This window comes from Thalassococcus sp., from assembly GCF_982780845.1.
Genome location: NZ_CEYADA010000004.1, coordinates 1 through 113,266, shown reverse-complemented (window position 1 = coordinate 113,266; position 113,266 = coordinate 1). Strand labels below are relative to the sequence as shown.

110 protein-coding genes and 3 tRNA genes (1 of these 113 cut by a window edge) are annotated in these 113,266 nt (G+C 56.8%); 56 read left to right on the top strand and 57 right to left on the bottom strand.

Annotation, left to right across the window (positions count from 1 at the left end; genetic code table 11):
* Positions 1–1,082: the 5' portion of a citramalate synthase gene (cimA, locus tag AC4FIA_RS06065; RefSeq protein ID WP_490365101.1), read on the bottom strand. It extends 532 nt beyond the left edge of the window; only the first 1,082 of its 1,614 coding nucleotides appear in the window; it begins with the start codon at positions 1,080–1,082; its stop codon lies beyond the left edge, outside the window.
* Positions 1,082–2,470: a cysteine--tRNA ligase gene (cysS, locus tag AC4FIA_RS06060; protein ID WP_490365100.1), complete on the bottom strand. Its 1,389-nt coding sequence runs from the start codon at positions 2,468–2,470 to the stop codon at positions 1,082–1,084. Before cysS ends, cimA begins: the two co-directional genes overlap by 1 nt.
* Before the next feature lie 235 nt (positions 2,471–2,705).
* Here cysS and AC4FIA_RS06055 point away from each other — a divergent pair, with 235 nt between their 5' ends.
* The 3 genes from AC4FIA_RS06055 to AC4FIA_RS06045 are packed head-to-tail and all read left to right on the top strand — an operon-like array spanning position 2,706 to position 5,027.
* Positions 2,706–3,872 (top strand): pyridoxal phosphate-dependent aminotransferase, encoded by a 1,167-nt coding sequence (locus tag AC4FIA_RS06055; protein ID WP_490365222.1) that lies wholly within the window; start codon positions 2,706–2,708, stop codon positions 3,870–3,872.
* 1 nt (position 3,873) lies between these two features.
* Positions 3,874–4,686, top strand: coding sequence for an isocitrate lyase/PEP mutase family protein (locus AC4FIA_RS06050; RefSeq protein ID WP_490365099.1), 813 nt, complete (start codon positions 3,874–3,876; stop codon positions 4,684–4,686).
* The gene (locus AC4FIA_RS06045; RefSeq protein ID WP_473031243.1) at positions 4,683–5,027 is read left to right on the top strand and encodes a TfoX/Sxy family protein; all 345 of its coding nucleotides are present in this window, start codon (positions 4,683–4,685) and stop codon (positions 5,025–5,027) included. Before AC4FIA_RS06050 ends, AC4FIA_RS06045 begins: the two co-directional genes overlap by 4 nt.
* 56 nt (positions 5,028–5,083) lie before the next feature.
* On the opposite strand, the gene ndk is transcribed toward AC4FIA_RS06045, so the two are convergent.
* A complete protein-coding gene (gene ndk / locus AC4FIA_RS06040) occupies positions 5,084–5,506 on the bottom strand; it encodes a nucleoside-diphosphate kinase (RefSeq protein ID WP_103909712.1) in 423 nt (140 codons plus the stop codon).
* Positions 5,507–5,677: 171 nt separating this feature from the next.
* On the opposite strand from ndk, the gene AC4FIA_RS06035 reads away from it, so the two are divergent.
* Genes AC4FIA_RS06035 through AC4FIA_RS06025 form a run of 3 tightly spaced genes read left to right on the top strand, consistent with a single transcriptional unit; the run spans position 5,678 to position 8,822 of the window.
* Positions 5,678–7,531 (top strand): ABC-F family ATP-binding cassette domain-containing protein, encoded by a 1,854-nt coding sequence (locus tag AC4FIA_RS06035; protein WP_490365098.1) that lies wholly within the window; start codon positions 5,678–5,680, stop codon positions 7,529–7,531.
* A gap of 30 nt (positions 7,532–7,561) precedes the next feature.
* Positions 7,562–8,185 (top strand): MarC family protein, encoded by a 624-nt coding sequence (locus AC4FIA_RS06030; RefSeq protein ID WP_490365097.1) that lies wholly within the window; start codon positions 7,562–7,564, stop codon positions 8,183–8,185.
* Positions 8,186–8,240: 55 nt separating this feature from the next.
* On the top strand, positions 8,241–8,822 hold the full coding sequence (locus AC4FIA_RS06025; protein ID WP_473031240.1) for a retropepsin-like aspartic protease family protein: 582 nt from the start codon (positions 8,241–8,243) through the stop codon (positions 8,820–8,822).
* Here AC4FIA_RS06025 and AC4FIA_RS06020 read toward each other — a convergent pair whose 3' ends face one another.
* A complete protein-coding gene (locus tag AC4FIA_RS06020; RefSeq protein ID WP_490365096.1) occupies positions 8,823–9,281 on the bottom strand; it encodes a DNA polymerase III subunit chi in 459 nt (152 codons plus the stop codon).
* Positions 9,281–10,750, bottom strand: a complete 1,470-nt coding sequence (locus tag AC4FIA_RS06015) for a leucyl aminopeptidase (protein WP_490365095.1) — start codon at positions 10,748–10,750, stop codon at positions 9,281–9,283. The genes AC4FIA_RS06020 and AC4FIA_RS06015 overlap by 1 nt, the downstream gene beginning before the upstream one ends.
* Positions 10,751–10,882: 132 nt before the next feature.
* Between AC4FIA_RS06015 and lptF the strand changes: the two genes are divergently transcribed.
* The 6 genes from lptF (at position 10,883) to rsmA (ending at position 18,401) form a co-directional block, all read left to right on the top strand.
* On the top strand, positions 10,883–12,019 hold the full coding sequence (gene lptF, locus AC4FIA_RS06010; RefSeq protein WP_490365094.1) for an LPS export ABC transporter permease LptF: 1,137 nt from the start codon (positions 10,883–10,885) through the stop codon (positions 12,017–12,019).
* Complete coding sequence (gene lptG / locus AC4FIA_RS06005) at positions 12,016–13,110, top strand: LPS export ABC transporter permease LptG (protein ID WP_490365093.1); 1,095 nt, start codon at positions 12,016–12,018, stop codon at positions 13,108–13,110. The genes lptF and lptG overlap by 4 nt, the downstream gene beginning before the upstream one ends.
* Positions 13,110–15,284 (top strand): LPS-assembly protein LptD, encoded by a 2,175-nt coding sequence (locus AC4FIA_RS06000; RefSeq protein ID WP_490365092.1) that lies wholly within the window; start codon positions 13,110–13,112, stop codon positions 15,282–15,284. Before lptG ends, AC4FIA_RS06000 begins: the two co-directional genes overlap by 1 nt.
* A gap of 98 nt (positions 15,285–15,382) precedes the next feature.
* Positions 15,383–16,549 carry a peptidylprolyl isomerase gene (locus tag AC4FIA_RS05995; RefSeq protein WP_490365221.1) on the top strand — a complete coding sequence of 389 codons (1,167 nt, stop codon included), beginning with the start codon at positions 15,383–15,385 and terminating at the stop codon, positions 16,547–16,549.
* A gap of 2 nt (positions 16,550–16,551) precedes the next feature.
* Positions 16,552–17,520 carry a 4-hydroxythreonine-4-phosphate dehydrogenase PdxA gene (pdxA, locus tag AC4FIA_RS05990; RefSeq protein WP_490365091.1) on the top strand — a complete coding sequence of 323 codons (969 nt, stop codon included), beginning with the start codon at positions 16,552–16,554 and terminating at the stop codon, positions 17,518–17,520.
* 32 nt (positions 17,521–17,552) lie between these two features.
* Positions 17,553–18,401 (top strand): 16S rRNA (adenine(1518)-N(6)/adenine(1519)-N(6))-dimethyltransferase RsmA, encoded by an 849-nt coding sequence (gene rsmA, locus AC4FIA_RS05985; RefSeq protein ID WP_490365090.1) that lies wholly within the window; start codon positions 17,553–17,555, stop codon positions 18,399–18,401.
* 5 nt (positions 18,402–18,406) lie between these two features.
* Here the strand turns inward: rsmA and AC4FIA_RS05980 are convergent, their stop codons facing one another.
* The 3 genes from AC4FIA_RS05980 to prfA form a co-directional block, all read right to left on the bottom strand.
* A complete protein-coding gene (locus AC4FIA_RS05980; protein ID WP_490365089.1) occupies positions 18,407–19,027 on the bottom strand; it encodes a DUF4167 domain-containing protein in 621 nt (206 codons plus the stop codon).
* 212 nt (positions 19,028–19,239) lie between these two features.
* Positions 19,240–20,082, bottom strand: a complete 843-nt coding sequence (gene prmC / locus AC4FIA_RS05975) for a peptide chain release factor N(5)-glutamine methyltransferase (protein ID WP_490365088.1) — start codon at positions 20,080–20,082, stop codon at positions 19,240–19,242.
* Positions 20,079–21,128 carry a peptide chain release factor 1 gene (prfA, locus tag AC4FIA_RS05970; protein WP_490365087.1) on the bottom strand — a complete coding sequence of 350 codons (1,050 nt, stop codon included), beginning with the start codon at positions 21,126–21,128 and terminating at the stop codon, positions 20,079–20,081. The genes prmC and prfA overlap by 4 nt, the downstream gene beginning before the upstream one ends.
* Before the next feature lie 63 nt (positions 21,129–21,191).
* Here prfA and AC4FIA_RS05965 point away from each other — a divergent pair, with 63 nt between their 5' ends.
* On the top strand, positions 21,192–21,500 hold the full coding sequence (locus tag AC4FIA_RS05965; protein WP_490365086.1) for a hypothetical protein: 309 nt from the start codon (positions 21,192–21,194) through the stop codon (positions 21,498–21,500).
* Here the strand turns inward: AC4FIA_RS05965 and AC4FIA_RS05960 are convergent.
* The 3 genes from AC4FIA_RS05960 to AC4FIA_RS05950 all read right to left on the bottom strand — a co-directional run bounded on the left by AC4FIA_RS05960 (position 21,441) and on the right by AC4FIA_RS05950 (position 24,033).
* Entirely contained in the window at positions 21,441–21,827 is a 387-nt protein-coding gene (locus AC4FIA_RS05960) for a DUF1499 domain-containing protein (protein WP_490365085.1), read from the bottom strand. The two genes, AC4FIA_RS05965 and AC4FIA_RS05960, sit on opposite strands and share 60 nt — an antisense overlap.
* 63 nt (positions 21,828–21,890) lie before the next feature.
* Entirely contained in the window at positions 21,891–22,859 is a 969-nt protein-coding gene (gene speB / locus AC4FIA_RS05955; RefSeq protein WP_490365084.1) for an agmatinase, read from the bottom strand.
* 4 nt (positions 22,860–22,863) lie between these two features.
* A complete protein-coding gene (locus tag AC4FIA_RS05950; RefSeq protein ID WP_490365083.1) occupies positions 22,864–24,033 on the bottom strand; it encodes a M20 aminoacylase family protein in 1,170 nt (389 codons plus the stop codon).
* A 62-nt stretch (positions 24,034–24,095) separates the two neighbouring features.
* On the opposite strand from AC4FIA_RS05950, the gene mazG reads away from it, so the two are divergent.
* From mazG to AC4FIA_RS05935, 3 genes are all read left to right on the top strand, one after another.
* On the top strand, positions 24,096–24,917 hold the full coding sequence (gene mazG / locus AC4FIA_RS05945; protein WP_490365082.1) for a nucleoside triphosphate pyrophosphohydrolase: 822 nt from the start codon (positions 24,096–24,098) through the stop codon (positions 24,915–24,917).
* A 75-nt stretch (positions 24,918–24,992) separates the two neighbouring features.
* Entirely contained in the window at positions 24,993–25,994 is a 1,002-nt protein-coding gene (locus tag AC4FIA_RS05940) for a Fe(3+) ABC transporter substrate-binding protein (protein WP_490365081.1), read from the top strand.
* Between the two features lie 133 nt (positions 25,995–26,127).
* Complete coding sequence (locus tag AC4FIA_RS05935) at positions 26,128–27,075, top strand: YihY/virulence factor BrkB family protein (RefSeq protein ID WP_490365080.1); 948 nt, start codon at positions 26,128–26,130, stop codon at positions 27,073–27,075.
* 73 nt (positions 27,076–27,148) lie between these two features.
* Here the strand turns inward: AC4FIA_RS05935 and AC4FIA_RS05930 are convergent, their stop codons facing one another.
* The 3 genes from AC4FIA_RS05930 to fabD all read right to left on the bottom strand — a co-directional run bounded on the left by AC4FIA_RS05930 (position 27,149) and on the right by fabD (position 29,319).
* Complete coding sequence (locus AC4FIA_RS05930) at positions 27,149–27,382, bottom strand: acyl carrier protein (RefSeq protein WP_490365079.1); 234 nt, start codon at positions 27,380–27,382, stop codon at positions 27,149–27,151.
* Between the two features lie 218 nt (positions 27,383–27,600).
* Positions 27,601–28,338 (bottom strand): 3-oxoacyl-ACP reductase FabG, encoded by a 738-nt coding sequence (fabG, locus tag AC4FIA_RS05925; RefSeq protein ID WP_103909689.1) that lies wholly within the window; start codon positions 28,336–28,338, stop codon positions 27,601–27,603.
* Between the two features lie 42 nt (positions 28,339–28,380).
* Complete coding sequence (fabD, locus tag AC4FIA_RS05920; protein WP_490365078.1) at positions 28,381–29,319, bottom strand: ACP S-malonyltransferase; 939 nt, start codon at positions 29,317–29,319, stop codon at positions 28,381–28,383.
* A gap of 185 nt (positions 29,320–29,504) precedes the next feature.
* Here fabD and AC4FIA_RS05915 point away from each other — a divergent pair, with 185 nt between their 5' ends.
* Positions 29,505–30,707, top strand: a complete 1,203-nt coding sequence (locus AC4FIA_RS05915; protein ID WP_490365077.1) for a cytochrome b/b6 domain-containing protein — start codon at positions 29,505–29,507, stop codon at positions 30,705–30,707.
* Positions 30,708–30,722: 15 nt separating this feature from the next.
* Positions 30,723–31,616, top strand: coding sequence for a serine hydrolase domain-containing protein (locus AC4FIA_RS05910; protein ID WP_490365076.1), 894 nt, complete (start codon positions 30,723–30,725; stop codon positions 31,614–31,616).
* 36 nt (positions 31,617–31,652) lie between these two features.
* Here the strand turns inward: AC4FIA_RS05910 and AC4FIA_RS05905 are convergent, their stop codons facing one another.
* On the bottom strand, positions 31,653–32,228 hold the full coding sequence (locus tag AC4FIA_RS05905; RefSeq protein WP_490365075.1) for a YceI family protein: 576 nt from the start codon (positions 32,226–32,228) through the stop codon (positions 31,653–31,655).
* A 102-nt stretch (positions 32,229–32,330) separates the two neighbouring features.
* Positions 32,331–32,567, bottom strand: coding sequence for a hypothetical protein (locus AC4FIA_RS05900; protein ID WP_490365074.1), 237 nt, complete (start codon positions 32,565–32,567; stop codon positions 32,331–32,333).
* 255 nt (positions 32,568–32,822) lie between these two features.
* Between AC4FIA_RS05900 and rpsF the strand changes: the two genes are divergently transcribed.
* From rpsF to AC4FIA_RS05880, 4 genes are all read left to right on the top strand, one after another.
* Complete coding sequence (gene rpsF / locus AC4FIA_RS05895) at positions 32,823–33,179, top strand: 30S ribosomal protein S6 (protein ID WP_490365073.1); 357 nt, start codon at positions 32,823–32,825, stop codon at positions 33,177–33,179.
* A gap of 22 nt (positions 33,180–33,201) precedes the next feature.
* Positions 33,202–33,429, top strand: coding sequence for a 30S ribosomal protein S18 (gene rpsR, locus AC4FIA_RS05890; RefSeq protein WP_009805008.1), 228 nt, complete (start codon positions 33,202–33,204; stop codon positions 33,427–33,429).
* Positions 33,430–33,441: 12 nt separating this feature from the next.
* Positions 33,442–34,062, top strand: coding sequence for a 50S ribosomal protein L9 (rplI, locus tag AC4FIA_RS05885; RefSeq protein ID WP_103909683.1), 621 nt, complete (start codon positions 33,442–33,444; stop codon positions 34,060–34,062).
* 152 nt (positions 34,063–34,214) lie between these two features.
* The gene (locus AC4FIA_RS05880; protein ID WP_490365072.1) at positions 34,215–34,517 is read left to right on the top strand and encodes a Dabb family protein; all 303 of its coding nucleotides are present in this window, start codon (positions 34,215–34,217) and stop codon (positions 34,515–34,517) included.
* 69 nt (positions 34,518–34,586) lie between these two features.
* Here the strand turns inward: AC4FIA_RS05880 and tig are convergent, their stop codons facing one another.
* Together tig and AC4FIA_RS05870 are read right to left on the bottom strand one after the other, a co-directional pair.
* A complete protein-coding gene (gene tig, locus AC4FIA_RS05875; protein WP_490365071.1) occupies positions 34,587–35,918 on the bottom strand; it encodes a trigger factor in 1,332 nt (443 codons plus the stop codon).
* Between the two features lie 23 nt (positions 35,919–35,941).
* A tRNA-Leu gene (locus tag AC4FIA_RS05870) sits at positions 35,942–36,026 on the bottom strand.
* 166 nt (positions 36,027–36,192) lie between these two features.
* Here AC4FIA_RS05870 and AC4FIA_RS05865 point away from each other — a divergent pair.
* Entirely contained in the window at positions 36,193–36,687 is a 495-nt protein-coding gene (locus AC4FIA_RS05865) for a Hint domain-containing protein (protein ID WP_490365070.1), read from the top strand.
* A gap of 13 nt (positions 36,688–36,700) precedes the next feature.
* Here the strand turns inward: AC4FIA_RS05865 and AC4FIA_RS05860 are convergent, their stop codons facing one another.
* Positions 36,701–38,230 carry an NAD(P)H-hydrate dehydratase gene (locus AC4FIA_RS05860; RefSeq protein ID WP_490365069.1) on the bottom strand — a complete coding sequence of 510 codons (1,530 nt, stop codon included), beginning with the start codon at positions 38,228–38,230 and terminating at the stop codon, positions 36,701–36,703.
* Between the two features lie 163 nt (positions 38,231–38,393).
* Between AC4FIA_RS05860 and AC4FIA_RS05855 the strand changes: the two genes are divergently transcribed.
* The 5 genes from AC4FIA_RS05855 (at position 38,394) to AC4FIA_RS05835 (ending at position 42,877) form a co-directional block, all read left to right on the top strand.
* The gene (locus AC4FIA_RS05855; RefSeq protein WP_103909678.1) at positions 38,394–38,732 is read left to right on the top strand and encodes a P-II family nitrogen regulator; all 339 of its coding nucleotides are present in this window, start codon (positions 38,394–38,396) and stop codon (positions 38,730–38,732) included.
* Between the two features lie 45 nt (positions 38,733–38,777).
* Complete coding sequence (glnA, locus tag AC4FIA_RS05850; protein ID WP_287475890.1) at positions 38,778–40,184, top strand: type I glutamate--ammonia ligase; 1,407 nt, start codon at positions 38,778–38,780, stop codon at positions 40,182–40,184.
* 293 nt (positions 40,185–40,477) lie between these two features.
* Positions 40,478–41,284, top strand: coding sequence for a hypothetical protein (locus tag AC4FIA_RS05845; protein WP_490365068.1), 807 nt, complete (start codon positions 40,478–40,480; stop codon positions 41,282–41,284).
* Between the two features lie 80 nt (positions 41,285–41,364).
* Entirely contained in the window at positions 41,365–42,156 is a 792-nt protein-coding gene (locus tag AC4FIA_RS05840) for a lytic murein transglycosylase (RefSeq protein ID WP_103909675.1), read from the top strand.
* Positions 42,157–42,250: 94 nt separating this feature from the next.
* The gene (locus AC4FIA_RS05835; protein WP_490365067.1) at positions 42,251–42,877 is read left to right on the top strand and encodes a hypothetical protein; all 627 of its coding nucleotides are present in this window, start codon (positions 42,251–42,253) and stop codon (positions 42,875–42,877) included.
* Between the two features lies 1 nt (position 42,878).
* Here the strand turns inward: AC4FIA_RS05835 and AC4FIA_RS05830 are convergent, their stop codons facing one another.
* The 3 genes from AC4FIA_RS05830 to AC4FIA_RS05820 form a co-directional block, all read right to left on the bottom strand.
* On the bottom strand, positions 42,879–43,655 hold the full coding sequence (locus tag AC4FIA_RS05830) for a heme-dependent oxidative N-demethylase family protein (protein ID WP_490365066.1): 777 nt from the start codon (positions 43,653–43,655) through the stop codon (positions 42,879–42,881).
* 71 nt (positions 43,656–43,726) lie between these two features.
* Positions 43,727–44,326, bottom strand: a complete 600-nt coding sequence (locus AC4FIA_RS05825) for a biotin transporter BioY (RefSeq protein ID WP_490365065.1) — start codon at positions 44,324–44,326, stop codon at positions 43,727–43,729.
* Between the two features lie 75 nt (positions 44,327–44,401).
* Positions 44,402–44,887: a DUF6314 family protein gene (locus tag AC4FIA_RS05820; protein WP_490365064.1), complete on the bottom strand. Its 486-nt coding sequence runs from the start codon at positions 44,885–44,887 to the stop codon at positions 44,402–44,404.
* 84 nt (positions 44,888–44,971) lie between these two features.
* Here AC4FIA_RS05820 and purB point away from each other — a divergent pair, with 84 nt between their 5' ends.
* The 4 genes from purB to AC4FIA_RS05800 all read left to right on the top strand — a co-directional run bounded on the left by purB (position 44,972) and on the right by AC4FIA_RS05800 (position 49,672).
* Positions 44,972–46,276, top strand: a complete 1,305-nt coding sequence (purB, locus tag AC4FIA_RS05815; protein ID WP_473031224.1) for an adenylosuccinate lyase — start codon at positions 44,972–44,974, stop codon at positions 46,274–46,276.
* A 60-nt stretch (positions 46,277–46,336) separates the two neighbouring features.
* Entirely contained in the window at positions 46,337–47,245 is a 909-nt protein-coding gene (gene argC / locus AC4FIA_RS05810; protein ID WP_490365063.1) for an N-acetyl-gamma-glutamyl-phosphate reductase, read from the top strand.
* A 360-nt stretch (positions 47,246–47,605) separates the two neighbouring features.
* Complete coding sequence (locus tag AC4FIA_RS05805) at positions 47,606–48,670, top strand: FliG C-terminal domain-containing protein (protein ID WP_490365062.1); 1,065 nt, start codon at positions 47,606–47,608, stop codon at positions 48,668–48,670.
* Positions 48,671–48,748: 78 nt separating this feature from the next.
* On the top strand, positions 48,749–49,672 hold the full coding sequence (locus AC4FIA_RS05800) for a lysophospholipid acyltransferase family protein (RefSeq protein WP_490365061.1): 924 nt from the start codon (positions 48,749–48,751) through the stop codon (positions 49,670–49,672).
* Here the strand turns inward: AC4FIA_RS05800 and AC4FIA_RS05795 are convergent.
* Entirely contained in the window at positions 49,636–50,331 is a 696-nt protein-coding gene (locus AC4FIA_RS05795) for a DUF1223 domain-containing protein (RefSeq protein WP_490365060.1), read from the bottom strand. The two genes, AC4FIA_RS05800 and AC4FIA_RS05795, sit on opposite strands and share 37 nt — an antisense overlap.
* A gap of 229 nt (positions 50,332–50,560) precedes the next feature.
* Here AC4FIA_RS05795 and acnA point away from each other — a divergent pair, with 229 nt between their 5' ends.
* Together acnA and AC4FIA_RS05785 are read left to right on the top strand one after the other, a co-directional pair.
* A complete protein-coding gene (acnA, locus tag AC4FIA_RS05790) occupies positions 50,561–53,245 on the top strand; it encodes an aconitate hydratase AcnA (protein WP_490365059.1) in 2,685 nt (894 codons plus the stop codon).
* 235 nt (positions 53,246–53,480) lie between these two features.
* Positions 53,481–53,630, top strand: a complete 150-nt coding sequence (locus AC4FIA_RS05785) for a hypothetical protein (protein WP_490365058.1) — start codon at positions 53,481–53,483, stop codon at positions 53,628–53,630.
* Here the strand turns inward: AC4FIA_RS05785 and AC4FIA_RS05780 are convergent.
* From AC4FIA_RS05780 to yajC, 10 genes are all read right to left on the bottom strand, one after another.
* A complete protein-coding gene (locus AC4FIA_RS05780) occupies positions 53,624–54,166 on the bottom strand; it encodes a DsbE family thiol:disulfide interchange protein (RefSeq protein ID WP_490365057.1) in 543 nt (180 codons plus the stop codon). The genes AC4FIA_RS05785 and AC4FIA_RS05780 overlap by 7 nt on opposite strands.
* On the bottom strand, positions 54,159–54,317 hold the full coding sequence (gene ccmD / locus AC4FIA_RS05775) for a heme exporter protein CcmD (protein WP_490365056.1): 159 nt from the start codon (positions 54,315–54,317) through the stop codon (positions 54,159–54,161). The genes AC4FIA_RS05780 and ccmD overlap by 8 nt, the downstream gene beginning before the upstream one ends.
* On the bottom strand, positions 54,314–55,060 hold the full coding sequence (locus AC4FIA_RS05770; RefSeq protein ID WP_490365055.1) for a heme ABC transporter permease: 747 nt from the start codon (positions 55,058–55,060) through the stop codon (positions 54,314–54,316). Before AC4FIA_RS05770 ends, ccmD begins: the two co-directional genes overlap by 4 nt.
* Before the next feature lie 70 nt (positions 55,061–55,130).
* Positions 55,131–55,787 (bottom strand): heme exporter protein CcmB, encoded by a 657-nt coding sequence (gene ccmB, locus AC4FIA_RS05765; protein WP_490365054.1) that lies wholly within the window; start codon positions 55,785–55,787, stop codon positions 55,131–55,133.
* Positions 55,784–56,398: a heme ABC exporter ATP-binding protein CcmA gene (ccmA, locus tag AC4FIA_RS05760; RefSeq protein ID WP_490365053.1), complete on the bottom strand. Its 615-nt coding sequence runs from the start codon at positions 56,396–56,398 to the stop codon at positions 55,784–55,786. Before ccmA ends, ccmB begins: the two co-directional genes overlap by 4 nt.
* 63 nt (positions 56,399–56,461) lie before the next feature.
* Positions 56,462–56,815, bottom strand: a complete 354-nt coding sequence (locus AC4FIA_RS05755) for an Mth938-like domain-containing protein (protein WP_490365052.1) — start codon at positions 56,813–56,815, stop codon at positions 56,462–56,464.
* Position 56,816: 1 nt separating this feature from the next.
* Entirely contained in the window at positions 56,817–57,578 is a 762-nt protein-coding gene (locus AC4FIA_RS05750) for a sulfite exporter TauE/SafE family protein (protein ID WP_490365051.1), read from the bottom strand.
* Complete coding sequence (gene secF / locus AC4FIA_RS05745) at positions 57,571–58,539, bottom strand: protein translocase subunit SecF (RefSeq protein ID WP_490365220.1); 969 nt, start codon at positions 58,537–58,539, stop codon at positions 57,571–57,573. The genes AC4FIA_RS05750 and secF overlap by 8 nt, the downstream gene beginning before the upstream one ends.
* Before the next feature lie 15 nt (positions 58,540–58,554).
* Positions 58,555–60,216: a protein translocase subunit SecD gene (gene secD, locus AC4FIA_RS05740; protein ID WP_490365050.1), complete on the bottom strand. Its 1,662-nt coding sequence runs from the start codon at positions 60,214–60,216 to the stop codon at positions 58,555–58,557.
* A 32-nt stretch (positions 60,217–60,248) separates the two neighbouring features.
* On the bottom strand, positions 60,249–60,536 hold the full coding sequence (yajC, locus tag AC4FIA_RS05735) for a preprotein translocase subunit YajC (protein WP_490365049.1): 288 nt from the start codon (positions 60,534–60,536) through the stop codon (positions 60,249–60,251).
* 271 nt (positions 60,537–60,807) lie between these two features.
* Here yajC and serS point away from each other — a divergent pair, with 271 nt between their 5' ends.
* Both serS and AC4FIA_RS05725 read left to right on the top strand, forming a co-directional pair.
* Positions 60,808–62,100, top strand: coding sequence for a serine--tRNA ligase (serS, locus tag AC4FIA_RS05730; protein ID WP_490365048.1), 1,293 nt, complete (start codon positions 60,808–60,810; stop codon positions 62,098–62,100).
* Positions 62,097–62,816 (top strand): TspO-related membrane protein, encoded by a 720-nt coding sequence (locus AC4FIA_RS05725; protein WP_490365047.1) that lies wholly within the window; start codon positions 62,097–62,099, stop codon positions 62,814–62,816. Before serS ends, AC4FIA_RS05725 begins: the two co-directional genes overlap by 4 nt.
* Positions 62,817–62,915: 99 nt before the next feature.
* Here AC4FIA_RS05725 and der read toward each other — a convergent pair whose 3' ends face one another.
* The 3 genes from der to AC4FIA_RS05710 form a co-directional block, all read right to left on the bottom strand.
* On the bottom strand, positions 62,916–64,385 hold the full coding sequence (der, locus tag AC4FIA_RS05720) for a ribosome biogenesis GTPase Der (RefSeq protein ID WP_490365046.1): 1,470 nt from the start codon (positions 64,383–64,385) through the stop codon (positions 62,916–62,918).
* 96 nt (positions 64,386–64,481) lie between these two features.
* A complete protein-coding gene (locus AC4FIA_RS05715; protein WP_490365045.1) occupies positions 64,482–65,801 on the bottom strand; it encodes a PQQ-like beta-propeller repeat protein in 1,320 nt (439 codons plus the stop codon).
* Positions 65,802–65,833: 32 nt separating this feature from the next.
* On the bottom strand, positions 65,834–66,493 hold the full coding sequence (locus AC4FIA_RS05710; protein ID WP_490365044.1) for a hypothetical protein: 660 nt from the start codon (positions 66,491–66,493) through the stop codon (positions 65,834–65,836).
* Between the two features lie 265 nt (positions 66,494–66,758).
* Here AC4FIA_RS05710 and AC4FIA_RS05705 point away from each other — a divergent pair, with 265 nt between their 5' ends.
* Entirely contained in the window at positions 66,759–68,060 is a 1,302-nt protein-coding gene (locus tag AC4FIA_RS05705; protein ID WP_490365043.1) for an efflux RND transporter periplasmic adaptor subunit, read from the top strand.
* Complete coding sequence (locus tag AC4FIA_RS05700; RefSeq protein WP_490365042.1) at positions 68,057–71,926, top strand: efflux RND transporter permease subunit; 3,870 nt, start codon at positions 68,057–68,059, stop codon at positions 71,924–71,926. Before AC4FIA_RS05705 ends, AC4FIA_RS05700 begins: the two co-directional genes overlap by 4 nt.
* A 19-nt stretch (positions 71,927–71,945) precedes the next feature.
* Here AC4FIA_RS05700 and AC4FIA_RS05695 read toward each other — a convergent pair whose 3' ends face one another.
* Both AC4FIA_RS05695 and AC4FIA_RS05690 read right to left on the bottom strand, forming a co-directional pair.
* Positions 71,946–73,763: an ABCB family ABC transporter ATP-binding protein/permease gene (locus AC4FIA_RS05695; RefSeq protein WP_490365041.1), complete on the bottom strand. Its 1,818-nt coding sequence runs from the start codon at positions 73,761–73,763 to the stop codon at positions 71,946–71,948.
* A 93-nt stretch (positions 73,764–73,856) separates the two neighbouring features.
* Entirely contained in the window at positions 73,857–74,630 is a 774-nt protein-coding gene (locus tag AC4FIA_RS05690; RefSeq protein WP_490365040.1) for a 3-hydroxybutyrate dehydrogenase, read from the bottom strand.
* Positions 74,631–75,144: 514 nt separating this feature from the next.
* On the opposite strand from AC4FIA_RS05690, the gene AC4FIA_RS05685 reads away from it, so the two are divergent.
* Both AC4FIA_RS05685 and AC4FIA_RS05680 read left to right on the top strand, forming a co-directional pair.
* Positions 75,145–76,962 (top strand): extracellular solute-binding protein, encoded by a 1,818-nt coding sequence (locus AC4FIA_RS05685; protein ID WP_490365039.1) that lies wholly within the window; start codon positions 75,145–75,147, stop codon positions 76,960–76,962.
* Positions 76,963–76,967: 5 nt separating this feature from the next.
* The gene (locus AC4FIA_RS05680) at positions 76,968–77,081 is read left to right on the top strand and encodes an entericidin EcnA/B family protein (RefSeq protein ID WP_103909647.1); all 114 of its coding nucleotides are present in this window, start codon (positions 76,968–76,970) and stop codon (positions 77,079–77,081) included.
* A gap of 5 nt (positions 77,082–77,086) precedes the next feature.
* On the opposite strand, the gene AC4FIA_RS05675 is transcribed toward AC4FIA_RS05680, so the two are convergent.
* Positions 77,087–77,710 (bottom strand): helix-turn-helix domain-containing protein, encoded by a 624-nt coding sequence (locus AC4FIA_RS05675; RefSeq protein ID WP_490365038.1) that lies wholly within the window; start codon positions 77,708–77,710, stop codon positions 77,087–77,089.
* A 64-nt stretch (positions 77,711–77,774) separates the two neighbouring features.
* Between AC4FIA_RS05675 and AC4FIA_RS05670 the strand changes: the two genes are divergently transcribed.
* From AC4FIA_RS05670 to AC4FIA_RS05655, 4 genes are all read left to right on the top strand, one after another.
* Entirely contained in the window at positions 77,775–79,292 is a 1,518-nt protein-coding gene (locus tag AC4FIA_RS05670; RefSeq protein WP_490365037.1) for a class I adenylate-forming enzyme family protein, read from the top strand.
* A 62-nt stretch (positions 79,293–79,354) separates the two neighbouring features.
* A complete protein-coding gene (locus tag AC4FIA_RS05665; RefSeq protein ID WP_490365036.1) occupies positions 79,355–79,987 on the top strand; it encodes a DsbA family oxidoreductase in 633 nt (210 codons plus the stop codon).
* Positions 79,988–80,128: 141 nt separating this feature from the next.
* Entirely contained in the window at positions 80,129–81,346 is a 1,218-nt protein-coding gene (locus AC4FIA_RS05660; RefSeq protein ID WP_490365035.1) for a multidrug effflux MFS transporter, read from the top strand.
* Positions 81,347–81,450: 104 nt separating this feature from the next.
* Positions 81,451–82,665, top strand: coding sequence for an NADP-dependent isocitrate dehydrogenase (locus AC4FIA_RS05655; RefSeq protein ID WP_490365034.1), 1,215 nt, complete (start codon positions 81,451–81,453; stop codon positions 82,663–82,665).
* Positions 82,666–82,853: 188 nt separating this feature from the next.
* Here AC4FIA_RS05655 and AC4FIA_RS05650 read toward each other — a convergent pair whose 3' ends face one another.
* The 5 genes from AC4FIA_RS05650 to pdxH form a co-directional block, all read right to left on the bottom strand.
* On the bottom strand, positions 82,854–86,525 hold the full coding sequence (locus AC4FIA_RS05650; protein ID WP_490365033.1) for a vitamin B12-dependent ribonucleotide reductase: 3,672 nt from the start codon (positions 86,523–86,525) through the stop codon (positions 82,854–82,856).
* Positions 86,526–87,049: 524 nt separating this feature from the next.
* Positions 87,050–87,126, bottom strand: a tRNA-Pro gene (locus AC4FIA_RS05645).
* Between the two features lie 53 nt (positions 87,127–87,179).
* Positions 87,180–87,644, bottom strand: coding sequence for a DUF192 domain-containing protein (locus AC4FIA_RS05640; protein WP_490365032.1), 465 nt, complete (start codon positions 87,642–87,644; stop codon positions 87,180–87,182).
* Positions 87,614–88,150 carry a cold-shock protein gene (locus AC4FIA_RS05635; RefSeq protein WP_103909637.1) on the bottom strand — a complete coding sequence of 179 codons (537 nt, stop codon included), beginning with the start codon at positions 88,148–88,150 and terminating at the stop codon, positions 87,614–87,616. The genes AC4FIA_RS05640 and AC4FIA_RS05635 overlap by 31 nt, the downstream gene beginning before the upstream one ends.
* 111 nt (positions 88,151–88,261) lie before the next feature.
* A complete protein-coding gene (gene pdxH, locus AC4FIA_RS05630; protein WP_490365031.1) occupies positions 88,262–88,867 on the bottom strand; it encodes a pyridoxamine 5'-phosphate oxidase in 606 nt (201 codons plus the stop codon).
* A gap of 114 nt (positions 88,868–88,981) precedes the next feature.
* On the opposite strand from pdxH, the gene fabI reads away from it, so the two are divergent.
* From fabI to trpE, 5 genes are all read left to right on the top strand, one after another.
* Positions 88,982–89,788, top strand: a complete 807-nt coding sequence (gene fabI, locus AC4FIA_RS05625) for an enoyl-ACP reductase FabI (RefSeq protein WP_473031219.1) — start codon at positions 88,982–88,984, stop codon at positions 89,786–89,788.
* A 16-nt stretch (positions 89,789–89,804) separates the two neighbouring features.
* The gene (gpt, locus tag AC4FIA_RS05620; RefSeq protein ID WP_490365030.1) at positions 89,805–90,305 is read left to right on the top strand and encodes a xanthine phosphoribosyltransferase; all 501 of its coding nucleotides are present in this window, start codon (positions 89,805–89,807) and stop codon (positions 90,303–90,305) included.
* An 85-nt stretch (positions 90,306–90,390) separates the two neighbouring features.
* Positions 90,391–91,587 (top strand): aminotransferase, encoded by a 1,197-nt coding sequence (locus AC4FIA_RS05615; protein ID WP_490365029.1) that lies wholly within the window; start codon positions 90,391–90,393, stop codon positions 91,585–91,587.
* Between the two features lie 39 nt (positions 91,588–91,626).
* A complete protein-coding gene (locus AC4FIA_RS05610; RefSeq protein WP_490365028.1) occupies positions 91,627–93,474 on the top strand; it encodes a peptidylprolyl isomerase in 1,848 nt (615 codons plus the stop codon).
* Positions 93,475–93,481: 7 nt separating this feature from the next.
* Positions 93,482–94,996, top strand: coding sequence for an anthranilate synthase component I (gene trpE / locus AC4FIA_RS05605; RefSeq protein WP_490365027.1), 1,515 nt, complete (start codon positions 93,482–93,484; stop codon positions 94,994–94,996).
* 16 nt (positions 94,997–95,012) lie between these two features.
* Here the strand turns inward: trpE and AC4FIA_RS05600 are convergent, their stop codons facing one another.
* The gene (locus tag AC4FIA_RS05600; RefSeq protein WP_103909630.1) at positions 95,013–95,423 is read right to left on the bottom strand and encodes a SufE family protein; all 411 of its coding nucleotides are present in this window, start codon (positions 95,421–95,423) and stop codon (positions 95,013–95,015) included.
* A gap of 132 nt (positions 95,424–95,555) precedes the next feature.
* Here AC4FIA_RS05600 and AC4FIA_RS05595 point away from each other — a divergent pair, with 132 nt between their 5' ends.
* On the top strand, positions 95,556–96,059 hold the full coding sequence (locus AC4FIA_RS05595; RefSeq protein ID WP_490365026.1) for a hypothetical protein: 504 nt from the start codon (positions 95,556–95,558) through the stop codon (positions 96,057–96,059).
* Here the strand turns inward: AC4FIA_RS05595 and rnd are convergent.
* The 3 genes from rnd to purM form a co-directional block, all read right to left on the bottom strand.
* Positions 96,056–97,222 carry a ribonuclease D gene (gene rnd, locus AC4FIA_RS05590; RefSeq protein ID WP_490365025.1) on the bottom strand — a complete coding sequence of 389 codons (1,167 nt, stop codon included), beginning with the start codon at positions 97,220–97,222 and terminating at the stop codon, positions 96,056–96,058. The genes AC4FIA_RS05595 and rnd overlap by 4 nt on opposite strands.
* Before the next feature lie 79 nt (positions 97,223–97,301).
* Positions 97,302–97,898, bottom strand: coding sequence for a phosphoribosylglycinamide formyltransferase (gene purN / locus AC4FIA_RS05585; RefSeq protein WP_490365024.1), 597 nt, complete (start codon positions 97,896–97,898; stop codon positions 97,302–97,304).
* Positions 97,895–98,941 (bottom strand): phosphoribosylformylglycinamidine cyclo-ligase, encoded by a 1,047-nt coding sequence (gene purM / locus AC4FIA_RS05580; RefSeq protein ID WP_490365023.1) that lies wholly within the window; start codon positions 98,939–98,941, stop codon positions 97,895–97,897. The genes purN and purM overlap by 4 nt, the downstream gene beginning before the upstream one ends.
* A 120-nt stretch (positions 98,942–99,061) precedes the next feature.
* Here purM and AC4FIA_RS05575 point away from each other — a divergent pair.
* A tRNA-Ile gene (locus AC4FIA_RS05575) sits at positions 99,062–99,138 on the top strand.
* Between the two features lie 18 nt (positions 99,139–99,156).
* On the opposite strand, the gene AC4FIA_RS05570 is transcribed toward AC4FIA_RS05575, so the two are convergent.
* The 5 genes from AC4FIA_RS05570 to AC4FIA_RS05550 form a co-directional block, all read right to left on the bottom strand.
* Positions 99,157–99,843 carry a fumarylacetoacetate hydrolase family protein gene (locus AC4FIA_RS05570; protein WP_490365022.1) on the bottom strand — a complete coding sequence of 229 codons (687 nt, stop codon included), beginning with the start codon at positions 99,841–99,843 and terminating at the stop codon, positions 99,157–99,159.
* A gap of 134 nt (positions 99,844–99,977) precedes the next feature.
* A complete protein-coding gene (locus AC4FIA_RS05565) occupies positions 99,978–100,769 on the bottom strand; it encodes an FAD binding domain-containing protein (RefSeq protein ID WP_490365021.1) in 792 nt (263 codons plus the stop codon).
* Between the two features lie 90 nt (positions 100,770–100,859).
* Positions 100,860–103,226, bottom strand: a complete 2,367-nt coding sequence (locus AC4FIA_RS05560) for a xanthine dehydrogenase family protein molybdopterin-binding subunit (RefSeq protein ID WP_490365020.1) — start codon at positions 103,224–103,226, stop codon at positions 100,860–100,862.
* A gap of 88 nt (positions 103,227–103,314) precedes the next feature.
* A complete protein-coding gene (locus AC4FIA_RS05555) occupies positions 103,315–103,800 on the bottom strand; it encodes a (2Fe-2S)-binding protein (RefSeq protein WP_287473651.1) in 486 nt (161 codons plus the stop codon).
* 80 nt (positions 103,801–103,880) lie between these two features.
* Positions 103,881–104,402, bottom strand: a complete 522-nt coding sequence (locus AC4FIA_RS05550; RefSeq protein ID WP_287473636.1) for an SRPBCC family protein — start codon at positions 104,400–104,402, stop codon at positions 103,881–103,883.
* 167 nt (positions 104,403–104,569) lie between these two features.
* Here AC4FIA_RS05550 and AC4FIA_RS05545 point away from each other — a divergent pair, with 167 nt between their 5' ends.
* The gene (locus AC4FIA_RS05545) at positions 104,570–105,292 is read left to right on the top strand and encodes an ABC transporter ATP-binding protein (protein WP_490365019.1); all 723 of its coding nucleotides are present in this window, start codon (positions 104,570–104,572) and stop codon (positions 105,290–105,292) included.
* Positions 105,289–106,080 carry an ABC transporter permease gene (locus AC4FIA_RS05540; RefSeq protein ID WP_490365018.1) on the top strand — a complete coding sequence of 264 codons (792 nt, stop codon included), beginning with the start codon at positions 105,289–105,291 and terminating at the stop codon, positions 106,078–106,080. The genes AC4FIA_RS05545 and AC4FIA_RS05540 overlap by 4 nt, the downstream gene beginning before the upstream one ends.
* A gap of 26 nt (positions 106,081–106,106) precedes the next feature.
* On the opposite strand, the gene AC4FIA_RS05535 is transcribed toward AC4FIA_RS05540, so the two are convergent.
* The 3 genes from AC4FIA_RS05535 to AC4FIA_RS05525 all read right to left on the bottom strand — a co-directional run bounded on the left by AC4FIA_RS05535 (position 106,107) and on the right by AC4FIA_RS05525 (position 108,280).
* Positions 106,107–107,234 (bottom strand): aminotransferase class V-fold PLP-dependent enzyme, encoded by a 1,128-nt coding sequence (locus tag AC4FIA_RS05535; RefSeq protein ID WP_490365017.1) that lies wholly within the window; start codon positions 107,232–107,234, stop codon positions 106,107–106,109.
* 138 nt (positions 107,235–107,372) lie between these two features.
* Positions 107,373–107,828 carry an Lrp/AsnC family transcriptional regulator gene (locus tag AC4FIA_RS05530; protein WP_490365016.1) on the bottom strand — a complete coding sequence of 152 codons (456 nt, stop codon included), beginning with the start codon at positions 107,826–107,828 and terminating at the stop codon, positions 107,373–107,375.
* A complete protein-coding gene (locus AC4FIA_RS05525; RefSeq protein WP_490365015.1) occupies positions 107,825–108,280 on the bottom strand; it encodes an Lrp/AsnC family transcriptional regulator in 456 nt (151 codons plus the stop codon). The genes AC4FIA_RS05530 and AC4FIA_RS05525 overlap by 4 nt, the downstream gene beginning before the upstream one ends.
* 131 nt (positions 108,281–108,411) lie before the next feature.
* Here AC4FIA_RS05525 and ilvC point away from each other — a divergent pair, with 131 nt between their 5' ends.
* Both ilvC and AC4FIA_RS05515 read left to right on the top strand, forming a co-directional pair.
* Positions 108,412–109,434 carry a ketol-acid reductoisomerase gene (gene ilvC, locus AC4FIA_RS05520; protein WP_490365014.1) on the top strand — a complete coding sequence of 341 codons (1,023 nt, stop codon included), beginning with the start codon at positions 108,412–108,414 and terminating at the stop codon, positions 109,432–109,434.
* A 128-nt stretch (positions 109,435–109,562) separates the two neighbouring features.
* Positions 109,563–110,480, top strand: coding sequence for a DMT family transporter (locus tag AC4FIA_RS05515; protein ID WP_490365013.1), 918 nt, complete (start codon positions 109,563–109,565; stop codon positions 110,478–110,480).
* 5 nt (positions 110,481–110,485) lie between these two features.
* On the opposite strand, the gene AC4FIA_RS05510 is transcribed toward AC4FIA_RS05515, so the two are convergent.
* On the bottom strand, positions 110,486–112,258 hold the full coding sequence (locus tag AC4FIA_RS05510; RefSeq protein ID WP_490365012.1) for a serine protease: 1,773 nt from the start codon (positions 112,256–112,258) through the stop codon (positions 110,486–110,488).
* A gap of 154 nt (positions 112,259–112,412) precedes the next feature.
* Between AC4FIA_RS05510 and AC4FIA_RS05505 the strand changes: the two genes are divergently transcribed.
* A partial coding sequence (locus tag AC4FIA_RS05505; protein WP_490365011.1) for a glycine--tRNA ligase subunit alpha occupies positions 112,413–113,266 on the top strand: 854 nt, incomplete at its 3' end.

Genomic DNA, 113,266 nt, shown 5'->3' with positions numbered 1-113,266 from the left:
GCGGGATCGCCTGCTTCGATCTGAATTCCAGCCTCGGACAGGCGTTTGCGCAAATTGGACTGACCCGCCTGATTGGACATCGGGATCACACGGCGGTTGCCAACAAGCGCCGGTTCGATGTGTTCGTAGGTCGACGGGTTTTTCAGGATCGCACTGGCATGCAGGCCCGCCTTGTGGGCGAAGGCCGAAGAACCGACGTAGGCGAGTTGTTTCTGCGGCACGCGGTTCAGGATTTCGTCCAGCATACGGCTGATGCGCGTCACGCCTTCCAGCGCTTCATCGCTGATGCCTGTTTCCAGCTGACTGCGGTACGGTTCTTTCAGAACCAGCGTCGGGATGATCGACAACAGGTTCGCGTTGCCACAGCGTTCACCAAGCCCGTTCAGAGTTCCCTGAATCTGGCGCACACCCGCATCAACAGCGGCCAAAGAACAGGCCACGGCGGTTTCCGTGTCATTATGGGTGTGAATGCCCAGATGATCGCCTGCAATGCCCGCGGCGATAACCTCGGTCACAATCTGATGCACCTCACTGGGCAACGTGCCTCCGTTGGTGTCGCACAAAACGATCCAACGGGCCCCTGCATCCTGCGCGGCGCGCAGACATTCGAGCGCATAGTCAGGATTGGCTTTGTAGCCATCAAAGAAGTGTTCGGCGTCAAACAACGCCTCGCGGCCCTGCGCGATACAATGGGCAATCGACGCACGGATGTTTTCAACGTTTTCGTCCAGCGTGATGCCAAGCGCTTCGCTTACGTGAAAATCATGGCTTTTGCCCACCAGACACACGCAGGGCGTGCCTGCGTTCAGAACCGCAGCCAGTACGTCGTCATTTTCAGCCGAACGCCCTGCCCGTTTGGTCATACCAAAGGCCGTCATACGCGCCTTGGTGTGGTCGACCTTATCAAAGAACGCACTGTCCGTCGGGTTTGCACCGGGCCAGCCGCCCTCGATGTAGTCGACCCCCAAAGCATCCAGTTCCGCCGTGATCCGCAGTTTATCGGATGTCGAAAACTGTACGCCTTGCGTTTGCTGACCGTCGCGCAGCGTGGTGTCGTAGAGGTACAGGCGTTCTTTGCTCATCAGTCCACATCCACCAGTTTGGCTGCATCAAAGCCCGCGCCTGCGATTAGCTCGACACCAGCCTTGGACATACGTACCTCGACCCCTGCGTCGAGCAGCATGGTTTTCAATGCATCGACATTCGAGAAATCCTTGGTCCGCATCGCTGTTTCACGCGCTTCGGCCAGCTTGTTTTCCCACGCAGACAGATCCGCCGCCGGTGCGATCCAGCCGCCCAATTCGTCGGTCAAAAGCCCGATGAACTGCGCGCCCGCTTTCAGGCCAGCCGCATCACCGTCTGAGGCCAAACGGTGCAGAACGGTTAGCGCGCCAGCGGTGTTCAGATCGTCGGAGACTGCCGCGATCACATCCTGAGGAATCGCGCCTGCCGCCACATCCGCCGTCATCGCACGCCATTTGCGCAATGTACCCTCGGCCTCGGCCCGTTTCTTTTCGGTCCAGTCCATGGGCTTGCGATAGTGCGTGGACAGCATCACAAAGCGGATCACCTCGCCCGGAACGCCCTGTTCCAGCAGATCATGCACGGTAAAGAAGTTGCCCAAAGACTTGGACATCTTCTTGCCCTCGACCTGAAGCATCTCGTTATGCAGCCAGGTTTTCGCAAAATCCGTTCCCGGATTCACACAGCAGCTTTGCGCGATTTCGTTTTCATGGTGCGGGAACATCAGATCGTTGCCGCCTCCGTGAATATCGAATTCAACGCCCAAGAGTGCCTCGGACATGGCCGAGCATTCGATGTGCCACCCTGGACGGCCACGACCCCACGGGCTATCCCAACCAGGCAAATCATCGCTGGACGGTTTCCAAAGGACAAAATCCATCGGGTTCTTTTTGTAAGGCGCAACTTCGACCCGCGCACCGGCGATCATGTCATCGACAGACCGCCCCGAAAGCGCGCCGTATTCCTTGTAGCTATCAACGGAAAACAGCGCATGGCCCTCGGCGGCATAGGCATGGCCCTGTTCAATCAGCTTTTCGATCATCGCAATCATTTCGCCGATATAGGCCGTTGCGCGCGGTTCATGATCAGGGCGCATGGCCCCAAGCGCGTCCATATCTTCGTGATACCATGCGATGGTCTCGTTCGACCGTTCCGCGATCAACTGCTCCAGCGTACCTTCCGCGCCTGCCTCTTTGCGTTTGCGGGCTGTTTCGTTGATGCGGTCATCTACATCGGTGAAGTTGCGCACATAGGTCACGTGATCCGCGCCGTAGATTTCGCGCAGCAGACGGTAGAGTACATCAAACACCAACACCGGACGCGCGTTCCCAAGATGCGCGCGGTCATACACCGTCGGCCCACAGACATACATCCGCACGTTTTCCGGATCGATTGGGGCAAAGACCTCTTTTTCGCGGGTCTTCGAGTTGGTCAGCCTGATCGTCATAGTCTCGGGTCCTTACGGCCTTCTGGTCGCGGCGGGCTTAGCAACTTCGGATCAAAGAGGAAATAGGAGAGCGGCCCGCAAGATAACTTAGCAGGGAATAATACAGCAGCGAATGATTGCCAGTGTGCTCATAGGCGGACGGTAACACCGAGGTGATCATCCGACAAGAAACTTCGACATGGACGCTGTTCGAATTCTGGCGCAGAAAAGCGCGGTGAATTTCAGGGGGCCATGTATGCCGGAATTGTCCAATCGCATTGCAACACTCAACAACGGCGGGACCGACGGCTGGGACGTGTTTTACAAAGCGCGCCGTCGCGTGGCTGCAGGCGAAAAAATCACCGAACTGACGATTGGTGAACCGGACGACAAAACCGACCCAGCAATCCTTGAGGCAATGCACCAATCGGCCATAGGCGGCCACACGGGCTATGCCGCTGTTCCGGGCACGCCAGAATTGCGCGAGGCCGTGGCGAAACGCGTTGATGCACAAAGCGGCGTACCGACGACTGCGGACAACGTTCTAATCACCCCCGGTGCGCAGGCAGCTCTGTTTGCAGCGCATCTATGTGCATGCGATGCGGGCGATACCGCGCTTTATATTGATCCCTATTACGTAACCTACCCCGGGTCGATCCGTGGGGCGGGAGCCAAGCCCCATGCCATCGTGACAGCGCCTGAAAACGGGTTCTGTCCGACAGCCGCACAATTAGCAGAAACACCCAAAGCGTCCTCGCTTTTGATCAACACACCGAACAACCCAACCGGCACGGTCTATGGCGTAGACACATTAGAAGCGATCTGCGGTTTTGTGCGCGACCGCGACATGTGGCTGATTTCCGACGAAGTTTACAGCACGCAGGTCTGGGAAGGCGCGCACATCAGCCCGCGGGCACTGCCCGACATGGCGAACCGAACGCTGCAGATCGGGTCCATGTCGAAAAGCCATGCCATGACAGGCAGTCGCGTGGGCTGGCTTATTGGCCCCGAAGAGGCCATTGCCCATCTGGCCGATCTGGCGATTGTCACAACCTACGGTGTGCCAGGCTACATTCAGGACGCCGCCGTCTTTGCATTGGCCCAAGGCAACGGGCTTGAGGATAAACACGCAAGACCGTTCGAGCGCCGCAAAAATATCGCGATGCGCTTGTTGAACGGTTCGAATGCGATCCATGTGATCCCGCCGATGGGCGCGATGTACATGATGCTGGATATTCGCTCGACGGGCTTGAGCGGTGAAGAGTTTGCCCATCGTTTGCTGGATGAACGCGACATCGCCGTTATGCCGGGCGAAAGCTTTGGTCATGCCGCTGCCGGTCATATTCGTGTGGCGATGACGGTTGACGATCAGACGTTTGAACAGGCAATCTCGACCCTACGAGAATTTGCAGAAAGCCTTTGAAATGACAAAAGATGTCGGCGCGGTATTTCGTGCGCTCCACCAGAAAGGAAACCCCTTTATCCTTGCAAACGCATGGGACGCGGGATCAGCCAAAATGCTGGCCGCATTGGGGGCCGACGCCATCGGAACGTCATCTGCCGCGCACGCATTTACGCTTGGCCGTCCGGATATGGGCAATGTCACACGGGACGAGGCTTTGGCACATGCGCAAGAGCTTATTTCCGCGGTGACCCTACCGGTGTCAGGCGATTTTGAAAACGGCTTTGGCGAAGCGCCCGAGGAATGCGCCGAAACGGTGCGCCTGTCAGCCGAGGTCGGCTTGGCAGGCATCTCGATCGAGGACACCGCTTTGCCCGACACTGGCGTCTACGATTACGATCTTTCCGTCGACCGCATCCGTGCGGCCGCCAGTGCGGCGCGTGCGTTGCCGAATGACTTTATCCTCTGTGCCCGCGCAGACGGCGTGATGAATGGCGTCTATGATCTGTCCGAAGGCATCCGGCGCATTCAGGGTTTTGAAGCCGCAGGCGCGGATTGCGTCTACATCCCCTGCCCGCCTTCGTTTGAAGATTTGAAAACCATCTGTTCCTCGGTCTCGGTTCCCGTGAACGCGTTGGTCGTCGGCCAGATGACCAAGCATAAACGCGATGAGTTCGCCAATGCAGGCGTCGCACGGCTGTCACTTGGATCGGCCATCGCAAGGGCAACGCATAAGGTCATTTTTGATGCGGCCACTGCCATGTTCCAAGACGGCGATTTCTCTGCTCTGGGCAATGTGATTTCCGGCAGCGAAGTCGACAAGCTTCTGACATGAGCAGTCCGGTTTCTTCGATCCGCAATCTTGGTCCTGCCGTTGAACAGGCCTGCACCCGCGCCGGCATCAACAGCGCCGAGGAATTGCGCGATCTTGGGGCGGATGAGGCCTATCGCAGGCTTTTGCAATCTGGCACCAAGCCCCATTTCATCGGCTATTACGTGATGCACATGGCATTGCAGGGGCGGCCATGGAATGATTGTAAAGGTAAAGAAAAGGACGATCTGAGGATCACCTTTGATGCCATCTGCGCTGAATTCAAAGGCAGCAAGGCCAGCCATAAATCTGAGTTTGAAAAGGTGTTGAACGAAATCGGCGTTCTGCCAGCAAACCCAGCCTGAACGAAAAAGGGCTGCCCAAATGGACAGCCCCAATTCGTTCCGAATTGAAACGGTGCTTAGCCGACCAGTTCCAGACCCGAGAAGAAGTACGCGATTTCAACAGCCGCTGTTTCCGGCGCGTCGGAACCGTGAACCGAGTTCTCGCCTACGGATTCCGCGAACTCAGCGCGGATTGTGCCCGGTGCAGCGTCGGCAGGGTTTGTTGCGCCCATAACTTCGCGGTTTTTCGCGATTGCGCCTTCACCTTCCAGAACCTGAACAACAACAGGAGCGGATGCCATGAATTCGCACAGTTCGTCGTAGAAGGGACGCTCAGCGTGTACTTCGTAGAACTTGCCAGCCTGAGCTTTTGTCAGGTGGATGCGTTTCTGTGCAACGATGCGCAGACCAGCTTCTTCGAACTTGGCGTTGATTTTGCCAGTCAGGTTACGCTTGGTTGCGTCGGGTTTGATGATCGAGAATGTGCGTTCAAGCGCCATTGGAAACCTCAATAGTTAGGGACACGTCCGGCCCTACCGGACAATTGCGGCCCCCGTACCATGGCCCACGCGTCTTGAAAACACAGATTTTGCGCGAAAGTCGTCACAACTGCTGTGATCTGGCGAATGATCCGTCTTTCGGTGGCCGAAAGGCTCTGCTAAGCGCGGGTCATGCTACGGATCAAAGACATCTCATATTCGGTCGAAGGCCGCCCTTTGCTGGTCGAAGCTTCTGCCACCATTCCTGCCGGTCACAAGGTCGGCGTCGTCGGCGCCAATGGCACCGGTAAAACCACGCTTTTCCGCCTGATCAGGGGGGAACTGACGCTGGATGGCGGAACCATTGAACTGCCCGAACGCGCCAAAGTGGGCGGCGTCGCGCAAGAGGTGCCTTCGTCCGAGACGTCCTTGATCGATACCGTTCTATCAGCCGATACGGAACGCGCATCACTTATGGCCGAGGCAGAAACCGCCAGTGATCCTGACCGGATCGCAGAGATCCAGACACGGCTCAGCGATATCGACGCATGGTCGGCTGAGGCCCGCGCAAGTGCGATCCTGAAGGGTCTGGGTTTTGACGATGAACAACAGAAAATGCCCTGTTCGGCCTTTTCCGGTGGCTGGCGTATGCGCGTCGCGTTGGCGGGTGTTCTGCTTGCGCAGCCCGATCTACTGCTGCTCGACGAACCGACCAACTATCTGGACCTTGAAGGTGCGCTCTGGCTTGAGGCCTATCTGGCCAAATATCCGCACACCGTTCTGATCATTTCCCACGACCGTGGGCTGCTGAACCGTGCTGTCGGCGGCATTCTGCACCTGTCCGAGAAAAAGCTGACGTTCTGGCAAGGCCCGTACGACCAGTTCGCCCGCCAGCGTGCCGAACGCCACGCCGTTCTGGCCGCTCAGGCGCGCAAACAACAGGCGCGCAAGGACCACCTGCAAAGCTTTGTGGACCGCTTCCGCGCCAAGGCATCCAAGGCCAAACAGGCGCAGGCCCGCCTGAAGATGATCGAAAAGATGGACACAATCGCCCTGCCCGAGGAAGCAGAAAAGCGCGTCTTCACCTTCCCGCAGCCGGATGAGCTTTCGCCGCCGATCATTCATCTGGAAAACGGTGTGACGGGTTATGGCGATACCGTTGTTCTGAAAAATCTGAGCCTGCGGATCGATCAGGACGACCGCATTGCGTTGCTGGGTAAGAACGGCGAAGGGAAATCCACGCTGTCCAAACTGCTGTCTGATCGCCTGCCGCTGATGGCTGGTCGCAAGACAGCGTCGTCAAAGCTGCGCATCGGCTATTTCGCGCAGCATCAGGTTGATGAGTTGTTTATCGACGAAACACCGCTGCAGCACCTGCAACGCGAACGCCCCGAGGTGCATCAATCGAAACTGCGCGCGCAACTGGCCGGTTTCGGCCTTGGCGCGGATCAGGCCGATACCGAGGTCGCGCGCCTGTCCGGCGGGCAAAAGGCACGTCTGTCGCTTCTGCTGGCCACGCTTGATGCGCCGCATATGCTGATCCTCGACGAACCGACCAACCACCTTGATATCGAAAGTCGTGAGGCCTTGGTCGAGGCACTGACCGCATATTCCGGCGCAGTCATTCTGGTCAGCCACGATATGCATTTGCTTAGCCTTGTGGCCGACCGCCTTTGGCTGGTCAAAGACGGCACGGTCAAACCCTATGAGGATGATCTGGAAGCCTACCGCCGGATGCTTTTGTCGCAGGACAAATCGGACAAGGCCGAAAAACCGAAGCCTGCCAAAACGGTAAAACCGAGCCGCGACGCCATTCTTGCCGCTCGTTCGGAAGCCCGCAAATGCGAAGAACGCGTCAAAAAGATCGAAGAAATGCGTGAAAAGCTGGCCGCCAAGCTGGCTGATCCGGAACTTTACGACAGCGCCAAAGCCGGCGAGCTGGAAGTCTGGAATAAAAAATACGCCGAGATCATGGAAGGTCTGGACCGCGCGGAAACGCTCTGGATGACTTCGATTGAAAAACTGGAAGAGTTGGAACAGGGTTAACCTGACCGCGAAAACCAAGAACGAGGCTTCATGGACACCGCCTTTCTGATCAGCGCCTTTGCCACGCTTTTTGTGGTCATTGACCCAATTGGTCTGACGCCGATCTTTATTGCCCTGACCCAAGGCAGCAGCGCCAAACAGCGCCGCGCCATTGCGATCCGCGCCTGTGTGATCGCCTTTGGCATCCTGTGCCTTTTTACCTTTCTGGGCGAACAGGTGCTGGGCTTTATCGGGATTTCGATGCCTGCTTTCCGGATCGCCGGTGGCATTCTGCTGTTCCTGACCGCTTTGGACATGCTGTTCGAACGGCGCACAAAGCGGCGCGAGGACAAGGCCGATCACCCCGAAGACGCACCTGATCCGTCTGTGTTCCCTATCGCCATCCCGCTGATTGCCGGCCCGGGCGCGATTGCGTCGATGATCCTGCTGACAGGTCAGTCGGATTCGCTGCTACACACCTTTGCGGTGCTCGGCGTGATGCTGCTTGTGATATTCATGGTTCTGGCCTTTTTCCTGATCTCGGGCTTTATTGAAAAGGCTTTGGGCCGCGTCGGGATCACCGTTGTGACGCGACTTCTGGGGATGCTTCTGGCCGCTTTGTCGGTTCAGTTCGTTCTGGATGGCCTGCGCGCCTTCGGGCTTGGCACGGGGTAGCCTTACATTTCAGCCCCTGCGTTCCTATTTGGATGACAAGGAATAAGGACTGAACATGAGCGCGGACGACACGGCCAACCTGTTATATTTGTCGCTATTGGGCAGCGTGCTGATCTTCTGGTTTCTGGTTCAGAACCGGCGGTCACTGGGCAAGGTGCTGCAACACGCTGCGATCTGGGCGCTGATCTTTCTGGGCGCGATTGCTGTTGTCGGGTTGTGGGATGATATCCGCCAGACAGTTGCACCACGCCAAGCAGTCTTTGCCGAACAAGGGCGCATTGAAATCCCGCTATCCAGCGACGGGCATTACTACGCCACTTTGAACATTAACGGACAACCCGTGCGCTTTATGATCGACACGGGTGCGACCGGAACCGTGCTTAGCCGCGATGATGCGACCCGTGTCGGGATCAGCCCAGACGATATGGCGTTCTTTTCGACGGCAATCACGGCCAATGGAACGGTGCGAACCGCGCCTGTCGTTCTGGCCAATGTCGACTTCGGGCCGTTTTCCGACCAAGGCGTCAACGCATACGTGAACGATTCTGAAATGCGGGATTCCTTGCTGGGAATGAGCTATCTCAACCGGTTTGATCGCCTTGAAATCAGCAACGGGCGCATGGTGCTTGAACGCTGATCAGCGTTCGGCCTTCTTTTCCCAGACACCGGATTCCTCAGACCAATATTGCGCCGAGCACCCTGCATCCGTCAGCGCCTTCCATTGAACGCGCGCATGCTGAACGGCGGCACCATCAGCCCCATCAAACAGGACGCAGACGCGCTCTAGGGCGTTTACCTCATCCGCGGTGATGTCCGCGCCGTGGACCGTCATCAAACAGGCCGAATTGTTCAGGTTTTTCATCCCGCAGGTCAGCAAAACAGGCTGATCGGCTGCGGTTTCCGATGTGTCCAAACCATGGGGAAGAAACCCCTCTTCGGGATGTTTCCACAGGCTGTCGTCCAACCGCGCGATGCCTTCCAGCGATGCCCCGCGCACAGTCACGCGCCACCCGGCGCCCAATGCCTTGCCCAAAAGAATGGGCAAGGTGTGTTCCAGCGGATTGCGCGTCAGATGATAGAAATAGGCCGCGCCCATCAGTCCTGCTCGTAATGGTCCGCGACCAAACGGTTCAGCGCCATGACACCCCAACCAGTTGCGCCTTTGCCTGACAGCAGACGCTCAGATGGTACGTGGGCCACGCCCGCGATGTCGATGTGGATCCACGGCGTTTCATCTTTGACGAAGCGTTTCAAGAATTCCGCCGCCGTGATCGTGCCTGCAGGGCGACCGCCTGAGTTCTTAACATCTGCCAAAGGCGTCTTGATCAGCTCGGCATAGCCGTTGCCCAAAGGCAGACGCCATGTGCCCTCGCCCTCTGCCGCAGCGGATTTTTCGTAGGATTTGGCGAACTCTTCATCATTGGCGAAATAAGCCGCGTTGTCGTGCCCTAGCGCGATGATGCAAGCGCCTGTCAGCGTCGCCAGATCAATCATGCCTGCAGGTTTGAAGGTTTCCTGCGCGTACCAGAGCACATCGGCAAGAACCAAACGCCCCTCTGCATCCGTGTTCACGATCTCGATCGTGTCACCCTTCATGGACTTCACGATATCGCCCGGACGCGTCGCCTTACCGTCCGGCATATTTTCAACGATGCCGACCAGACCGACGACATTGGCCTTGGCTTTGCGCAAAGCCAGCGTCTTCATAACACCGGCCACAACGCCCGCGCCGCCCATGTCCATGGTCATGGTTTCCATGCCGGCCGAAGGCTTGATCGAGATGCCACCCGTGTCAAAGACAACACCTTTACCGACCAACGCCAATGGCGCTTCGTCCCCGCCGCCATTCCATTCCATGACAACCAGTTTGGCCGGGCTTTCGGACCCGATGCTGACCGACAGGAACGATCCCATGCCCAGCTTTTCCATGTCGGCCTCTTCCAACACGGTCACCTTGACGCCCAAAGACTTGAGCGCCACCAGACGATTGGCAAATTCGGTGGTGGTCAAAACGTTGGCCGGTTCATTGACCAAATCACGTGTAAAGGTCACGCCTTGCGCAATCGCCAGTGCTGTTTCGGCTTTCGGCGCGACCTCATCGGGTTTCGAACAGTAGATGACAGCCGCCGCCAGCGGATCGGCCTTTTCCGATTTGTGATCGGTGAATTTGTACCCTTTCAGAGCAACACCCAAAGCGACGTCTTCGATCCGCGCTGTAGATTCGGCCAAGACAGCAACAGGGCTGCCGCCTGCCAATTTCGCGATAGTCGCCCCTGCCTTGCGGGCTTCTTCCTGCGCGGGCCGGCGCGGCAGTTTGATCACCATAAGGGTTTCAGCGGCCATCCCCGTCGGAAAGCCCAGCGAAATGGCATCACCAACCGACAGTTTTTCAAAACGATCAGACCCGACCACACGTGCAATCGCCCCCTTTGTCAGCCGGTTCAGACGCCGCGCGCCGGGGCTCATTTTGCCATCTGCTGGAATGAAGACAGATACAAAGCCTTCGGTTTCAGCCAACAGATCAAGATCAACTTCGGCAAAAGAAATATCGCGCAGTTCGGTCATGGAACTCTCCCGGTTCGAATTGTTTCGAACAGAGGTAAGGCGCTTCACCGCCGATGACCAGACCGACCTTTTACCTTCTCACGCAATCAGCTAGGGTCGCGCAACAAAACACCGTGGTCTTGGGGGGGTCACTTGGCAAGATTCGACAGATACGTGCTGTCGCGCTTTGTAATGCTGTTCGGCTTTTTCGCGCTGGTGCTTGTCTCAGTGTACTGGCTGAACCGTGCCGTGATCCTGTTCGACCGCCTTATTGCGGACGGTCATTCAGCGGCGGTGGTTCTAGAATTTACCGCCCTTAGCCTGCCGAACGTGGTGAAACTCGTCCTGCCAATTGCTGCATTCGCAGGCACGGTATACGTGACCAACCGCCTAAGCGCGGAATCGGAACTGACCGTCGTTCAAGCCACAGGGTTTTCACCGTGGCGTTTGGCGCGCCCTGCCCTGTATTTCGGGCTTCTTGTTGCGGTGATCATGTCTGTTCTGACGCATTTTCTGGTGCCACAAAGCCTTGGACAATTGCGCCAGCGCGAGGTTGAGCTGTCGCGTTCCATCAGCGCTAAACTGGTGCGCGAGGGCGTGTTTTTGCACCCCGCCTCTGGCGTGACATTCTTCATTCGCGAAATCACCGACGATGGCGAACTGCGTGACGTTTTGCTGGACGACCGCCGGACGGAGGACCGGACCGTCACCTACACGGCGCAGTCCGCCTACCTGCTGCGGGTCGAAGAAAGCGTACGACTGGTCATGGTGAATGGTTTGGCGCAAACGCTGAACAAGGAAACAAACCGTCTGTCTACGACGCAGTTTGACGACGTGACCTATGACATCACCGCGATGGTCTCGGGCCGTGTCGGACGTGTGGAGCGTCTTTATTCGACATCGACTTGGCGCTTGCTATTCGACAAGGATGCCGTCGCTGAAGAAACCAAGTCAACCTTGGGCGAAGTTGGCGAAGAATTGCATATGCGGTTCCAGCAACCCCTATTGGGTCTGGTCGCGGCGATGATCGGGTTTTCGTCCCTGATGATCGGCGGCTATTCACGGTTCGGCGTTGGCAAGCAGATCGTTTTTGCCATTTTCCTTTTGGTGGTCGTGAAACTGGTCGAAGGATCAATCGTCACGCCAATCCGCAGTGACGAAACGCTTTGGCCCTTGATTTACCTTCCCAGTCTGGTGGGGTTTGGCATGGTCGCGGCCCTTCTTCATAGTGCCAGCAAACCCTTCCGGCCTGCCCGTCGTCGTAAGGACCATGACGAGGTGCCAGCATGACCCTGCATCTCTATTTTGCCAAACGGTTTCTTTTCGTCTTTCTGGGCATTCTGACAGTCTTTTTCCTGTTCCTTGCCCTATTGGATCTGATCGAACAGCTACGGCGGTTTGAGGGCGATGCAGCTTTTGGATCGGTTCTACAACTGACACTGCTGAACATCCCGTCTTCGATATATGAAATGATGCCACTGATCGTGATCCTTTCCTCTATCGGCGTGTTCCTAACATTGGCGCGCAGTTCGGAACTGGTTGTGGCGCGGGCAGCCGGGCGGTCCGGCCTGCTCTGCATCGCAGGCCCTGCTGTGGTGGCGCTGTTGATCGGATTTGTGTCCGTCGCCGCGTTCAATCCGATCGTTGCCGCGACAAGCAAGCAATACAGCGAACTTTCCGAGAAGCTGGAAAATGGCGGACGCAATGTTCTTTCGATTGGGGCCGAGGGTCTTTGGCTGCGCCAAGGCGACGATGAAGGACAAACCGTTATTCACGCCGCACGCAGTAGCCCGTTGGCCACGACCCTGTTTGATGTCAGCTTTCTTGCCTATGACAACGAAAACGGTCCCTTCCGCCGTATCACCGCGCGTTCTGCGAAACTTCAGGACGGTGTCTGGCAAATGTTTGGCGTGAAAATCTGGGATCTGGGTTTGGGCGGAAACCCAGAGGCCAATGCCACCAACTACATCTCTTATGAATTGCCATCGACGCTTACCGCTGAAGGCATTCGTGACCGGTTTGGCAAACCATCTTCGGTGTCGATCTGGAACATGCCCAGCTTTATCGCGGGGCTTGAAACTGCTGGTTTTTCGGCCATCCGTTATGCTGTCTGGCTGAATATGGAACTGTCCCGTCCGGTCTTTCTTCTGTCCCTCGTTCTTGTTGGGGCGGCGTTCACAATGCGGCACACGCGGTTGGGGAACACAGGCATTTCCGTTCTGACTGCGGTTTTGGTCGGATTTGGTCTTTACTACATTCGGAACTTCGCCCAAATCCTAGGTGAGAACGGCCAGATCAACATGATCCTGGCGGCATGGATACCCCCCATTGCATCATCGTTTCTTGCATTGGGGATCATCCTACACCGAGAGGATGGCTGATGCGGGCCTGGTTACCAGTTGTTGTTTTGCTTGGCCTGATGTCGCCGGTTTTCGCGCAAACAACGAATACATCCAGCATCGAAGAGCCCGTACCGCCCGCCTTGCTTCTGGCCGATCGGGTTTTTGTGGAAGACGGCAGCCGCCTGATTGCCGAGGGCAACGTCGAAGCGCTGTACGAAGACACACGCCTGAACGCGGACCGTATCATATATGACCAGACCGCCGGTACACTGCTGATCGAGGGTCAGGTTCGGATCACAGACCCCAACGGCAACATTTTTCTGGCCGACAGTGCCGAAGTTGATGCCGAGTTGAAAAACGGTCTGCTGCGCGGAGCACATGTTGTACTGGACGAACAGTTGCAGCTTGCTTCGCTTGAGGCACGTCGTGTCGACGGGCGCTATACGCAGATGTCCAAGGTGGCCGTGACGTCCTGTCAGGTCTGCGGGCGCGATCAGGTTCCTCTTTGGCAAATTCGCGCGCGTCGTGTGATCCACGATGAAGTTGAAAAACAAATTTACTTCGATGAAGCGACCTTTCACATCCACAAAATTCCGGTGTTTTACGCCCCTCGCCTGCGCATTCCCGATCCAAGTCTGAAACGTGCGCGGGGCTTTCTGACACCGTCGATCCGGTCCTCCAGCCTTTTGGGCGTGGGGATCAAGCTGCCTTACTTTGTGCCGCTGGGCGATCATCAGGACCTGACGTTCACACCCTATCTGTCGCCCAATACCCGCACGCTGGAAACGCGCTATCGCCGCGCATTCCGGTATGGCGACATCGAAATAAACTCCGCCATCAGTCAGGATGACCTGACGTCTGACAACTGGCGTGGATATGTGTTTGGCACTGGCCTGTTTCGTCTGCCGCAGGACTTCAAGCTGAAGTTCGACTTCCAAACGGCCAGCGACGATTCCTATCTGGACACCTACGGCTATTCCGGCTCTGACCGGCTAAAGTCCTCAATCGAAGTCAGCCGCACGCGTTTGGACGAATATTTCAGTGCAGGCGTCATTCGCTATGAATCCCTGCGCGTGTCCGAAGACGATGATACCCAGCCTGCCCTGATTTTCGACGTCGAATACGAAAAACGGCTGCATCCCAAGGCTTTGGGTGGGGAAATCCGTCTCGGGTTCAACGCGCACCACCACTATCGGACCTCTACTCTGGATGTTGATGGCAGTGACGATGATACATTGGTTGACGGTCGAGACATGACGCGCATCTCGACCGAGATGTCATGGCACCGTCGCTGGACACTGGCCGGAGGTTTTCGCGCCGGAGTGTCCACCTATCTTTGGGCCGACCGCTATATGGTCGCCGAAGACGCAACGTCGCTCTCCGACGCGCAGCAGATCACACCTGCCGCCGCGGTCGAGCTGCGCTGGCCTTGGCGGAAAACAGGTGCTGACGGTGCGCGCTATCTGATTGAACCGGTGGCGCAGGCTGCCTGGGTCGGTGGCGAAAACCTGAATGTGGCCATCGACGAATCCACACGGGTCGAATTCGACGAAGGCAACTTGCTGGCCCTGTCGCGCTTCCCTGCGCAAGATCGCCGCGAACGTGGGCGCATCACAGCCATTGGCGTTCGCTGGTTGCGCGACACATCGGTTGGTTGGTCGGCAGGCCTGACCATGGGCAAGATTTTCCGCGAAGACGAAGATGATGTGTTCTCACGCTCCTCAGGCCTTGCGGGCACATCTTCCGATTTGCTTGTGTCGGGCTTTGTCCGCCATTCCGACGGTTTGATGTTCGGCGCACGCGGCCTGATCAACGAAGACGGTTCGGGCCTAAACAAGGCGGAATTGCGCGGCACGTGGGAAAGTGATCGCATTGACCTGTCTGCATCTTATATCCTCTTGGTCGAAGACGCGCTGGAAGAGCGTGACGCGGCGCAATCGGAATGGAGTTTTGACGGCGAATACCAGTTCAATCCCAGTTGGGCTGGCAGCAGCTACATGCGTTATGATGTTGCCGACGATCGTCTGGCCAAGGCAGGTTTAGGCCTGACTTACAGCACAGAATGCGTCGGTGTGAATTTTTCGGTCTCGCGCCGGTTTGCCTCTTCCGCTAACGTTGAGCCATCTACAGATTTCGGGCTCACCGTTTCGCTAAAAGGATTTAGTACAGGCGGCAGCGCCAAGGAGTATCGTCGAACATGTTCGAGCTTTTGAACCGCAAGAAAAACCACCGCAAAGCAAGCACCGCGATTGCAGTACCAAACCGCGGACGCGCCTTGTTGACAGCGGGATTGGTGACCGGTTTGTGTCTGATGGCCGCCGGCGCATTCGCGCAGCAAGGGCTGTTTTCGCCGGTCATCAAGGTCAACGAACAGGCGATCACCGGCTTTGAATTGCAGCAACGCGCGCGCATGCTGCAGGTTCTGAATGCCCCCGGCGACATCAACACACTGGCGCGTGAACAGCTGATCGACGACCGTCTGCGCCTGCAGGCCGCGTCTGCCGCCGGTTTTGCACCGTCAGAGGAAGAAATTCTGGCTGCAATGGAGGAATTCGCTGGTCGCGCGAATCTGACCCGTGAAGAGTTCACCAAAGCGCTGGCTGGTGCTGGTGTTGATGTCACCACGTTCCGCGATTTCGTGCGAGCAGGCGTCGCTTGGCGCAACTATGTGCAGGCACGGTTTGGCGGTGAATCGAACGTGTCGGAAGCGGAAATTTCCCGCGCGCTTTCCAGCTCGGCGAACGGATCGAACGTGCGCGTGCTGATCTCGGAACTGATCATGCCCGCACCGCCGCAGCAGGCCGAGGCCGTGCGCGCCCGTGCCGAACAGATTTCTCAGTACACGTCTGAGGGCGAGTTTTCTGCGGCGGCCCGCAAATATTCCGCGACAGCCAGCCGTGGCGCCGGTGGCCGCCTTCCGTGGCGCGAATTGACAGAACTGCCGCCTGCCCTGCGCCCCATCCTGTTGGGTCTTGCACCGGGCGAAGTGTCTGATCCGCTGCCTATCCCGAACGGCATCGCGCTATTCCAGCTGCGCGCTATCGAGGAAACAGGCTATACCGCACCGGAAGTGGCCGCTGTCGAATACGCCGCCTACTACATCCCCGGCGGTCGGACAGCCGAAACGCTGGCCAAAGCACGTGTAGTAGCGTCCAAAGTCGACCGTTGTGACGACCTCTATGGCATCGCTAAAGGCCAACCGGCTGAAGTTCTGGATCGTCAGAGCCTGCCGCCCTCGGAACTGCCCACCGATGTTGCGTTTGAATTGTCCAAGCTTGATCCCGGTGAGATTTCCACGGCGCTGACACGGTCGAACGGTCAGACGCTGATGGTTCTTATGCTGTGTGGCCGGACCAATGCGATTGCCGAAGACGCGGATCGTGAAACGCTGGCGCTTGGCCTGCGTAACCGTCGTCTGGGTTCCTTGGCTGATGGCTACCTCGCGCAGCTGCGTGCCGACGCCTATATCACAGAGTGACCTTGCCCAAGCCTATTGCCCTGACCTGCGGCGAACCTGCTGGCATCGGCCCTGAACTGGCCGTTGCCGCGTGGCGTCTGCTGGGCGGGCACATTCCCTTTGCCTATCTTGGCGCGCCCGAGCATCTGCCGGAAGATACGCCTGTTCAGATCATCAGTGACCTGTCCGAGGTGCCTGACGCTGTCACGCAAGGTGTGCCAGTATTGCCCATCGCATTCGACGGGCCAAGGGTCGCGGGCAAGGCGCAGCCGCAACAGGCACAAGGAGTCATCGACGCCATCGAGACCGCTGTGCGCCTAGTTCAGTCCGGCGACGCATCGGCCATCTGTACGCTGCCTATTCACAAGCAGGCCCTGCAGGAAGGTGCCGGTTTTGCCTACCCCGGCCATACCGAGTTTCTGTCCGCCTTGGCCGGCGGCGCCGATGTTGTGATGATGCTGGCGTCCGAGCAATTGCGCGTGGTTCCTGTGACCATCCACATCCCGATCAAGGACGTTCCCGACGCACTGACAGCAGACCTGTTGGAAACGCGTATCCGGATCACATACCGCGCGTTGAAAGATCAGTTCGGCATTGCCGATCCGCGACTTGCCGTGGCCGGTCTGAACCCGCATGCGGGCGAAGGCGGACGCATGGGGCGCGAGGATCTGGATATGATCCTGCCTGTGATCCAGAAACTGGAAGACGAAGGCATGGCCATCGCTGGTCCGATGTCAGCAGATACGATGTTCCACGCCGAGGCACGTCGCCATTATGACGCTGCGATCTGCATGTATCACGATCAGGCGCTGATCCCGATCAAGACGCTGGATTTTGACAAAGGCGTCAATGTCACGCTTGGCCTGCCATTCATCCGGACGTCGCCCGATCACGGAACTGCCTTTGATATTGCGGGCAAAGGGTTGGCTAATCCGTCTTCGACTATTGAGGCGCTGAAGATGGCGTGGCACATGGCAGGTGGATCGTTCTGATCCATTCCGCGCGCATCAGGTAGGACAGACACATGGCTGGTATCGACAATCTTCCCCCGTTACGGGACGTGATCGCGACACATGGGCTGTCTGCGCGCAAATCTTTGGGCCAGAACTTTCTGTTGGACCTGAATCTGACCGCAAAAATCGCGCGTCAGGCAGGTGATCTGACCGAAACCGATGTGCTTGAAATTGGCCCGGGCCCCGGTGGTCTGACCCGTGGTCTTTTGGCCGAAGGCGCACGCAAGGTGCTGGCGATTGAAAAAGACCATCGTTGCCTGCCCGCCTTGGCTGAAATCGCAGCGGCCTATCCCGGTCGGCTGGAAGTGATCGAAGGTGATGCGCTCGAAATCAATCCGCTGGAACACCTGACGCCCCCAATCCGCATTGCGGCCAACCTGCCCTACAACGTGGGGACTGAACTGTTGGTGCGCTGGCTGACGCCGAAAGAATGGCCGCCGTTCTGGTCCAGCATGACGCTGATGTTCCAACGCGAGGTCGCCGAGCGCATCGTCGCAACGCCCGGATCAAAGGCCTATGGCCGTTTGGCTGTGCTGTCCCAGTGGCGCAGCGATGCGCGGATCGCGATCAGCCTGCCACCCGGTGCCTTCACACCGCCACCCAAGGTGTCGTCTGCTGTCGTCCATCTAACAGCCCTACCCGCGCCGCGGTACGAGGCCGATGCCAAGACATTAGAGTACGTCGTGGCGAAAGCATTCAACCAGCGCCGCAAGATGCTGCGTGCTGCGTTGAAAGGTGTTCATCCGGATATCGAGGATTTGCTGACCAGTGCAGGTATTTCGCCGACAGAGCGCGCCGAACAGGTGTCACTGGAGCAGTTTTGTGCTTTGGCCCGCGCATTGAAAGACGCACGGGCCTAGATCACTTAATCGGCCGCGTCTGCAACAGGTGCATCGGACGCGTCTGTCTCTTTCGGCTCGGGCTTTTTCCGCGGCTTGCGCTTGGCCTTCGGCTTGGGCTCAGGCTCGGCCTCAGCGGCGCTTTCAGGCGTATCCACCAGATTGGAATCGTCGTCGTCGCTCAGATCCAGAACGTCTTGTTCAATCGCAGGTTTGTTGCGGTTGTTCCGACGGTTGTTCTGGCGCGGAGCGTTTTCTTTGCCCTGATCGGTTGACGGCTGCTCATCGGACTGAGGCTGCGCATCATCTGAGGACTGGTTGTTGTCCCCACGTTCACGATCACGCTGTGCCTGACGTTCGCGGTTCTCACGCTCTTGCTGTTCGCGGCGCTGCTCTTGTTCGCGCTGCGCTTCGGACAGAAGGCGCATGTAATGTTCAGCGTGCTGCTGGAAGTTTTCAGTGGCAACACGGTCGTTGGCCAACTGAGCGTCCCGCGCCAGCTGATTGTATTTATCGATGATCTGCTGCGGTGTCCCGCGAACCTTACCGTCCGGACCGGACGAGTCGAATACTCGGTTAACTACATTGCCCACCGAAGAACGATTGCGGTTCGACTTCGACCGCGAGCGTGATTTGGAAGATCGCATCTTTGTGCTTCAGTCCTGTTTTGACTGTTATCGTGTCCCCGTTCGCAGGCGTAAAAAGCGCCTTATCGGATCACACCACTTGTCTGGCTTGCTGTCAGGCGGGACAAAAAGCGTTCGTCCAACGACCTAACAGGTACTGAGTAAACATGTCAGGCACGTTTTAACAAGCAAAAAACATGGTTTTAGAGCGTCTTTTAGCAATAAGTCGCACACTAACCGACCCAGACGCCCTGAACGACACGGTCGCGACCATCAAGATCGCAGGTGATCTGGACATTGTTAAAGCCGACCTTGCGCATCATTTCGGATACAGCCTGCCCTTGTGTTGGCCCGATCTCGACAATCAGGCGTCCGCCTTCCAACAAATGATGCGGCGCGCCAGCTGTGATGACGCGGTAGGCGCTCAGACCGTCCGAGCCATCGGTCAGGGCCATGCGCGGTTCGTGATCGCGGACTTCGGGTTCAAGGCCGAACATTTCGCTAAGCGCAATGTAGGGCGGATTGGAGACGATCAGATCAAAATACTGCTCATCTGGCCCCAAAGCCTCATACCAGGATCCGGCACGCAGCGTGCTACGCGGTTCCAATCCCAAGGCATTGCTGTTCCAATAGGCGACATTCAGTGCCTCGGGGCTTAAATCTGCGCCAACACCTTCGGCCGCTTCATTTTCCAAAAGCAACGTCAGTAGGATACAGCCAGAACCTGTGCCCAAATCAAGTACACGGCCGAATGGTGCGGCCAGTGCCGTTTCGATCAGCGTTTCGGTTTCAGGACGCGGATCGAGTACATCTTTTGAAACGATAAAATCACGGCCATAGAACATACGGCGCCCCGTCAGATGTGACACCGGCACGCGTTCGGTACGGCGTTCGATCAGAACACGATAGACAACGGTCAGCTCAGGATCGACATCCTCGGGCAGAAATAGCGTAAGACGCCCCATCGGAACTTTCAGGACATGGGCCAAAAGCCGTCTGGCATCGCGCCCTGCATCGGGAATGCCCGCATCGACCAGCTTTCTGGTCGCTTCCGCCAGAATTTCAGAACCGGTCATGTTCCCAAATCCGCCAGCAACGTTGCCTGTGCGTCTGCGGTCAGCGCGTCGATGATTTCATCGAGATCGCCCTGCATGATCTGATCCAGCTTATAAAGCGTCAGGTTGATCCGGTGGTCCGTCATACGACCTTGCGGGAAGTTGTAGGTCCGGATGCGTTCGCTCCGGTCCCCGCTTCCCACCTGCGCCTTACGGTCAGCGGAACGTTCGGAATCAGCCTGCTGGCGCTGCAAATCAAACAGGCGCGTCCGCAGAACCTGCATCGCGATTTCGCGGTTCCGGTGCTGGGATTTCTCGGAACTGGTGACCACGATGCCCGTCGGCAGGTGCGTGATGCGCACGGCCGAGTCCGTGGTGTTCACATGCTGCCCGCCCGCGCCGGACGACCGCATTGTATCGATCCGGATATCATTGGCTTCAATCTTGATATCAACGTCTTCCGCCTCTGGCAGAACGGCAACCGTCGCGGCAGAGGTATGAATGCGCCCACCGGATTCCGTTGCCGGAACACGCTGCACGCGGTGCACGCCGGATTCAAACTTCAGACGGGCGAAAACCGCATCGCCTGTGACCCGCGCGATCACTTCTTTGACGCCGCCCAGTTCCGTCATCTGTTCTTCGATCATCTCGAACGTCCAGCCGCGGCTTTCGGAATACCGCTGATACATGCGCAGCAAATCCGCCGCGAACAGCGCGGCTTCGTCGCCCCCTGTACCAGGACGGATTTCCAGAATGGCTGGGCGCGCATCGGCCTTGTCCTTGGGAAGAAGTGCGATCTTCAGCTTGTGCTCTGCCTCAGGGCGTGCGGCCTGCAATTCGCGCAATTCCTCTTGCGCCAGATCCTTCATTTCCGGATCGGCCAGCATTTGTTGTGCTTCGGCAATACCTTCTTCCAGCGCTTGCCAGTCGCGGATTTGATCAACGACAGGCTTCAGCTCGGCATACTCGCGACCAAGGGCGGCGATATCGCCTGCCCCAGAGGACATGCTGGCTTCGACAAATTCGAAGCGTTGCAGGATTTGGATCAGTCTATCTTCAGGAACCATAGGATGTTCTGTTCATGACCGTGTGGTTTTGGTCAAGGGCTGTTCGTGTGCTAGGATCAAAGAATGTTACGCGCTGGCATCATCCTGATAACGTGCCTTTGCACGGTGCCGCTGATCCCGGTTGCGGCGGATGTTGTCACACCCAATGGCACGACCATCCCGTGTTACTGCACAGACAGCACCGGCGGGCGCGTAGAACTAGGTGACAAGATTTGCCTGCATGTCGATGGGCGGAGCTTTACGGCGCAATGTCAGATGTCGCTGAACGTGCCCATGTGGCGGGAACTGCACGAAGGATGCGTATCGTCGCGCCTACTGCCCGAGCGTCGCAAGCCATCCATCGACACGCGCCTTATTGACCCCAAGGTCTGAGCGCCCGAACCGAAGGCGTGCGTACAGCTCGATATCCCCGTCCACCAGTTGAACAGTGGTGTAATCTGGAAAGCCCATCCACTTGGACCGCGTGATATAGGTCACGCGGCCTTCTTCGACAGAACCAGCAAGCTTATCGGTACGAGGCGATGAAAGGATGATGCGTTCAAGACGCGCCATCAGCTCTTCGTCGCCCTCAAAACGACGGCGCACGCCATCACGAAGATCCTGATCCGACAGAACCTGTGGATCAGTGTTCCAGATAGCAGGATCGGACGGCGCAAGCCGGATATAAGCCAAGCCGCCAATGACGACTGCGATTATCACCCAAAAGAACACTTTCAACTCTTCCCACCTGTTGTGCCGGTGTTATCGAAAAACCAGTGTCACTTATTCAGAACCACGACGCGTCCAGCCCCAGAGGCACAGGATTTCCATCGCCACATGCGCTCCGGCGACAGCCGTCGCACCAGTCGTATCGTAAGCTGGTGATACTTCAACCACATCACCACCCACAACGTTCAAACCGGCGATTTCCCGCAAGATCAACGCCGCTTGACCCGAAGTTAAACCGCCCCACACCGGCGTACCCGTACCCGGTGCAAAGGCCGGATCAAGGCAATCGATGTCAAAGGTCAGATAGCACGGGGTGTCACCCACGATGTCTTTGATTTTGGCAGCGACCGTATCGGGGCCTGCGCGATGCACCTCGGGGGCGTCGATGATGTTGACGCCCATTGTATCAGGATTTGTTGTGCGAATACCGATAGATACAGAGCGTTCAGGAATGATCAGCCCTTCTTTCACGGCCTTGTACACAAACGTCCCGTGATCAATCCTGTCCGGATCATCGTCGACCCAACTGTCGGAATGCGCATCGAACTGAACCATTGCGAGCGGCCCGAATTTTTCGACGTAGGCACGCAAGATCGGCAGAGTGATGAAGTGATCACCCCCCAACGTCAGGGACGCAGCACCAGCATCCAAGATGGTCTTGATGTGGCTCGTGATGCCCGCTGGAACAGTTGATGTTTTTGCGTAATCAAACGCCATATCCCCATAATCAATAACGGAAAATTCCGATAACGGATCGAAATCCCAACCGTAAGGCGGATCATAGGGTTGCAGACTCGACGCCTCACGGATCGCCCGTGGGCCAAAGCGGCAACCAGGCCGGTTTGTCACCGCTTGATCAAACGGAATACCCGTGACGGCCAGATCGACACCGGACAGGTCTTTGGTATAGCGACGACGCAGGAAAGATGGCGCGCCAGCAAAGGCGTTTTCATAGCTTAAACCACGCGCACTTTCACGCGTAAACGCATGATCAATCTGGTTTTTTGCGTCTTCCAGTGCCATTCATTCAGTCCTTATTCAGCGGCTGGCGTGTTTCAATGAGGCGGGCAAAAAAGCTTGCTCCGAGTGGCGTGATTTCGTCGTTGAAGTCGAATTTCGGATGATGCAGCGACGGACCGAGCCCCTGTCCGATCTGCAAATATGCCCCGGGTCGTGCATTCAGCATATACGAAAAATCTTCTGCGCCCATAGAGGGTTTTATGTCGTCAATGATGTTTTCGGAACCGCAAACCTCAGACGCGACAGCGACGGCAAATTCTGTTTGAGCCGCGTGATTGATGGTTGGCGGATAGGACTTCTGATAATCGATTTCCGCCGTTAAACAATAACTTGCCGCCTGCCCTTGAACGATTTCACGCAGACGCTTTTCGGCCATTTCCCTGATTGCAGGATCAAAGGTTCGCACCGTGCCCGCCAAAAGCACCGTTTCCGGCGTCACATTCTTGGCCGAGCCCGCCTGTACCTGCGTCAGCGACACGACAATAGCCCCCAAAGGATCGGCATTGCGCGAACTGATCGTCTGCAGCGCCATGCCGATGCTCAGGGCCGCAGGAATGGGATCAATGTTTTCATCAGGATGGGCCGCATGCCCGCCTTTCCCGCGCAAAACGATGTCAAAATCGTCCACAGCGGCCATGATCGGACCCAGACAGGTGCTGAACGTCCCGACCTCGCCATTCGGGTCAGTATGAAGGGCGTAAACCTCTTCGATGCCGAAGCGTTCCATCATGCCTTCGTCGACCATTAGACCGCCGCCGCCGATGGTTTCTTCTGCCGGTTGGAAAATCAGAGCCACCGTGCCAGAGAAGTTGCGCGTCTCGGCAAGGTATTTGGCCGCCCCCAAAAGCATCGTCGTATGGCCATCATGCCCACATGAATGCATTTTTCCGGCAATTTTCGACGCATATTCAGCGCCGGTCTCTTCCTCCATCGGCAAGGCATCCATATCGGCGCGAAGCCCTGTCACGCCGCCTTTTTCCTGCCCATGGATCAACGCCACGACGCCGGTTTCCGCGATGCCGGTATGGATTTCGTCGACACCGAATTCTTTAAGGCGCTCAACGACAAACGCCGCTGTGTCATAACAGTCCAGCCCCAATTCAGGGTACTGATGCAGATGCCTACGCCATCCCTTCATCTCTTCCTGATAAGCGGCGATGCGATTCACTACGGCCATGTCTGGACACTCCTTTGGTCGTGGTTCAGGCTTGTCACGACGATGAAGGAAGGGCAATCGCCATGAGCGAAAATTTGGTTCACAACTCTGAGGCCGGCATGGAACGTCTGCTTGAGATTATGCGCAGATTGCGTGATCCGGAAACCGGCTGCCCGTGGGATGTGGAACAAAGCTTTGAAACCATCGCCCCCTACACAATTGAAGAAGCGCACGAAGTGTCCGACGCGATCGAACGCAAGGCCTATGATGAGCTGAAGGACGAGTTGGGCGATCTTCTGTTCCAGTCTGTCTTTCACGCGCAGATCGCACAAGACATGGGGCTATTCGCGTTCAATGACGTTGTAAATGCCATCTCGGACAAAATGGTGTCGCGCCATCCCCATGTGTTTGGCGATGAATCAAACCAGAAGTCCGCAGAGCAGCAAACGAAAGACTGGGAAGCAGTCAAAGCCGCCGAACGCGCGGCGAAATCCGAAGGCGGCGTTCTGGACGGTGTCGCTATGGGCCTGCCGGCGCTGATGCGCGCTGTAAAACTGCAAAAACGCGCGGCCCGCGTAGGATTCGACTGGCCGGAAACCTCGATGGTTTTGGACAAACTGGTGGAAGAAGCACAGGAAGTGGCCCAAGCCATAAACCCAGAACATCTGGAAGAAGAGTTCGGGGACCTGTTGTTTGTGATGGCCAATCTGGGCCGCCATCTGGATGTCGATCCGGAAAAGGCACTTCGGGCGGCAAACGCAAAATTTACGCGTCGTTTTAAGTACATAGAGAAATCTTTGGCCGCTGACGGACGGCATCCTTCGGACAGTACACTAGAGGAAATGGACGCCCTTTGGGATGAAGCCAAAGCGCTGGATAAGGCTGGGCGAAATATTTCCGATTAATTTATTCGGGTATTGACCTGAGTTTTTTAGTCAGGCATTAGGCGAGGTAATCTAACACCCAATTGGAGTTACCCAATGACCCGTTATTCGATGACAGCTCTGGCCCTTGTTATGGCTGCAACCTCTGCCTCTGCGGAAGTGAACATCTACTCTCAGCGTCAGCCTGAACTGATTGCACCGATCACAGATGCGTTCACTGCAGCGACTGGCATCGAAACCAACGTTGTGTACCTCGACAAGGGTCTGACCGAACGCCTTCAGGCTGAGGGTGACCGTTCCCCCGCCGACATCATCATGACCGTCGACATTTCCCGCCTGAGCCAAGCAGTGGATGCTGGCGTCACACAAGCGGTTGAGAGCGACGTTCTTGCCGCGGCTATCCCGGCAGAGTTCCGTGATCCGGGCAACCAGTGGTTCGGCGTTACAACACGTGCCCGTATCGTTTACGCGTCCAAAGATCGCGTCGATCCTGCGGAAATCACAACATACGAAGATCTGGCCGATCCGAAGTGGGAAGGCAAAATCTGCACCCGTTCCGGCACACACCCCTACAACCTTGCTCTACTGTCCGCTGTGATCCATCACCACGGCTATGACGCGGCCAAGGAATGGGCGCAGGGCCTGAAAAACAACCTGGCACGCAAGCCCCAAGGCAACGACCGCGCACAGGTTAAGGCGATCTGGGCGGGCGAATGCGATATCTCGCTGGGCAACACCTACTACATGGGCAAAATGCTGGAAGACGAAGAGCAGACAGCATGGGCGAACTCGGTCAACGTTGTGTACCCGTCCTTTGCTGAAGGCGGCACACACATGAACGTATCCGGCGTTGCAATGACCAAAGCGGCTCCGCACGCAGAAGACGCAAAAGCATTCATGGAATTCCTGGCGTCCGACGAAGCACAGCACGTTTACGCGGAAACCAACTATGAATTCCCTGTCAAAGCCGGTGTAGATCGTTCCGAACTGGTTCAGTCCTGGGGTGATTTCACCACAGACCAAGTGAACCTGATGGATCTGGCAGCGTTGCGCGCTGATGCCCTGAAAATCATGGAAGAAATCAACTTCGACGGCTGATTTAGCAGCGAAGTCCCCGAAAGCCGCCGGTCACATCGCTGACCGGCGGCTTTTTCTTTTGCCTTTTCGCTTATGCCGGAACCGAGGCTTGTGTCATACGTTGATCAGAAAGATCCTTGTACAAGGCAGGCCCGTGAACGGACACGACGCACACAAACCGCATCACATCCCGCGACAGGGATGGTTCCAGATTGTGAAGCGCCTTTTTCAGCGCGTGACCGAAGACCATGTGTCGGTCGTGTCGGCTGGCGTTGCCTTTTTCGGGCTTCTCGCGATTTTCCCGTCATTTACCGCTTTGGTGTCCATTGCGGGCTTTTTCCTAGATCCTGTCGATGTGACCAACCAGTTGGACCAACTGGCAGAGGTATTGCCGCCCGACGCGGCGGGCATCCTTCAGGAACAGGTGCTGGACGTGGCCGGTGGCGATACGACGCGCACAGGGTTGGCAGCGCTGGTGTCGTTCCTTCTGGCGTACTACGGCGCCGTAAAGGGCGTAAAAACGCTGATGTCGGGCCTGAACGTGGCCTACGGCGAAAAGGAGAAACGCGGCTTTCTAGCCCTGAATCTGACAGCCGTGGGCATGGCGCTGGGTCTGATTTTCGGCGTTTTGGTGTCGACTGGCCTGATGATCGTTTTGCCCGTCGTTCTGAAGTTCTTTTGGATCCCGCCCGAAGTTGAAATGGCTGTCACGCTGGGCCGCTTGCTGATCGTGACTATTCTGATCGTCGGGGGTTTTTCGTTTCTTTATCGCTATGCACCGTCGCGGCGCAGTGCAAAGTGGCGCTGGGTGTCACCAGGCGCACTGATAGCGACGGTTTTGTGGATGATCGCCACAAACGCCTTTTCTATCTATGCGCAGAACTTTGGCACCTACAACGAAACCTACGGGGCGTTGGGCGGTGTGATTGTGCTGCTGACGTGGCTTTGGATGTCGGCCTACATCGTTCTTCTGGGGGCCACCCTGAATGCCGAGATGGAACATCAGGCGCGTCCGGACACTACTGTGGGTGAAGAACGCATTCTGGGCCAACGGGGCGCTGTGAAGGCCGATACGCTGCCCGACGGCGAACCGACGACCTGACAGAAAACCATCTGACAAAAGAAAACGGCGCTCTGAAACCAGAGCGCCGTTTCTACTCGGATCAAAGAAAGGCTTATGCCGCTTCTTTGATGAACTTTACCGCGTCGCCGAAGGACTGAATTGTTTCAGCCGCGTCGTCGGGGATTTCGATGCCGAATTCTTCTTCGAACGCCATTACCAGCTCAACAGTGTCAAGGCTGTCTGCGCCCAGATCGTCGATGAAGGAAGCGCCTTCGACGACTTTCTCTTCTTCAACGCCGAGATGTTCGACCACAATCTTACGCACGCGATCTGCGATATCGCTCATGTTCTTTCCTCACATTTCGTTTGGGCCGTGTCGCCCATGTTGCCCAAAGCCCATATGGGCTGGAGCGATTTACCCTTGCGGGCGGTTGTCCCCCGAAAAGACAAAGGCCGAAGCCCCCACCCCCATCGGGCTTTAAAACTGCGAGCGCCTATAGCACAAGCGCTCAGTTTGGCAAACGCTTTCCCGACATTGCGGGACCGACAAAGCGGCCAGCGTTGTTACAACATCGCCATCCCGCCGTTCACATGCAAGGTCGAGCCGGTCACATAACCGGCCTCGGGGCTTGCAAGATATAGAACAGCAGCAGCGATTTCTTCAGACGTGCCCATACGGCCCGCCGGAATTTGCTGAAGGATGGCAGATTTCTGATCATCGTTCAGTTTGTCAGTCATCGCGGTTTCGATGAAACCGGGTGCAACAGAGTTTACAGTGATACCACGGGACGCGACCTCATAGGCCAGCGACTTGGACATGCCGACCATACCGGCTTTCGCGGCCGCATAGTTACCCTGACCCGGGTTGCCAGTTGCACCAACCACGGACGAGATATTCACGATACGGCCCCACCGGGACTTCATCATGCCGCGCAGCACGCCTTTGCACAGGCGGAACGTTGCGGTCAGGTTGACCTCAAGCACCGCGTTCCATTCGTCTTCGGACATGCGCATGAACAGGTTGTCGCGTGTGATGCCAGCGTTATTGACCAGAATGTCGACAGCGCCCATCGCCTCAGCCGCCTGTTTGGGCAGCGCGTTGACTGCATCTGCGTCAGACAGGTTGCACGGCAGGACATGTGCACGATCGCCAAGGGTCGCGGCGAGTTCCTGAAGCGGCGCTTCGCGGGTGCCCGAAAGACCAACGGTTGCGCCAGCTGCGTGCAGCGATTTTGCGATCTCGCCGCCGATACCACCGGACGCGCCGGTGATCAGGGCGCATTTTCCTGTCAGGTCGAACATAATTTTCTCCTTCCCTGCGCGTTCAGCGCGGATCTTAATTCTTTACGCCAAAGCTTCTGCAGCCGCGGTCACGTCGGCGGGCGTGCCCACGGCACGGGTCGCAACAGACCGGTGGATGCGCTTGATCATACCGGACAATGCTTTGCCTGCTCCGATTTCCCAAGCCTCTGTCACGCCTTGCGACGCCATCCACTGAACCGATTCACGCCAGCGGACAGAGCCCGTGACTTGTTCGACCAACAGTTGACGAATGGTTTCAGGATCGTTCACCGCCTCGGCGCGGACGTTTGCAACAACAGGCACGGCAGGTGCGCTGATCGCAACCTCGGCCAGTGCCGATTTCATCACTTCGGCCGCAGGGGCCATCAAAGCCGAATGGAACGGTGCGGACACAGGCAGAAGCAACGCGCGTTTCGCACCCTTTTCCTTGGCGATCTCAACGGCACGTTCAACGGCGGCTTTGTCACCGGATACAACAACCTGTGCAGGATCGTTGTCGTTCGCGGCCTGACAGACATCGCCTTGCGCTGCGGCATCAGCCACTTCGCGCACTGCGTCCAGATCAAGGCCCAGAATAGCGGCCATGGCACCTGTGCCGACGGGCGTTGCCTCTTGCATTGCTTTGCCGCGGGTCCGCAGCAGACGCGCGCAGTCAGACACGGTTAGTGCGCCAGCAGCCGCCAATGCGGAATATTCCCCCAGCGAATGACCAGCAACATAAGATGCCGCCGAGATGGTCACGCCTTCGGCTTCCAGCGCGCGGAACGCGGCCAGAGAGGTCGCCATAAGCGCAGGCTGCGCGTTTGCCGTCAGGGTCAGTGTTTCAATGTCGCCGTCCCAGATCAGATCGCTCAGCTTTTCGCCCAGAGCATCGTCGACTTCGTCAAAAACGGCCTTTGCCACCGGATATGCATCGGCCAGATCGCGGCCCATTCCTACAGTTTGCGCCCCTTGACCGGGAAAAACGAAAGCTCGGCTCATCGTGTCCTCTTCGAATTTGTTTTAACCCCAATATCGGCAGTGACCCCGAGGCGCAACGCTTTGCACAGATGCACAGGGGTTGTGTGGTTGAAACAATTCCTGTCCTTGCAGCGTTGAACTATCTCAGGACTAACTGCAAAACCTGACCCAAGGTCACTTTGCCCCTATTTTTAACGAGGAATCGCATGCCAGCCCAAAACACCGCATTTCAATACGGCGCTGTCGCACGTTTGTTTCACTGGCTGACCGCATTGGGAATTTTTTTCCTAATCGCGAGTGGATTGATTGCCGAGGAATGGCCGTATGGCACCGAATCCGAACTGGCGACCAAAGTGACGTTGTTCTCGACCCACAAAACAATCGGCGTGCTGATCTTCTTTATCGCCTTGGCCCGTATCCTGTGGGCCCTGACACAGCCGCGCCCTACCCCGTTGCATCCTGAACGCAAGCTGGAAACGCTGGCCGCGGAAACCGTGCACTGGTTGCTTTACGGATCGATCCTGTTGGTCCCCCTGTCCGGCTGGGTCTATCACGCGGCAACGTCGGGCTTTGCGCCGATCTGGTGGCCTTTCGGTCAATCCCTGCCGTTTGTGCCCAAGTCCGAAAGCCTCGCGCATGTGGCGTCGACATTACACGAAGTGCTGAACTGGGTTCTTTGGGCGTCTGTTGCCCTGCATGTGGCGGGCGCAATGAAGCACCAGGTTGTTGACAAAGACCCGACGCTGTCGCGTATGACCAAGGGTGTTCCTGCTGGCACGACCGAAGCCCCTAAAACCAGCCACGCGTTCAGCGCCACGCTTGCGCTTGGCGTTTGGGCGGTGATGCTGTCGGCGGGCACAGCGATGGGCATGTTCGAAGAACGGGAACCACGTCCGACTGATGCCGCCGAATTGGCAGAGGTCGATAGCCAATGGACGGTTCAGGACGGCACACTGGCCATCACCATCCAGCAGATGGGCAGCGCGGTTGAGGGTACATTTGAACAGTGGACCGCCGATATCGCGTTCGAAGAACAGGACGCCCCAGGCAAGACCGGCGAAGTGACGGTCGAAATCGCAACTGGTTCGATCGCTTTGGGATCGGTGACATCGCAAGCGGTCGGTAGCGACTTTCTGGCGGTTGAAACCTTCCCGACCGCAGTCTTTCAGGCCGATATCCTGAACGTGGCCGATGGCTATGCGGCAGAAGGCACTTTAACGCTGAAAGGCGAGACCATGCCGGTGACGATGCCATTCCAGATGACCATTCAGGACGGGATCGCCACGATGGAAGGCCGCACGACGCTAGAACGCTTGAACTATGGCGTCGGTGAAAACATGGCCGATGGCACTCAGCTTGGACTGCGGGTTGATGTGTCGGTGAAACTGGTTGCCGAGAAAGCGGATTAAGCCCACCTTTGCCTGATGAAACAGGCCAAGCCATCCTCGGACTTTCACGCGTGCATTGTGAAAAATGGTCAGGTCGTCCTTACCCAAGGGCGGCCTGATACAGTTTTCCCGTGGTGGAGTTTCAGCAAATCCGTTCTGGCCGTAATCGCCCTGCGCGCAGGTGTCGATCTGAACCTGCCACTTCCCAACGCCACGTACACACTGCACCAGTTGCTGAGTCATACCGCCCGTCTTCCGTGTTACTGCGATCTGCCGGAATACCACATCGCGGTCGCTGCAGGCGAAACCGCTTGGGGCTTTGGAGATATGCAAGCGCGGGTCAGGTCCCTGCCCCAAATCAAACAGCCAAATTGGTGCTATTCGAATTATGGCTACGCGTTGGCCCGCCGTAGGATCGAAGACCTGACCGGCAAAAGCTTGGCCAAACATGTACAGGAGTTGGCCTACCACTTAGGGCTAAGCAACGTTTTCCTTGCTGAAACTACGCAAGAGTTTTCTAAGGTGCATTGGCCAGAAGCCAAACGATACGATCCCAAGTGGGTCTATCACGGATGCCTTGTCGGCACGCCTGAAGAGGCCGCATTGATGATGGATGCCATCGCCACTAGCCGCCTTTTGTCACCTGATCAGTTCAGAACGATGAACACCTGTATCGACCTTGGCGGTGCGCTAGAGGGTCGACCATGGACACGCTGCGGGTACGGATTGGGCGTGATGTCGGGGGTAATGGGCGACGCGGGTCGTGCGATTGGGCATTCCGGCAGTGGACCGTTTTCCAGCAACGCCGTGTACTATTTCCCTGACCTTCCTGAGCTAACAACCGTAGCAGTCTTTGGCCATGGTTCATTCGAGGGTCATTCGGAAAACCATATTCAGACGCTGATAAAAGAAAAAGCCCGCCATCCCTAAGGATGACGGGCACAGCGTGAGTGATACGCTTACTCGTTACTCAGCTTTCATCGCCTCGATGGAGATGTTCACCTTAACTTCGTCACCCACGTAGGGGGCGAACATGCCAAGGTTATAGTCGGTGCGCAGCAACGTTGTTGTCGCTGTGAAACCCGCCCACGGCTTGTTCGCCATCGGGTGGTCCATTGCTTGTGTCAGCGTGGCGTCCAGAACGACTTCTTTGGTGACGTCGTTCAGTGTCAGGTCACCAGTGATCAGGGCTGTGTTGTCGCCTGTAACCTCAATCGACTTGGACGTGAAGGTAACCATTTCATCTTCATCTGCGCCGAAGAAGTCATCGGCCATGAAGTGTTGGAAACGCTCTTCCCAGCCTGTCAGCATCGAGCGGACAGGGAAAGATACGTTTACAGAAGAGTTCGCAGGATCTTCTTGATCAAACATGATCTCGCCGGCGAAGCCCGAGAACATGCCGTAGGTCGTGGAAAAGCCCAAGTGGTTGTATTCGAACAGGATCTGGCTGTGGCTGGAATCAAGTTCGTACTTTTCAGGCGCAGCAAAGGCTGCGACCGGTGCCGCCATCAGTGCGAGTGCGAATGCAACAGATTTTTTCATCGTTTACTCCGGAACAAAAGTTATGTCCCAGAGATGTGCGCAATCGGACCAACCTACAATTCTAGGTTTTCCAACATGATCTGTGCGCGGATGAACGGAACTTTAAGTTTCTGTGCGCGCAATCAGCAAAAAGCCAATTCCTGCTGAAATTTCAACCACTGTCACACCGAATTTCATCAACAGCATAGACGCTGTCGGTTCAACCTGCGGTACGATCCACATCCCGACACCCGCAAGGCACAGAGCAACGCCGAAAAAAGCGGCGCAGGCTTTGATCCAGTTCACACCGGTGTATTCGCGGGATTGCGCTGCTTCAAAGCCGTGATCTACTGCACTCATCTGACCCACCTCGTGGTTTTGTTGTTTCTTAAACCTTTATTAAAAATGGCGACGAAACTTGGGCGTTCGGATGGAATCACGTAGGCCCGATTGCGGCGGCCCGACAGCCAACAACAGGCTTGTCTTCCGGTCATATCCATGTATATCGGGGCGTCCTTTCGCGGAACGTTATGAACCGCGCAGTCTCTCGTGGGTAGGTGCGGAAGGATGAGTAGCCTGCCCTATGAAATGCGCTTGAAAATGAACGGAGTTCACATGCCGCTATACGAGCATGTCTTTATCTCGCGTCAGGATTTGTCCAACGCGCAGGCTGAAGGTCTGATCGAACACTTCTCAACAGTACTGACAGACAACGGCGGTAAGGTCGTTGAGAACGAGTACTGGGGTGTTAAGACCCTCGCATACAAGATCAACAAGAACCGCAAAGGCCACTTTGCCTTCCTGAAAACAGACGCCCCCGCGGACGCTGTTCAGGAAATGGAACGCCTGATGCGCCTGCATGACGACGTCATGCGTGTTCTGACCATCAAGGTCGACGAACACGAAGAAGGCCCGTCGGTTCAGATGCAGAAAAAAGACGAACGCGACGGCCGTCGCGAGCGCCGCAACTAATCCCGAGAAAAGGAGCTAAGACATGGCAGCAAAACCATTTTTCCGCCGTCGCAAGGTCTGCCCGTTCTCTGGTGAGAACGCGCCCAAGATCGACTACAAGGACACAAAACTTTTGCAGCGCTACATCTCTGAGCGTGGCAAAATCGTTCCGTCCCGTATCACTGCCGTATCGGCCAAGAAACAGCGTGAACTGGCACGTGCTATCAAGCGCGCCCGTTTCCTGGCTCTTCTGCCCTACGCCGTGAAATAAGGAGACTGATCAATGCAAGTTATCCTTCTTGAACGCGTGGCCAAGCTTGGCCAGATGGGCGACGTCGTAGACGTTAAGCCCGGTTACGCACGCAACTACCTGCTGCTGCAGGGCAAAGCGCTGACAGCTTCGAAAGAGAACATCGCTCAGTTCGAAGCACAGAAAGCGCAGCTGGAAGCGAACAACCTGGAAACCAAGAAAGAAGCCGAAGCACTGGCTGAAAAACTTGGCGGTCAGCAGTTCGTTGTGATTCGTCAGGCGTCCGACGGTGGCAACCTGTACGGTTCCGTTACAACACGTGACGCAGCCGACGTTGCAACAGCCGAAGGCTTCACCCTCGACCGCAAGCAGGTTCTGATCCGCGCGCCCATCAAAGAACTGGGTCTGCACGAAGTAGAAGTTCACCTGCACCCCGAAGTTATGGTCACAATTTCTCTGAACGTTGCACGTTCCGAGGAAGAGGCCGAACTGCAGGCGTCCGGCAAAAGCATCCAGGAACTGGCTGCTGAAGAAGAAGCACAAGCAGAATTCGAAATCTCCGAACTGTTCGACGATATCGGTGCTGCTCAGATGGACGACGACGGCGAGGAAGCCCCCGCTGCGGAAGCCGCTGAAGAAGAAGACAACGCCTAATCAGGCCCGTCTTTTTCAAAATTTCGAAGCCGCGCAATGATTTGCGCGGCTTTTTTGATGCGCCAAACTGTCACTTTCGTCCCTCTGGCCGTCCATTGAATCACAGGGTAAGCCGAGCCTGACACACAGGCAGTGACCGAATGGAGTGAAACATGGCAAATACCCCCGAACGTGATTTCATTCGTCACGTCGTGTTTTTCAGCGCCAAGGATAAGCAGGACGTCGATCGGATCATGGCAGGCCTAGAGATGCTAAAAAACGTTCCGGGTGCACGGCACTTCGAAGTGCGCAGAAACCTTCGCGCCGACAGGTTTTCTGACGATGTCGACATCGTTTTGTACGCCGAGTTCGACGATGAAGACGCGCTAAAGGCCTATCATGCGCATCCTATCTATCAACAATGTATTTCGATTGTTCGCCCCTTACGCGATCTGAGAATTGCCGCAGACTTCTGATCATACCCGACAAAAGAAAAAGGCCGCCCAGTTGGACGGCCTTCTTTATTCTTAGATCCTGCTTGGATCTTATTCGTCTTCCAGAGCGTCCAGAGCTGCCTGAAGTTCGTCTTTGGAGACTTCTTTTTCAGTCACTTTCGCGCCTTCTACGATGTGGTCGATGACCTTATCTTCGAAGATCGGCGCGCGCAGCTGCTGTTGCATTTGTGCGTTTTGACGAACGAAATCAAAGAACTGACGCTCCTGACCCGGGTACTGACGCGCCTGCTGCATGATAACTTGTGTCAGCTCTGCATCAGACACTTCAACCTCGGCCTTCTGACCGATTTCCGCCAGCAGCAGACCAAGGCGTACGCGACGCTCGGCCAGTTTGTTGTGCTCGTCTGTCGGCTCGATCTTGTCGTGGTCGTGGCCCTGAACGTCAGGGTTTTCGTCGTGCCACAGCTGGTGTGCAATCTGGCCAGCTTCCGCTTCCACCAGGCTCGGCGGCAGTTCGAAGGTCACCAGACCGTCCAGCGCATCCAGAACGCCACGCTTCATGACAGCGCGTGCTGCGCCAACGTATTCGGCTTCCAGACGCTCGCGCAGTTGGCCTTTCAGTGCTTCCAGATCGTCCGCACCGAATTTCTTGGCCAGCTCGTCGTCGATTTCCGCGGCAACGGGCTTTTTCACAGCTTTGACAGTCACATCAAACACAGCGGGCTTACCTGCAAGGTTTTCCGCGCCGTACTCTTCGGGGAACGTCACTTCGACAGCTTTTTCTTCGCCTTCTTTCAGGCCAACCAGCTGCTCTTCGAAGCCGGGGATGAAAGAGTTCGAACCCAGAACCAGCGGGTAATCTTCGGCAGAACCACCGTCGAACGCTTCGCCGTCAACTTTACCAACGAAGTCGATGACAACCTGATCGCCGTCCTGCGACTTGGTGCCTTTTTTACGGTCCTGGAAGTCTTGCGCTGTTTCAGCAAGGTTTTTCAGGGCTTCTGTGACTTCGTCTTCGCTTGCTTTCGCAACCAGCTTCTCGACTTCGACTTTGGAAAAATCGACTTCGGGGATTTCAGGCAGCTTTTCGTAGCTCATCTCGACGTTGACGTCGTCGCCTTCTTTCCAGTCCTCGTTGGTCATTTTGACCTGAGGCTGCATCGCAGGGCGGTCACCCGATTCTTCGAAGTGTTTGCTCATGGCGTTGTCGATGGCTTCTTGCATCGATTCGCCCAGTACGCGCTGACCGAACTGCTTTTTCAGCAGCGCCATCGGCACCTTGCCTTTGCGAAAGCCCTTCATTTCCACTTCGGGCTGCGCTTCGGCGAGTTTCTCGTTGACCTTCGCCTCAAGCTCCTCAGCCGTCACTGTAATGGCGTATTCACGCTTCAGGCCTTCGTTCAGGGTCTCAGTGACCTGCATGTTCCGATCCTTTTCTCGTCCTTTGGTGCGGGTGGAGGGACTTGAACCCCCACGCCTTGCGGCGCCAGAACCTAAATCTGGTGCGTCTACCAATTTCGCCACACCCGCATAAACCTGTCGGGGCTGCGCCATGGCACAGCCCCTGTTCCGGCGTTCTCTAGCAAAGGAGGAAAGAGGATGCGAGAGGAAAAATTAGCTCACAAAGAACGCGACATTTACGCATTCTTGCCGTATTGTGACGAAAAAATGAGGCAGAACAGACAGGAATGCACCTATGGAACCGAAAACGGTCCGGTGCGCAGATGGGGATTCCCCAACGCGCCACGAATCTATCCAACGCCCAAATGCGCTTACTGCGGGGACAGTTGTCCTGACGCTTGATGGTGCATTGCCCGTTGAATTTCTTTCCCCCGGCGATCGTGTGATCACCCGTGACAGCGGCTTTGCCAAGCTGGTCGACATCAAAGTCACCAAGCGCAAGGTTCCCGCAGTGGGCATTCGCGCAGGTTCACTGGGTAATTCCCGCCCTGACCGTGACGCTGTGTTTCCCGCGTCCCAGAATATTCTGATCCGTGATTGGCGCGCCAAGGCGATCTTCGGTCGCGCTCAGGCACTGGTTCCTGCGTCGCGTCTGGTTGATGGCGAGTTTGTCAGCAATCTGGGTGACGTTGAAATGACGCTGTGCGAGCTGATCTTCGACACCCCCCACATCGTCTATGCCGACGGGATCGAGGTCGCTTCCTCGCAACTGGCAACAGTCGACGCGTAACGGATCGGGCCCCTTACTGGGGCCCTAATTCTTTCAACACCCTTGGAATCATGGCTGGAATATCTTCGGCGATTAATCCGGGCCCGAATGTCCGCGCGCACTCTGCATGTAGCCAGGCCGCATCGCAGGCGGATCGGAAAAGATCCCCGCCGTGCGCCCAAAGCCCACATATAAAGCCTGCCAGCACATCCCCTGACCCAGCGGTTGCCAACCAAGGTGCGGCATCCTGATAGACTGACGCACAGATTGCGACACGCCCATCAGGCGCGGCAATCACGGTGTCAGGCCCCTTCAACAAAACCATGCATCCGGCAGTTTTTGCAGCGTCGCGTGCGGCATCAACCTTGGAATAGGCAGGTCCTGACATCGCGGCCTCTGCAAGCTGCGAGGCAAAGTCAGGGAACAAACGGGCAAATTCGCCGCCATGAGGTGTCAGAATGCAGTCTTCGTGAAGGCCAGACAAAAGGTCATCAGGCACATCGGCAAACGCGCTTAGTGCATCTGCGTCCAGAACAGTTGGGCGCTTTGACGCCAAGGCCGCAGGAACCAAGGTTCTGGCACGTTCAAAACCCAATCCCGGACCTAGGCACAAAGATGAATAACGTGGATCTTGTAGCGTTTCGCCAAGATCGCGAGCATCGTCGATTTCAGTTACCATCAAAGATGTGATCGCCTGAGCGATTTCAGACAGGCTGCTTTTCGTGGCGCCGATGGTCACCAGCCCTGCCCCGATTCGCAGCGCCCCCATCGCCGAAAGTCGCGCGGCACCGCTTTTGCCCGCGCCGCCGGACAGCACCAAAGCATGACCGTATGAAAATTTGTGGCCGGTCGATTTGAGGATTCGATTCCGATCTGGTCGATCAATCAACCTGCACAACGGCTCATCCCAATCGTCGGCTCGCAGCCCAATATCAGAGCAAACCAGCGATCCGCAGGTTGCAGGCCCCTCTGCCAGAAAATGCCCAAGTTTGCGCTTATGAAAAGTCACCGTCAGGTCGGCCTGCAATGCCTGTTCGCCGATGACACGCCCAGAATCACTGCAAAGGCCACTAGGAATATCGACCGCGACGACTGCGCCACCGGCGTCACGCACATTGGCCGCCCATGTGTTCATCGGCAAAGCAACCGGACGCGTCAGCCCAGTGCCGAACAGCGCGTCAATCAGCAACGTCTGACCAGCAGGCAAATCCAAGGCCTCCGATAGAGGCGATACACTGCCCAACCCATCCCATAGCTGGCGATTGGCCAAAGCGTCCGGTGATGACGATGTCGGCGCGCCCAAGGCAAAAACGAGTACGTTCCAGCCGGCTTCTTTCAGCAAACGCGCAATGACATAGCCATCACCGCCGTTATTGCCCGGCCCGCACAGCACAACTGCCTGAGCAAAGGTCGCCTGACCGCCGGGCCATTTGTGCAGAATCGCGCTGACAACGCCCCTGCCCGCCCGTTCCATCAAGGTCAGTCCAGACACCTCATTGGCATCCATTGCTCGTTTTTCCATCGCCCGCATCTGGGACGCCGTGACTAGCTCATTTTTTGCCATAACGCCGCGATTCACTTTTGCCCATTTTTTGGTCGCATTGACTATTTTTTAATCTCGAAGCAGAACTCACACCGTGAATCGCTGCAATTTTGGTCATCCGTTCATTGTAGCCCGGAAAGCAACGTGGTCTGAGCGTTTCAAACACATCGGAAGGAGGCAAGGCATGAAAAAGATCGAAGCGATCATCAAGCCTTTCAAATTGGACGAAGTTAAAGAAGCTCTGCAGGATGCAGGCATTCAGGGTCTCTCGGTCGTCGAGGTAAAAGGCTTTGGACGTCAAAAAGGCCATACAGAGCTTTATCGTGGTGCTGAATACGTCGTCGACTTCCTTCCCAAGGTGAAGATCGAAGTCGTTCTGGACGACGATCAGGTTGACGGCGCGATCGACGCTATCATCAACGCAGCTAAAACCGACAAAATCGGTGACGGCAAAATTTTTGTATCGCCGATTGAACAGGCGATCCGCATCCGTACCGGTGAGTCCGGTTCCGACGCGCTTTAAATCCAACAACACACCAGACCCAGAAGACAGAAAGGGACTAAGGGAATGAGCAAGGACGCAGTTCTCAAGATGATCGAAGACGAGGGCGTCGAGTATGTCGACATCCGCTTCACCGATCCGCGTGGCAAGCTTCAGCACGTAACAGTAATGGCAGACCAGGTTGACGCAGACTTCCTGGAAGAAGGTTTCATGTTCGATGGTTCCTCCATCGCAGGTTGGAAGTCGATCGAAGCTTCCGACATGAAACTGATGCCCGACACAGACTCTGTCTACGTCGACCCGTTCTACGCAGAAAAGACAATCTGTCTGCACTGCTCCGTTGTTGAGCCCGATACAGGCGAAGCATACGACCGTGACCCGCGCGGCACAGCGCAGAAAGCGGAAGCGTACCTGAAGTCCTCGGGCATCGGTGACGTATCCTACTGGGGTCCGGAAGCTGAATTCTTCCTGTTCGACAACGTCAAGTATTCGAACTCGATGAACAAAGTGTCCTTCGAAGTTGACGCAATCGACGCAGCTTGGAACACAGACACCGACTTCGAAATGGGCAACATGGGCCACCGCCCTGGTGTCAAAGGCGGTTACTTCCCGGTCAACCCGACAGACGCTGCTCAGGACATCCGTAACGAGATGCTGTCCACAATGAAGCGCATCGGCATGAAAGTTGACAAGCACCACCACGAAGTGGCGTCCTGTCAGCACGAGCTGGGCATGATCTTTGGCACGCTGACCGAGCAAGCCGACAACCTGCAGAAGTACAAGTACGTCATCCACAACGTGGCAGACGCGTACGGCAAATCCGCAACCTTCATGCCGAAGCCGATCTACGGCGACAACGGCACAGGCATGCACTGCAACATGTCGATCTGGAAAGACGGCAAGCCGCTCTTTGCTGGCGACAAATACGCAGACCTGTCTCAGGAAGCTCTGTACTTCATCGGTGGTATCCTGAAGCACGCGAAATCGCTGAACGCCTTCACCAACCCGTCGACAAACTCTTACAAGCGTTTGATCCCGGGCTTCGAAGCCCCCGTTCTGCGCGCCTACTCTGCACGTAACCGTTCGGGTTGTGTACGTATTCCGTGGACAGAATCCCCGAAAGCAAAGCGCGTCGAGGCACGTTTCCCGGATCCGTCCGCGAACCCCTACCTCTGCTTCGCAGCTCTGCTGATGGCCGGCCTCGACGGCATCAAGAACAAAATCGATCCGGGCGAAGCCATGGACAAAAACCTGTACGATCTTCCCGCGGAAGAGCTGGCAGGTATCCCGACAGTATGTGGCTCGCTGCGTGAAGCTCTGGACGAGCTTAAAGCAGATCACGAGTACCTGCTGGCAGGCGACGTGTTCACAAAAGACCAGATCGACGGCTACATTGACCTGAAGATGGAAGAACTCGAAACATACGAGCACACTCCGCACCCGGTCGAGTACCAGATGTACTACAGCTGCTAATCAGCTTCTGTTGGTCAAATTTGAGAAAGGGGCGCTTCGTGCGCCCCTTTTTTCGTGTTCCGAATTAACACAGGTCATCGTGCGGCCTGAGTGGCTATCGGTTTGTGACAAAATCCAAAACGAAAACCCGTTAAATCTGGCAAATGACGGTACGTCGTTACCTTTTTTCGCCACGAAATGACCTTGGAACGCTCAGAATTGCGGACTGAATAGCCGTAAAGGGGCAAATTAAAGACATAAATTCCGAAAATTATATACCTCAGAAACAAGATAAAAAGTCTCGGGGAATTACAATGTCTGCCACATTCACTGCCACTCTGGTTCTGCCAAACACTGTCCTGCCTGCTACTGAGGTTCTTATGATCTCGGCCAAAAAAGCGATGTATTCCGTGGGTCAGCTAAAGATCGATACCGTCGAAACAATCAGCGGTGTTTGTCTGAGCTGCGCAGACTATTCCCTTGATTTTGTGCCGCAAATCTTTGCTGGCGAAACGCTGATCACCGTCCACCTGACACCGTCCAAACCTTCAGACGTGGCTGAAATGCAGTTGGCGCTGGCCCGTGTGACCGCTCTGCTAGCCGAACGTCACGAACCGGAATCCATCGTGTGGCTGGATACAAACATCCGCATCCCCACGGCTGATTTCCTTGACGCCATGGCCCCTGAAACACCCCAAGCGCAACAGCCGCGCCGTGTGACAGCCCAAGGCGCAACCAAGCGCCCTCGTCCAACTCAGACAGCTCAGGCGTCGCTTCCCGCAAACGTCAACGACTCCCCGGATGCGCCGCAAAAACACGATGCCCATATCCAGGCCTACGAGGCCAATATCCGTGACATGATGCTGCGCGATGCGAGTGAAAATGAATTGGCGGAATTTGAGGGCGACGCTCAGGAGAAATCCACAGAGGCGCGCCTTTCCGCATGGGCCGTGTCAATTGCCGTTGCCAGCTTCTCACTGCCATTGGCAGCGCCCGTTGTGATCTACAACGTTGCGCGTGGTGAAGACGTTCGTGTAGCATCTTTGGCAATGGGTTTGGTCGGTTTGTTTGCCACCCTGGACGTGCAAGGCACAATTTCCAGCCTTATGAGCTTTGCATAATCACTTTCGTGGGTCGCCAGCATTGCCTTCTGGCTTAAGCTGTATAAACCATCAACCCACACCTTTTAGGGGAGTTGTTTATGAAAGCCTCGGTCTCGGCAATTTTATTTAGCCTATTTGCAGCCACCGCATCGGCCGCACCTTGCAGCAATACAAGCGCGGGCTTTGATGCTTGGAAGGCAGATTTTGCGAAGCAAGCCCAAAAAGCGGGCGTGGGAAAACGAGGCCTTCAAGCGCTTCAATCGACCAAGTATTCGCAAAGCACGATCAACGCGGACAGGAACCAAAAAAGTTTCAAGTTGAGCTTTGAAAAGTTCATGCAAATCCGCGGTGCTGACACGATCGTCGCGCAAGCCCGCAGGAAGAAAGCGAAGAACCCGAATTTCTACGGGTCTTTGGAAAAACAGTACGGCGTGCCCGCAGGTATCCTTTTGGCGATCCATGGCATGGAAACAGGCTTTGGCGGGTTCATGGGCGACTCGTCCGTGGTATCGTCGATCACAACCCTTGCCTTCGACTGCCGCCGGTCAGAGTTCTTTATTCCTCATGCCATCGGCGCGTTGAAGCTGGTCGATCAGGGATCCATTACGATCGCGACCAAGGGCGCGAAGCACGGCGAACTTGGCCATACGCAATTCCTGCCCGGCAACGCCTTGCGCTATGGGGTTGATGGCAATGGCGACGGGGTTGTCGATTTCTACAACATTACTGATGCGATGGCTTCGACCGCGAATTTCCTGCGACAGAAAGGCTGGCGTCCGGGTGTTGGCTACCAACAAGGACAACCCAACTTTGCTGTTATTCAGGAATGGAATGCTGCAGGCGTCTACCAAAAGGCAATCGCAAACATGGCGGCACGTATCGACGGCTAAACTGCCCGTTTTTTGACATTAAAATCGACAGTTAAGGCCATATTTGTAACGTACAAAATTCTGGTCTTCGTCTTATTTTGCTCGCGAGACCGCCATGCAACCGCCATCTCGTCCGTTCGCCGGACTCCACATTCCCACTGCCGAGGGTGTGACCCTCGAGCGCTTTTTGCGCTGCGCTAAAGTCGTTCTTTCGGAACGTGACGGCGGCAGCGCAAAAGCGTCTGTTACGCATGGGGCCGTCGCAAGCGAACGGTTGATGGTAAAGGTCGAAATCCAGAAAATTCCTGGTGAAGGCGCACATGTCAGCTTTCAAATGGGGCGTCGTCGCGGCCATAAATCACCCGATCCAGAAACAATGGCCCGCATTCTCGCAGACATTGTTCTGCGCGCATCGACATTGGTCGAAGTCAGCGCCGTTGAATGGCTTCAACCGTCGATCAAGCTGGCACCGCAAGAGTTCCAGAATTCCATGCGCTACGTGTCCCCGAAACGCGGGATCAACATCCAGCAGCATGAGATGGAAGGCCAATCCGCCGAGGTCGACGAAGTCGAAGAAAACCTTGCCCGTCTTTTCCGTGAAACCGATCTGGGTGATGCAGATGCTGGTGAAACTAGCGGGACACACAGCGAATCGTGGGCGTCGACAGGTGGGAAGGAATCACCTGACACGTCAAAGAAATCGCTGGTAAAACGAGCCTTTCGTCGTATCCGAAAGAGCTAATTTAAGTAGATTCCGTCACATTCTTGCCCCATTGGGCCTCAACACCCGCGCGCTCGATCACAAAGGTATGGATCGAAAACAGAATGGCGCGGGTTTCCGGCAGCCGTATCAGACACTGTCTTTCAGATCGCAAGAAGGGTGCTGATTCACGAACCCATTTCGGGTGTTCCTTGCTGGGAATGGGTTGATGCAATGTCGGGTCTTCATCCCACAGTTTGTTGTAGCGCCAGACCGGGCGACCCGGCTGAATCCCGTCGAACAACCGCTGTACCCGCTTGGCAATGTCACCATTGTATTCGGCCACAGGCGCATGAATCGGGATCAACGGTTTGCCAATCTTTGCGCGTATGCTCCAACGCGCGGGAAAGCACAGGACAGCCGATATCAGAATGTGCTCCTCTGCCCCCTCCGGCTTTGTCAGTAGGCACAGATCCTCTTGCACGATCTGACCCAGCGTGCGGATTGGCGCGCTACGATCCAGCGTGATGGTAACACCATCGGGCCGCGTGACCGTATCATCGTTCCGTTGAAATCCCTCTGGCAGATTGTTCAGAACTGCGTCGAACAGTTCCTGTTCTTCCGCCTCAAAGCCATCGACACGCGCGATGACGACATCCGGCGTTTCAGCGATCAGGCGATCCCGTTCAGCCATCTGCGCAGCATAGGCGTCATCCACCATCAACCACGGCGCATCGTTCAACGGCTGGATACCGGGTAATTTGCGGTGCACACGCGGGTCGTAGGGGATCGTTTTCTGAAAGATATGAGTCGCTGTCATAGCCAAAGACTAGACACAAAAAGGGCGCGTAAGCGATTGCCAACGCGCCCTTTTCAGAAATTTCTGGATAATTAGCCGCGTGCGCGACCAACCAGCTTCCATGCAGCAGGCAGAATGATCGCTGCCAGAGCCAGTTTAAGTGCGTCACCAACCAGGAACGGTGTCAGGCCCCATTCCAGGATCGGCTTGTCCCAACCGTACAACATGCCCAGCCAGATCAGGCCCGGAACGTAGATCAGCGCGTTGCCGACCAGCATTGCGATGCCCATGCGACCGGCGGAACGGTCCCAACCGGCGCGGGCAAACATGCCCAGAGCAACAGTTGCCAGAACGTAGCCGACCAGATAGCCGCCTGTGCCGCCCATCATGTACTCGAGGCCGAATTTTTCAGCCGAGGAACCGGCGAAAACATCAAAGCCAAGCGCACCGATGATCATGTAGCCAAGAATGGTGACAAAGCCGAGGCGTGCACCATAGGCCGCACCGATTGTCAGAACGGCGAATGTGCCCATTGTGATCGGAACCGGCCACATCGGGATTTTGATTTTTGCAGCAATCGCAAGCATTGCGATGCCCGCAACGACCAGAAGAGCCTGCTTTGCGCGCAGTGCGGTACCTTCTGTGGCGCCGAACATGTCTACAAGGACATTCCGGTTCAGAACAGTGTTCATTAGAAGTCTCCTACCTACCATTTTCAAACGGTTGTGGCGTTATGTGCACCACAAAAGTCAAACGAGCAACCCGCCTTAGGTGCCACCCGCTTCCTTTCGCCGCGCTTCCTTCACTAGAAGCGACGACATTTTATAGTCTTTGCGCGGGCCCTTAACGATCCAAGTCGCGCCCCATACAGGCCAGTCTTTAAAGTCATATTCGACATCGTATTGATCGGGATCGCACCAATGTTCGGCATGTGGCGTCGCCTGTCCCAGCTTGAAGCGATGGAAAAAGCGCCCGTCGGAAAAATGCACATCGACACTATCGCCCGCATCCTTCCAAAGGTATTCCCGCGTTCCGTCCATCGCTGGTTGACCGGGAATTAGAACGGTCACTTCTTCGCGGTAGGACAGGCCCTCTGGGCATTCGGACATGATCAATACGCCGGACACGCGCCCGATTTGTCCGGTCAGCCTGTCATTGATGCGCCGGCTAAGCACCCAACGACCCACAAAATCGCCAAGAGACGTCGGAACGTCGGTTTGCTGTGGTCGCGATTTGGTTTCTGATGCCCCCAAAAGTAAGGCCTCTCTTGTCGATGCTGCACTTGCAGTCTATGACCCGCGCAAACGTCATGACAAGTCAGGAAAGGGCCTCGCGCAATGATCCCTCGTTATTCCCGTCCGGAAATGGTGGCCATCTGGGCCCCAGAAACCAAATTCAAAATCTGGTACGAGATCGAGGCACACGCCTGCGATGCACAAGCTGCCCTTGGTGTGATCCCGCAGGAAAACGCTGATGCCGTCTGGAAAGCCAAGGATGTCGAATTCGACGTGGCCCGTATCGACGAGATCGAAGCCGTCACCAAGCACGACGTCATCGCCTTCCTGACGCACCTTGCGGAACACGTAGGTTCTGAAGAAGCACGCTTTGTCCATCAGGGCATGACATCGTCTGACGTTCTGGACACATGTCTGAACGTTCAGCTGGTGCGCGCCGCCGACATCCTGATCAAAGATATGGAAGGCCTGCTGGCCGCACTGAAGAAACGCGCGATGGAGCATAAGAACACTGTTCGCGTCGGTCGCAGCCACGGCATCCACGCCGAGCCCACAACAATGGGCCTGACCTTTGCCCGCTTCTACGCCGAAATGGACCGCAACCTTGCGCGTCTGAAACTGGCCCGCGAAGAGATCGCAACAGGCGCGATCAGCGGCGCGGTTGGCACATTCGCCAACATCGACCCGCGTGTAGAAGAGCACGTCTGCGAAAAGCTGGGCCTGAAGCCCGAGCCGATCAGCACACAGGTTATCCCGCGCGACCGTCACGCAATGTTCTTTGCGACACTGGGTGTGATTGCGTCTTCGATCGAAAACGTCGCCATCGAAATCCGCCACATGCAGCGAACCGAGGTTCTGGAAGGTGCTGAATTCTTCTCGATGGGTCAAAAGGGCTCGTCGGCGATGCCGCACAAGAAAAACCCCGTTCTGACCGAAAACCTGACAGGTCTGGCCCGTCTGGTGCGCATGGCCGTTATTCCGGCGATGGAGAACGTCGCGCTTTGGCACGAGCGTGACATCAGCCACTCGTCGGTTGAACGCGCGATCGGCCCTGATGCGACCATCACACTGGACTTTGCGATTGCCCGTCTGACAGGCGTGATCGACAAAATGCTCGTGTTCCCGGAAAACATGCTGGACAACATGAACAAGTTCCCGGGTCTGGTGATGAGCCAGCGCGTACTTCTGGCCCTGACACAAGCAGGTGTCAGCCGTGAAGACGCATACTCTATGGTTCAGCGTAACGCGCTGAAAGTATGGGAAGAACGTGTTGATTTCCGTGAACAGCTTCTGGCTGATACGGACGTTGTTGCAGCGCTTGGCGAAGACGGCATCAACGAAAAATTCGACATGGACTACCACACCAAACACGTCGACACTATTTTCAAACGGGTGTTTGGCGAGTAAAGACGCCCACAAGCGCGCCCTGATTGTCGGGCGCGCTTTATTCAAACGGAGACAGGAACAATGGCTAAGGTTTTCATTGACGGCGAAGCAGGCACAACTGGGCTGCAAATTCGCGAGCGTCTTGAAAACCGCTCGGACATTGAACTGGTTTCGGTTGAACATGACCTTCGGAAAGATCCCGAAGCACGGGCTGCGGCCTTTGCAGCGGCTGACGTGTCTATCCTCTGTCTGCCTGATCAGGCCGCGATTGAGGCCGTTGAACTGGCCGGTGGCAACACCCGGATTATCGACGCGTCAACCGCCCACCGGATTAACCCCGATTGGGTTTATGGCATGCCGGAGCTTCCGGGCCAAAAAGATCTGATCGCCAAATCGGATCGCATCGCCAACGTCGGTTGCTATGCCACGGGCTCGATTTCGCTGATCCGTCCCCTTCGGGATGCAGGTGTTCTGGACGCCGACACGGCCGTCGTTCTGACCGGTGTTTCCGGTTACACAGGTGGCGGCAAAAGCCTGATTGCGGAATTCGAAGACGGCACTGCCGCCGATCATTTCCTTTATGCAGCGGGCCAAAGCCACAAGCACGTGCCGGAAATCATGCAGTACGGTGGCCTGACCCGTCAGCCAGCGTTCCAGCCTGCTGTTGGCAACTACGCCCAGGGTATGATCGTGCAACTGCACCTGCACGTCGCGCATCTGCCCAAAGCAGTGACGATGGCCGAGATCAACGATATCTGCGCTGCATTCTATGCAGACGCCGCTTTCGTATCGGTGGTCCCTGCCCCCGACCGCATCGACGCCACGCGCCTGAACAACACCAACCGCATGGAAATTGCGGTGCACGGCAATGAACAGGCAGGCATCATCACTTTGACAGCGACACTGGACAACCTTGGCAAAGGCGCTTCCGGCACTGCTGTTCAGAACCTGAATCTGATGATCGGCGCGGACGAAAAAGCAGGCTTGTAAGGCCCGCCCCCACCTGCCCGTCTTTGTGATTTTGAAGAATTGAACCTTCGTGCTACCTTTTCAGGATCAGCATGGAGGCTTCAATAAATGTTCAGAACGACACTTACTGCTTTTGCCTTGTTACTTTCTACCACGGTCGCCGGTTTTGCGGCTTGCTCGGGCCATTCGGATCAAGCGATGACATGCGCGGAAGGATCGGAATACGACGCTGAATCCGGAAGCTGCAAGGTCATCAGCAGCTAATTAAAATTTGACAGATCAAGGCGGCGACAGGCCGCCTTTTTCGTGCGCTGGTATCACGATTTATCAGTAAAAATTAACCGACCGCTCCTAGCTTGATCACAAGACAGGAGCGCACAAATGACCCAAGCCGCACAACTTGGCCGACCTGATCCATCGGCCCCCGCCCCGATCCAACCTGCCAACCGGCCGATTTTGTCGCGCAAGGCAAAGGCCGCGATCGTTGTGCAATATCTGGTCAATGAAGGTGCCGATGTGCCCCTGTCCGACTTGCCCGACAGTCTGCAGGCTCAACTGACCCAACAACTGGGCAAAATGCGCTATATCAGCCGCGATACGCTGCATGCGGTGATGCGCGAATTTGCAGAAGAACTGGATTCGGTCGGGCTGTCGTTTCCTTATGGAATGCAGCAGGCGATGGAGTCACTTCAGGGCAAAATCAGCGACGGCGCTGCCCGCAGCGTGCGGCAATCCATGGGGTTCGATGTATCCGATGATCCATGGGTCGCGATCAACGAAATGCCCATCGAGAATCTGAAATCGCTTCTTGTTTCTGAAAGCATCGAAGTCTGCGCCGTCGTTCTGTCGAAACTTGAAATCACGAAGGCTGCCGATTTCGTTTCGTCGCTTCCCGGTGATCGCGCCCGTGCGGTTTCGCTGGCAGTATCGCGCACGCAAGACATCACACCCGATACCGTGCGCCGTATCGGTCAGACCCTGATGGCAGAAGCGCAAAAAGAACGCCCCCGCGCCTTTGCCCGCGATCCCGGCGCGCGGTTGGGCGACATCCTGAACATCACCAAAAACGACACGCGCAGCAGTCTGCTCAGCGGGATCGAAGAAATGGATCGGGATTTCGCCGAAGAAGTACGGCAATCAATCTTTACGTTTGCGCATATCGCAGAACGGCTTGACCCCATGGATGCGTCGAAAATCACCCGCGATGTGGAGGCTGAAAGGCTCATCGTCGCGTTGGCCGGTGCGAAATCGGATGCAGACAGACAAAGCGTCGACTTTATTTTGTCAAACCTTTCCAAACGCATGTCGGAATCTATTCGCGAAGAAATGGTCGATCTGGGCACACCGTCCGAAGAAGAGACCGAGCAGGCTCAGATGTTGGTTGTTGCGGCGATCAAGCAAATGGCAAACCGAGGCGAGATCAAATTCCGCGCCGTCGAAACCTGACGCCCACCGCCCTAACCTTGTGCTGAGCTGCTGTTGCACCTATCACCACCTGACCGCGCTTCAATTCGGATGCAGGACGTGACGCAATCAGAGGCAGATAAACCAACCGGCACCTGGCAGGACTGGGCCGTGGACCGCGTGATGCGCAGTCTGATCTGGCTGACCCTACGCCTGCCTTTGCGGTTCCGCCTGCTCGTTATGGGCAAACTTGTGTCCAAAGTCGTGGCCCCTTTGGCCGGATACCGCAAACGCGCCATCGACAATCTGACCCACGTCTGGCCCGAAATGGACATGGCCCAGAAACGCCACATCGCGGATGCCGTCGCCGATAACGCCGGCCGGACAATGATCGAAAACTACGATGTGAAGGGGCTTTTGCGCCGCATGTCCAACGCCGAAATCAAGGGCGATGGGCTGGCCGCAGTGGAAAAAGCCAAGGCCGAAGGGCAGCCGGTACTATTTGTCACAGGCCACTACGGCAACTTCGAAGCCCCGCGCGCGGCACTGGTTTCGCGCGGTTTTCAGATCGGCGGTCTCTACCGCCCGATGAAAAACGCCTTCTTCAATGACCACTATGCCAAGAACATGCACGCGCTCTCTGGCCCCGTTTTTGAACAGGGACGTCGCGGAACGATGGGCTTGGTCAAACACGTGCGCGAAGGCGGAATGGCCGTGTTGTTGTTCGATGTCTACGACAGCGCCGGTGCCAAGATCGACTTTCTCGGGCGCCCCGCCCCGACGCTCACGTCCGCTGCCGAAATCGCCGTGAAAACCGGCGCGCTACTGGTGCCGTTTTTTGGTATCCGGAAGAAAGATGGCGTCAGTTTTGACGTGGTTTTCGAAGCCCCCGTCGCACACGGCGATCCGGTGGCCATGATGGAAGAAGTTACCAAGCGTCTGGAAGCACGGATCTATAAGGATCCCAAACAGTGGTTCTGGATTCACCGCCGTTGGAAACCCAAGCGTCAGCGCAAGCGGGCCGCCGCCAAGATGGAGCCGTGATCCGGCTCCTGTGCCAGAACAACCACGGCATCATCGCCTTTTGCGGAAAATTCGACCGTGTAGCTGCCTGTGCCGGACCAACCGGAATGTGCGGTCCAATCCGTCACAATCTGACTATAATCGATTGTTTTACCAGAGTTTTCGCCACGCTTGATCTGAACCGTCTCACCGGGATCGACACGGATAAAGTGCAAATCCAGCGGACCACTGCCCGACAAACGTTCTGCCTGAACAGTCACCGTATCGCCGGACCGATCCAACGATAAGGCCACTGTCGCCTGATCGGTTTTGTGACGATTGATCAGCATTTCGACATCTTTGGCGCGATTGCCAACAACATCGTTTGTGCCATCGATGATCATCTGCGGTGTGTAAATAGACCGGCGGCCAGCGACCCGCGCATAGCCTTTCTGACGCTCGACATGCTTGGAATCAGCAAAGTCGTCCTTCCAACCGATATAGTCCCAGTAGTCCACATGAAGGGCCAATGCGATGACATCATCGCGCTTGGAAAGCTCTTTCAGCAACGCGTCCGCTGGAGGACAGGATGAACATCCCTGCGATGTAAACAGTTCGACAACCACCATCGAGTCGTCCGCCTGAGCCACTCCGGCAAGGGACATCGCGGCAGCCGCAATAGCATGTCTGACAAAGCGCATTAATTCGGTCCTGTGTTGGTCGGAACTTTCCTAGATGAAGCCGATTGAAATAACCAATCAAGGTTTTGCGATGGTGTTTGATCGACTTTAACGGGGCCCGTCAGAAAGAAACTGCATTTTTCTGTGTGCAATGGTATACATTTTGCGATTCACCCTCTTGAACGCATCGCCAGCTTGATGCAGATAGCATCCAAGCCAATACCATCCACCCCAAGCCAGGAGGCAATTCATGCCCATCACAGTAGGCCAGGATACCGCCAAGACGCGTAAGACGCTGACGGCCGGCACTCAGAGTGTCGCCTATTACTCGATCCCAGCAGCTCAGGAAGCGGGACTTGGTGATTTTTCGAAACTGCCCGCCGCTTTGAAAGTGGTTCTGGAAAACCTTCTACGTTTCGAAGACGGAAAAACCGTTTCCGTCGACGACATCAAGGCGTTTTCCGACTGGGCCGCGAACGGCGGTAAAACCGCACGTGAAATCGCATACCGCCCTGCCCGCGTTCTGATGCAGGACTTCACCGGCGTTCCGGCAGTTGTTGACCTTGCTGCGATGCGCGACGGCATCAAGGCGCTGGGTGGCGACGCACAAAAGATCAACCCGCTGAACCCCGTTGATCTGGTCATCGACCACTCGGTTATGATCGACGAATTCGGCAACCCGCGCGCGTTCCAGATGAACGTTGACCGCGAATATGAACGCAACCTCGAGCGTTACACATTCCTCAAGTGGGGCCAGAACGCGTTCAACAACTTCCGCGTTGTTCCCCCGGGCACAGGCATCTGTCACCAGGTAAACCTTGAATACCTGTCGCAGACCGTTTGGACAGACACTGACCAGAACGGCGAAACAGTTGCCTATCCGGATACGCTGGTTGGTACAGACAGCCACACAACCATGGTCAACGGCGCAGCCGTTCTGGGCTGGGGTGTTGGCGGTATCGAAGCCGAAGCCGCGATGCTGGGTCAGCCGATCTCGATGCTGATCCCCGAAGTTATCGGCTTTGAGCTGACAGGTTCGATGGTTGAAGGCACCACCGGTACCGACCTTGTTCTGAAAGTCGTTGAAATGCTGCGCGCCAAGGGCGTTGTTGGCAAGTTCGTCGAATTCTACGGTGAAGGCCTGGATCGTCTGCCGCTGGCGGACCGCGCGACAATCGCGAACATGGCGCCGGAATACGGTGCGACATGTGGCTTCTTCCCGATCGACAACGAAACACTGCGTTACCTGCGTAACACAGGCCGTGAAGAAGACCGTATCGCACTGGTCGAAGCCTACGCGAAAGAAAACGGTTTCTGGCGTGGTGCGGACTATGCACCGATCTACACAGACACGCTGCACCTGGACATGGGCACAATCGTTCCCGCGATCTCCGGTCCGAAGCGTCCGCAGGACTACGTTGCGCTGGACAACGCCAAGGCAGCATTCGCCAAAGAGATGGAAGAAACCTTCAAACGTCCGCTGGGCAAAGAAGTTCCCGTCGCTGGCGAAGACTACACAATGGAATCCGGCAAGGTCGTGATCGCGTCGATCACATCCTGCACCAACACATCCAACCCCTACGTCATGATCGGCGCGGGTCTGGTGGCGCGCAAAGCCGCGGCGCTGGGTCTGGATCGCAAGCCTTGGGTCAAAACATCGCTGGCACCGGGTTCGCAGGTTGTATCCGCCTACCTTGAGGCCGCTGGCCTGCAGGAAGATCTGGACAAGGTTGGCTTCAACCTTGTTGGTTACGGCTGTACCACATGTATCGGTAACTCCGGCCCGCTTCAGAAAGAGATCTCCGAAGCGATTGCCGAAGGCGATCTGGTGGCGACATCGGTTCTGTCCGGTAACCGTAACTTCGAAGGCCGTATCTCGCCCGACGTACGTGCAAACTACCTGGCATCCCCGCCGCTGGTCGTTGCCTACGCAATTGCTGGTACAATGAACATCGATCTGGCCAACGATCCGATTGCTCAGACTGCTGACGGCAAAGACGTCTACCTGAAAGACATCTGGCCCACGACCCAAGAAGTGGCAGAGCTGGTCGAAAAAACAGTCACACGCGAAGCGTTCCAGTCCAAGTATGCGGACGTCTTCAAAGGCGACGAAAAGTGGCAGTCGGTTGAAACCACAGACGCTGAAACATACGACTGGCCGGCATCGTCCACATACGTTCAGAACCCGCCCTACTTCCAAGGCATGTCCAAGGAACCCGGTGTTATCACAAACATCGAAGGTGCACGCGTTCTGGCGCTGTTGGGCGACATGATCACAACGGACCACATCTCGCCTGCTGGTTCCTTCAAGGAAACCACACCCGCGGGTCAGTACCTGATCGACCGTCAGGTTCCGGTGCGTGAGTTCAACTCCTACGGTTCGCGCCGTGGTAACCACGAAGTCATGATGCGCGGCACCTTCGCCAACATCCGCATCAAGAACGAAATGCTGGACGGCGTTGAAGGCGGCTACACCAAAGGCCCGAACGGCGAACAGACGTCGATCTATGACGCCGCGATGGAATATCAGGCAGCGGGCACACCGCTGGTGATCTTCGGTGGTGAACAGTACGGCGCGGGTTCGTCCCGTGACTGGGCGGCCAAAGGTACAGCTCTGCTGGGCGTTAAGGCTGTGATCGCTGAAAACTTCGAACGTATCCACCGTTCCAACCTGGTTGGTATGGGTGTTATCCCGTTCGAGTTCACCAACGGCGACACACGTAAATCGCTGGGTCTGACAGGTGACGAAACTGTTTCGATCAAAGGTCTGGACACAGTGACAGCCGGCGCGATCGTACCGTGCGAAATCACTTTTGCAGATGGTTCTTCCAAGACCATCGACCTAAAGTGCCGCATCGATACAGCGATCGAGAAAGAATACGTCGAACACGGTGGCGTTCTGCACTACGTGCTGCGCAACCTGGCTGCGTCGTAAGCCAAATGGGGCGTCCTACGGGACGCCACCAATGAAAAGAAGGGGCCGCGCATTACGCGCGGTCCTTTTTATATTATGAGTGCCTATTTCTTCGACGTTTTATCGAAATCGCAATCGTCCCGCAGGCAATTAACTGCTCACCGGCTGATTTTCTGCTGTTCAATAGATCCAACAGCTTCACATCCGGAAAAAACTACCCAAATGGTACCGGTAACAAAACGGGATGAAGACAGGCATGAAACTTTTGACGGTTCTACAAGGTGTCGCATTACTGCTGTTGGCAGTGGGTGCTGCGCTGGCCAGTGATATCCGGCCAGAGCCTTTGAACCCGTTGTGCACACATCACGTCGATGCCGTGTGCGAGTCTCAGACCACCGTCTACTGAGCGGCCAGTTCCGCTTCAAGCGTGGACAAGAACCGCGTCTCGAAATCTGTCCCGACCAGTGGACCCGTGAAACGCAGGACCACCTTCCCTTCACCGTCTACGATGAACGTCTCTGGCGGCGCTGTGACGCCCCAATCAATCGCTGTACGACCACGCGGGTCATAGGCCACTGCGATAAACGGGTTTTCACTGTCTTGCAGGTAGGACGACGCAGGCTCGGCCTGATCCTTGAAATTCACACCGATAATCCGCACGCCTTGTTCCTGCATCTCAAGCAGCTTGGGATGTTCGGCACGGCAAGGTGGGCACCAGCTGGCCCAGAAGTTAACCAGCGTCACCTCGCCAGATTTCAGCATGTCTTCGGTCACGGCATCATAGCCCGGAAGCGCCTCGGACGTAATCGCGGGTGCGATCTGACCTTCGCGAGTCGAGGGCAGTCCCTGAGGGTCTTCGCGCTGCATGCCGAAGTAGGCCAGCCCTGCAAACCCCGCAAAAATAAGCGGCGGCAAAAACATCAACAAGCGGCCATTAGCCATTGTAATTGCTCCGATTTTCAATCCGATCAAGTTCCGCCTTCACCTTGCGAGCACGCATCAGGCTCAGAAGAACCAGAACGGCCAGCAAGACCAAGGATACAGCGTAGGACGACAGAACAGCGCCTGCGTATTTACCAAGTTCGGGCATCATGCTGCACGCTCCTTCGTCAACAGCGCTTTGATCCGGCGCGACCGAATTTCTGTACGGGTGCGCAACAGAACCAAAGCCAAAAACAACAGAAAGAACCCTGCCATGCTGACGAACAGCGGTATGGCAAAGACATTGCTGACCCGTTCCTCGGTGTCACCGGCAATAGCGCCAGCACGCATGACAGACGCGCCTTGATGCAGGCCCTGGTTCCAGAAGTTGACCGCGTAGCGCGACAGAACAGCAAAAACCGATCCCACCAGACACAGGATCGATGTCAGGTCTGCAGCGGTATCGCTGTCTTCAATCGCTTCCCACAGGGCGATGTAGCCAAGGTAGAACAAGAACAGGATCAGGAACGACGTCAGGCGCGGGTCCCACGCCCACCACGTCCCCCACATGGGCTGGCCCCAGATCGCGCCGGTTGCCAGCGCGATTATGGTCATCACGGCGCCCACGGGCCCTGCGGCGCGGGCCGCCAAAGCAGACACATGGTGACGGCGCACGATCCAAACCAAAGAAGCCACCAGCATCATCAGCCACGCGTTGATCGCCATCAAAGCGGCTGGCACATGCAGATAGATGATTTTAACCGTAGATCCCTGGCGGAAGTCATCAGGTGTAAAGAAGAAGCCCCAAACCAAACCGATTGTCAGCGTCACGATCGACAAGATCGCGAGCGGTGGTAAGAGCTTATCGGTCAAGCGTAAGAACTTGACCGGATTGGCGTATTCCCAGATCGACATAGGCGTCTCATATTCCCTGTATCGGGTGGTTACAAATCACATCCACGCGGGTTTTGTCCACGAAAACGGCTCATCTCAGGTTCATCCGCAGCACTGCTGCTGCCGCAAAGGGCAAAAAGGCCAAGGCACCAAGGCTGATACCGGCCAGCAGCATCAAAGGCGTTTCGACAGCCAAGCCCTCAGCCCCACGGCGCGCGACCTCGGCCCCGAAGATCAAGGTCGGGACGTACAAGGGCAGAACCAGCAAGGACAGCAGTAATCCGCCACGCTTTATCCCGACAGTCAAAGCAGCCCCGAAGGTGCCAATGACTGACAGCGCCGGTGTGCCCAGCAACAACGACACGAACACCCAGAAAAAGCCCTGCTGAGGCAGGCTAAGCAGGATGCCGAGCATTGGCGCGGCGACGACCAAGGGCAATGCTGATGTCAGCCAATGGGCCACCGCCTTAACCAGAACAGCACCTTCCAATGGCACCGGTGCTGTCGCCAGAAGATCGAGACTGCCGTCTTCGAAATCCAGCGCAAAGATACGATCCAGAGACAGCAAGCACGCCAGAAGCGCGCCTATCCACAGGATACCCGGGGCGATTTTCGACAGAAGCTCGGTCTCCGGCCCAACCCCGAACGGAACCAGCACTGTAACGATGAGAAAGAACGATAGACCAAGGCCAAAGCCGCCACCTGCACGCACGGCCAGACGAAGATCACGGATCAGCAGCGCAATCACAGGAACGCCTCGTCTGACTGGCTGAGTTTGGGGGCCGTAACCTTGAACTGCGACAGCTCCAGAACTTCTGCTTCAGGAATGCCCAGATCAATATGGGTCGCCATCAAGGCCGCACCGCCGGATGCCAGATGCCTGCGCACCGCATCGGCAAACAACGCGACCGAAGCTGTGTCCAGAGATACCGTAGGTTCATCCAAAACCCACAGCTTGCGTCCGGTTACCATTAAACGTGCCAGGCCCAAGCGGCGCTTTTGCCCCGCGCTCAGGTTACCTGCTAGACGGTCCCGCAGTTGGATAAGGTCGAACCCTTCCAAAGCCGGTTCAATATCTGTCGTGCCAAAGATAGCCGCCCAGAACCGCAGGTTTTCCGTGACGGTCAACGTCGCCTTCAAACCGTCAGCATGGCCTGCGTAAGCGATGTTTTCCTCACCCTCGACCGAACCTTCCTCAACCGGTTGCAACCCCGACACCGTGCGCAACAAGGTCGTTTTCCCCAACCCGTTCGGGCCGCGGATGATCAACGCCTGCCCCTCTGACAACGTGAATGACACGTTTTCCAGCAAGGTCACGCCACCCCGAGATACGCTAAGATTGTTGGCCGTCAGGATCATGCGCCAAGGCTTACCCGTGCAATGCGCAAAGCGAAAGCAGCATATGGATGTTGCGCCCCTTTATCACACCGCGACGGCAGCCAGCGCGACGCGGCGACCTTCGGACAAAAGCACATTGTACGTTCTGCAGGCAGACGGCGAATTCATGGTTTCAACACCAATGCCTGCCTGTTCAAGCGCGGTGCGAACGGCCGCGGGCAGATGGCGGATTTCCTGCCCTGTGCCCACAAACAAAACGTCGATCTGGCCCGCCAACGGCAACAGGGTTTCAACATCATCCAAGCCGCCCCACGTGGCCACTCCGGTATGTGAAAGCAACAGGTTGCCCTCTTGGACCTTGCCTGCGACACGGAAAAAGCCTGGGCCGTAACCATCGACCGGCTTTGCGTCGGTGTAGGTAATTTCGTTCAACCGCATTCTAGAAACCCCCGATGTCTACTGGCAGACCCACGATCACTGCCAACAGAATAACCACATAGGCCACCCATCGGTAAAGTCGCTCATGCATGGGGTTGAATATCTTGCCCCCAATTTGGGTGCCTATTGCATAGGGCACCCATAAGATCGCGCCAAGATATAGCGCCTCGGCGGTCAAAAGACCGTTCAGCCAGTAAATCGGTGGCACAAGAAAGCTTGTCGTCGTCAGAAATACCAGCGTGTTCGCCCGTGCCTGCGCCGCGCCTGACTGTCCGGAAAGCTGAAAGAGAATCATGATGGGGCCCATCAGGCCCGTCGCCCCACCCAACAGCCCTGTCGCCGCACCGATAGCCGCGCGCACACCGTTGGTAGGCGTGACGGAATAGCGCCAGCCTGAAACAAGCGCCACGAGCGTCAGAAAGGTCGCAATCACCACGCCCCAACGCAACGCGATGGGATCGCCCGCTTTCAGAAAAATCAGTCCAATGGGAACTGTGATCAGGGACGCGCCAATCAGAATGGACACTGCCGTTTTGTCGACCTGCCTTACCGCCGCCGGAAAGACCGAGACGACCGAGGCCAATGCACCGATATTAAAGGCAACAATCGCTGTTTCCAGCGGCATAAGAATCGCGGCGATCGGCAGAAAGATCAGCGCTGATCCAAAGCCCGCAAATCCGTAGACCACACCTGCGCCCCCCATAAGGGCCACAAGCAAGGTAAGATCCAGCGGCGATAACGCCGCTGGCATCCAATCAAGCATCGATACCCGAGAACTGCGTGCCCGCGTTTCCGTCGGTCTTTGTCCAGTCACGCTTGACGCCAAGGACATTCAGAAGCGCAGAGGCCACAAAAATCGACGAATATGTACCGACGAAAATGCCCCAGATCATCGCAAAGATGAAACCACGGATCACGTCCCCGCCCAGAACGAACATCGCAATAAGCGCGATCAGCGTTGTGACCGAGGTCATCAAGGTCCGGCTGAGTGTCTGGTTGATCGACATATTCAGGACCTCTTTCAGGTCCAGCTTCTTGTACTTGATCAGGTTTTCACGAACGCGGTCAAACACGACCACAGTATCGTTCAGCGAATAGCCCACGATGGTCAGAAGCGCCGCAATGATGGCCAGATCAAACCGGATTTGCAGTTCCGAAAAGACGCCAATCGTCAGCACCACGTCGTGAACCAGCGCAAGAACCGCGCCCAAAGCGAACTGCCATTCAAAGCGCAGCCAGATATAAATCAAAACCGCCGCAATCGCCGCAACCACAGCAAGCGACGCTGTTTTGATCAACTCGCCCGACACTTTCGGCCCAACGCTTTCGACCGAGGTGAACTTGATATCCGGCGCCACGGTTTGCAGCGCGGTCAGCATACTGGCGATAACGTCGCTTTGTACGGCTTCCTGATCTTCCTGCGCCTCGATCCGGATCATGGCGACATGCTGGTCTTCCCGGAAGGACGGATCGAAAACCTCGGAAATGACAACATCCCCAAGTTCCAGTTCTGCCAGCGCAGTACGGTACTGACCGACATCAATGTCTTGCGTGCTTTCTGTCCGGACGGTTGTACCGCCGCGGAAGTCGATCCCGAAGTTCAGGCCCTGAAGCATGAACGACCCGAAAGCGATCACGATCATACAGATCGAAATCCCCAACCAGATTTTGGATTTGGAAAAGAAGTCCCAGTTCGTGTCTTCAGGAACAAGCTTGATACGCATCATGTGTTTGATCCTCTATACGACGATGGTTTTGGGACGCTTGCGTTCGAACCACATGGTTACGAACAAGCGTGTCACGTAGATGGCGGTGAACACGGATGTGATGATGCCAAAGCCCAAGGTGATCGCAAAACCACGCACAGGGCCCGACCCCATTACAAACAGGATGATCGCCGTGATGATCGTTGTGATGTTCGCATCCACAATCGCCGACAGCGCCTTTTCGTACCCGAGTTCAATGGCACGCGCAGGGCCTTTGGCGGTTTTCAGTTCTTCACGGATACGTTCGAAAATCAGCACGTTCGCGTCGACGGCCATACCGACTGTCAGAACGATACCTGCAATACCCGGCAGCGTCAGAGTAGCGCCGATCAGGCTGAGCAGTCCAAACAGCATCGCGATGTTCAGGATCAGCGCGATGTTGGCGAAGAAACCGAACAGACCATAGCTGAAAAACATAAAGGCCAGAACGGCGACACCTGCCACCATACAGGCGACTTTACCTGCATCAATGCTGTCTTGCCCCAGTTCCGGGCCAATGGTCCGTTCCTCAAGAAAGTCCAGACCTACCGGCAGCGCACCTGCACGCAGCAGAACGGCCAGCTTGGTGCTTTCTTCGACATTGAAGTTACCGGTAATAATGCCGGAACCACCCGCGATGTGCGCCTGAATGACAGGCGCGCTGATCACTTCGTTATCCAGAACAATGGCAAAGGGTTCACCGATGTTTTCAGCAGTGTAATCGCCGAATTTACGGGCACCCGATGTGTTAAAGCGGAAGTTGACCGCAGGACGCCCGTTCTGGTCAAAGCTCGGCTGTGCATCAACCAGTTCCTCGCCCGTCACAACTGGCGCCTTCTCGACAACGTAAAAGCCATCGCCTTCATCCAGAGACGGCAGGACTTCATTGCCAACGCCCGCGTCAGCCTCGGCGTTTGCGGCGCGGCGAACCACCGGTTGGAAGGTCAGTTGCGCGGTGGTGCCGATGATTTCTTTCAGCTCTGCCGCAGACCCAATGCCCGGCACCTGAATAAGAATGCGGTCAGATCCCTGACGCTGAATCGTCGGTTCGCGTGTGCCGACCTCATCAATCCGGCGACGGATGATTTCCAGCGTCTGGCTAAGTGTACGATCATCTGTCGCGCGCTGTTCAGCCTCGGACAGACGGACGACCAGATCGTCATCTTCACCCGTTACAACGATATCGGTTTCACCAGCTGCAGCAACGGACACAACAGGCGCAGCCAGTTTGCGAACCTCGGCCAAAGCGGTGGCCATTCCTTCCGGCTGAGAGATTTTGACCCGCAGCTCAGCAGGATCGCCCTGCTGAAGTCGGATCGTACCGATTTCGGAGCGAAGCGGACGCAGCGCATCGCGAACTTCGGGCCACAGGGCCTCCATCCGCGACGCGTATGCGTCTTCAACACGCACTTCTGTCAGAAGGTGCGCACCGCCGCGCAGGTCCAGACCAAGGTTGATCAGACCCGACGGAAGGTAAGACGGCCAGCTTTCAGCAGCGGCAAGACGTTCTTCCGTCTCGCCCTGCCGTTCGATGGCAGTGACGGCATCATTGTGCTGTTCGACACGGGTGTAAAACGCGTTGGGTAGTGACAGGATCACCCCGAGGGCAAGAACGCTCCAGATCAGGACGCGTTTCCATGTATCGATTTGCAACATAAATGCCGCCTTTTTATTGGATCAGGGTAAGATCAGCTATCTGCCGGCTCTGTCTTGGACATGACCTGAGAAATTGTGGACTGAACAACGCGAACTTTTACGCCTTCTGCCAGTTCAACTTCGATCTCGTTAGCTTCTTTCACTTTGACCACTTTACCGATCAGACCACCCTGCGTGACAACGACGTCACCACGGCGCAGGCCCTCGACCATTTTCTGATGTTCTTTCATCTTTTTCTGCTGCGGACGGATCAGCAAAAAATACATAATCGCAAAGATCAGAATAAGGGGGACGAATTGCGCGAATGCGTTGCCTTCCATGGGGCGACTCCTTTGGTTGGTCAGAGGCGGCCGCCTCAATTTTGCGGGGAACCTATGGGCTGCGTTAGCGCTTTGCAAGGTCGCCTGACCCCTGTTCTGCTTGGTTGGCGCGCTTTCCCGCATACGGCGAACCAACTTATATCGCGGTTTCCGGATGCGGGCCTCTGTTGCAGGACTGAAACCATCAAATTCCCGCCTGCTGAAACCGCTTCTATTCCTGATGGATTCGGGGCATACCGCGCCGCATCAACCATGTCAGAGGAGCAAGACTATGCATGACATCCGTGCCATCCGCGAAAACCCCGCTGCGTTCGACGCTGCGTTGTCTCGTCGTGGGAATGCCGCTGTCTCCTCTGAAATCATCGCGATCGACGAAGAGCGCCGCGCAGCGATCCACGCCGCCGAAACCGCGCAAGCCGATCAGAACCGCGCGTCCAAGGAAATCGGCAAGGCCAAAGCCAGCGGTGACGAGGCTGAATTCGAACGCCTGCGCGCGCTAGTTGCCGCCAAAAAGGCCGAAGTGGCCGAAATGCAGGCCAACGCCAAGGCGCTCGATGAAAAGCTGAACGATCTGCTGATGGGCATCCCCAACCTGCCCTACGACGAAGTCCCCGAGGGTGCAGACGAAGACGACAACGTCGAGATGCACACATGGGGTACGCCACGTAGCTTTGATTTCGCACCCAAAGAACACTTTGAAATCACAGGCGTAAAGCCGGGAATGGATTTCGAAACCGCCGCCAAACTGTCCGGTTCGCGTTTTGTCGTGCTGTCGGGTGGCGTCGCCCGCGTACACCGCGCATTGGCCCAGTTCATGCTGGACACGCATATCGAAGAAAACGGTCTGTCCGAGACATGGACACCTGTCCTCGTGCTCGACGAGATGATGTACGGCACAGGACAGTTGCCCAAGTTCGGTGAAGACAGCTATCAGACCCGCGAAGGTTGGTGGCTGGTGCCCACGGCCGAGGTCACGCTGACCAACATCGTCAACGGCGTGACGATCGAAGAAGACTACCTGCCCCGCCGCTACGTGGCCCACACCCAATGTTTCCGCTCTGAGGCGGGCAGCGCGGGTCGCGACACATCCGGTATGCTGCGCCAACACCAGTTCGAAAAGGTCGAGATGGTGTCGGTCACGCATCCGAACAAAAGCCGCGAAGAACTGGACCGCATGACGCGCTGCGCCGAGGGTATTCTGGAAAAGCTGGGCCTGCCCTACCGAACCGTCGTTCTGTGCACAGGCGACATGGGCTTTGGCGCGCGCCGTACCCACGACATCGAGGTTTGGCTGCCCGGTCAGGACAAATACCGCGAAATCAGTTCGGTCTCGGTCTGTGGCGATTTTCAGGCGCGCCGCATGAACGCGCGCTTTAAACCCTCTGCCGGTGGCAAGCCTGAATTTGTCCATACGCTGAACGGTTCCGGCCTTGCGGTCGGTCGCTGCCTGATCGCGGTTCTGGAAAACGGCCAACAAGAAGATGGATCCGTTTTGCTTCCTGAAGCGTTGCATCCTTGGTTGCGTGGCAAAACACACCTGACACCCGAGGGGCATCTTGAATGATCAAACAGGACTTTCCGAAAGTACTCTGGGCTTTTGTGGCGGCATTAGCGGCGCTCGCCTTTGCGGCGTCGCCCTTTCTGTCAGATGGCTTTAACGGGTTCTCACCGGATCAGTTTCCTGTCCCGCAAGACAATCCGCCGGTCCAACCGGCGGGCTATGCGTTTTCCATCTGGGGGTTGATTTACCTCTGGCTGATCATCGGAACCGGTTTCGGCCTGTTCCGTCGCGCAACAGACGAAGACTGGGCGCCTGCCCGTCCGTGGCTGGCCGCAAGTCTTGTCATTGGCACCGCGTGGATCCCTGCTGCCAATCTGTCGGTCCCTGTCGCCACTGTGATGATCTGGCTGATGCTGGGCACAGCGGTCATGGCGTTATACAAACTGGGGGATGAAGACCGCTGGCTACAACTGTCGCCCGTCGCCATCTACGCGGGCTGGCTGACAGCGGCATCCTGCGTTTCCGTAGGCCTCATGCTGGCAGGCTACGGCATTCTGAACGGCACGCTGGCGGCACTGGTCTCTTTGGCTCTCGCCCTGACCATCGCGCTTTTCATCCAATTTTCACTGCACCGAGCGCCCGAGTATGGCCTCGCTGTGATCTGGGCGCTGGTCGGTATCATCGTGTCCAACAGCCAGCCATTGAACATCGCCGTTTCCGGCCTGTGCGTCATTGGAATTCTTGCGATTCTCGCAGTGCGTGGCACCGACACCGAATAGCAGCATTTTCTGTCCCGAAATACCTTGGGAGTGAATTGTGCCAAAGGCACAAGAGAGGGCAAAGCCCTCTAACCTATGCCGTTCAATTTGTTCGCGTAATCAGGGCTTCTTCTTACCCAAATGCTTGGTCAAGGCACCGGCGTTCGTCTTGCGACGGCCCTTGTACGGGTTCTTGTCCGACTGGCCTCGCATGGTCAGGCGAATGGGCGTGCCCGGCATGTCAAAGTCGGTACGCAAGCCATTGATAAGATAACGCGAATAGCTATCCGGCAACTTGTCCGGATGGGAACACATCACCACAAAATGCGGAGGACGCGTTTTCACTTGCGTCATGTAGCGCAGCTTGATCCGCTTGCCTTGCGGCGCGGGCGGCGGGTGGGATGAAATCATCCCTTCCAGCCAGCGGTTCAAACGCGCTGTCGAAATACGTGCGTTCCATGTTCTGTACGCACGCATTACCGCCTCATGGAGGCGGTCCATTCCGCGGCCGGTCCGAGCAGAGACCGTCACCAGAGGTGCACCGCGCAGCTGCGGCAGAAGGCGCTCGAACGCTTCCTTCAATGCCTTCAGCTTTTCATTTTTCTCGTCTTCCAAATCCCACTTGTTGACCGCCACGACAACCGCGCGGCCTTCCCGTTCGGCCAGATCCGCAATCCGCAAATCCTGCTGTTCAAAGGGGATGGCTGCGTCCAGCAGAACGACAACAACTTCGGCGAACTTGACGGCACGCAGACCGTCAGAGACCGACAGCTTTTCCAGCTTTTCCTGAACCTTCGCGCGTTTGCGCATACCGGCAGTATCAAAGATGCGGGTTGGAACGCCCTTCCAATCCAAATTCAGCGAAATCGCGTCGCGCGTGATCCCGGCCTCAGGACCGGTCAGCAGGCGGTCTTCACCCAACAACTGGTTGATAAGTGTGGATTTACCCGCGTTCGGACGTCCGACGACGGCCACCTGCAGCGGCTTTTTTGCCGTAGGCATGGGGATGTTGTCTTCGTCCTCAAAGTCATCGTCGTCGAGTTCGACGGAAACCTCGGGGCTTTCTTCCTCTGCTTCCGCTGCGCTTTCTTCATAGGCTTCGGCCAGAGGCAGCAAAGCGGAATAAAGTTCGTTCAGGCCTTCGCCGTGTTCCGCAGACAGCGGGATCGGTTCGCCCAGACCAAGGTTCCATGCTTCAAGCACCCCGCCCTCAGCCGCGCGGCCTTCGGCCTTGTTCGCAGCCAGCAAAACGTGATCGGCACGCTTGCGCAGGATTTCGGCAAAAACTTCGTCGGTCGGGGTGATGCCCGTGCGGGCATCCACCATGAACAGGCAGATATCGGCCATATCCACCGCGCGTTCGGTCAGCTTGCGCATCCGGCCTTGCAGGGATTCATCCGTCGCTTCTTCCAGACCGGCGGTGTCGATCACGGTAAAGCGCAGATCCACCAGTTTGCCGGCACCTTCACGCAAGTCACGTGTGACACCGGGCTGGTCATCCACCAACGCCAGCTTTTTGCCGACAAGTCGGTTGAACAATGTGGACTTTCCGACATTGGGCCGTCCAACGATGGCGAGTGTGAATGACATTTCGGTTCCGTAGCTTGATCAAGGCGCAGCGTTTACGTCGTTGCCGGAACCATGTCCAGCCCAATCACATGGGCTGGCCGTTCAGGTTGCAGGCAATCAACGATACGCGAAAAGTGTGCCCTTCTTCGACACAACATAAAGCGTGCCGTTGACGACGATGGGCGATGTGGTTGCGCCGCCCGGAATGTCGACTTGCGAAGTCAATGCGCCGTCTTCGGGGTTGAACATGCGGATCGCACCATCCGAGGATGCAACGATCAACTGACCACCGGCCAGGATCGGGCCGTAGTTCACGTAAGACCGATCGCGGCGTTTGTGCGGACGTGCCGAAGGCACCCAACCGGGCAGCTCGACCGACCAGATCTGTTCGCCCGTCTCTGCGTCGACACGCTTGAGTTCATTCAGGTCTGACACAAAGTACACAGATCCGCCCGCAACCCATGGCTGGTGCAGCGCACCTTCGGCAAGAGTCCATTTGCGATCGCCCGAAAACAGGTCGAAACCTGCCATGCTGCCAGAGTGGTTGCCGGCATAAAGACTGCCGTTGGCGATTACAGGATCACCCGTGATGTCGCCAACCGTGTTCACCGCGCGGCCTTTGCGCTGGCCTGCAATTTCGCTGGACCATAAGGACAAGCCGCCTTGACGGAAGGTCGTCTGGATTTGACCGTTGCCAAAGCCGAACACGACGCGGTCACCTTCCAGCGCAGGCGCCGGAGAACCGGCCACGTTGTTGATATCGGCCACAGTTTCGATCTGCCAACGAACACGACCGCTGTCTGTTTCAATCGCCCAGCCGATGTTATCGCCCGACGTCAGATACACCAGACCGCCAGAAATCGTCGGCGCGCCAGTGGCAACCGTATCCAGATCCTGTGTCCAGACAACAGACCCTGTCGCAGCCTCCAGTGCAGTCAGCTGACCCAGACCTGACGTCGCATACAGTACACCATCGGCAACACCTAGACCGCCACCCTGAACGCTGGCAGCGCTGTCGCGCGGCGTTTCAAGCTGATGGGTCCAGACCGCGGCACCAGAGGTATCGGTCGCTGTGATGCGCAGATCAGAGGACATCGTGTAAATACGCGCACCATCCGATACCGGCGTCGTATTCAAACGCTTGCGGCGTTTGTCACCATCACCGATGGACGTGGACCAAACCTGCTGCAGCGGCAGTTGCAGAGCGGCATGGGTGGTGCGTGCGAAGGGACTGACAGGGCTTTGCGCCCATTGGCCGTTGGATACCGCAGCAGGCAGATTGGCCGCCAAAGCGCGGTTTTCCGTATCAGCAGCGGCAGCTGTGTCGCCCGCGCGCAGTGCCAAACGCTCGCCCGGCAGGATCGGATCGCTCTGCGAGCATGCCGAAAGCAGGCCAAGCCCGAAAACTGCAACGGATATCTTAAGTCCTGTTGTCATAGTTGCCCCGCTCCCGTTTCTTTTTTGTCGCATTAACTTCCAGCGACCAACGAACCGCCCAACGACACAATCAACTGTGTCGCACGACGGCGCAAGCCCTGCGTGGCCTCATCATCAACAAGAATTGCCTGAAGGCGCGCAATCGCGGCTTCGGTTTCGCCTGCTTCAATCTCGATCAGGGCGATTTGTTCTTCAGACAGCAAACGCAGCGGATGGCCCGGCTGTGTCATGGCCACAAAACCGGCACGGCGGTCTTCCGCGGACAGATTGCTGTCGTTCTTGCTTAGAGCTTTGAAGGTCGCGATTTGGCGATAGATCTCGGGGGCGTCAGTGTTTGCGCCGACTTGCGCCATGGTATCTGCAGCCGCCGCTTCCTGATCTGATGCGGCCTGTTCAGCGCCCAACAACATCGCCCGCACAGACTCGGCGGCGCCAGTCGGTGCATCAATCTCGGACAACGCGGCGATGCGATCTTCGGGTGTTTCTGATTCCAAAGCTGCAACCAGCGCATTGCCAAAGGCCTGTGCCGCTGCCGTTTCCTGAGCTTTCTGATATTCGCGCCATGCCGCGCCGCCAACGATCAAAGCAACCGCCAGCACGCCAATCCAGCCGTATTTGCGCAGTGAAGCGTACATCTGGTCGCGACGCACTTCTTCGGTCACTTCATCAATGAAACTATCAGGATTGCTCACACCGAACCTCGTGCCGAAAGAATTGTTGTCCCCTCTTACCTGCTGAGAAAACACAAGCCAAGAGCAGCGAAGGGGTTGAAACTTTTCTCTCCGATTTAAATATCGCTTTCAAAGTGAATTTGAACTGATTAGTTTACATTGCAAGTGCAGCATGACACAGATTGGTTCGACCGAGTTTTCGGGACCGAAATTGAACCGGCCCTAAAATTTTCTTGTTTTCATGCAAAGACCGCCGTGACCGGCCAAGACGACAGGACCTGACTGAATGCGAATTGTTCCGTTGATAACAGCGATTGTGGTCGCTCTGATTTTGTATGGCGTTGTTCTGAAACGGGACGAAGTCATGGCATTTGCAACCGGCACAGCCCCGGCAGAGCAAACAGAACAGGGCACCGAGGGCGATACGCCGGTCGAGACAGCCGAGGCTGAGGCCGAGAAACCGGCTACCGAAACCAAGGTGCGCGTCATGGCGCTGAAAAGCACGGCGCAGTTGGTCGATACGCAGATCATCCTGCGCGGCGAAACAGAAGCCATGCGCGAAGTGGACGTGATGGCGGAAACCGCAGGCAAGGTTATTTCGGAACCACTGCGGAAAGGTGCTTTCGTTCAGGAAGGCGAACTGCTCTGCAAACTGGATCCAGGCACGCGCCAGACATCGCTTGCCGAAGCCGAAGCTGCCTACGCCAACGCACTGGCGGGCGTTCCAGAGGCACAGGCCCGTGTACCCGAGGCCGAGGCGCGCTTGGCAGAAGCCAATGCAGCGCTGAGCGAAGCCAAGATCAACGAAACAGCCGCAAGCCGCCTAAGCGAAGGTGGCTTTGCATCGGAAACCCGCGTTGCGGCGGCCACAGCCCAGTTGCGAAGCAGCGAAGCGGCAGTTGTGTCGGCGCAGGCAGGTGTCGAAGCGGCCAAGGCCGGACTGGAAAGCGCCCAAGCGGCCATTCAAGCCGCCGAGGCAGGCGTGGCCCGTGCCAAGGATGACATCGCCAAGCTGGACATCAAAGCACCATTCGCGGGCCTTCTGGAAACCGACACAGCCGAGCTCGGGGCGCTTCTGACTGCTGGCGGCCACTGCGCGTCGATCCTGCAGTTGGACCCGATCAAACTGGTGGGCTTTGTGCCGGAAACGCAAGTTGGCAAGATTGCCGTGGGCTCTCCGGCCGGCGCGCGTTTCACCGACGGGTCGACCATCACAGGTCGCGTGTCCTTTGTTTCGCGTCGCGCTGACGCCCTGACACGTACGTTCCGTGTCGAAATCAATGTACCGAACACAGCCCTGCAGATCAGCGCAGGCCAAACCGTTGAAATCGGCATCCAGGCCGAAGGCGCGCCTGCGCATCTGGTTCCTCAGTCTGCGCTGACCCTAAACGATCAGGGCGACATTGGCGTGCGTACAGTCTCGGACGATATGACCGCGCAATTCATGGGCGTCACAATCCTGCGCGACACTCAGGAAGGCATGCTGGTTGCGGACCTACCCGAGACAGTGAACATCATCACGGTCGGTCAGGAATTTGTCACAGACGGCGTGCCTGTCATTCCATCCTATGAGGACGTTCTCCAATGACCGGTATCGTAGATTGGGCCGCCTCTCGGGCGCGGATGGTCATAGCCTTTATCATCCTGTCGATTGCCGTCGGGGCGTATTGCTACGTGTCGTTGCCGAAAGAAGGCGAGCCGGATATCGAAATTCCGGCTCTTTTCGTATCCGTCCCCTTCCCCGGCATTTCTGCGACAGACTCAGAGACCCTGCTCGTCAAGCCGATGGAGACCGAGCTTTCGGACCTTGATGGGCTGAAAACCATGTCGTCCACCGCTGCCGAAGGCTATGCCGGTGTCGCGCTGGAATTCGAATTCGGTTGGGACAAGACCAAGGTCATGGCCGACGTCCGTGACGCGATGAACAATGCAGAAGCCAAGTTTCCGGACGGGGCCGAGCAGTATTCGATCAACGAGATCAACTTTTCGCTGTTCCCGATTGTCATCGTCAACCTGACCGGCCCTGTGCCGGAACGGACGATGGTGCAAATTGCCAAAAATCTTCAGGACAAAATCGAAGGTCTGGATGCGGTGCTAGAGGCAGGGATTGCTGGCAACCGCGATGAAATGCTTGAAGTCATTATCGATCCGCTGCGCCTGGAATCCTACAATGTGACCGCAGGCGAACTGATCGACGTTGTTCAAAACAACAACCAGCTGATTGCTGCGGGCGAAGTTGAAACCGAAACCGGCGCGTTCTCGGTCAAGATTCCGTCGTCCTTTGATGATGCGCAGGACGTCTATAACCTGCCCGTCAAAACCAACGGCGACCGCGTGATCACCCTTGGTGATCTGGCGCGGATCAACCTGACATTCGTCGACCGCACCTCGACTGCGCGTTTCAACGGTGAAACGTCTGTGGCGCTTCAGGTGGTCAAGCGTAAGGGTTTCAACCTGATTGACACCAGCGCCGAGGTGCGCCGCGTGGTGGAAGAGGCCCGCGCTGAATGGCCGGACGAGCTTAAGGCCGTGGTCTCACTGGGCACTTCAAACGATCAAAGCCGTACCGTGGCCTCGATGGTCAGCCAGCTTGAAGGGTCGGTCCTTACAGCCATTGCGCTTGTGATGATCGTTGTTCTGGCATCGCTGGGCACGCGTCCTGCACTGCTGGTCGGTTTCGCTATTCCGACATCTTTCCTGCTTTGCTTCGTGCTCTTGGCCCTCATGGGCATCACCATTTCGAACATTGTAATGTTCGGCCTGATCCTTGCGGTCGGGATGCTGGTAGATGGCGCGATCGTCGTTGTTGAATATGCCGACAAACGCATATCAGAGGGCTCCGGCCCGATGTCGGCCTATGTCGAGGCCGCGAAACGGATGTTCTGGCCGGTGGTCAGTTCGACAGCAACAACGCTCTGCGCTTTCTTGCCAATGCTGTTTTGGCCGGGTGTTCCGGGCGAATTTATGGGCATGCTGCCAGTCACTTTGATTTTCGTTCTGTCTGCATCGCTGATCGTTGCCCTGATTTATTTGCCTGTCATGGGCGGTGTTTCGGGCCGCTTTTCGCGCACATTGAACAACGCGACAGAAGCCTTGCGCGCCTCGACGCCTTGGGCTGTTCGCGCGGCTTTGGTTCCTGTCGTTCTGTTCGGCATGTTCGTTGGCGCGATGATGTTGCTGAACCCTGCGTATCTTTTTGAACCAATCGGCACCGGCTTTATGGCCTACATGCCGGGCGTGATTGTTTTCCTGATCTTCGCCTCACTGACCTCGATCGTCATGGATGCAGCAGCGATCCATCGCAAGAAAGACCGCGTAGATGCAGGGTACCGCCGCACGATGTTCGGGCGCTTCATGTCGTTCATCGTCGGCAACCCGATCATGCCTCTTGTGACAATTGCCGCCGTGGTGATGTTCGTCATGTCGACCTTCAGCTACTTTGGCGAAAACAACAACGGCACCGAATTCTTTGTCGAAACCGAGCCCGAACAGGCGCTGGTTTACGTCATGGCGCGTGGCAACCTGAGCCTTGCTGAAAAAGACGCGCTGGTGCGGCGTGCGGAACAGGTGGTTCTCAACCATCCGGGCGTACAGACGGCCTTTTCCTTTGCGGGCGACGGTGGCCTGTCGTCCAACACAGGTGGTGCGCAACCGCCCAAAGACACCATCGGTCAGATCCAGTTCGAAACCATTCCATGGGAAGAACGCCCCGACGCACGCGAGATCTGGAAGCCGCTGCCCTTCCTCGACTTCGGTTTTGAGATCGACGTGAAGAACCCCGCGCTTGACGGCGACACGGTGATTTCCGAACTGACGGAAGAACTGTCGACCATCCCCGGCATCCGCACCGAAATCCTGAACCTTGCGATGGGTCCGGCGTCGGCCAAGCCTGTTCACCTGCGGGTCAAAGGTGACAACTGGGATGACCTGATCACAGCAACGGAACTGACCCGTGCCCAGTTCGAAGAAACCGCTGGTCTGCGCCTGATCGAAGACACGCTACCCCTGCCCGGCATCGATTGGCAGATTGACGTGGATGTTGAAAAGGCCGGTCGCTATGGCGCCAACGTGGCTGCCGTCGGCGCGATGGTTCAGCTTGTGACCCGCGGCATTCTGCTGGACACGATGCGCGTTGATACATCGGATGAAGAAATCGACATCCGCGTGCGCCTGCCGGAAAAAGACCGCCTGTTGTCGACGCTGGATTCCCTTAAGGTCCGCACGAACGAAGGCCTTGTGCCACTGTCGAACTTTATTACGCGTGAACCGGTCGCCAAGCTGGCCGAAATCAGCCGCGTTGATCAGAAACGCTATTTCGACGTGAAAGCCGACGTGACAGCCGACCTGTTCAAAATCCGCGCGAATGCGGATGGCGCGATCCTTGGCTACGCTCTGGCGGACGAAGATGGCGCGCTGCAGATCGGTGAGAAGAGCTATTCCTACACCTTTGACACGATGGATCGTGACACCGAGTTCTGGCGTGGCCAGTACGATGCGCTGATCACAACCGCCGAAGAGAACGGTGTCGCTGCTTCGGGCATTCCAAGCTTTGCCGAGTTCGAAACCCGTGTCGCTGATTTCACGGCCACCCTGCCGGACAGCTTTAAACTGGCGGCAGTGCCGGTGAATCCGAACGAACGGATCGAGGTGCTGACAGAATGGCTCGATACCAAGCCGTTCCCCGCTGGCATCGAATGGGAATGGACCGGCGACCAAGAAGACCAAGAGGAAAGCGCCGCCTTCCTCAGCAGCGCCTTCACAGCCGCTTTGGGCCTGATGTTCATCATCCTGCTCGCGCAGTTCAACTCTTTCTACAACTCGGTTCTGGTTCTGCTGGCTGTGATCCTGTCTACCGCAGGCGTTCTGATCGGCATGCTTCTGATGGGTCAGACGTTCTCGATCATCATGACCGGCACCGGCATCGTAGCGCTTGCGGGGATCGTGGTGAACAACAACATCGTTCTGATCGACACCTATCAGGAATACGAGGTCCACATGCCTCGGATCGAGGCGATCATCCGCACTGCTGAATCGCGCATTCGTCCTGTTTTGCTGACCACGATCACAACGATGGCAGGCCTTGCGCCGATGATGTTCGGCCTAAGCCTTGATTTCTTCGGCGGCAGCTATGCGCTGAACAGCCCCACATCACTCTGGTGGAAACAACTGGCGACGGCAGTGGTCTTCGGCCTTGGCATTGCGACCGTTCTGACGCTTGTCTTTACGCCGTCGATGCTGGCGCTGCGGGTCTGGACAGTCAAATACGCGCAATGGCTGGGCCGTTTGCTGGCACGTCTATCCTTTGGTCGCGGCAGCGAAATCGCACGGGATTGGGCAATGCGACGTGAATCCCGCCACGTCGAGGTGCCGACAATCCTGTGGGAAGACGGGGGCGAGACGTCTTCGACACCTGACAAGCCGAAATCGGGAATGCCGCTAAGGGCCGCCGAATAAGCGGCCCAGGAAACCTAGCTCAGGCCGCGTTACGATCTGCGGCCTGACGCGCCCATAGGCTGGCATAGCGCCCGCCCTTGGCCAGCAGATTGTCATGCGTTCCGCTTTCGACGATCTCGCCCGCTTCCAGAACAATGATCTTATCCGCATCCGCCACGGTCGACAGACGATGCGCGATTGTCAGAACGGTGCGCCCTTCGCCCGCGCGGGCCAGTGCCGATTGAATGCCCTGTTCGGTTTCGGTATCGAGGGCCGAGGTCGCCTCGTCCAGCAACAGGATTGGCGGGTTTTTGAGCAACGTGCGCGCAATCCCGACCCGCTGTTTTTCACCACCAGACAGCTTAAGCCCACGTTCACCAACAGTGGTGTCGTAACCGTCTGGCAAAGACACGATGAAGTCATGGATCTGGGCGGCTTGCGCGGCTTCGACAATATCGGCTTCGGTCGCATCCGCACGGCCGTATGCGATGTTGTATCGGATGGTGTCATTGAACAGCACTGTGTCCTGAGGAACCACACCGATCGACTTATGCAGGCTTTCCTGCGTGACATCGCGGATGTCCTGCCCGTCGATTTTAATCGCACCGCCTTTGACGTCATAGAAACGGAAAAGCAGACGCCCGATGGTGGATTTACCAGACCCGGACGGGCCGACCAAGGCAACAGTCTCGCCTGCGTTCACGGTAACCGACACACCTTTCAGGATGGGGCGTTCGGCCTCGTAGCCGAAGACGACATTGTCCAACTCGACCACCCCGCCGGAAACGTTCAAGGCAGGCGCATTCGGTTTGTCCGACACTTCGGCTGGCTGCTCCAGCAGGTCGAACATCTCGCCCATATCCACAAGGCTTTGGCGGATTTCGCGATAGACCGTGCCAAGGAAGTTCAAAGGCATCGTAATCTGGATCATCAGGGCGTTGACCATGACCAGATCACCGACTGTCAGCGACCCGTTCTGAACGCCGATGGCTGCCATGACCATCACAATAACCAGACCGCTGGTGATGATCAGCGCCTGACCGAAGTTCAGCATCGCAAGCGAGGTCGACGTTTTGACAGCAGCGCTTTCGTATTTGCGCATCGCCTGATCGTACCGTTCGGTTTCGCGATCCTCGGCTCCGAAGTATTTGACCGTTTCAAAGTTGAGAAGACTGTCGATGGCTTTCTGGTTCGCGTCGGTGTCCTGTTCGTTCATCACCCGACGCAGCTTGACCCGCCATTCGGTGACTTTGAACGTGAAGGTCACGTACAGCACAATGGTGAGAACGACGACCACCAGATACCAAACATCCAGCGCAAAATAGAGCGCTCCGGCCACCAGGATCAGTTCCAACAGCAAGGGGCCGATGCTGAACAGCATAAAGCGCAGCAGAAACTCGACGCCCTTCACACCGCGTTCAATGATCCGCGACAGACCACCCGTGCGGCGCGTGATGTGGTAGCGCAGCGAAAGCTGGTGGATATGCCGGAAGGTCCGAAGCGCCAGCCTGCGCAGCGCCCGTTGCCCAACGCGTGCAAAGACCGCATCACGCAGTTGCTGGAAACCAGAATTCAGCACCCGCGCCATACCGTAGGCGACTGTCAAACCAACCGCACCAACACCCAGCGTCCACGCAGGATCGACACTGTCACCTGTCAGCTTGTCGATGGCCGCTTTGTAGAAGAACGGCGTGCTGACAGCGATGATCTTGGCCACGATCAGCAGCGCCATCGAGATCACAACACGGCGCTTTACCCATGTTTGGCCCTCGGGCCACAGGTAAGGTGCCACCTTCTTGATGATCTCCCATCCGGAGCGACGGTCTTTGGCGGTGATGTCTGCAGTGCTGCTGCGCATGGGGCTCTCCTGATTACAGGGTCACATAGACGTGACCCTTCCGGAAAACCAGAAGGGCCCCTGTGTAATTTCGATTTTCAGGCCGTCAACGGATCAGAGCGCCGTCCAACCACCGTCGACGCTGATCGTTGTGCCGGTGATCTGGTCGGCAGCCGATGAACACAGGAAGACCGCTGTGCCGCCGATCTGTTCGGTGGTGGCAAATTCCTTGGATGGCTGACGCTCAAGGATTACCTTCTCTTTGGCTTCGTCCTCGGTCATGTCGTACTTTTTCGCGGTGTCGGGGATCTGCGCCTCGACCAGCGGGGTCAGAACGTAGCCCGGACAAATCGCGTTCGCGGTGATCTTTTCCTTGGCCGTTTCCAGCGCAACGACCTTGGTCATGCCCACAACACCGTGCTTGGCCGCGACATAGGCCGATTTATAGGGCGAAGCGGTCAGGCCGTGGGCGCTGGCGACGTTGATCACACGACCCCACCCCGCCTTGCGCATCAGCGGCAAAGCGGCTGCAGTGCAGTGGAAAGCAGAGTTCATATTGATCGCAATGATCGCATCCCATTTCTCGACCGGAAACTCGTCAATCGGGGCGACGTGCTGGATGCCCGCGTTGTTGACCAGAATATCGCAAACGCCCGCCTTTTCGATCAGCGCGCGGCACTGGTCGGCCTTGGACATGTCGGCCTGGATGTAGCGTGCTTTCACGCCGAATTCCTTGCCAAGTTCTTCGGCCAGCGCGTGGTCTTCTTCGTTATCTGTGAAGGAGTTCAAGATGACGTCGGCACCGGCTTTGGCAAGTTCTCGGGCCACGCCCAGACCGATGCCCGAATTGGAACCGGTAATAATCGCTGTTTTTCCTGAAAGGGTCATATCATCTCCATTCACAATGCTTTTGCAGCATAACATTCTGCACTTGCGAGAAAACGCATTTTTCGGGCATTCGTTCCGAAATTGCGACAATCTTTGCTGAATTGGACATGAAATCCATGCCTGCGCAACAACGCGCTGTTACGATCAATCTACCGTCCGGCGCGGGGCGTTAAGATATCCCCCCGATTCTTGGCAGATTCGTGCCCAGATAGAACTGCGGAATCGCGAACGACCTGAACGAGTCGCAAAGCTCTGATTAGCCGGATCACGCGCCACTACCTGTGAATCCCCCTTATTTTCATGGCTCTGAGGATTTTGGAGGACAAAAAAAAACGCCAGCACAAGGCTGGCGTTCAGTTATTGAGGCAGGTTTCATACAGGCAAGAAACCTATCGAGCAGTGCTTAGTTCATAAGCTTTTCGCATCATGAATCCAAGCTAAAAGTTTGAAAATGCCGGAATCCCCCCGTATCGTTCACGCAAAGAAACGGTTTGGGACCAAAGGAAATTCAAACATGAGCAGCAATTTAAACGGGCGTTTCCGCCGCGTTCTCGGGGGCCTTGCATTGGCGGCAATTGCGGCCTCTGCGACAGCCGAACCAAAGCATGGCATAGCTATGTACGGCGAGCCCGCGCTTCCACCCGATTTTGTGTCCCTACCCTACGCCAATCCAGAGGCCCCCAAAGGTGGCCGGATCGTGACCGGCGAGGTCGGCAGCTTTGACAGCTTGAACCCCCACATCCTGAAAGGGTCGGTTCCGTGGCAGCTTCGTTTTCTGGCCTACGAAAGCCTGATGGCCCGCAACTATGGCGAACCTTTCGCACTGTACGGCCTCCTGGCCGAATCGATTGAGGTGCCGGATGACCGTAGCTGGGTAGAATTTACGCTTCGTGAAGAAGCCAAGTTCTCGGATGGCACGCCTGTGACCGTCGAGGACGTCATGTGGTCTTATGAAGCCTTGGGCACTGTGGGCCACCCACGCTATCGCGGTTCGTGGGAAAAGATCGCCACGATGGAGAAAACAGGCGACCGCAAGGTCAAGTTCACCTTCAACGTCGAAGACCGTGAGTTACCGCTCATCCTTGGCATGCGTCCGATCCTTAAAAAGGCACAGTGGGACGGCAAGGATTTCGCGGAATCCGGTTTGGAAGACATTCCGATCACCACCGCCCCCTACACGATCTCGGATTTCGAAGCCGGTCGATACGTGACCCTGACGCGCAACCCCGATTACTGGGGCAAGGATGTGCCGTTCATGCAGGGCGTGGCCAACCTTGATGAAATCCGCATGGAATTCTTCGGCGATGCGCAGGTCATGTTCGAAGGCTTCAAGGCAGGCATCCTGAATTCCCATCGTGAAACCAACGCCGAAAAGTGGGAAACGCAGTTCGACTTCCCAGCCGTTCAGAACGGTGATGTCGTTAAGTCCCTGATCCCGCATCAGCGCCCCACCGGCATGACGGGCTTTGTCATGAACACCCGCCTGCCCGCGTTCCAAGACTGGCGCGTGCGCGAGGCGCTTATTCAGGCGTTCAACTTTGAATACATCAACGACGCGATGACTGGCGGCCGTCAGGCGCGGATCGGGTCGTATTTCAGCAACTCGCAACTGGGTATGGACAATGGTCCCGCGAAAGGCCGCGTTCTGGAATTCCTTGAACCCTTCGCTGACGATCTGCTTCCGGGCGCGATCGAGGGCTATGCCCTGCCTGTCAGCGATGGATCGGAACGCAACCGCAAAAACCTGCGCGCCGCGATTGATCTGATGGAGCAAGCGGGCTGGACCATTCAGGACGGTGTCATGGCCGATGCGAATGGAACGCCGTTCACCTTTGAGATCGTGCTCAGCCAAGGTTCGGGCGAGGCGCAATCGATCATCGATCTGTATGTCGAGGCTCTGTCCCGCATGGGGATCACCCCGCAAGTGACGATGATCGACAGCGCCCAGTACAAGGAACGCGTCAATGCCTATGACTTTGGCATGACCTACTACCGCCGCGGCCTGTCGCTATCTCCGGGCAATGAACAGCATCTGTACTGGGGGTCCAAAGGCGTGACCGAGCCCGGTTCGCGCAACCTGATGGGCATGAACTCTCCCGCGGCCGAAGCGATGATCGATACGATCCTGAACTCGACCGACCAAAACGAATTTGTCGCCGCGACCAAGGCATTGGACCGTATCCTGACCAGTGGCCGCTATGTCATTCCGATCTATGATTTCTCGTCCAGCCGGATTGCCCACGTCAAGGAACTGAAATATCCCGAGACACTGCCGATCTACGGTGACTGGATCGGTTGGCAACCGGATGTCTGGTGGTGGGAAGAGGAGTGATAGGAATGCGCATCAGCATTTTTCTGGCCGCAACACTCATGCTGGCAAGCTGCGGCACAATAGAAGGCGCAGGCGAGGATATCTCGTCTGCTTCCAGAACAGTTCAAGGCTGGTTCTGATTAGATCAGGCGAGCGACGTGACCCACAGGATGGTCGCGTCCTCGTCGCTGATAGACACAACGTTGTGGCCCATCGTGGCATCGTAATAGGCACTGTCGCCACGGCGCATTTCGATGGGTTCATAGAATTCTGTGTATAGCTGGATCACACCGGTCAGCACGTACAGAAACTCTTCGCCGTCATGGCGCACCCAACCATCGAATTCATCCATCGACCGCGCACGTACACGGGCACGATACGGAAGCATCTGCTTTTTCGTCAGCGTTTCCGCCAGCAGTTCGTGTTCGTAGGTCGCAGTTGCCTGTTGCTGGCCATTGCCGTTCTTCGTAAAAGCCAGACGACCGTTGATCTGGTCGCGCTTGGGCGGCGTGAACAACTGGGGCACTGAAATCTCAAGCCCTGTCGCCAGTTTCTTCAAGGCGTCATAGGTCGGTGACATCTGACCGTTTTCAATCTTGGACAGCGTAGACCGGGCAAGCCCCGCCTGTTTGGCCGCTTGTTCAAGCGTCCAGTCGCGTGCTTTGCGCAAATCGCGCACGCGTTCGCCCAGGTTCAGGGCTTCGATTTCGCCGTCTTGACCGTTTTCACGGGCAATTTTGATCAGACTTTTGGGATCACCTTCGCTCATATCAAAGCTATAGGCGCGGTCCTCGTAGCTTGCAAGATCGTTGGTTTGGACCTAAGTCCGCGCCATGCTGTCTGTTTTTGATAAAGGGCCCTTTGCGCCCTGCCCGACCCCGTTCAATATGGCCGCCCATGTTCTGGCAGCGGGTCAAGCCACACCTGACAAAATCGCCCTGTCCATTCTAAAGCCGACAGGCGCAGAACGGTGGAGCTATGCCAAACTGACAGCCGCCATTCTGGGCACCGCGCGCGGCCTTCTGGATCAGGGCCTGACACCGGGCCAACAGGTATTGATGCGGCTGGGCAATACCGTTGATTTTCCAATCGCGTTTCTGGGGGCCTTGGCAGCAGGCCTGGTTCCTGTGCCCACCTCGGCCCAGCTGACAGCGCCCGAGATCGAAAAGATGTCCAAGGTTCTGGATCTGGCCTGTGTTGTCAGGGATGAAACCACGCCCTGCCCCGAACTGGGTATCCCAGCATTCGATCAAGAGACACTGCATCAGTGGCGCGACCTGCCTGCGGCTGATTACCATTTCGGCGATCCTGAACGCCTTGGCTATATCGTCTTCACATCCGGCACCTCTGGCGTCCCTCGTGCCGTTGGCCACGCACATCGCGCGATCTGGGCACGTCAGATGATGATGAAGGGCTGGTACGGCCTGACACCGGACGACCGTCTTTGTCATGCGGGGGCGTTCAACTGGACGTTCACCTTGGGCACTGGCCTGATGGACCCATGGACCATGGGCGCAACGGCTCTGGTGCCAGCCAGCAATGTCACGCCTGACCAGTTGCCACTGCTGATCAAACGCAATGAGGCTACCATTTTCGCCGCTGTCCCAGGCGTCTATCGCCAGATCCTGAAACAACCGAACCTGTCCTTCCCGAAACTCCGCCATGGCCTTTCTGCAGGTGAGAAACTTCCCCAGTCCATCCTGAGCGCTTGGCAAGAAGCAACCGGTACGCCGATTTTCGAAGCTTATGGCATGTCCGAATGTTCGACCTTTATCTCGACCGAACCCACCACAACCGATCTGTCGGAAGGATACCTTGGCAAACCGCAAGTTGGACGCCGGATAGCTATTCTGGGCGATGACGGCCCTGTCGAGCTTGGCGAACCGGGCCAGATTGCGATCCATAACACCGACCCCGGTTTGATGCTGGGCTATATCGGCGCCGAAGAAGAAACCAAAAGCCGCTTCCAAGGTGACTGGTTTACCACCGGTGATCTGGGCGCAATGGAATCAGACGGTCGCATCCGCTTTCTTGGCCGCAACGATGACATGATGAACGCGGGCGGTTTCCGCGTTTCGCCTGTCGAGGTCGAGAACGCGCTGCTACAACATCCAGCGATTTCGGAAGTTGGCGCTACGGACATCGAAGTCAAAGAAGACGTCCGCCTGATCGCCGCGTTTTTCGTGTCTTCCGAACCGCTTAGTGAAAGCGACTTGCAAGACTGGTGCGCAGAACGTCTGGCCCGCTACAAACAGCCCCGCATCTTTGTTCAACTCGATGCATTGCCAAAGAACCCCAATGGCAAATTACTTCGCAAAGCGCTTCGTGACATTCCGCGAAACACCCACTAAAGGCTCGGGCTTATTTCGACGTTTTGCTGTTAGCATTGTCCTACAAAGGAAAGGCATCAACTATGGTCAAACTGGATATCATGTCGGACCCGATTTGCCCCTGGTGCTATGTTGGCAAAACGCTTTTGGATCGCGCCTTGGAACAATCGCCGGATCACCCGTTCGAAATCGAATGGCACCCATTTCAGCTCAACCCCACTATGCCCCGCGAAGGCATGGACCGTCGTGCTTATCTGGAAGGAAAGTTCAACGGCCAAGAAGGGGCAGTAGCGGCTTACATGCCCTTGGTTGAAATGTGTGAGGCGCAGAAGATCACTATCAATCTGGATGCGATCCAGAAAACGCCGAACACGCTGGACGCGCATCGTCTGATCCATTGGGCCGGTATCGAAGGTCGCCAGACAGCGGCAGTTTCGTCGCTGTTCAAGGCCTACTTTGTCGAAGGCCGTGATATTGGTGACCACGAGGTACTGTGCGACATCGCCGACGGCATCGGTTTGGATGCAAGCGTGATCCATCGCCTACTGGCCTCTGATGCCGACGTGGAAGACATCAAGAAACGCGACGAGGCTGCGCGGCAGATGGGAATTACGTCGGTGCCGACCTTCGTGGTTGCGGGCCAGCACGCGGTCCCCGGCGCACAACAGCCCGAACTTTGGCTGAAAGTCATCGAAGAGCTGCGCGCAGCCGCCTAAATAAACAAAATCAAAATTTTTTCGCACCTGCAGAAATCTTGTCTTGCCAAAAGACGGAATAGGAATAAATTCCAATATTAGGAAACCGCACGGTATCTAAATATTTCAAAATGCTGGTACCGACCAGAAAGGAAGCCCTCTGTGCCCCTGAAAATGCATCGAGTCGAATTGGTAGCGCTGATTGCCATGATGTTCGCGACAATCGCGATTTCCATGGACGCCATGCTGCCTGCCCTGCCCCAAATCGCATTGGAGCTATCCCCCGAAAATCCGAACGCCGCGCAGCTTGTTCTGACAAGCTTTGTTCTGGGCATGGGTCTGGGCACGTTTGTGACCGGCCCCTTGTCGGACACATTGGGCCGCAAGAACGTCGTGATCGGCGGTGCGGCGCTTTATTGTGTGGGCGCGGCCGCATCCATCTATGCTCAGTCGCTTGAATTTCTGCTGGTGTCTCGCTTGATTCAGGGCCTTGGGGCAGCTGGCCCGCGCGTCGTGTCGCTGGCGATCATCCGTGACCAGTTCTCGGGCCGGGAAATGGCGCGTCTGATGTCGTTTGTTATGATGGTCTTTACCATCTTCCCCGCCGTCGCACCGTCGCTTGGTGCCTTCATCCTGATCTTCGGCGAATGGCACGCAATCTTTGCCGCGTTCCTTGTGTTTTCGATTATCAACGGCATCTGGTTCGGCGTTCGGATGCCCGAAACCCTGCCCATTGAGGAACGCCGTCCATTCAGTTTCCGCGCGATCTGGGCTGCCTTGCTGGAAATGATCGCCCACCCGATGGTGCGCCTGTCTATCGCTGTTCAGTGCCTGGTGTTTGGTATGTTGTTCGCAATGATTTCATCGGTTCAGCAAATCTACGACGTCACCTTTGATCAGGCCGAGAATTTCCACCTGTGGTTCTTTATGGTGGCTTTGTTGTCGGGGTGCGGATCTTTGCTGAACGCACGGCTGGTGATCAAACTGGGTATGCGTCGGATCATCAATGCTGTCATCACATTTCAGATTTTCGCATCCTCGGCGATGCTTCTGGTCTATTTTTCTGACTTGGGCGCGACGGCAACCTTCTTTGGTTTTGTGGCTTGGCAGACGTCGGTTTTCTTCATGATCGGCATGTCCATCGGCAACCTGAACGCCATCGCGCTTGAACCTATGGGGCACATCGCCGGTTTGGCATCCAGCGTCATTGGCGCGGTGTCCACGGTCGCCGCTGTGATCATTGCCGCACCACTGGGTTTGATGTTTGACGGCACGCCGGTTCCACTTGCTACGGGGATCTTGTGCCTTGCAATCATCGCCTTCGCGTTGATGCAGGCAATGTCGCGTCGCGAAGCAGAGGAAGCTGCGGCGACCTTGTAATGGTCACCTGAAGAAATTCAGTATACATTCGCATACAAAGCTTTCCTTCCTGAGCGAACCGCGTTATGAACACGCGAAAATTCAGCCCAGGAAGGACTCCTCCCATGTCGAAAATCAAGGTTGAGAACCCCATCGTCGAAATGGACGGCGATGAGATGACCCGCATCATGTGGGACTTCATCAAACAGAAACTGATCTTGCCCTATCTGGATCTTGATCTGCTGTACTACGATCTGGGCATCGAAGAACGCGATCGCACAGAAGACCAGATCACCATCGACGCCGCAGAAAAGACCAAAGAGGTCGGCGTCGCGGTCAAATGTGCCACCATCACACCTGATGAAGCCCGCGTAGAAGAGTTCGGCCTGAAAAAGATGTGGCGCTCGCCCAACGGCACGATCCGCAACATCCTTGGCGGCGTTGTGTTCCGCGCGCCGATCATTTGTAAAAACGTCCCTCGCCTTGTTCCCGGCTGGACGCGTCCCATCGTGATCGGTCGTCACGCCTTTGGTGACCAGTACAAAGCCACTGACATCAAGTTCCCCGGCCCCGGCAAGCTGACGATGAAGTTCGTTGGCGAAGACGGTCAGGTGATCGAGAAAGAAGTGTTCGACGCCCCCGACGCCGGTGTCTTTATGTCGATGTATAACCTCGACAAATCGATCTATGACTTCGCCCGCGCGACGTTCAATTACGGCCTGCAGTTGGGATGGCCGGTGTATCTGTCGACAAAGAACACCATTTTGAAGCAATACGACGGACGCTTCATGGAAATCTTCCAAGAGGTGTTCGACAACGAATTCGCCAAGCAGTTCGAAGAAAAAGGTATCACGTACCAGCACCGCCTGATCGACGACATGGTCGCCTGTGCGATGAAGTGGAACGGCGGTTTCGTCTGGGCCTGTAAGAACTACGATGGCGACGTGCAGTCCGATACCGTGGCGCAGGGCTTCGGTTCGCTGGGCCTGATGACTTCGCAACTGATGACACCGGACGGCAAGATCGTCGAGGCGGAGGCCGCCCACGGCACCGTCACGCGCCACTATCGCCAGCATCAGGAAGGCAAGCAAACCTCGACCAACTCGATCGCGTCGATCTTTGCGTGGACAGGTGGTCTGAAGCATCGTGCGAAACTGGATAACAACACCCCGCTGATGAACTTTGCCACCACGTTGGAAAAGGTCGTCGTCGATACGGTTGAATCCGGCTTTATGACCAAAGACTTGGCTCTGCTGGTTGGTCCAGATCAGAAATGGCTGACCACGATGGGCTTCCTTGAAAAACTGGATGAGAACCTGAACAAGGCACTCGCTGGCTAATTCCGCCAGACAAAACGAATAAAAACCGGCCCTTGGGCCGGTTTTTTAATGCCCCAAGGGCAACGCATAAAAAAAGGGGGCGTTCCCGCCCCCTTATGAGTCTCGCGAACTCAGGCTCATCATTTCACCGCCCTAGTTTTTTGCCTGCGGCCCGGTCGCGTCAGGGGCACCGCAGCGCCCCTTGTCCCTTAACTGCACCCAGAGGTGCCGCCACATGTGTTGCACTTCATACAGGTGCCGTTGCGCACCAGCGTGTAGTTTCCGCATTCGCCGCACGGATCGCCTTCGTAGCCCTGCATTTTGGCTTTGGTCGATGCGTCCATGCCTGTGGATGTCGTCGTGGTCGCACGCGCGGCCACAGACACCGTTGTGGATGTCGATGTTTCAGGTACCAACGTGCTGAGCGCTGCAGAGGCATCCATCGGCGCGGAAAAGGCTGTTGCCGCCTGCCCGCCCTGCAGAACCACCAGTTCTTGCGGCACACGCTTGCGCAGGTAACCGGTCGAACTGATCTGCTTCAGAACCTCAAGGCTTTTCGAGGCTGCGCTTTCGCTCAGTTCCTTGACGTTGGACACGCCCTCTTCTTCGCCACGGCCGATGTCGTCGAATGTCGCGCCTTCGGGTTTGACATGCGCCAGATCGGTGCGGTCCAGATAGGACACGGCCAGTTCGCGGAAGATGTAATCAAGGATCGACGTTGCATTCTTGATGCTGTCGTTGCCCTGAACCATGCCTGCCGGTTCGAACTTGGTGAAGGTGAAGGCGTCAACGAACTCTTCCAGCGGAACACCGTACTGAAGACCGACGGACACGGCGATGGCGAAGTTGTTCATCATCGCACGGAAGCCCGCGCCTTCCTTGTGCATGTCGATAAAGATTTCACCCAAGGAGCCATCTTCGTACTCACCGGTCCGCAGGTACACCTTGTGACCACCGACAACGGCCTTCTGGGTGTACCCCTTGCGGCGTTCCGGCATCTTGGTGCGCTCGGACTTGATGATTTCCTTGATGACGACCTTCTCGACGATCTTTTCGGCCAGCACAGCGGCCTTTTCCTGCATCGAGCCTGTTTCCAGAACCTCTTGCGCGTCCTCGTCATCCTCGACCAGTGCCGCCGCCAAAGGCTGGCTGAGTTTGGAACCATCGCGGTAGAGGGCATTGGCCTTAACACCCAGCGACCAGGACAGTTCATAGGCCTTCTGACAGTCTTCGATAGACGCGTCATTCGGCATGTTGATCGTCTTGGAAATCGCACCCGAAATGAACGACTGCGCCGCTGCCATCATGTAGATGTGGCTGTCGACCGACAAGAAGCGTTTGCCTTTCTTGCCACAGGGGTTCGCACAGTCAAACACCGGATAATGTTCAACTTTCAGGTGCGGCGCACCTTCAAGCGTCATTGTCCCGCAGACATAGTCATTGGCTGCTTCGATGTCTTTGCGGCTGTAGCCAAGGTGGCGCAGCAGATCAAAGCTCGGGTCATTCAGACGTTCGGTCGGGATGCCCAGAACTTCGGTGCAGAACTCTTCACCCAGCGTCCACTGGTTGAACACAAAGCGGATGTCAAAGGCCGAACCAAGCGCCTGTTCGATCCGCTCGATCTGCGCCGGACCAAAGCCGTGACCCACTAGCGACGTGTGGTTGATCGCCGGTGCCTCGGCAATCGAGCCGTGACCCACTGCGTAACCAATGATGTCTTCGATCTGGGCCGAGTCGTAGCCCAGTTTCTCCAACGCGGCCGGAACCGACTGGTTGATGATCTTGAAGTAACCGCCGCCAGCCAGCTTCTTGAACTTCACCAAGGCGAAGTCAGGCTCGATACCTGTTGTGTCGCAGTCCATAACCAGACCGATGGTACCTGTCGGCGCAATCACGGTTGTCTGCGCGTTACGGAAGCCGTTCTTTTCACCCAGACGCAGCGCCTCGTCCCAGCTGGACATCGCCAGCTCGACCAGAAGCGGATCAGGGCAGTTTGCGTGGTCGAGAGCGACCGGCTTCACCGCCAGCTTCTCATATCCGCTTGTCGCGCCGTAGGCCGCATTGCGGTGGTTCCGGATGACGCGCTGCATGTGGTCTTTGTTGCGCTTATAGCCAGCGAATGTACCCAGCTCGCCCGCCACTTCAGCAGATGTCGCGTAAGCAACGCCGGTCATGATCGCTGTCAGAGCACCGCAAAGCGCGCGACCTTCATCCGAGTCATAGGAGTAACCCATGTTCATCAGCAGGCCGCCGATGTTGGCATAGCCCAGACCCAGCGTACGGAAGTCGTAGCTCAGCTGAGCGATTTCCTTGGACGGGAACTGCGCCATCAGAACCGAGATTTCCAGCGTCAGCGTCCAAAGACGTGTCGCATGCATGTATTCCTCGGCCTTGAACTTACCATCCTCAAGGAAGGTCAGCAGGTTCATCGACGCAAGGTTACAGGCCGTGTCATCAAGGAACATGTATTCGGAACAAGGGTTTGAACCGCGAATCTCACCGTCTTCGGGGCATGTGTGCCATGCGTTGACAGTGTCGTGGAACTGGATACCCGGATCGGCGCAGGCCCATGCCGCGTGGCCAACGTCTTCCCAAAGCTTGCGGGCTTTGATCGTTTTCGCGACCTTGCCGTCTGTACGGCGGATCAGTTCCCAATCTGCGTCTTCACGGACCGCTTTCAGGAACGCGTCGGTTACACGGATCGAGTTATTCGAGTTCTGGCCGGAAACAGACGCATAGGCTTCCGAATCCCAGTCAGTGTCATACGTCGGGAATTCGATCGAGGCATAGCCCTGACGTGCGTAATCCAGAACGCGCTTAATATACGTCTCGGGGATCGCGACCTTTTTAGCGGCGCGGACCGCCTGCTTCAGGCTGTCGTTGACCTTAGGGTCATAAGCGTCGGCTTCGGCGCCATCCCAGCTACGGATCGCGTCAAAGACAGCGTTCAGCATCTGCTCGTGCATTTTCGAGCCGGCAACGATCGACGCAACCTTTTGCTCTTCCTTGACCTTCCAGTTGATGAATTCTTCGATATCGGGGTGATCCGCGTCACAGATCACCATCTTGGCAGCGCGGCGCGTTGTGCCGCCAGACTTGATCGCGCCAGCTGCGCGGTCACCGATTTTCAGGAAGCCCATCAGACCCGAGGATTTGCCACCACCGGACAGGGATTCGCCCTCGGCCCGCAAGGACGAAAAGTTCGTGCCGGTGCCAGAGCCGTATTTGAACAGGCGCGCTTCACGCACCCAAAGATCCATGATCCCGCCTTCGTTTACCAGATCGTCAGAGACGGATTGGATAAAGCAGGCGTGCGGCTGGGGGTGTTCATAAGCCGACTGGGATTTTACCAGCTTGCCAGATTTGTAATCGACATAATGGTGGCCCTGCCCCGGACCGTCGATGCCATATGCCCAGTGCAAACCTGTGTTGAACCACTGCGGCGAATTCGGTGCAGCCATCTGAGTGGCCAGCATGTAGCGCATTTCGTCATAGTAGGCTTGTGCGTCAGCCTCGGACGTGAAGTAGCCGCCCTTCCAGCCCCAGTATGTCCACGCACCCGCCAGACGGTCGAAAACCTGCTTGGCCGAGGTTTCGCCGGTCTTTTCAACATCCGAAGATGCCGGTGCGGATTTCCACAGGAACTCGGGAACGTCCTTTTCTTTGACCTTTTTCAGGTCTGTCGGAACGCCCGCTTTGCGGAAGTATTTCTGTGCGATGACGTCGGATGCAACCTGGCTCCAAGATGCCGGGACCTCAACCTCATCAAGACGGAACACGATGGTCCCGTCTGGGTTTCGAATTTCAGATGTCGTGGTAACAAATTCTAATCCAGCGTACGCGTCCTGCCCTTCACGCGTGAACTTTCTTTCAATTCTCATGATCGCCGCCCTGTTTATCGCTGCTTCCCGTCCGCTTTCCGAGCCCGATCGATTGGGTAAACGCTACCTGTTCCGAGACATGACCATGTCGCGGTTGAGTAAAGTGCCAAATGTGGCAATGCGAATTGACCCCGTGACCTAACCACTAAATGTGGTGGGCTTGCAGTAAGCCCGCACAAATTGGCGCATTGGACCTTTGCCGGTCAACGAATTTTTTGAAGAAAGTTATCTATATTTAGCGTTGACGACCTATCCAAACACATTCCCTGCGATCCACTCCCCGATTCACCCACAAGATGAAAACGACGCTCTTTCGAGGAAAACATGCGTTTCAATGGACTTATCCACAGAATTTTCCGCATAGCTTGAGGTAGTTTGCAATTGGAATGTGTTCTGCGAAAAACAAAGCCCGAGTGCAGAAGAGACACAAGTTCTTGTGGAATCTTCGGTAACGCTGCGATTCGATACGCCCGATCCGAAGGCAAACAGCCCGTTCGCCTATAAATTCATCACTATTAAGGAAGTGGTCGGGGCGATAGGATTCGAACCTACGACCTACGGTACCCAAAACCGTCGCGCTACCAGGCTGCGCTACGCCCCGACTGAGCGACCGTTTAAACGCCTCCGATCAAATTGAAAAGACCGATCTGCAGGTTATTCGCAGGGCCAAGCCGCTTTTTCGATAGCTGGATGCTGCATAACGTTCTCGGGTTTCAATCCAAGCATCTTTGCGACACCTGCGTTCAACTCCAGAACATACTGGATGTTGTCGCCGCCCGGAATCGCCGTCAGATCACCGGGGATCGCATTTTCATGGATGGACTGAACCACGCCGTTTTCATCGGCAAAGATCATGTCGAGGGGAATCAGCGTGTTTTTCATCCAGAACGCCACTGACGACGGCTGTTCGTATACGAACAACATCCCGGTCATTCTTGGCATCTGCTCGACGAACATCAGGCCCTGTGCGCGCTCGTCCGCGGTATCCGCGACGGACACAGCGAATTGAGCAGACCCGAATTGGCCTTTAATGGACAGAGTATCTTGTGAACATTCGGCGTATGCTGTGCTGGACAGCAGGCTAAACGTTAGCGCCCAGACGTAACCGCGCTGTCCCATGCCAATACCTCGGTAGCCATACGGCCGCGTTTGCCATCAACCGTCCGTATCGCAAGCGCTTCGCCCGGTTGAAGATCGGACAGGCCCGAGCGGCGCAGTACTTCAATGTGGACGAACACATCTTCACTGCAGCCAAACAGATTAGCAAAGCCAAAGCCCTTGGCCTTGTCGAACCATTTGACGCGAGCAGGTTCCAGCGGGGCATTGGCCAGAACGTCGGGATCCATTTCAGCAAAGTCCGCCAGAGGAGCAAGCCCCTCTTCTTCCGGTGGATCAACCTTATGGACTTCGACAGCCTGCACACCACGCTGAGTGTCATTGACCGAGATAACCACACCGGCGCCATCGGCAATCGAGCTTAGGCCGAAATTGCGCAGGACATTCCCGTGCAAGAGAATATCCGGCCCACCCTCGTCAGCAATGACGAAGCCGAAGCCCTTTGCGGGATCGAACCATTTGACCTTGCCGGTCACTTGGCGACTTTGTCGCTCCGTTTCTTTAGTCACAACATACTCATCGTTTTGCTCGGTCCTACTATTGCGTCATGCGCCCCCTACTATGCAAGCATGATTCCAAGTCATTTTTGTTCTTAGGCGACATTTCACGTCACGTGAAAGTCATGGGCTCAATCTAGTCACATCCCAGTCACTATGAACATCCTTACGCCTCCACGTAAAGCGGTCATGCAACCTAAATGCGCCATCTGCCCAAAACTCTATTTCAATCGGGGTGATACGAAAGCCCCCCCAAAACGGCGGCCTTTCGGGATTCGGACCCTTAGTCGCTGTGATTTTCGCCACTTCAGCCATCAAAGTCGCGCGGCTGTCCAAAGGTTGCGACTGTTTTGATGCCCAGGCACCCAATCTACTCTTGAGAGAACGGGACTTATAATAAGCGTCGGCCTGGGGGCCATCTTCGCGTTGCGTAAACCCGCGCACACGGATTTGGCGCCGCAGAGATTTCCAGTGCATGACGAACGCCGCCTGTCCTGCAGCTTCGATCTCTTGGGCCTTGGCGCTTTCGTAGTTCGTATAGAAAACAAAAGCCGCGTCCTCGATTTCCTTCAACAGCACCATACGCGCATTGGGCATTCCGTTCGCATCGACCGTCGACAGCGCAATGGCGTTCGGATCGTTGATTTCGCTGGTTTCGGCCTCGGCCAGCCAGTTTCGGGCAATCACAAACGGATCGTCACCCGCAAAAATCCCACTTCGGTCGCTCATCGACGCTTTACTCCTGTATTCACGGCCATTCTGCCCATTCTGCTCAGCCTGCCCTTGATGGTCGCAAGCCCTTCGCCTAAAGGAACTTAGACACATTTCGGGTGGAGCGGCACAATGTCAAATAATCTCATGGCAGGTAAACGCGGTCTAATCATGGGCCTCGCCAACGATAAATCAATTGCATGGGGTATCGCCAAGGCCCTCGGCGATGCAGGAGCAGAGCTGGCATTCTCGTATCAGGGCGAAGCGCTGAAGAAGCGCGTTGATCCTCTGGCCGCTGAATTGGGGTCAGACATTGTTCTGCCCTGCGACGTTAGCGACGAAGCTTCGATCGACGCATTGTTCGATGGCCTGAAAGAGCGCTGGGACAACATCGACTTTGTCGTTCATGCCATTGGCTTCTCTGACAAAAATGAACTTCGCGGTCGGTACGTCGATACATCCCGCGCAAACTTCCAGATGTCTATGGATATCTCGGTCTATAGCTTTACTGCCGTCATGCAGCGCGCCGAAAAGATGATGAACGATGGCGGTTCCGCTATCACCCTGACCTATTACGGCGCCGAACGCGTCATGCCCCACTACAACGTGATGGGCGTCGCCAAAGCCGCGCTAGAGGCCTCTGTGCGCTACCTTGCTGAAGATCTTGGCAAAGACGGTATCCGCGTCAATGCAATCAGCGCGGGCCCGATCAAAACACTGGCCGCCTCTGGCATCGGCGATTTCCGCTACATCATGAAGTGGAACGAATATAATTCCCCGATGCGCCGGAACGTCACCATTCAAGACGTTGGCGGTTCTGCGCTATACCTTCTGTCTGAATTGGGCGCTGGCACCACTGGTGAAGTTCTGCACGTCGATGCGGGCTATCACGTGGTCGGCATGAAAGCCGTCGACGCGCCTGACATGTCGAAAAGCTAACGGATCGGACAAAACCATGGATCGACTGCCACACGAAAAAGGGTTTCACGTCAGCTGGGACCAATTGCATCGCGATGCTCGTGCACTGGCATGGCGTCTTCAGGATGCCGCGCCGGCATCCGGCTGGAAGGCCGTTGTCGCCATCACCCGTGGCGGCATGGCCCCTGCCATGATCATCAGTCGTGAACTGGACATCCGCACCGTCGATACGATCAGCGTCAAAAGCTATAACCATCAAGAACAGAGCGAACCGCGCATCATCAAATCCCCCGATGCGACGGTTGTTGGCGATGGCGAAGGCATTCTGATCATCGACGATCTGGTCGACACAGGCAAAACGCTGGAAGTCGTGCGCAAGGCGATGCCAAAGGCGCATGTCGCCACTGTTTACGCCAAGCCTATGGGCCGCCCGATGGTGGATTCGTTCATTACCGAGGTCAGTCAGGACACGTGGATCTTTTTCCCATGGGATATGGCCCTTCAGTACGTAAAACCGTTCCACGGCTCTGACGACTGATCAAACATCCTTGTTTCGCGTTGCGTTGCAGCGCGAACTGCAAGAACGTGGCGAAACGTAAAAGGCAGATTTCGCAGGTACTCAGATGGCAAGCCGCACCCAATCTACATTTTCGCCCCCGGTGATGGAGGCGCGACGTTGGATTGAAGGTGTCGAGTTTCCTGCGAACCTTCCCTTGATCAACGTTTCTCAGGCGGCTCCGATCGATCCGCCACCCGAAAACCTGCGTCAGGCCATGGCCGACGCGCTTCTGGACAGCACCACACATCTTTATGGACCAGTCCTTGGCCTGCCTGCACTACGTGAGGCATTGGCTAAAAACTGGAGCCGTCACTACGAAACAACCGTGTCAGCTGATCAGATCGCAATTACAGCAGGATGCAATCAGGCATTTGCCGCGGTGATTTCGTCTATTGCCGACCAAGGGGATGAAGTTATTCTGCCAACCCCCTGGTATTTCAACCACAAAATGTGGCTGGACATGTCGGGCGTAACGGCTGTGCCGCTGGCCACTGGTGCTGATCTTTTGCCTACACCTGACGCGGCCGAGGCCTTGATCACAGACCGGACAAAGGCGATTGCGATTGTTTCGCCAAACAATCCCGCTGGTGTTGAATATCCTGCCGATCTGCTTCGCGCGTTTTTCGCGCTCTGCCATCGTCGCGGCATCAAGCTGATTGTCGATGAAACCTACCGTGACTTCGACAGCCGCACGGGCGCGCCCCATGACCTGCTTGATCAGGATGGTGCCGATGAAACGCTGATCCAGCTGTATTCCTTTTCCAAGGCCTACCGCCTGACCGGACACCGCGTTGGCGCAATTGTGACCTCTCCTTCGCTGCTGCGCGAGGTCGAGAAGTTTCAGGACACCGTCGCGATCTGTGCGCCGCAACTGGGCCAGAAGGCCGCACTTTGGGGGCTTGAGAACCTTGATCAGTGGCTGGCAGGCGAACGCGCCGAAATTCTGGCCCGCCGCGCAGCGATCGAGGCAAACATGCCCAAACTAGCAGCCAAAGGCTGGCGACTTTTGGGGCTTGGGGCGTACTTTGCCTATGTTGAACATCCCTTTGCAGACAGCTCTGCAGATCTGGCCGTCAAGCTGGTGAAAGAAGCGTCTGTTCTTGCGCTTCCCGGCACCATGTTCCGGCCTTCAGACGACGCCTCTGGCACACGCGAATTCCGCTTTGCCTTTGCCAACATTGACTCGGACGGGATCGCTGTTTTGTTTGATCGTCTGGCTCAATTGGACTGGCCACTTGCGGGTCCGTCGCGCTCTGCGTAAACATCGCTGAAATCTTTAAAACTACGGGTGGTATTCCACATGGCGCTTAAGGCGAAACGGTTATCCAGAGTCTTCCTGTACATCCTCATGGGCTTTATCTTTGTGGGTCTGCTGGGCTTTGGCGCAACAAGCTTTACCGGCGGTCGTCAGGATGTCGCCAGCGTGGGTGATCAGGGTGTCGACGCCAGCACCTATGTGCGCACCATCCAGCAGGAACTTCGGGCGCAGCAGGCCCAACAGGGCCGCGCCGTGACCTTTGCAGAAGCACAGGAACTTGGCCTTGACCGTCAGGTGCTGGCCCAGTTGATCGTGAACGCATCTTTGGATTGGGCCTCGGACGAGGCATCAATCTCGGTCGGTGACGAAGAAGTTGCCAAGCAATTGGCGGCGATTTCGGCGTTCCAAGGCGCTGACGGCAGCTTTGACCGTGATGCCTACCGCTTTGCCCTGCGCAACATCGGAATGAGCGAACGCGACTTTGAAGAAGACCTGCGCAAAGAAGCCTCACGCAGCATCGTTCAAGGCGCGATCGTATCCGGCAACGAAATGTCGAACACCTACGCCGAAACGCTGGTCGCCTACGCGCAGGAAAAACGCGATTTCACTTGGGCGGTTCTGACAGAAGCCGACATGACAACCGGCGTTCCTGTCCCGACCGAGGAAGACCTGCAGGCCTATTACGAAGAGAACATCGCCCAGTTCACGCGCCCTGAAACCAAGGTGATCACCTACGCTTGGGTCACACCCGACATGATCGTGGACAGCGTTGAGGTCGATGAAGAAACACTGCGCGCGTCCTACGAAGAACGTCGCGACGAATTCAACATGCCCGAGCGTCGCTTGGTTGAACGTCTGGTGTTCGGCTCTGAGGCCGAGGCATTGGCGGCAGCGGCAGCAATCACCAATGGCGAAACCACATTTGACGATCTGGTCGCCGAACGCGGTCTGGACCTGTCCGACGTTGATCTGGGCATTGTGACTGTCGAAGATTTGGGCGCGGCAGGCGATATGGTGTTTGCCGTTGCCTCCGGCGCTGTCGCGGGGCCTGCGGGTTCTGATCTGGGTCCGGCGCTGTTCCGTGTAAACGCCGAACTTGCGGCACAGGAAACACCGTTTGAAGATGCCATCCCGATGCTGCGCGACGAACTGGTTCTGGACCGCGCCCGCCGCGTGATCGAGGGTCAGGCAGAAGAGTATGACAATGAACTGGCCGCCGGTGCTACATTGGAAGAACTGGCTGAAACCACGGATCTCGAGCTGGGCACAATCGAATGGGCCGGTGACAGCGAAGACGGTATTTCCGGCTATCCGGCATTCCGCGAAATAGCCAATGCAGCAAGTCAGGATGACTACCCTGAAATCGCAGCGCTTGGTGACGGTGGCGTGTTTGCTATGCGCATCGACGAAATCCAGCCCAAGGCCCCCTATCCCTTTGAAAACGTCCGCGACCGCGTACAATTCGGCTGGGAACGCGAAGCCACCACAAACGCGCTTGAGTCCGAAGCCGAGGCATATGTCGCACGCCTGAATGCTGGTGAAAGCTTTGCCGATCTGGGGCTGACTGCCACATCCGAGACAGACTATCTGCGCTCGACCAGCCTTGATGTATTGCCCGCAGGCAGCGTGCTTCAGGTGTTCGATCTGGAAGACGGCCAAGCGGCGCTGATGCGTGGCGTGTCCCGTGTTGCCATTCTTCAGCTCGATGGCGTGACGTCGGCTGATCTGACCACAGAAGACGCGCAAGCCATGATCGACGGGCTGACCAATCAGGCGTCCGGCAGCCTTGCCGAAGACCTGTATCGCGCGTTCATCGTGAACATCCAGACCCGCGCTGGCGTTACAGAAAATCCAACAGCGTTGCGTCAGATCAACGCGCAAATTCAGTGAGTTAACTATGGTTGCCTTGACGCCCGAGTTCCGGGAATTCGAAACCGAATACGCCGCAGGCAAAAATCAGGTGGTGTACGCCCGTCTCGCGGCCGATCTGGACACACCTGTTTCACTGATGCTCAAGCTGACAGGCGCTGCCAAAGACGCCTTCATGCTGGAGTCCGTGACCGGCGGCGAAGTTCGTGGACGTTATTCGATCATCGGAATGAAGCCGGATCTGATCTGGCAGTGTCACGGCACACAGTCGCGTATCAACCGTCACGCACGTTTCGATCCCGACAGTTTCACTGCACTGGACGACGATCCGCTAACCAGCCTGCGTGCGCTGATTGCCGAAAGCAAAATCGAGCTACCCGAAGACCTTCCTCAGGCCGCAGCAGGTCTGTTCGGCTATCTGGGTTACGACATGATTCGACTGGTCGAACATCTGCCAGACGTGAACCCCGACCCGCTGGGCCTGCCTGACGCACTTATGATGCGTCCGTCTGTCATTGCGGTTCTGGACGGTGTAAAAGGCGAAGTCACAGTTGTGTCCCCTGCATGGGTGTCAGAAGGCCAGAGCGCGCGTGCAGCCTACGCTCAGGCCGCGGAACGCGTCATGGATGCCGTACGCGATCTGGAGCGCGCCATGCCGCAAGCCAGCCGGGATCTCGGCGATGCGAAAGAGGCAGGCGCACCTGTCAGCAACTTTACGCACGAGGGCTACAAAGACGCCGTCGAGAAGGCCAAGGATTACATCCGCAAGGGTGACATCTTTCAGGTCGTACCGTCGCAGCGCTGGACGCAGGATTTCCCCCTACCGCCGTTTGCGCTTTATCGCTCGCTGCGCCGGACGAATCCGTCTCCGTTCATGTTCTATTTCAACTTCGGTGGCTTTCAGGTCATCGGCGCCAGCCCCGAAATTCTTGTTCGGGTCTTTGGCGACGAAGTCACCATCCGCCCCATCGCCGGCACCCGTCCCCGTGGCGCGACACCGGAAGAGGACCGCGCGAACGAGGCCGATCTTTTGGCCGATCAAAAGGAACTGGCCGAGCACCTTATGCTGCTCGATCTTGGCCGTAACGACACCGGCAAGGTCTCTAAAATCGGCACGGTCCGTCCGACTGAAAAATTTGTGATCGAACGCTACAGCCACGTGATGCACATCGTGTCGAACGTTGTGGGTGAGTTGTCTGAAGATCAGGATGCACTGTCTGCCCTGCTTGCAGGTCTGCCTGCTGGCACCGTCTCAGGCGCCCCGAAAGTGCGCGCGATGGAGATCATCGACGAGCTGGAGCCGGAAAAGCGCGGCGTCTATGGCGGTGGCGTTGGCTACTTCTCGTCCGGTGGCGACATGGACATGTGTATTGCCCTGCGAACGGCCATCGTGAAGGATCAGAAGCTGTATATTCAGGCCGGTGGCGGTGTTGTCTACGACAGCGACCCCGAGGCGGAATATATGGAAACCGTTCACAAATCGAACGCGATCCGCCGTGCGGCCGCGGATGCCGCGCGCTTCACAGGCACCGGTAACGAATAAAGCCCGAAGGCCGCGCTTAGGCGGCCTCGGCTGCTGTCTGACGGATGCGTTCGATCATCGCGCGCAATCCGTTAGACCGCTGCGCAGACAGATGATCGGTCAAGCCAAGGCGACCGAATTCGGCACGCGCGTCCACCGCGCCCACCTCGGACAGCGGCAAACCATCATACAAGCGGATCAGAACTGCGATCAGACCGCGTACGATCATCGCGTCGCTGTCGCCTTTGAAATGGAACGTGTTTCCGTCGATCTGCGGGTGCAGCCAGACCTGACTGGCGCAGCCGTCAACCTTGGTCGCGGGCACGCGCAGAGCTTCGGGCAAAGGTTCCATATCCTTGCCCAGATCGATCACCGTGCGATAGCGGTCTTCCCAGTCTTCCAGAAACTCGAAATCTTCCACCAGTTCTTCGAACGCTGCCTGCGCCATAGTTCACCTTCCATACGTCTTTGACACAGACCTAGGGAGACATCGGAAAAAGGTCCAGCCCTGCCTTCATGCTTTTCAACTGCGCGCCGATAGGCTAGTCCATTGGTAGTTCAGGCAAGGGGCAGGATACCAATGTTTAAACCGGTGGCGGTTCTTCTCGTTTCGACGCTCGTTTTAACCAGCTGTGGCACAGTGCGCGAGTCGCGCCTGAACCCGTTCAACTGGTTCGGCTCTGCCCGTTCGGTTCCGACGGATGTCGCCAATCCCCTGCTGCCCCAGCGGCGCGAGGCGGTGTCGATTTTCGTCACGCAAAAAGAAAAAGAACGCGTTCCGGGCAACCCGATTGCCCAAGTCAGCGAATTGCTGATCGAACGTCGCCCCGGTGGCGCGATCATTCGGGCAACAGGCGTTGCCGACCGCGCAGGCCCGTTTGAAGCGGAACTGATCCTGGAAGAAGGCGAAGATCCGACAGTGATCAGCTACGTCTTTGCAGCCAAGCAACAGCCCGGCCCACGCAACACAGGTCCGGATGCGCGCAAAGTGACGGTTGCTGACTGGCTGACGGACAATGAACTGGCGGGCATTCGCACCATTCGCGTCGTCGGACGCGAAAACACGATGGTCACGCGCCGTTAATCGTCTTCCAGTTCGATCACTTCGACAGACGAGCCATTCGCACCAAGGGCGATCTCGCCCTTGCAAAGCTTCAGCGCGTCTTCACCGAATACCTCATAACGCCAGCCGGACAGCGCAGGCACATTGCGCATGCCCGCTGCAATCGCATCCAGATCGGATGCAGGCGCGATCAGCTTCGATGCCACGCCCGAGCTTTCGGTCTTGGCCTTTAGCAACACGCGCAACAGATCGGCCAACGCCGGGTTCACGTTCAGCTTATCGCGATCATTGTTGACCTCGGGCAGCTTGTCTTTCGGACAGTCCAGACCTGCTTTGACAGCTGCAAGGATACCATCCGCGATATCGCCCTTGCGCGCTTCACGCAGCAAAAGACGGGACCGGCCAAGGTCTTCCATGTTCTGCGGTTTGGTAGACGCCAGTTCGACCAGAGCATCGTCCTTGAAAACGCGGTTGCGCGGGATGTTGCGCTTCTGCGCATAGTCTTCGCGGAAACGGGCCAGTTCGCGCACGATGCCAAGGAAACGCGTGCTGTTTGTACGTGTCTTGATCCGGCGCCACGCCTGATCTGGGCGCGTGATATAGGTTTCCGGATCCGTCAGAATACCAAGTTCTTCTTTCACCCAGCGATCACGCTTAGAGCTTTTGAGCTTTTTGTTCAGATACTCGTAAATCTGGCGCAGATGCGTGACGTCAGCCAAAGCATATTTCTGCTGGGCATCGGTCAGCGGGCGGCGCGACCAGTCTGTGAAGCGCGACGATTTATCAAGGCTGGACTTGGCAATCCGCTTGACCAGCGTCTCATACCCGACCTGTTCGCCAAAACCACACACCATGGCAGCGACCTGCGTATCGAATAGTGGTTCGGGAATGACGCCATGATCGATGTAGAAGATTTCAAGATCCTGACGCGCGGCGTGGAAGACTTTCACGACGTCCGTGTCTTTGAACAACTCCATCAGCGGATCAAGCGACAGACCATCAGCCAGCGGATCGATCAGTACTGCACTGTCATCTTCATCACCCGGATAGGCGACCTGCACCAAACACAGTTTGGAATAATAGGTCCGTTCGCGCAGAAATTCGGTATCCACTGTAATATAGGGATGATTTTTCGCGCGATGACAAAAAGAAGCGAGGTCGTCGGTCCGTGTAATGATCTTCATAGGGGCCTTTATTTTTCAATATCTGCGCGCGTCGTTTTGGCGACCCTAGCGGAAAGCACCCCTGCTGCAAAGCGGCTGATCAAAAGCCGATTTTAACGGGGGTCCGGTCACCTTCTGCAAATCTACGAAGCACAGCAGGGTAAAGTTTGTGTTCCTGTTCAAGTACGCGGGCTGCCAGCACATCAGGGGTATCGCCCTCAAGTACCGGAACACGCGCCTGACCAAGGATCGGTCCATCATCCAGTTCCGGCGTCACTTCGTGCACGGTACAGCCGTGGTACGCATCCCCGGCCTCGAGCGCGCGGGCGTGGGTATGTAGCCCGCGGTACTTCGGCAATAGCGACGGGTGAATGTTCAGCATCCGGCCCTGCCATTTGGACACGAAGCCTTCTGTCAGAACGCGCATGAAGCCTGCCAGACAGACGATATCCGGCTGCGCTTGAAGGATGCGGTCGTGCAGCACCTCTTCGAACGCCGCTCGATCGCCTTTGAACGGGCGGTGGTCGACAAAATCCGTGTCCACGCCAAGTGCTGCAGCCTTGGCCAAACCGCCCGCGTTTTCGCTGTTTGCCATGACCAGACAAGCACGCGCGGGATGGCCACCCGTCATGCTTTCAACCAGCGACACCATGTTGGAACCGCCGCCCGAGATCAGGATGGCTACGCGTTTCGTCACGCAAGTTTCCCCGAATAGGCCACGCCGGGCTGATCGGTGACTGTACCGATGCGGAAGACGGATTCGCCTTGCTCGGTCAGCAGCGCCTCAAGCGCTTCGGCCTCATCCGCCGAAACAACAAGGATCATGCCGATGCCGCAGTTGAACGTCTTGAGCATCTCTGCGTCGTTCATTCCGCCCAGTTCACGCATCCATGCGAATACCGCGGGCAGCGTCCATGTATCCAGATCGATGGTTGCGCCCATATCTTCCAGCAGAACGCGCGGCAGGTTTTCTGTCAGACCGCCACCCGTGATGTGGGCCAGCGCATGAACGCCCCCTGCCCGCACAGCCGCCAGCGCTTGCTTCACGTACAAGCGTGTGGGCGTCAGCAGTTCCTGACCAAGCGTCTTGTCAGACCAAGGGCAAGCAGCCTCCCAACCAAGCCCGGACATCTCAACCAGCTTGCGCACCAGCGAATAGCCGTTGGAATGCACACCGTTCGAACCAAGACCCAGCAGAACGTCACCCACCTGCACGTCCGCAGGCAGGTCCTGACCGCGTTCCATTGCGCCAACAGCAAAGCCTGCAAGGTCAAAGTCGCCTACAGGATACATGCCGGGCATTTCAGCGGTCTCGCCACCGATCAGCGCGGTACCAGACTGAACGCAGCCCTCAGCAATGCCTTCGATCACGGTCGCGGCCTGATCCGTGTCCAGTTTGCCGGTGGCAAAGTAATCCAAGAAGAACAGGGGTTCGGCACCCTGACAGACCAGATCGTTCACACACATAGCGACCAGATCGATACCCACGCCATCAAAATAGCCTGTGTCGATCGCAATCCGCAGTTTGGTGCCAACACCGTCTGTGGCTGCAACCAGAACCGGATCGTTGTAGCCAGCGCCTTTCAAATCGAACAGCGCGCCAAAGCCGCCAAGACCAGACATCGTTCCCGGACGCTGCGTGCGTTTCGCTGCAGGTTTGATCCGATCCACCAACGCATTGCCTGCGTCAATGTCTACGCCCGCGTCTGCATAGGTGATGCCGTTCTTGCCGTTGCTCATGGGGGTCCCCCGAAATGTCAGATTTGGCGTCGCGGATAGCCCAATACGGGGGCCACTGCAACGACAATGCAATCAGCTACTTGACGACGCGTGACCGTCTGATACTCAAACCGGACTGGAGGGCCTGTAGCTCAATTGGTTAGAGCAGAGCGCTCATAACGCTTTGGTTGCGGGTTCAAGTCCTGCCGGGCCTACCAGACACCGATTCCCCCAGTTCAAATGATGGTCGTTGTCAGCGGTTCACAGCCGTCCACACGCGACACCAACACATCGCCTTTAGCCACCGGTCCAACGCCAGACGGCGTGCCGGTCATGATGATGTCCCCTGCCCGCAACGTGTACAGCGTCGACAGATGCGACAGGATTTCCGGCACAGACCAGACCATGTCCGATAACTTGCCTTCCTGTTGCAGCTTGCCGTTCACGGTCAGCGTAATCATCTGATCGCCGATGTCGCCAAACACGGCTTTGGGCGTGATCGCAGACAAAATGGCGGACTGTTCGACATCCTTGGCGGTGTCCCACGGGCGGCGTTTGTCCTTAGCCTTGTTCTGCAGATCACGGCGGGTCATGTCCTGACCCACGCCATAGCCGAACACAGCCTCCATCGCCTGTTCAGGCGTGGCGTTGTTCAGGTCGTCGGACAAGGCGACCACAAATTCGATCTCATGGTGATAGTCGTCGGTCCCTGCGGCCAAGGCCGCCTCGCCGTCACCAACCACAATGTGAAGCGGGGACTTCGTGAAATAGAACGGATCGTCACGGTCGATCTTATTCCCGAGCTCGGCGGCATGTGCCTCGTAATTGCGGCCGACGCAGAAGACGCGACGGACGGGGAAATTACGGTCGTCGCCAATGATAGGAAGCGCGATAACGGGTGCGGGATCGAACAGATATGCCATGATGTGCCTTTTGAAAAACTTTGCGCCATAGGGAACAGGTTTTTCGATCAAGGCCAAGGGGCTCTCCCCCTCAAATAAGAAAAAGCCCCCCGACACGAATGCATCGAGGGGCCTTTTGAGTGTTTCAGCTCAGCTTAGCTGGCCTGTGCAACTGCCTTTTTGGTCAGCGCTTTGACCAGATGCGCGCGATAATCGCCGGAACCGTGCAGATCCGAGATCATGTCGTCGCCGCTGGGTGCGGACAGACCTTCAACAGCCGCGACCGAGAAATCGGCAGACAGGGCTGCTTCGGCTTCGGCCCAACGGAATACACCGTTGTTCGATGCGCCTGTAACAGCAACGCGAACGCCGTCTGCGTACTTCGCAAGGAAGATACCCACGAGGGAGAAGCGCGATGCCGGCTGTTCGAACTTGATGTAAGCCGCTTTTTCCGGAACCGGCAGTTTGACAGAGGTGATGATCTCACCTTCGTCCAAGGCTGTGGTAAACATGCCCTGGAAATAGTCGTCTGCTGCGATTTCGCGTGCGTTGGTGACGATTGTGGCACCTGTTGCCAGCGCCGCCGACGGGTAGCATGCGGACGGGTCGTTGTTGGCAAGGCTGCCACCGATTGTGCCGCGGTTACGCACCGCAGGGTCACCGATGTTGCCAGCCAGATGTGCCAGCGCGGGGAATGCATCTGCAACCGCACCTGCCACAACCGCGTGGGGTGTTGCGCCACCAACGGTGATCACACCACCATCAACGGACACGCCTTTCATGCTGTCGATACCCGACAGGCTGACCAGTGTGGTCGGGCTTGCCAGACGTTGTTTCAGCGTCGGGATCAGCGTTTGACCGCCACCCAGTGCCTGTGCGTCTTCCTGAGACAGGGCCGAGAGAGCCTCATCAACAGAAGTCGGGCGCACTACATCGAAATTGTACATTTCGTTACTCCTTTCAGACCTTCGAATGCGGACATTCGGAAAAGGTCAATTCTGTTTGTGGCCCGGGAACGGTACCCCGGGCCGAGACCATCACTTCTGCATCGCTGCCCATACACGGGACGGGGATGCCGGCATGTCGATGTGGTAGACGTGATCGTGGCCACCGGAACGCAGCGCGTCAACAATCGCGTTGATGACTGCAGGCGGTGTACCGATCGCGCCAGCCTCACCACAGCCCTTTACGCCAAGCGGGTTGTGCGTACAGGGTGTGCCGTTCGAGTGGTCGACCTGATAGAAAGGTACGTCCGACGCACGGGGCATCGCGTAGTCCATGTAGGACGCCGACAGAAGCTGACCGTTTTCGTCGTAGGCACAGTTTTCCAGCAGCGCCTGACCGATGCCCTGAGCAATACCGCCGTGAACCTGACCGGATACGATCATCGGGTTCACGATGTTGCCGAAGTCATCTGCCGCAGCAAAGCTTTCGATTGTGACCTTACCTGTGTCGGGATCAACCTCGACCTCGCAGCAGTATGCGCCCGACGGGTATGTGAAGTTCGACGGATCGTAGAACGCCGTCTCTTCCAGACCCGGTTCGATATCTTCGAGCGGATAGTTGTGCGGGACGTAGGCTGCCAGCGTGACATCACCCCAAGCAACGGACTTGTCCGTGCCTGCAACCGAGAACGTACCGTCCTTCAGTTCGATGTCTGCTTCGGCTGCTTCCAGCAGGTGCGCTGCGATCTTCTTGGCCTTGTTGATGACCTTTTCAGCCGCGCGAACCATCGCCGAGCCACCAACCGCGAGCGAGCGGGAACCGTAGGTACCCATGCCCATCGGGGTGTTGGCTGTGTCGCCGTGCTTGATCTCGATCATATCTTCCGGAATGCCGATCATTTCGGAAATGACCTGCGGGAAGGCTGTTTCGTGACCCTGACCGTGGCTGTGCGAACCTGTCATGACGGTGATACCGCCTGTCGCGTTCACACGAACGGTTGCGGATTCGTACAGACCCGCACGTGCACCCAGCTGACCAACAAGGTTCGACGGCGCAATGCCGCAAGCCTCGATGTAGCAGTTCACACCCAGACCGCGCAGCATGCCGCGCTTTTCGCTTTCCGCGCGGCGGGCAGCGAAACCGGACAGATCAGCGATCTCTTCCAGCGTGTTCATGGTCGCGTTGTAATCGCCTGTGTCGTACTCGACCGCCACCGGAGTTGCGTAGGGGAACTCGGTGATGAAGTTCTGACGACGCAGGGCAATCGGGTCGACGCCCAGTTCACGCGCAGCTTTGTCGATCACACGTTCGATCTGGAATGTCGCCTCGGGGCGACCCGCGCCACGGTAGGCGTCAACCGGAACAGTGTTGGTGAAGACAGCTTTGACGTTCACGTAGATTAGCGGCGTTTTGTAGTTACCCGCCATCAGCGTGCCATGCAGCCATGTGGGAACCGACGGCGCGAAGGTCGACAGGTAAGCACCCATGTTTGCATAGGTTTCTGTGCGCAGAGCCGTAAAGTTGTTGTCTGCGTCCAGCGCCAGTTCGATCTTGGTCACGTGGTCACGGCCGTGCGCGTCCGACATGAACGCCTCGGAACGAGTGGAGGTCCATTTGACCGGACGCGCCAGCTGACGTGCCGCAAATGTACAGAAGGCTTCTTCCGCGTAGTGGAAGATCTTTGTACCGAAGCCGCCACCAACGTCAGGGGCAACAACGCGCAGCTTGTGCTCGGGGATGCCCAGAACGAATGCGCCCATCAGAAGACGGATCACGTGGGGGTTCTGCGATGTGGTGTACAGCGTGGATTCGTCGTTGGCGCGGTTATAATCGCCAACCGCAACACGCGGTTCCATTGGGTTTGCAACCAGACGGTTGTTCTTCAGTTCAAGCGTTGTGACATGCGCAGCGTTTGCGAACGCTTCGTCTGTCGCAGCCTTGTTCTCCTCAACAAAACCCCAGTCATAGCAAAGGTTTGTGCCGATATCGTCATGTACCAGAGGCGCGCCATCTTTGACCGCTTCTTTCATGTCGACAGCTGCGGGCAGCTCTTCGATGTCTACTTCGATGGCTTCTGCCGCGTCACGCGCAGCCTGCACGCTTTCCGCAACAACAGCAGCAATCGGGTCACCTACGTGACGCACTTTGCCCTGTGCCAGAACGGGGTGTGCCGGTTCTTTCATCGGCTCACCGTGCTTGTCTGTTACCTGCCAACCGCAGGGCAGACCGCCGATGCCTTCGAAATCCGCACCCGTAAAGATGCGTACAACACCGTCCATCGCAGATGCGGCGGATGTGTCGACCGAGTTGATTTTGCCGTGTGCAACATCAGAACGCAGGAAATGCACGTACAGCTGGCCGTGCAGATTGATATCGTCTGTGTAGTTTCCGGTGCCTGTCAGAAAACGCACGTCTTCGCGGCGCTTCGTGCTGGCCCCTATGCCTTGATCCTTTGGCATGTTTTCCTCCCTGGGTCTGGCAGATCGCTGGGATACTGCCGAAACTAGAATTCAGTTGATTGCGCCGAACGGGGCGCAACGATCATTTTTATTCGGCAGCAATCGCGCCAACGTCCTGACCGGACGCGGCCATGATGGCTTTGACGATGTTGTGGTAGCCTGTGCAGCGGCAGATGTTGCCTTCCAGATAGTGGCGCACTTCAGCCTCGGTCGGCTTGGGATTTTCTTTCAGCAGCGCAGCCGCTGTCATGACCATACCCGGTGTGCAGAAACCGCACTGCAGGCCGTGGTGGTCCTGGAATGCCTGCTGGATCACGCTCAGCGAACCGTCTGCGTTTGCCATGCCTTCAACGGTGGTGATGTCCGCACCGTCTGCTTCTGCCGCGAACATTGTGCAGGCCTTGGCGGACTTGCCGTTCACGTGAATCGTACACGCACCGCACTGGCTGGTGTCACAGCCGACGTGGGTGCCCGTCAGACGCAGATCTTCCCGCAGGAATTCTACGAGAAGCGTGTTCCCTTTCACATCGCCGCTAACGGCTTTGCCGTTCACGGTCATACTTACCTTAGACATACAATCCTCCCATTGGACGTTTGTGTTGTTCTTCCTTGACCCAGTGGGGCCAAGCCCACTGAGTCCGTCAAGCGAAGTTTTTACGAAACCAGTCGCTTGAACCAGCCTTTCTTCTTACCGTCAGAATTCGCATCAGCGGCTTCTGCGTCATCCGCGTCTGCCGGGCCTTCGATGGCTTCTTGCAGACGGGTAAAGAACTGATCGGCCATACGCTTGGCAAAGCCGTCAATGATACGAGACCCCAGCTGGGCAAGCTTACCGCCCACGTTCGCCTCGACCTCATATGTCAGTGTTGTGCCTGTTGCGGACGGTGCAAGGTTTACGACCGCACCACCTTTGGCAAAGCCGGCCGCGCCGCCCTTACCTTCGCCGGACAGTGTAACGCTGTTCGGCGGGTTCATGTCAGAGACATTCACCTGTCCCTTGAAAGTCGCTTTAACCGGGCCAACTTTCTGGACAACGGTTGCTTCGAACCCGTCTTCGGGCGTTCCGGACATTTCGGTACAGCCCGGCACACATTCCTTCAGAACCTCGGGGTTCAGAATCGCGGCCCACACCACCTCGGGCGAAGCTGCGATTTCTCTGGAATCGCTCATCTTCATAAAAAAGTCCTCTCATCCTTTAACAGGACAGTATGAGTTGCAGCCGAGCCGCGATATACGACCATTTTCCTAGAAACGCATAAGGCCCTACCCCGACCCTTCTGCATCAATTGTCACCCGTAATTGTGGCGTCTATGGTCCCCTCAGGATTGTGGAGGATCACCAAGGTGTCAAATGGGTTGCGTGTAGAAAGCCTGACTTTCTCGTATGGCAGCAAAAAAGCCCTGAATAATGTCAGTTTTGACATCGCTCCCGGACGGTTCGCAGCACTGCTTGGTCCAAATGGCGCGGGCAAGTCCACGTTGTTCGGCCTTTTGACCCGCCTTTTCACCTCATCTGACGGCAAGATTTACGTGGCAGGTCAGGAACTTGCCCGCAATCCGCGACACGCGCTTGGCCAGATGGGCGTGGTGTTCCAGTCGCAGACATTGGACCTTGATCTGACCATCCGCCAGAACCTGACCTACTTTGCGGCTTTGCACGGACTGTCCGGCAAAAGCGCCGCGATTAGGATCGACTCGGCCCTAGAACGTCTAGGGATTCAGGATCGCGCCGGTGAAAAAGCACGTGGCCTGAACGGCGGTCACCGCCGCCGGACCGAGATTGCCCGCGCCTTGGTTCATAATCCCAAGGTCCTACTCTTGGACGAGGCGACAGTCGGTCTGGATGCCGCCGCGCGACAGTCGATCACCGATCACGTCCACCAATTATGTGCCGATGATGGGCTTACGGTGCTTTGGGCGACTCACCTGACGGATGAGGTTTACGACTCGGACCGGCTTGTTGTTTTGCATCAGGGTCAGATACTGGCTGATGGCGAATGCGCCGACCTGCGTGGGGACCAGACGCTCAAAGACTACTTCCTAGCCAAGACAGGAGGTGCAGAATGATGCGCTATCTGACTGCCCTGCGCGCCATCGTACTACGCGAAGCCCTGCGCTTTGTGCATCAGCGGGAACGGTTTATCGCGGCGCTGGTACGCCCCTTGGTCTGGCTATTGGTCTTTGCTGCCGGTTTCCGCGCCGCATTGGGCCTGTCGATTATCCCGCCCTATCAAACCTACATCACATACGAGACCTACATCGTTCCCGGTCTCTGCGGCATGGTGCTGTTGTTCAACGGCATGCAAAGCTCGCTCAGTCTTGTCTATGACCGTGAAACAGGGTCGATGCGCCTGCTGCTGACAGCACCTTTGCCTCGTGGATGGTTGCTGTTCTGCAAGCTTCTGGGCACGACAGCCATCAGCATCCTACAGGTCTACACCTTCCTGCTGATCGCCTATTTTTTCGGGATCGAGATGGAGCCATTGGGCTATATCGCAGCACTGCCCGCGCTGATGCTGTCGGGCCTGATGCTGGGCGCGCTCGGGCTGGCTTTGTCTTCTTTTATCAAGCAGTTGGAAAACTTTGCTGGCGTGATGAACTTCGTCATCTTCCCGATGTTTTTCCTGTCCAGCGCGCTCTATCCGCTGTGGAAAATGGCCGAAAGCTCGCCGCTGCTGCGCGACATCTGCGCGGTCAATCCGTTCACCCATGCGATCGAACTGATCCGTTTTGCGCTATACTTGGAATGGAACCCATGGGCGCTGCTGTGGACGGTGGTCGCAGGCGCGATCTTTATGGCGCTGGCCTTGTGGGGCTATGACCCTGCGCGCGGGATGATCAAGCGAAAGGGCTGACGGTTTCCCGCCAGCCCTGATCTTTCTTACAGAACGTCGTCTACGACACGCTTCAGGCGCGTGACAGTGGCGTCGACGTCATACAGTTTGTCCAAACCGAACAGACCCAATCGGAAGGTCTGGAAGCCCTGCGGTTCGTCGCACTGCAAAGGAACACCAGCCGCAATCTGCATGCCCTTGGCTGCAAAGGCACGACCAGTCTGGATTTCGGGGTCATTGGTGTAGCTGACCACCACACCCGGCGCACCAAATCCTTCTGCCGCGACAGACTGAATGCCCTTCTCGGCCAGCATCGCACGCACTTTCGAACCCAATTCGAACTGAGCATCGCGCAGTTTGTCGAAACCGTAGTCGCGGGTTTCCGCCATTGTATCGCGGAACGCTTTCAAACCATCTGTCGGCATGGTCGCATGATAGGCGTGACCGCCATTTTCATACGCCTGCATAATCTGGAACCATTTCTTCAGGTCCACGGCAAAGCTGTTCGACGTCGTCTCTTCCATCCGCGCAATGGCGCGTTCCGACAGCATCACAAGGCCGGCAGACGGTGTGGCAGACCAGCCCTTTTGCGGGGCCGAGATCAGAACATCAACGCCTGTCGCCTTCATATCGACCCATGCGCAACCGGATGCGATGCAGTCCAGAACCATCAACGCGCCAACATCATGCGCGGCCTTTGCCAATGCTGTGACATAGTCCTCGGGCAGAATGATGCCAGCGGATGTTTCAACGTGCGGCGCAAACACGACCTGAGGTTTGACCTCGTGAATTTTGGCGACGACCTCATCAATCGGCGCGGGCGAAAACGGGGCTGTCGCCTCGTTTCCAGTCTGGCGCGCCTTCATGACGGTGGTATCGCCCCCGAAACCACCCGCTTCGAAAATCTGGCTCCAACGGTAGGAAAACCAGCCATTACGCACGACCAGCACATCCGCGCCCTGCCCGAACTGACGGGCAACGGCCTCCATCCCGTAGGTGCCGCCACCGGGCACCACCGCCACACCATCGGCCTTGTAGACCTCTTTCAACATGGACGAGATATCGCGCATCACCTGTTGGAACGCGGCGCTCATGTGGTTCAGCGAACGGTCGGTGAAGACCACCGAAAATTCCTCAAGCCCCGTGGGATCAACTGTATCGAGTAGTGCGGCCATGGTCTGTCTGCCTTGTCTGAATTGGATCGGTGCAGATTTGCCGCCCTTGCGCGGCGCTGCAAGTCATTCCTTGGGATATTCCTGCGCCATCTTGGCGCAAGCGCGTTGCCCATGGGAAACGGAATATCACATCCGCGCCTAAAGCGGACCGGAAAGCCGTTCTTCGGACAAAAGAACGTTGGCATCCAGACTGGCCACACCGGGCAACAGCATGATCCGGCGACGGAGGACGCGTTCAAAGTCGGACAGGTCACGCGCCACAACGCGAAGGCGGTAGTCATAGGCACCAAGAACGTGCTCAACCGTCTGAACCTCTGGGATCGCGCTGACGGCACGTTCGAAATCGCCCAGGCTGGCTTGCCCTTTGGTGCCGAGTTTAACACCCAGAAAGACGGTGACGCCGAACCCCAATGCCTGCGCATCCAGTTCCACGCGCGTGCCAGAAATGGCCCCCGCTTCTTTCAAACGTTTGATCCGGCGCCATGTGGCCGGTTGGGACAACCCAAGGTTTGCGCCCAAAGCGCCAGCGCTGGCGTTCGCATCATCCGACAAGGCCTTCAGCAAGGCGCGGTCTGTGTCATCAATTTCGATCACAGCGGCAGCCTTTCGTCATACTTGATCCGCGCAATGTGCATCAGCGCCTCGACATCGGTCATGTGTGGAAGCGCCAAGATCTTTTCGCGGTAAAGCTGCTGATAATGTTTGAGATCGCGCGCAATCACCGACAAGCGCACGTCGACCTGACCAAGGAAGGTCTGGATTTCGACGACCTCAGGCACCTTACGAGCGGCGGCGGTGAACTCCTCAAACGCCTGCGGGCGGGACTTATCCAAGGTGACGCGCAAAGATACCTCGACCGCATAGCCAAGCGCCTGCCAGTCGATCACTGCCTGAGCGCCTTTCAGGATGCCAGAGGCGCGCAAACGCTCCAAGCGACGGGTCAATGTCGCCGCCGTCACCCCTGCCCGTTCGGCCAGTTCCTGCCCCGTCAGATCAGGATCGGCCTGATACTGGCGAAGAATGCGTCTGTCGGTATCATCAAGCATAGATTTCCACACATACCGAAGTTTGGAGAATTAATTTTTCACTTAATGAGGAAATTACCGGAAAAACGCAAGCTATTTCACTTTTGCCATCTCTATGGTGTCGCCAGAACATAACCTGGAAGGAAGAATCGATGCGCGTATATTACGACCGCGATTGCGACATTAACCTGATCAAAGACATGAACGTTGCCATCCTTGGCTACGGTTCCCAAGGCCACGCACACGCACTGAACCTGCGTGACTCAGGCGCGAAGAACGTTGTTGTTGCTCTGCGCGAAGGCTCCCCCTCGGCGAAGAAAGCCGAAGGCGAAGGCCTGAAAGTCATGGGTATCGCGGAAGCGGCCGCATGGTGTGACCTGATCATGTTCACAATGCCCGACGAACTGCAGGCAGAAACATACAAGAAATACGTTCACGACAACCTGCGCGAAGGCGCGGCGATTGCGTTCGCACACGGCCTGAACGTACACTTCGGCCTGATCGAGCCGAAGCCCGGCGTTGACGTCATCATGATGGCCCCCAAAGGCCCGGGCCACACCGTTCGTGGCGAATACACCAAAGGCGGCGGCGTGCCCTGCCTGGTTGCAGTAAACAACGATGCATCCGGCAAAGCGCTGGAAATCGGCCTGTCTTACTGCTCGGCCATCGGTGGCGGCCGCTCGGGCATCATCGAAACCAACTTCCGTGAAGAGTGTGAAACAGACCTGTTCGGTGAACAGGCCGTTCTCTGCGGTGGTCTGGTTGAACTGATCCGTTGCGGTTTCGAAACTCTGGTCGAAGCAGGCTACGCGCCTGAAATGGCATATTTCGAGTGTCTGCACGAAGTGAAGCTGATCGTTGATCTGATCTACGAAGGCGGCATCGCGAACATGGACTACTCGATCTCGAACACTGCCGAGTACGGTCAGTACGTCACAGGCCCGCGCATCCTGCCTTACGAGCAGACCAAGAAAGCGATGAAAGAAGTTCTGACAGACATTCAGGAAGGCAAGTTCGTTCGCGACTTCATGCTGGAAAATGCTGTTGGCCAGCCGACAATCAAAGCATCCCGTCGTCACAACGACGAACACCAGATCGAAGCCACAGGCGAGAAACTGCGCGGCATGATGCCGTGGATTTCCGCAGGCAAGATGGTCGACAAGTCGAAGAACTAAGTTCTGACCACATCATGACAGGGAACGCGCCGCGCATTTATGCAGCGGCGCGTTTTCTTTTTGACCATATGGACAAGGCTGCTAGCTGACCCTAGGCCTGATCAACGCCCCCATTTCGGAGTTCCATAATGTCCCAGCCACAGATCACTGCCATGTCGTGGATCATGGTTGCCGCTTTGGGCGTGGTCTGGGGATCAACATTTTTCGTCATCGAGCTGGCATTGCCGGGGATTACCCCAAGCTGGCTGGCCGCCTACCGCATCACCTTTGCGACGGCGCTGACGGTCGCAATCTGGCAATTTGCGGGCGGCAAGCTGTTTCTCGGCCCTGATCGCCCTTGGGTGGCGCTGGCCCTAATCGGGGCACTAAGTTCTGCTATTCCGTTCATCATGCTCAGCTGGAGCCAAACCCAAGTCACCAGCGCCTTTGCCGGTGTATCCATGGCAGCCGTCGCTTTGATGGTCCTACCCTTGGCCCATGTTTTCGTACCAGGTGAACGGATGACCGTGCGCCGCACGCTGGGATTCCTGATCGGCTTTGTCGGCGTTTTCATCCTGATCGGCGGGCAGTTCTTTCAATCCACCGGTGCAGCGTTCGAAACATGGGGAAGACTGGGGTGCCTCACCGCTGCGGCCTGCTACGCCGTGAGTTCGGTCACCATGCGTAAATTGCCGCCAGTCGATCCTATCGGCCTTTCAGCAGTCACACTAGCGTTCGGGATGGTAATCGTTGTGCCCTTTGCTTGGGCGACCGAGGGCGCACCGCCCCTGCCTGACAACAAGACGCTGTTCTATCTGGCCGTTCTTGGTCTGCTACCGACCGCAGGCGCGAACCTGCTGCGGGTTCTGGTGATCCGCAGCGCAGGTCCGGTCTTTATGAGCCTGACCAACTATCAAGTACCGGTTTGGTCGGTTCTGCTCAGCGTTCTTGTGCTGAACGAGCCTTGGCACAGCAGCCTGATCTGGGCGTTGCTGCTGATTCTGGCCGGGGTCGGCCTTAGCCAATACGGCGCCCTTCGACGCCTGTTCGGCAAAGCCAACCCCTAACCCGTTTAGTCCCAGCAGCTGACCAGAACGGTCATGGCTGTTGTTGCTTCGGTCAGATCCTCGGGCGCGACCACGCCACCACCTGCTGTGGTGCTAAACCGGACACCGGATTGCGACAACAGCGTTTCAATCGCCGATGCTTTGGCTGCAAAGCTGACCTCATCCGGAAGGCTGCGCGCACCTGTGTCGCGGGGCAGCATCATGCCGACAACAGCACCACCAGCATCAACAACAGGGCCGCCTGCGTCACCCGGCAAGGACGCCAGCGCCAGACGTTTCAGCGTGTCTTCACCAGACAGACCTTTGACATCTTCCAAGGTGCCGAACGTCATTGTCGGACCACTCAAAACGCCACCGTACGAATAGCCGGCAACCGCCACTTCGCTTTGAATGCGCGGATCATCGGTGCGGAATTCAGCGAACATGCGCGGCGCAAGGGATGATTTCGGGCTAAGCAGTGCGACACCCAGCGTTTCGTCTTGTGCAAGAACTTCAGCTTCGATGTTTTCATCCAGTGTGATGCGGCCACAGTTCTGCACCGCATCGCTGGCCGTCAGAACGTGACCTTGACCGTCAACGTAAAAACCAGACACCGAAATGCGCGGTGTCCGAATACGAAGACCGGACAGCAGGTCAACGCCCTGCCCGTCACCAGATGTTGCCGCCGGATCAAGAACGGCATTCGACACCGTAAAGCTGGACTGCATCATCGCCAGAACGCGCGTGCGGCGCTCTTCGTCATTGGCGGGCCAAATCAGGGTAAATCCCTTGATGTTGCCGTCTTCCAGAAACGCCTCTGTGTGGCTGACTATCTTGCTATTTTCGCCCACCAGAATAAAACCGTCACGTTTGCGTTCACGCGGACCATTCAACGGCACGATCTCGAGCGTTTGCATAATCTCGTAAAGACCAAACAACGTGTCACGGTCACCCGGCTGGGAAATCAACAGAACACGCGCCCCGAGGTTGTCGGTCGCAGAGTAGTGCGCGAAGGGCGATTCATACTTTTCAAACGCGACCTTGGCTGTCGGCATATCCATCGCGATACCGGCGCGCGCATCTGTTACAAGACCCATACCAAGACCATCAAGCACAGCATTGTACTGACGCTTCAACTCTGCGCGCTGGCGGGTCGTCAAAATGCCAGTCACTTCGAAGTTATTGGCCTCTTGCCACGCCGCCATCGAATTCCGCGTGCCACGTCCGAACGCCGCGTCGATTGCACCGTCGTAGAACCCTGCCCACTGAAGTGCGATTTGCAGGTCTGCACGTTCTTCGCGTGTCAGTTCAGCTTCGGATGCACGTGCCTGACGGGGTGTTTCATCCGGCTCTTCAATCACCGGCTCCGGTGCTGGCTCAGCGACCACTTCGGGCGTTGTTTCGACAACTGGGGTTTCTGCGGTTTCAGTGGTCGGTTCTTCTGTGGCGACCGGCTCTTGTGTTACAGCGCCTGTCGCCCCGATCGGCCAGAACTGCTGACCGTATTGATCGCCCTCTTCGATATAGCTGTCACGGGGCACCTGCCCGTCTGCCCGCAGCCTGCGCAACCGCGCTGCGGCGTCATCTGCGGTATAAGGCCCGAGCGCGATGCCGTACCAACCACCGCCAAGGGCGAAACCGTTCACATCCGCCAGATAGGATGCGTAATCACGCAGACGGTCCTCTGCACGTTTCAAAGAAGGCTGCGCCTCGATCTGAATATAGGAGGCGTCCTGCGCCCATGCAGTACCGGCAGTCAAATACAGCGCCGTCGAAAGCATCAATAAAGTTCGCTTCATACCTGCAGCAATCCCTCGTAGTCGGTCATTTCTTTTTCTATCGGCCCTGTTTACCAAATCCGTAGGCACCTGCACGCGAAATAATGGCATTGCGAAGATTGACCACTGGACTGTGTCACCATAAGCAGGCGCTCGAAGATCGGAAGGGTGAACCATGGCGAATTCAACGGAAAAACCCAAAAGCTTTCAGGAAATCATCCTGCGGCTCCAGAACTACTGGGCTGAGAAAGGCTGCGCAGTCTTGCAGCCCTACGATATGGAAGTGGGTGCTGGCACATTCCACCCTGCGACGACACTGCGCGCACTGGGATCGACCCACTGGACAGCAGCCTATGTCCAGCCGTCCCGCCGCCCTACAGATGGCCGCTATGGTGACAGCCCGAACCGCTGGCAGCACTACTACCAGTATCAGGTGATCATCAAACCGTCGCCGCCCGATTTGCAGGACCTGTATCTTGGATCGCTCGAAGCGATCGGGATCAACATGGACGTGCACGACATCCGTTTTGTCGAAGACGACTGGGAAAGCCCGACACTGGGCGCTTGGGGCCTTGGCTGGGAAGTCTGGTGTGATGGCATGGAAGTGTCGCAGTTCACCTATTTCCAACAGGTTGGCGGCCACGACTGCCACCCCGTTTCGGGCGAACTGACATACGGGCTTGAACGTCTGGCGATGTATGTTCTGGGGTATGACGACGGCAATGAAATGCCGTTCAACGATCCGGCATCCCCCATTCCGCTGACATATGGCGATGTGTTCCGTGAAGCCGAGGCGCAATACGCGCGCTGGAACTTTGACGTGGCCGACACCGATATGCTGCTGAAGCACTTTGAAGATGCCGAAGCCGAATGCGCCCGCATTCTGGCACAGCCTGCGGATGATCCGAAAACAGGCCGTCGCATCGTTATGGCGCAACCCGCCTATGACCAGTGCATCAAGGCCAGCCACCTGTTCAACCTGCTGGACGCGCGTGGCGTGATTTCGGTCACCGAGCGTCAGGCCTATAT

Excerpts from the sequence above, each read along its gene's own strand:
- AC4FIA_RS05805 (WP_490365062.1), top strand. The coding sequence starts at position 47,606 with ATGACCCAAGCCGCACAACTTGGCCGACCTGATCCATCGGCCCCCGCC.
- AC4FIA_RS05695 (WP_490365041.1), bottom strand. The coding sequence starts at position 73,763 with ATGCGCAGCAGCACTGCAGACATCACCGCCAAAGACCGTCGCTCCGGA.
- AC4FIA_RS05675 (WP_490365038.1), bottom strand. The coding sequence starts at position 77,710 with ATGAGCGAAGGTGATCCCAAAAGTCTGATCAAAATTGCCCGTGAAAAC.
- rsmA (WP_490365090.1), top strand. The coding sequence starts at position 17,553 with ATGGCTGGTATCGACAATCTTCCCCCGTTACGGGACGTGATCGCGACA.
- AC4FIA_RS05640 (WP_490365032.1), bottom strand. The coding sequence starts at position 87,644 with ATGGGACAGCGCGGTTACGTCTGGGCGCTAACGTTTAGCCTGCTGTCC.
- AC4FIA_RS06030 (WP_490365097.1), top strand. The coding sequence starts at position 7,562 with ATGGACACCGCCTTTCTGATCAGCGCCTTTGCCACGCTTTTTGTGGTC.
- AC4FIA_RS05795 (WP_490365060.1), bottom strand. The coding sequence starts at position 50,331 with ATGCGCTTTGTCAGACATGCTATTGCGGCTGCCGCGATGTCCCTTGCC.
- fabD (WP_490365078.1), bottom strand. The coding sequence starts at position 29,319 with ATGAGCCGAGCTTTCGTTTTTCCCGGTCAAGGGGCGCAAACTGTAGGA.
- AC4FIA_RS05515 (WP_490365013.1), top strand. The coding sequence starts at position 109,563 with ATGTCCCAGCCACAGATCACTGCCATGTCGTGGATCATGGTTGCCGCT.
- yajC (WP_490365049.1), bottom strand. The coding sequence starts at position 60,536 with ATGGAAGGCAACGCATTCGCGCAATTCGTCCCCCTTATTCTGATCTTT.
- AC4FIA_RS05655 (WP_490365034.1), top strand. The coding sequence starts at position 81,451 with ATGTCGAAAATCAAGGTTGAGAACCCCATCGTCGAAATGGACGGCGAT.
- rnd (WP_490365025.1), bottom strand. The coding sequence starts at position 97,222 with ATGAAGATCATTACACGGACCGACGACCTCGCTTCTTTTTGTCATCGC.
- AC4FIA_RS05915 (WP_490365077.1), top strand. The coding sequence starts at position 29,505 with ATGCCAGCCCAAAACACCGCATTTCAATACGGCGCTGTCGCACGTTTG.
- AC4FIA_RS05610 (WP_490365028.1), top strand. The coding sequence starts at position 91,627 with ATGGCGCTTAAGGCGAAACGGTTATCCAGAGTCTTCCTGTACATCCTC.
- AC4FIA_RS05930 (WP_490365079.1), bottom strand. The coding sequence starts at position 27,382 with ATGAGCGATATCGCAGATCGCGTGCGTAAGATTGTGGTCGAACATCTC.
- AC4FIA_RS05690 (WP_490365040.1), bottom strand. The coding sequence starts at position 74,630 with ATGACCCTTTCAGGAAAAACAGCGATTATTACCGGTTCCAATTCGGGC.
- AC4FIA_RS05725 (WP_490365047.1), top strand. The coding sequence starts at position 62,097 with ATGATCAAACAGGACTTTCCGAAAGTACTCTGGGCTTTTGTGGCGGCA.
- purB (WP_473031224.1), top strand. The coding sequence starts at position 44,972 with ATGATCCCTCGTTATTCCCGTCCGGAAATGGTGGCCATCTGGGCCCCA.
- AC4FIA_RS06035 (WP_490365098.1), top strand. The coding sequence starts at position 5,678 with ATGCTACGGATCAAAGACATCTCATATTCGGTCGAAGGCCGCCCTTTG.
- ccmA (WP_490365053.1), bottom strand. The coding sequence starts at position 56,398 with ATGATCCTGACGGCCAACAATCTTAGCGTATCTCGGGGTGGCGTGACC.
- AC4FIA_RS05785 (WP_490365058.1), top strand. The coding sequence starts at position 53,481 with ATGAAACTTTTGACGGTTCTACAAGGTGTCGCATTACTGCTGTTGGCA.
- AC4FIA_RS05615 (WP_490365029.1), top strand. The coding sequence starts at position 90,391 with ATGGCAAGCCGCACCCAATCTACATTTTCGCCCCCGGTGATGGAGGCG.
- AC4FIA_RS06020 (WP_490365096.1), bottom strand. The coding sequence starts at position 9,281 with ATGGGCGCGGCCTATTTCTATCATCTGACGCGCAATCCGCTGGAACAC.
- mazG (WP_490365082.1), top strand. The coding sequence starts at position 24,096 with ATGAGCGAAAATTTGGTTCACAACTCTGAGGCCGGCATGGAACGTCTG.
- AC4FIA_RS06025 (WP_473031240.1), top strand. The coding sequence starts at position 8,241 with ATGAGCGCGGACGACACGGCCAACCTGTTATATTTGTCGCTATTGGGC.
- AC4FIA_RS05650 (WP_490365033.1), bottom strand. The coding sequence starts at position 86,525 with ATGAGAATTGAAAGAAAGTTCACGCGTGAAGGGCAGGACGCGTACGCT.
- ccmD (WP_490365056.1), bottom strand. The coding sequence starts at position 54,317 with ATGATGCCCGAACTTGGTAAATACGCAGGCGCTGTTCTGTCGTCCTAC.
- AC4FIA_RS05665 (WP_490365036.1), top strand. The coding sequence starts at position 79,355 with ATGGTCAAACTGGATATCATGTCGGACCCGATTTGCCCCTGGTGCTAT.
- AC4FIA_RS05830 (WP_490365066.1), bottom strand. The coding sequence starts at position 43,655 with ATGACAGCGACTCATATCTTTCAGAAAACGATCCCCTACGACCCGCGT.
- AC4FIA_RS05940 (WP_490365081.1), top strand. The coding sequence starts at position 24,993 with ATGACCCGTTATTCGATGACAGCTCTGGCCCTTGTTATGGCTGCAACC.
- AC4FIA_RS05835 (WP_490365067.1), top strand. The coding sequence starts at position 42,251 with ATGCAACCGCCATCTCGTCCGTTCGCCGGACTCCACATTCCCACTGCC.
- AC4FIA_RS05600 (WP_103909630.1), bottom strand. The coding sequence starts at position 95,423 with ATGGCGCAGGCAGCGTTCGAAGAACTGGTGGAAGATTTCGAGTTTCTG.
- AC4FIA_RS05570 (WP_490365022.1), bottom strand. The coding sequence starts at position 99,843 with ATGGCATATCTGTTCGATCCCGCACCCGTTATCGCGCTTCCTATCATT.
- lptG (WP_490365093.1), top strand. The coding sequence starts at position 12,016 with ATGACCCTGCATCTCTATTTTGCCAAACGGTTTCTTTTCGTCTTTCTG.
- AC4FIA_RS05770 (WP_490365055.1), bottom strand. The coding sequence starts at position 55,060 with ATGTCGATCTGGGAATACGCCAATCCGGTCAAGTTCTTACGCTTGACC.
- AC4FIA_RS05700 (WP_490365042.1), top strand. The coding sequence starts at position 68,057 with ATGACCGGTATCGTAGATTGGGCCGCCTCTCGGGCGCGGATGGTCATA.
- AC4FIA_RS05825 (WP_490365065.1), bottom strand. The coding sequence starts at position 44,326 with ATGAACACTGTTCTGAACCGGAATGTCCTTGTAGACATGTTCGGCGCC.
- AC4FIA_RS05855 (WP_103909678.1), top strand. The coding sequence starts at position 38,394 with ATGAAAAAGATCGAAGCGATCATCAAGCCTTTCAAATTGGACGAAGTT.
- fabG (WP_103909689.1), bottom strand. The coding sequence starts at position 28,338 with ATGTTCGACCTGACAGGAAAATGCGCCCTGATCACCGGCGCGTCCGGT.
- prmC (WP_490365088.1), bottom strand. The coding sequence starts at position 20,082 with ATGACCGGTTCTGAAATTCTGGCGGAAGCGACCAGAAAGCTGGTCGAT.
- AC4FIA_RS06000 (WP_490365092.1), top strand. The coding sequence starts at position 13,110 with ATGCGGGCCTGGTTACCAGTTGTTGTTTTGCTTGGCCTGATGTCGCCG.
- prfA (WP_490365087.1), bottom strand. The coding sequence starts at position 21,128 with ATGGTTCCTGAAGATAGACTGATCCAAATCCTGCAACGCTTCGAATTT.
- secD (WP_490365050.1), bottom strand. The coding sequence starts at position 60,216 with ATGTTGCAAATCGATACATGGAAACGCGTCCTGATCTGGAGCGTTCTT.
- cysS (WP_490365100.1), bottom strand. The coding sequence starts at position 2,470 with ATGACGATCAGGCTGACCAACTCGAAGACCCGCGAAAAAGAGGTCTTT.
- AC4FIA_RS05705 (WP_490365043.1), top strand. The coding sequence starts at position 66,759 with ATGCGAATTGTTCCGTTGATAACAGCGATTGTGGTCGCTCTGATTTTG.
- fabI (WP_473031219.1), top strand. The coding sequence starts at position 88,982 with ATGTCAAATAATCTCATGGCAGGTAAACGCGGTCTAATCATGGGCCTC.
- AC4FIA_RS05595 (WP_490365026.1), top strand. The coding sequence starts at position 95,556 with ATGTTTAAACCGGTGGCGGTTCTTCTCGTTTCGACGCTCGTTTTAACC.
- AC4FIA_RS05680 (WP_103909647.1), top strand. The coding sequence starts at position 76,968 with ATGCGCATCAGCATTTTTCTGGCCGCAACACTCATGCTGGCAAGCTGC.
- ndk (WP_103909712.1), bottom strand. The coding sequence starts at position 5,506 with ATGGCGCTTGAACGCACATTCTCGATCATCAAACCCGACGCAACCAAG.
- trpE (WP_490365027.1), top strand. The coding sequence starts at position 93,482 with ATGGTTGCCTTGACGCCCGAGTTCCGGGAATTCGAAACCGAATACGCC.
- AC4FIA_RS05525 (WP_490365015.1), bottom strand. The coding sequence starts at position 108,280 with ATGCTTGATGATACCGACAGACGCATTCTTCGCCAGTATCAGGCCGAT.
- AC4FIA_RS05685 (WP_490365039.1), top strand. The coding sequence starts at position 75,145 with ATGAGCAGCAATTTAAACGGGCGTTTCCGCCGCGTTCTCGGGGGCCTT.
- ilvC (WP_490365014.1), top strand. The coding sequence starts at position 108,412 with ATGCGCGTATATTACGACCGCGATTGCGACATTAACCTGATCAAAGAC.
- AC4FIA_RS06050 (WP_490365099.1), top strand. The coding sequence starts at position 3,874 with ATGACAAAAGATGTCGGCGCGGTATTTCGTGCGCTCCACCAGAAAGGA.
- AC4FIA_RS05965 (WP_490365086.1), top strand. The coding sequence starts at position 21,192 with ATGTTACGCGCTGGCATCATCCTGATAACGTGCCTTTGCACGGTGCCG.
- glnA (WP_287475890.1), top strand. The coding sequence starts at position 38,778 with ATGAGCAAGGACGCAGTTCTCAAGATGATCGAAGACGAGGGCGTCGAG.
- argC (WP_490365063.1), top strand. The coding sequence starts at position 46,337 with ATGGCTAAGGTTTTCATTGACGGCGAAGCAGGCACAACTGGGCTGCAA.
- AC4FIA_RS05715 (WP_490365045.1), bottom strand. The coding sequence starts at position 65,801 with ATGACAACAGGACTTAAGATATCCGTTGCAGTTTTCGGGCTTGGCCTG.
- AC4FIA_RS05880 (WP_490365072.1), top strand. The coding sequence starts at position 34,215 with ATGGCAAATACCCCCGAACGTGATTTCATTCGTCACGTCGTGTTTTTC.
- AC4FIA_RS05755 (WP_490365052.1), bottom strand. The coding sequence starts at position 56,815 with ATGCGGTTGAACGAAATTACCTACACCGACGCAAAGCCGGTCGATGGT.
- acnA (WP_490365059.1), top strand. The coding sequence starts at position 50,561 with ATGCCCATCACAGTAGGCCAGGATACCGCCAAGACGCGTAAGACGCTG.
- AC4FIA_RS05565 (WP_490365021.1), bottom strand. The coding sequence starts at position 100,769 with ATGTACAATTTCGATGTAGTGCGCCCGACTTCTGTTGATGAGGCTCTC.
- AC4FIA_RS05995 (WP_490365221.1), top strand. The coding sequence starts at position 15,383 with ATGGCCGCCGGCGCATTCGCGCAGCAAGGGCTGTTTTCGCCGGTCATC.
- AC4FIA_RS05840 (WP_103909675.1), top strand. The coding sequence starts at position 41,365 with ATGAAAGCCTCGGTCTCGGCAATTTTATTTAGCCTATTTGCAGCCACC.
- AC4FIA_RS05540 (WP_490365018.1), top strand. The coding sequence starts at position 105,289 with ATGATGCGCTATCTGACTGCCCTGCGCGCCATCGTACTACGCGAAGCC.
- AC4FIA_RS05510 (WP_490365012.1), bottom strand. The coding sequence starts at position 112,258 with ATGAAGCGAACTTTATTGATGCTTTCGACGGCGCTGTATTTGACTGCC.
- AC4FIA_RS05670 (WP_490365037.1), top strand. The coding sequence starts at position 77,775 with ATGCTGTCTGTTTTTGATAAAGGGCCCTTTGCGCCCTGCCCGACCCCG.
- AC4FIA_RS05900 (WP_490365074.1), bottom strand. The coding sequence starts at position 32,567 with ATGAGTGCAGTAGATCACGGCTTTGAAGCAGCGCAATCCCGCGAATAC.
- gpt (WP_490365030.1), top strand. The coding sequence starts at position 89,805 with ATGGATCGACTGCCACACGAAAAAGGGTTTCACGTCAGCTGGGACCAA.
- AC4FIA_RS05845 (WP_490365068.1), top strand. The coding sequence starts at position 40,478 with ATGTCTGCCACATTCACTGCCACTCTGGTTCTGCCAAACACTGTCCTG.
- AC4FIA_RS05860 (WP_490365069.1), bottom strand. The coding sequence starts at position 38,230 with ATGGCAAAAAATGAGCTAGTCACGGCGTCCCAGATGCGGGCGATGGAA.
- AC4FIA_RS06055 (WP_490365222.1), top strand. The coding sequence starts at position 2,706 with ATGCCGGAATTGTCCAATCGCATTGCAACACTCAACAACGGCGGGACC.
- speB (WP_490365084.1), bottom strand. The coding sequence starts at position 22,859 with ATGGCACTGGAAGACGCAAAAAACCAGATTGATCATGCGTTTACGCGT.
- der (WP_490365046.1), bottom strand. The coding sequence starts at position 64,385 with ATGTCATTCACACTCGCCATCGTTGGACGGCCCAATGTCGGAAAGTCC.
- rpsF (WP_490365073.1), top strand. The coding sequence starts at position 32,823 with ATGCCGCTATACGAGCATGTCTTTATCTCGCGTCAGGATTTGTCCAAC.
- rplI (WP_103909683.1), top strand. The coding sequence starts at position 33,442 with ATGCAAGTTATCCTTCTTGAACGCGTGGCCAAGCTTGGCCAGATGGGC.
- AC4FIA_RS05980 (WP_490365089.1), bottom strand. The coding sequence starts at position 19,027 with ATGCGATCTTCCAAATCACGCTCGCGGTCGAAGTCGAACCGCAATCGT.
- tig (WP_490365071.1), bottom strand. The coding sequence starts at position 35,918 with ATGCAGGTCACTGAGACCCTGAACGAAGGCCTGAAGCGTGAATACGCC.
- AC4FIA_RS06015 (WP_490365095.1), bottom strand. The coding sequence starts at position 10,750 with ATGACCGAACTGCGCGATATTTCTTTTGCCGAAGTTGATCTTGATCTG.
- AC4FIA_RS05550 (WP_287473636.1), bottom strand. The coding sequence starts at position 104,402 with ATGAAGATGAGCGATTCCAGAGAAATCGCAGCTTCGCCCGAGGTGGTG.
- serS (WP_490365048.1), top strand. The coding sequence starts at position 60,808 with ATGCATGACATCCGTGCCATCCGCGAAAACCCCGCTGCGTTCGACGCT.
- rpsR (WP_009805008.1), top strand. The coding sequence starts at position 33,202 with ATGGCAGCAAAACCATTTTTCCGCCGTCGCAAGGTCTGCCCGTTCTCT.
- AC4FIA_RS05780 (WP_490365057.1), bottom strand. The coding sequence starts at position 54,166 with ATGGCTAATGGCCGCTTGTTGATGTTTTTGCCGCCGCTTATTTTTGCG.
- AC4FIA_RS05865 (WP_490365070.1), top strand. The coding sequence starts at position 36,193 with ATGGAACCGAAAACGGTCCGGTGCGCAGATGGGGATTCCCCAACGCGC.
- purM (WP_490365023.1), bottom strand. The coding sequence starts at position 98,941 with ATGAGCAACGGCAAGAACGGCATCACCTATGCAGACGCGGGCGTAGAC.
- AC4FIA_RS05560 (WP_490365020.1), bottom strand. The coding sequence starts at position 103,226 with ATGCCAAAGGATCAAGGCATAGGGGCCAGCACGAAGCGCCGCGAAGAC.
- AC4FIA_RS05555 (WP_287473651.1), bottom strand. The coding sequence starts at position 103,800 with ATGTCTAAGGTAAGTATGACCGTGAACGGCAAAGCCGTTAGCGGCGAT.
- pdxH (WP_490365031.1), bottom strand. The coding sequence starts at position 88,867 with ATGAGCGACCGAAGTGGGATTTTTGCGGGTGACGATCCGTTTGTGATT.
- AC4FIA_RS05950 (WP_490365083.1), bottom strand. The coding sequence starts at position 24,033 with ATGGCCGTAGTGAATCGCATCGCCGCTTATCAGGAAGAGATGAAGGGA.
- AC4FIA_RS05910 (WP_490365076.1), top strand. The coding sequence starts at position 30,723 with ATGAAACAGGCCAAGCCATCCTCGGACTTTCACGCGTGCATTGTGAAA.
- AC4FIA_RS05535 (WP_490365017.1), bottom strand. The coding sequence starts at position 107,234 with ATGGCCGCACTACTCGATACAGTTGATCCCACGGGGCTTGAGGAATTT.
- AC4FIA_RS05750 (WP_490365051.1), bottom strand. The coding sequence starts at position 57,578 with ATGCTTGATTGGATGCCAGCGGCGTTATCGCCGCTGGATCTTACCTTG.
- secF (WP_490365220.1), bottom strand. The coding sequence starts at position 58,539 with ATGCGTATCAAGCTTGTTCCTGAAGACACGAACTGGGACTTCTTTTCC.
- AC4FIA_RS05905 (WP_490365075.1), bottom strand. The coding sequence starts at position 32,228 with ATGAAAAAATCTGTTGCATTCGCACTCGCACTGATGGCGGCACCGGTC.
- AC4FIA_RS06045 (WP_473031243.1), top strand. The coding sequence starts at position 4,683 with ATGAGCAGTCCGGTTTCTTCGATCCGCAATCTTGGTCCTGCCGTTGAA.